At 65.8% G+C, this 115,343-nt stretch carries 91 protein-coding genes (2 of these 91 running past the window's edge); 45 read left to right on the top strand and 46 right to left on the bottom strand.

The features are described 5' to 3' along the window. Nucleotides 1-254 carry the final stretch of a hypothetical protein gene (locus tag ACOOF5_RS03595; RefSeq protein WP_420436703.1) on the top strand. The gene continues 868 nt to the left of window position 1, outside the view, so 254 of the gene's 1,122 nt are visible here — the last part of the coding sequence; its start codon lies beyond the left edge, outside the window; the stop codon is at nucleotides 252-254. 139 nt (nucleotides 255-393) lie between these two features. On the opposite strand, the gene ACOOF5_RS03590 is transcribed toward ACOOF5_RS03595, so the two are convergent. After that, complete coding sequence (locus ACOOF5_RS03590; protein ID WP_420436701.1) at nucleotides 394-2,073, bottom strand: DNA methyltransferase; 1,680 nt, start codon at nucleotides 2,071-2,073, stop codon at nucleotides 394-396. A gap of 157 nt (nucleotides 2,074-2,230) precedes the next feature. On the opposite strand from ACOOF5_RS03590, the gene ACOOF5_RS03585 reads away from it, so the two are divergent. Next, nucleotides 2,231-3,754 carry a HEAT repeat domain-containing protein gene (locus tag ACOOF5_RS03585; RefSeq protein WP_420436699.1) on the top strand — a complete coding sequence of 508 codons (1,524 nt, stop codon included), beginning with the start codon at nucleotides 2,231-2,233 and terminating at the stop codon, nucleotides 3,752-3,754. A 17-nt stretch (nucleotides 3,755-3,771) separates the two neighbouring features. Here the strand turns inward: ACOOF5_RS03585 and ACOOF5_RS03580 are convergent, their stop codons facing one another. Beyond that, nucleotides 3,772-4,569 (bottom strand): VOC family protein, encoded by a 798-nt coding sequence (locus ACOOF5_RS03580; RefSeq protein ID WP_420436697.1) that lies wholly within the window; start codon nucleotides 4,567-4,569, stop codon nucleotides 3,772-3,774. A gap of 23 nt (nucleotides 4,570-4,592) precedes the next feature. Further along, entirely contained in the window at nucleotides 4,593-5,564 is a 972-nt protein-coding gene (locus ACOOF5_RS03575) for an alpha/beta hydrolase (RefSeq protein WP_420436695.1), read from the bottom strand. Between the two features lie 138 nt (nucleotides 5,565-5,702). Between ACOOF5_RS03575 and ACOOF5_RS03570 the strand changes: the two genes are divergently transcribed. Next, nucleotides 5,703-7,421, top strand: a complete 1,719-nt coding sequence (locus tag ACOOF5_RS03570; protein ID WP_420436693.1) for an N-acyl-D-amino-acid deacylase family protein — start codon at nucleotides 5,703-5,705, stop codon at nucleotides 7,419-7,421. Here ACOOF5_RS03570 and ACOOF5_RS03565 read toward each other — a convergent pair. Beyond that, entirely contained in the window at nucleotides 7,418-7,717 is a 300-nt protein-coding gene (locus ACOOF5_RS03565) for a hypothetical protein (RefSeq protein WP_420436691.1), read from the bottom strand. The genes ACOOF5_RS03570 and ACOOF5_RS03565 overlap by 4 nt on opposite strands. Before the next feature lie 142 nt (nucleotides 7,718-7,859). After that, nucleotides 7,860-9,041: a hypothetical protein gene (locus ACOOF5_RS03560; protein WP_420436689.1), complete on the bottom strand. Its 1,182-nt coding sequence runs from the start codon at nucleotides 9,039-9,041 to the stop codon at nucleotides 7,860-7,862. Nucleotides 9,042-9,085: 44 nt separating this feature from the next. On the opposite strand from ACOOF5_RS03560, the gene ACOOF5_RS03555 reads away from it, so the two are divergent. From ACOOF5_RS03555 to ACOOF5_RS03540, 4 genes are all read left to right on the top strand, one after another. Further along, nucleotides 9,086-9,328, top strand: a complete 243-nt coding sequence (locus tag ACOOF5_RS03555) for a hypothetical protein (protein WP_419840355.1) — start codon at nucleotides 9,086-9,088, stop codon at nucleotides 9,326-9,328. A gap of 212 nt (nucleotides 9,329-9,540) precedes the next feature. Further along, nucleotides 9,541-10,131 carry an enoyl-CoA hydratase/isomerase family protein gene (locus tag ACOOF5_RS03550; RefSeq protein WP_420436687.1) on the top strand — a complete coding sequence of 197 codons (591 nt, stop codon included), beginning with the start codon at nucleotides 9,541-9,543 and terminating at the stop codon, nucleotides 10,129-10,131. A 177-nt stretch (nucleotides 10,132-10,308) separates the two neighbouring features. Beyond that, nucleotides 10,309-11,319, top strand: a complete 1,011-nt coding sequence (locus ACOOF5_RS03545; protein WP_420436685.1) for a CoA transferase — start codon at nucleotides 10,309-10,311, stop codon at nucleotides 11,317-11,319. After that, on the top strand, nucleotides 11,312-12,049 hold the full coding sequence (locus tag ACOOF5_RS03540; protein ID WP_420436683.1) for an enoyl-CoA hydratase/isomerase family protein: 738 nt from the start codon (nucleotides 11,312-11,314) through the stop codon (nucleotides 12,047-12,049). The genes ACOOF5_RS03545 and ACOOF5_RS03540 overlap by 8 nt, the downstream gene beginning before the upstream one ends. 176 nt (nucleotides 12,050-12,225) lie before the next feature. Here the strand turns inward: ACOOF5_RS03540 and ACOOF5_RS03535 are convergent, their stop codons facing one another. From ACOOF5_RS03535 to ACOOF5_RS03505, 7 genes are all read right to left on the bottom strand, one after another. Then, entirely contained in the window at nucleotides 12,226-12,660 is a 435-nt protein-coding gene (locus tag ACOOF5_RS03535; protein ID WP_420436681.1) for a VOC family protein, read from the bottom strand. A gap of 11 nt (nucleotides 12,661-12,671) precedes the next feature. Then, nucleotides 12,672-13,445: a hypothetical protein gene (locus ACOOF5_RS03530; protein WP_420436679.1), complete on the bottom strand. Its 774-nt coding sequence runs from the start codon at nucleotides 13,443-13,445 to the stop codon at nucleotides 12,672-12,674. Next, nucleotides 13,442-14,647 (bottom strand): LLM class flavin-dependent oxidoreductase, encoded by a 1,206-nt coding sequence (locus ACOOF5_RS03525; RefSeq protein WP_420436677.1) that lies wholly within the window; start codon nucleotides 14,645-14,647, stop codon nucleotides 13,442-13,444. Before ACOOF5_RS03525 ends, ACOOF5_RS03530 begins: the two co-directional genes overlap by 4 nt. Before the next feature lie 67 nt (nucleotides 14,648-14,714). Continuing rightward, entirely contained in the window at nucleotides 14,715-15,887 is a 1,173-nt protein-coding gene (locus tag ACOOF5_RS03520) for an amidohydrolase family protein (protein WP_420436675.1), read from the bottom strand. Between the two features lie 117 nt (nucleotides 15,888-16,004). Further along, nucleotides 16,005-16,595 (bottom strand): disulfide bond formation protein DsbA, encoded by a 591-nt coding sequence (locus ACOOF5_RS03515; protein WP_420436673.1) that lies wholly within the window; start codon nucleotides 16,593-16,595, stop codon nucleotides 16,005-16,007. 223 nt (nucleotides 16,596-16,818) lie between these two features. After that, nucleotides 16,819-19,674 (bottom strand): CaiB/BaiF CoA transferase family protein, encoded by a 2,856-nt coding sequence (locus ACOOF5_RS03510; RefSeq protein WP_420436671.1) that lies wholly within the window; start codon nucleotides 19,672-19,674, stop codon nucleotides 16,819-16,821. A 163-nt stretch (nucleotides 19,675-19,837) separates the two neighbouring features. Beyond that, nucleotides 19,838-21,256 carry a serine hydrolase domain-containing protein gene (locus ACOOF5_RS03505; protein WP_420436669.1) on the bottom strand — a complete coding sequence of 473 codons (1,419 nt, stop codon included), beginning with the start codon at nucleotides 21,254-21,256 and terminating at the stop codon, nucleotides 19,838-19,840. Nucleotides 21,257-21,460: 204 nt separating this feature from the next. Here ACOOF5_RS03505 and ACOOF5_RS03500 point away from each other — a divergent pair, with 204 nt between their 5' ends. The 3 genes from ACOOF5_RS03500 (at nucleotide 21,461) to ACOOF5_RS03490 (ending at nucleotide 25,643) form a co-directional block, all read left to right on the top strand. Further along, complete coding sequence (locus tag ACOOF5_RS03500; protein WP_420436667.1) at nucleotides 21,461-23,011, top strand: class I adenylate-forming enzyme family protein; 1,551 nt, start codon at nucleotides 21,461-21,463, stop codon at nucleotides 23,009-23,011. A gap of 46 nt (nucleotides 23,012-23,057) precedes the next feature. After that, nucleotides 23,058-24,380, top strand: a complete 1,323-nt coding sequence (locus ACOOF5_RS03495; protein ID WP_420436665.1) for an amidohydrolase family protein — start codon at nucleotides 23,058-23,060, stop codon at nucleotides 24,378-24,380. Nucleotides 24,381-24,446: 66 nt separating this feature from the next. Beyond that, nucleotides 24,447-25,643, top strand: a complete 1,197-nt coding sequence (locus tag ACOOF5_RS03490) for a CaiB/BaiF CoA transferase family protein (RefSeq protein ID WP_420440873.1) — start codon at nucleotides 24,447-24,449, stop codon at nucleotides 25,641-25,643. Between the two features lie 39 nt (nucleotides 25,644-25,682). Here ACOOF5_RS03490 and ACOOF5_RS03485 read toward each other — a convergent pair whose 3' ends face one another. From ACOOF5_RS03485 to ACOOF5_RS03475, 3 genes are all read right to left on the bottom strand, one after another. Then, nucleotides 25,683-26,270 (bottom strand): hypothetical protein, encoded by a 588-nt coding sequence (locus tag ACOOF5_RS03485; RefSeq protein WP_420436663.1) that lies wholly within the window; start codon nucleotides 26,268-26,270, stop codon nucleotides 25,683-25,685. A 709-nt stretch (nucleotides 26,271-26,979) separates the two neighbouring features. Continuing rightward, entirely contained in the window at nucleotides 26,980-27,195 is a 216-nt protein-coding gene (locus ACOOF5_RS03480; RefSeq protein WP_420440871.1) for a trypsin-like serine protease, read from the bottom strand. Between the two features lie 28 nt (nucleotides 27,196-27,223). Then, on the bottom strand, nucleotides 27,224-27,394 hold the full coding sequence (locus tag ACOOF5_RS03475) for a hypothetical protein (RefSeq protein WP_420436661.1): 171 nt from the start codon (nucleotides 27,392-27,394) through the stop codon (nucleotides 27,224-27,226). A gap of 328 nt (nucleotides 27,395-27,722) precedes the next feature. Here ACOOF5_RS03475 and ACOOF5_RS03470 point away from each other — a divergent pair, with 328 nt between their 5' ends. The 11 genes from ACOOF5_RS03470 to ACOOF5_RS03420 all read left to right on the top strand — a co-directional run bounded on the left by ACOOF5_RS03470 (nucleotide 27,723) and on the right by ACOOF5_RS03420 (nucleotide 42,107). Further along, a complete protein-coding gene (locus tag ACOOF5_RS03470; protein ID WP_420436659.1) occupies nucleotides 27,723-28,898 on the top strand; it encodes a DUF1015 family protein in 1,176 nt (391 codons plus the stop codon). Nucleotides 28,899-28,940: 42 nt separating this feature from the next. Then, on the top strand, nucleotides 28,941-29,537 hold the full coding sequence (cobU, locus tag ACOOF5_RS03465) for a bifunctional adenosylcobinamide kinase/adenosylcobinamide-phosphate guanylyltransferase (RefSeq protein WP_420436657.1): 597 nt from the start codon (nucleotides 28,941-28,943) through the stop codon (nucleotides 29,535-29,537). Between the two features lie 186 nt (nucleotides 29,538-29,723). After that, nucleotides 29,724-30,800 (top strand): nicotinate-nucleotide--dimethylbenzimidazole phosphoribosyltransferase, encoded by a 1,077-nt coding sequence (locus ACOOF5_RS03460; protein WP_420436655.1) that lies wholly within the window; start codon nucleotides 29,724-29,726, stop codon nucleotides 30,798-30,800. Beyond that, complete coding sequence (cobS, locus tag ACOOF5_RS03455; protein ID WP_420436653.1) at nucleotides 30,797-31,543, top strand: adenosylcobinamide-GDP ribazoletransferase; 747 nt, start codon at nucleotides 30,797-30,799, stop codon at nucleotides 31,541-31,543. The genes ACOOF5_RS03460 and cobS overlap by 4 nt, the downstream gene beginning before the upstream one ends. Before the next feature lie 48 nt (nucleotides 31,544-31,591). Next, a complete protein-coding gene (locus ACOOF5_RS03450) occupies nucleotides 31,592-31,714 on the top strand; it encodes a hypothetical protein (RefSeq protein ID WP_420436651.1) in 123 nt (40 codons plus the stop codon). 216 nt (nucleotides 31,715-31,930) lie between these two features. Continuing rightward, nucleotides 31,931-33,208: an ABC transporter substrate-binding protein gene (locus ACOOF5_RS03445; RefSeq protein WP_420436649.1), complete on the top strand. Its 1,278-nt coding sequence runs from the start codon at nucleotides 31,931-31,933 to the stop codon at nucleotides 33,206-33,208. A 108-nt stretch (nucleotides 33,209-33,316) separates the two neighbouring features. Next, nucleotides 33,317-36,058 carry an ABC transporter permease subunit gene (locus tag ACOOF5_RS03440; RefSeq protein ID WP_420436647.1) on the top strand — a complete coding sequence of 914 codons (2,742 nt, stop codon included), beginning with the start codon at nucleotides 33,317-33,319 and terminating at the stop codon, nucleotides 36,056-36,058. Further along, nucleotides 36,055-36,945 carry an ABC transporter ATP-binding protein gene (locus ACOOF5_RS03435; protein ID WP_420436645.1) on the top strand — a complete coding sequence of 297 codons (891 nt, stop codon included), beginning with the start codon at nucleotides 36,055-36,057 and terminating at the stop codon, nucleotides 36,943-36,945. Before ACOOF5_RS03440 ends, ACOOF5_RS03435 begins: the two co-directional genes overlap by 4 nt. Before the next feature lie 5 nt (nucleotides 36,946-36,950). Next, nucleotides 36,951-38,804 carry a DUF3556 domain-containing protein gene (locus tag ACOOF5_RS03430; protein WP_420436643.1) on the top strand — a complete coding sequence of 618 codons (1,854 nt, stop codon included), beginning with the start codon at nucleotides 36,951-36,953 and terminating at the stop codon, nucleotides 38,802-38,804. A gap of 4 nt (nucleotides 38,805-38,808) precedes the next feature. After that, nucleotides 38,809-40,317: a phytoene desaturase family protein gene (locus ACOOF5_RS03425; protein ID WP_420436641.1), complete on the top strand. Its 1,509-nt coding sequence runs from the start codon at nucleotides 38,809-38,811 to the stop codon at nucleotides 40,315-40,317. A gap of 335 nt (nucleotides 40,318-40,652) precedes the next feature. Beyond that, a complete protein-coding gene (locus tag ACOOF5_RS03420; protein WP_420436639.1) occupies nucleotides 40,653-42,107 on the top strand; it encodes a hypothetical protein in 1,455 nt (484 codons plus the stop codon). A 33-nt stretch (nucleotides 42,108-42,140) separates the two neighbouring features. On the opposite strand, the gene ACOOF5_RS03415 is transcribed toward ACOOF5_RS03420, so the two are convergent. Beyond that, nucleotides 42,141-43,355, bottom strand: coding sequence for an amidohydrolase family protein (locus ACOOF5_RS03415; protein WP_420436637.1), 1,215 nt, complete (start codon nucleotides 43,353-43,355; stop codon nucleotides 42,141-42,143). A gap of 164 nt (nucleotides 43,356-43,519) precedes the next feature. Here ACOOF5_RS03415 and ACOOF5_RS03410 point away from each other — a divergent pair, with 164 nt between their 5' ends. Next, the gene (locus ACOOF5_RS03410; protein WP_420436635.1) at nucleotides 43,520-44,407 is read left to right on the top strand and encodes an SDR family NAD(P)-dependent oxidoreductase; all 888 of its coding nucleotides are present in this window, start codon (nucleotides 43,520-43,522) and stop codon (nucleotides 44,405-44,407) included. An 8-nt stretch (nucleotides 44,408-44,415) separates the two neighbouring features. Here the strand turns inward: ACOOF5_RS03410 and ACOOF5_RS03405 are convergent, their stop codons facing one another. Then, complete coding sequence (locus ACOOF5_RS03405) at nucleotides 44,416-45,720, bottom strand: acetyl-CoA hydrolase/transferase family protein (protein ID WP_420436633.1); 1,305 nt, start codon at nucleotides 45,718-45,720, stop codon at nucleotides 44,416-44,418. A 118-nt stretch (nucleotides 45,721-45,838) separates the two neighbouring features. Between ACOOF5_RS03405 and ACOOF5_RS03400 the strand changes: the two genes are divergently transcribed. Further along, nucleotides 45,839-47,047, top strand: a complete 1,209-nt coding sequence (locus ACOOF5_RS03400; protein WP_420436631.1) for an acyl-CoA dehydrogenase family protein — start codon at nucleotides 45,839-45,841, stop codon at nucleotides 47,045-47,047. 54 nt (nucleotides 47,048-47,101) lie between these two features. On the opposite strand, the gene ACOOF5_RS03395 is transcribed toward ACOOF5_RS03400, so the two are convergent. The 6 genes from ACOOF5_RS03395 to ACOOF5_RS03370 all read right to left on the bottom strand — a co-directional run bounded on the left by ACOOF5_RS03395 (nucleotide 47,102) and on the right by ACOOF5_RS03370 (nucleotide 57,330). Beyond that, on the bottom strand, nucleotides 47,102-49,762 hold the full coding sequence (locus ACOOF5_RS03395; RefSeq protein WP_420436629.1) for a GcvT family protein: 2,661 nt from the start codon (nucleotides 49,760-49,762) through the stop codon (nucleotides 47,102-47,104). A 38-nt stretch (nucleotides 49,763-49,800) separates the two neighbouring features. Next, nucleotides 49,801-51,120: an aromatic ring-hydroxylating oxygenase subunit alpha gene (locus ACOOF5_RS03390; protein WP_420436627.1), complete on the bottom strand. Its 1,320-nt coding sequence runs from the start codon at nucleotides 51,118-51,120 to the stop codon at nucleotides 49,801-49,803. Between the two features lie 232 nt (nucleotides 51,121-51,352). Continuing rightward, nucleotides 51,353-52,702 carry an IS1380 family transposase gene (locus ACOOF5_RS03385; protein WP_420436225.1) on the bottom strand — a complete coding sequence of 450 codons (1,350 nt, stop codon included), beginning with the start codon at nucleotides 52,700-52,702 and terminating at the stop codon, nucleotides 51,353-51,355. A gap of 294 nt (nucleotides 52,703-52,996) precedes the next feature. Next, a complete protein-coding gene (locus ACOOF5_RS03380; RefSeq protein ID WP_420436625.1) occupies nucleotides 52,997-56,413 on the bottom strand; it encodes a pyruvate carboxylase in 3,417 nt (1,138 codons plus the stop codon). 216 nt (nucleotides 56,414-56,629) lie between these two features. After that, nucleotides 56,630-56,971: an XRE family transcriptional regulator gene (locus tag ACOOF5_RS03375; RefSeq protein WP_420436623.1), complete on the bottom strand. Its 342-nt coding sequence runs from the start codon at nucleotides 56,969-56,971 to the stop codon at nucleotides 56,630-56,632. Then, a complete protein-coding gene (locus ACOOF5_RS03370; RefSeq protein ID WP_420436621.1) occupies nucleotides 56,968-57,330 on the bottom strand; it encodes a type II toxin-antitoxin system RelE/ParE family toxin in 363 nt (120 codons plus the stop codon). Before ACOOF5_RS03370 ends, ACOOF5_RS03375 begins: the two co-directional genes overlap by 4 nt. Before the next feature lie 371 nt (nucleotides 57,331-57,701). Here ACOOF5_RS03370 and ACOOF5_RS03365 point away from each other — a divergent pair, with 371 nt between their 5' ends. From ACOOF5_RS03365 to dpdD, 11 genes are read left to right on the top strand one after another with little or no spacing between them, the layout of a single operon-like run. After that, nucleotides 57,702-58,655: a hypothetical protein gene (locus ACOOF5_RS03365; RefSeq protein WP_420436619.1), complete on the top strand. Its 954-nt coding sequence runs from the start codon at nucleotides 57,702-57,704 to the stop codon at nucleotides 58,653-58,655. After that, complete coding sequence (gene dpdA / locus ACOOF5_RS03360; protein ID WP_420436617.1) at nucleotides 58,652-59,908, top strand: tRNA-guanine transglycosylase DpdA; 1,257 nt, start codon at nucleotides 58,652-58,654, stop codon at nucleotides 59,906-59,908. The genes ACOOF5_RS03365 and dpdA overlap by 4 nt, the downstream gene beginning before the upstream one ends. Beyond that, nucleotides 59,908-61,065, top strand: coding sequence for a DGQHR domain-containing protein DpdB (gene dbpB / locus ACOOF5_RS03355; protein WP_420436615.1), 1,158 nt, complete (start codon nucleotides 59,908-59,910; stop codon nucleotides 61,063-61,065). Before dpdA ends, dbpB begins: the two co-directional genes overlap by 1 nt. A 3-nt stretch (nucleotides 61,066-61,068) precedes the next feature. Continuing rightward, nucleotides 61,069-64,176, top strand: coding sequence for a protein DpdE (gene dpdE / locus ACOOF5_RS03350; RefSeq protein ID WP_420436613.1), 3,108 nt, complete (start codon nucleotides 61,069-61,071; stop codon nucleotides 64,174-64,176). Then, the gene (gene dpdF / locus ACOOF5_RS03345) at nucleotides 64,145-66,751 is read left to right on the top strand and encodes a protein DpdF (protein ID WP_420436611.1); all 2,607 of its coding nucleotides are present in this window, start codon (nucleotides 64,145-64,147) and stop codon (nucleotides 66,749-66,751) included. Before dpdE ends, dpdF begins: the two co-directional genes overlap by 32 nt. Before the next feature lie 11 nt (nucleotides 66,752-66,762). Continuing rightward, nucleotides 66,763-67,686: a protein DpdG gene (dpdG, locus tag ACOOF5_RS03340; RefSeq protein WP_420436609.1), complete on the top strand. Its 924-nt coding sequence runs from the start codon at nucleotides 66,763-66,765 to the stop codon at nucleotides 67,684-67,686. Beyond that, on the top strand, nucleotides 67,683-70,700 hold the full coding sequence (gene dpdH / locus ACOOF5_RS03335) for a protein DpdH (RefSeq protein ID WP_420436607.1): 3,018 nt from the start codon (nucleotides 67,683-67,685) through the stop codon (nucleotides 70,698-70,700). The genes dpdG and dpdH overlap by 4 nt, the downstream gene beginning before the upstream one ends. Beyond that, nucleotides 70,697-71,434, top strand: coding sequence for a hypothetical protein (locus ACOOF5_RS03330; RefSeq protein ID WP_420436605.1), 738 nt, complete (start codon nucleotides 70,697-70,699; stop codon nucleotides 71,432-71,434). The genes dpdH and ACOOF5_RS03330 overlap by 4 nt, the downstream gene beginning before the upstream one ends. A gap of 13 nt (nucleotides 71,435-71,447) precedes the next feature. Further along, entirely contained in the window at nucleotides 71,448-75,836 is a 4,389-nt protein-coding gene (gene dpdJ / locus ACOOF5_RS03325) for a protein DpdJ (protein ID WP_420436603.1), read from the top strand. An 11-nt stretch (nucleotides 75,837-75,847) separates the two neighbouring features. Next, nucleotides 75,848-76,369: a phospholipase D-like domain-containing protein DpdK gene (dpdK, locus tag ACOOF5_RS03320; protein ID WP_420436601.1), complete on the top strand. Its 522-nt coding sequence runs from the start codon at nucleotides 75,848-75,850 to the stop codon at nucleotides 76,367-76,369. Beyond that, nucleotides 76,360-78,510, top strand: a complete 2,151-nt coding sequence (dpdD, locus tag ACOOF5_RS03315; protein ID WP_420436599.1) for a protein DpdD — start codon at nucleotides 76,360-76,362, stop codon at nucleotides 78,508-78,510. Before dpdK ends, dpdD begins: the two co-directional genes overlap by 10 nt. Nucleotides 78,511-78,729: 219 nt before the next feature. On the opposite strand, the gene ACOOF5_RS03310 is transcribed toward dpdD, so the two are convergent. After that, a complete protein-coding gene (locus tag ACOOF5_RS03310; protein ID WP_420436597.1) occupies nucleotides 78,730-80,349 on the bottom strand; it encodes a class I adenylate-forming enzyme family protein in 1,620 nt (539 codons plus the stop codon). Between the two features lie 73 nt (nucleotides 80,350-80,422). Here ACOOF5_RS03310 and ACOOF5_RS03305 point away from each other — a divergent pair, with 73 nt between their 5' ends. Together ACOOF5_RS03305 and ACOOF5_RS03300 are read left to right on the top strand one after the other, a co-directional pair. Further along, a complete protein-coding gene (locus ACOOF5_RS03305; RefSeq protein ID WP_420436595.1) occupies nucleotides 80,423-81,592 on the top strand; it encodes an aminotransferase class V-fold PLP-dependent enzyme in 1,170 nt (389 codons plus the stop codon). Nucleotides 81,593-81,788: 196 nt separating this feature from the next. After that, complete coding sequence (locus ACOOF5_RS03300; protein WP_420436593.1) at nucleotides 81,789-82,523, top strand: EthD domain-containing protein; 735 nt, start codon at nucleotides 81,789-81,791, stop codon at nucleotides 82,521-82,523. 21 nt (nucleotides 82,524-82,544) lie between these two features. Here ACOOF5_RS03300 and ACOOF5_RS03295 read toward each other — a convergent pair whose 3' ends face one another. The 3 genes from ACOOF5_RS03295 to ACOOF5_RS03285 form a co-directional block, all read right to left on the bottom strand. Then, nucleotides 82,545-83,045, bottom strand: a complete 501-nt coding sequence (locus ACOOF5_RS03295; RefSeq protein WP_420436591.1) for an SRPBCC family protein — start codon at nucleotides 83,043-83,045, stop codon at nucleotides 82,545-82,547. 23 nt (nucleotides 83,046-83,068) lie between these two features. After that, nucleotides 83,069-83,932, bottom strand: a complete 864-nt coding sequence (locus ACOOF5_RS03290; protein ID WP_420436589.1) for an SCO6745 family protein — start codon at nucleotides 83,930-83,932, stop codon at nucleotides 83,069-83,071. Nucleotides 83,933-84,055: 123 nt separating this feature from the next. Further along, nucleotides 84,056-84,478: a globin gene (locus ACOOF5_RS03285; RefSeq protein WP_420440869.1), complete on the bottom strand. Its 423-nt coding sequence runs from the start codon at nucleotides 84,476-84,478 to the stop codon at nucleotides 84,056-84,058. Between the two features lie 264 nt (nucleotides 84,479-84,742). Between ACOOF5_RS03285 and ACOOF5_RS03280 the strand changes: the two genes are divergently transcribed. The 5 genes from ACOOF5_RS03280 (at nucleotide 84,743) to ACOOF5_RS03260 (ending at nucleotide 88,572) form a co-directional block, all read left to right on the top strand. Next, nucleotides 84,743-85,294, top strand: a complete 552-nt coding sequence (locus tag ACOOF5_RS03280; protein WP_420436587.1) for a hypothetical protein — start codon at nucleotides 84,743-84,745, stop codon at nucleotides 85,292-85,294. A gap of 18 nt (nucleotides 85,295-85,312) precedes the next feature. Then, the gene (locus ACOOF5_RS03275) at nucleotides 85,313-85,693 is read left to right on the top strand and encodes a hypothetical protein (protein WP_420436585.1); all 381 of its coding nucleotides are present in this window, start codon (nucleotides 85,313-85,315) and stop codon (nucleotides 85,691-85,693) included. Between the two features lie 72 nt (nucleotides 85,694-85,765). Next, a complete protein-coding gene (locus ACOOF5_RS03270) occupies nucleotides 85,766-86,761 on the top strand; it encodes an alpha/beta fold hydrolase (protein WP_420436583.1) in 996 nt (331 codons plus the stop codon). Nucleotides 86,762-86,826: 65 nt separating this feature from the next. Beyond that, entirely contained in the window at nucleotides 86,827-87,024 is a 198-nt protein-coding gene (locus ACOOF5_RS03265) for a cold-shock protein (protein WP_323671260.1), read from the top strand. 258 nt (nucleotides 87,025-87,282) lie between these two features. Beyond that, nucleotides 87,283-88,572, top strand: a complete 1,290-nt coding sequence (locus ACOOF5_RS03260; protein WP_420436581.1) for a DEAD/DEAH box helicase — start codon at nucleotides 87,283-87,285, stop codon at nucleotides 88,570-88,572. Between the two features lie 6 nt (nucleotides 88,573-88,578). Here the strand turns inward: ACOOF5_RS03260 and ACOOF5_RS03255 are convergent, their stop codons facing one another. The 7 genes from ACOOF5_RS03255 to ACOOF5_RS03225 all read right to left on the bottom strand — a co-directional run bounded on the left by ACOOF5_RS03255 (nucleotide 88,579) and on the right by ACOOF5_RS03225 (nucleotide 97,353). Further along, nucleotides 88,579-88,905, bottom strand: coding sequence for a DUF3467 domain-containing protein (locus tag ACOOF5_RS03255; RefSeq protein WP_420436579.1), 327 nt, complete (start codon nucleotides 88,903-88,905; stop codon nucleotides 88,579-88,581). Nucleotides 88,906-88,974: 69 nt separating this feature from the next. Continuing rightward, complete coding sequence (locus ACOOF5_RS03250) at nucleotides 88,975-89,931, bottom strand: ABC transporter permease (protein WP_420436577.1); 957 nt, start codon at nucleotides 89,929-89,931, stop codon at nucleotides 88,975-88,977. Continuing rightward, on the bottom strand, nucleotides 89,924-91,120 hold the full coding sequence (locus ACOOF5_RS03245; RefSeq protein ID WP_420436575.1) for an ABC transporter permease: 1,197 nt from the start codon (nucleotides 91,118-91,120) through the stop codon (nucleotides 89,924-89,926). Before ACOOF5_RS03245 ends, ACOOF5_RS03250 begins: the two co-directional genes overlap by 8 nt. After that, nucleotides 91,117-92,652: an ABC transporter ATP-binding protein gene (locus ACOOF5_RS03240; protein ID WP_420436573.1), complete on the bottom strand. Its 1,536-nt coding sequence runs from the start codon at nucleotides 92,650-92,652 to the stop codon at nucleotides 91,117-91,119. Before ACOOF5_RS03240 ends, ACOOF5_RS03245 begins: the two co-directional genes overlap by 4 nt. Nucleotides 92,653-92,680: 28 nt before the next feature. Further along, nucleotides 92,681-93,859: a BMP family ABC transporter substrate-binding protein gene (locus ACOOF5_RS03235; RefSeq protein ID WP_420436571.1), complete on the bottom strand. Its 1,179-nt coding sequence runs from the start codon at nucleotides 93,857-93,859 to the stop codon at nucleotides 92,681-92,683. Nucleotides 93,860-94,024: 165 nt separating this feature from the next. Then, nucleotides 94,025-95,368 carry a hypothetical protein gene (locus ACOOF5_RS03230; RefSeq protein ID WP_420436569.1) on the bottom strand — a complete coding sequence of 448 codons (1,344 nt, stop codon included), beginning with the start codon at nucleotides 95,366-95,368 and terminating at the stop codon, nucleotides 94,025-94,027. A gap of 41 nt (nucleotides 95,369-95,409) precedes the next feature. After that, the gene (locus tag ACOOF5_RS03225; protein WP_420436567.1) at nucleotides 95,410-97,353 is read right to left on the bottom strand and encodes a primary-amine oxidase; all 1,944 of its coding nucleotides are present in this window, start codon (nucleotides 97,351-97,353) and stop codon (nucleotides 95,410-95,412) included. 252 nt (nucleotides 97,354-97,605) lie between these two features. Between ACOOF5_RS03225 and ACOOF5_RS03220 the strand changes: the two genes are divergently transcribed. Next, on the top strand, nucleotides 97,606-99,441 hold the full coding sequence (locus tag ACOOF5_RS03220; RefSeq protein ID WP_420436565.1) for an alpha-amylase family glycosyl hydrolase: 1,836 nt from the start codon (nucleotides 97,606-97,608) through the stop codon (nucleotides 99,439-99,441). On the opposite strand, the gene ACOOF5_RS03215 is transcribed toward ACOOF5_RS03220, so the two are convergent. Both ACOOF5_RS03215 and ACOOF5_RS03210 read right to left on the bottom strand, forming a co-directional pair. Further along, on the bottom strand, nucleotides 99,357-99,674 hold the full coding sequence (locus ACOOF5_RS03215) for a hypothetical protein (protein ID WP_420436563.1): 318 nt from the start codon (nucleotides 99,672-99,674) through the stop codon (nucleotides 99,357-99,359). The genes ACOOF5_RS03220 and ACOOF5_RS03215 overlap by 85 nt on opposite strands. A 48-nt stretch (nucleotides 99,675-99,722) precedes the next feature. Continuing rightward, nucleotides 99,723-100,943 carry a glycosyl transferase gene (locus tag ACOOF5_RS03210; protein ID WP_420440867.1) on the bottom strand — a complete coding sequence of 407 codons (1,221 nt, stop codon included), beginning with the start codon at nucleotides 100,941-100,943 and terminating at the stop codon, nucleotides 99,723-99,725. 86 nt (nucleotides 100,944-101,029) lie between these two features. Between ACOOF5_RS03210 and guaB the strand changes: the two genes are divergently transcribed. Continuing rightward, complete coding sequence (guaB, locus tag ACOOF5_RS03205) at nucleotides 101,030-102,541, top strand: IMP dehydrogenase (protein ID WP_420436561.1); 1,512 nt, start codon at nucleotides 101,030-101,032, stop codon at nucleotides 102,539-102,541. Here the strand turns inward: guaB and ACOOF5_RS03200 are convergent. After that, nucleotides 102,523-104,679, bottom strand: a complete 2,157-nt coding sequence (locus ACOOF5_RS03200) for a DEAD/DEAH box helicase (RefSeq protein ID WP_420436559.1) — start codon at nucleotides 104,677-104,679, stop codon at nucleotides 102,523-102,525. The two genes, guaB and ACOOF5_RS03200, sit on opposite strands and share 19 nt — an antisense overlap. A gap of 67 nt (nucleotides 104,680-104,746) precedes the next feature. Beyond that, on the bottom strand, nucleotides 104,747-105,730 hold the full coding sequence (locus tag ACOOF5_RS03195) for an NAD(P)-dependent oxidoreductase (protein WP_420436557.1): 984 nt from the start codon (nucleotides 105,728-105,730) through the stop codon (nucleotides 104,747-104,749). A gap of 117 nt (nucleotides 105,731-105,847) precedes the next feature. On the opposite strand from ACOOF5_RS03195, the gene ACOOF5_RS03190 reads away from it, so the two are divergent. After that, the gene (locus ACOOF5_RS03190; RefSeq protein WP_420436555.1) at nucleotides 105,848-107,158 is read left to right on the top strand and encodes a cytochrome P450; all 1,311 of its coding nucleotides are present in this window, start codon (nucleotides 105,848-105,850) and stop codon (nucleotides 107,156-107,158) included. Between the two features lie 91 nt (nucleotides 107,159-107,249). Here ACOOF5_RS03190 and ACOOF5_RS03185 read toward each other — a convergent pair whose 3' ends face one another. After that, entirely contained in the window at nucleotides 107,250-109,040 is a 1,791-nt protein-coding gene (locus tag ACOOF5_RS03185; protein WP_420436553.1) for a hypothetical protein, read from the bottom strand. Between the two features lie 413 nt (nucleotides 109,041-109,453). Between ACOOF5_RS03185 and ACOOF5_RS03180 the strand changes: the two genes are divergently transcribed. Then, nucleotides 109,454-110,296: an SMP-30/gluconolactonase/LRE family protein gene (locus ACOOF5_RS03180; RefSeq protein WP_420436551.1), complete on the top strand. Its 843-nt coding sequence runs from the start codon at nucleotides 109,454-109,456 to the stop codon at nucleotides 110,294-110,296. Here ACOOF5_RS03180 and ACOOF5_RS03175 read toward each other — a convergent pair. The 7 genes from ACOOF5_RS03175 to nthB all read right to left on the bottom strand — a co-directional run. After that, entirely contained in the window at nucleotides 110,293-111,285 is a 993-nt protein-coding gene (locus tag ACOOF5_RS03175) for an acyl-CoA dehydrogenase family protein (protein ID WP_420436549.1), read from the bottom strand. The two genes, ACOOF5_RS03180 and ACOOF5_RS03175, sit on opposite strands and share 4 nt — an antisense overlap. A 93-nt stretch (nucleotides 111,286-111,378) precedes the next feature. Then, the gene (locus ACOOF5_RS03170; protein ID WP_420436547.1) at nucleotides 111,379-111,879 is read right to left on the bottom strand and encodes a MaoC family dehydratase; all 501 of its coding nucleotides are present in this window, start codon (nucleotides 111,877-111,879) and stop codon (nucleotides 111,379-111,381) included. Continuing rightward, nucleotides 111,879-113,003, bottom strand: a complete 1,125-nt coding sequence (locus ACOOF5_RS03165) for a hypothetical protein (protein WP_420436545.1) — start codon at nucleotides 113,001-113,003, stop codon at nucleotides 111,879-111,881. Before ACOOF5_RS03165 ends, ACOOF5_RS03170 begins: the two co-directional genes overlap by 1 nt. Before the next feature lie 7 nt (nucleotides 113,004-113,010). After that, nucleotides 113,011-113,550 carry a UGSC family (seleno)protein gene (locus ACOOF5_RS03160; RefSeq protein WP_420436543.1) on the bottom strand — a complete coding sequence of 180 codons (540 nt, stop codon included), beginning with the start codon at nucleotides 113,548-113,550 and terminating at the stop codon, nucleotides 113,011-113,013. A 44-nt stretch (nucleotides 113,551-113,594) separates the two neighbouring features. Next, on the bottom strand, nucleotides 113,595-113,936 hold the full coding sequence (locus ACOOF5_RS03155; RefSeq protein ID WP_420436541.1) for a nitrile hydratase accessory protein: 342 nt from the start codon (nucleotides 113,934-113,936) through the stop codon (nucleotides 113,595-113,597). After that, nucleotides 113,933-114,607, bottom strand: coding sequence for a nitrile hydratase subunit alpha (gene nthA / locus ACOOF5_RS03150; protein WP_420436539.1), 675 nt, complete (start codon nucleotides 114,605-114,607; stop codon nucleotides 113,933-113,935). The genes ACOOF5_RS03155 and nthA overlap by 4 nt, the downstream gene beginning before the upstream one ends. Before the next feature lie 22 nt (nucleotides 114,608-114,629). Next, a protein-coding gene (nthB, locus tag ACOOF5_RS03145) for a nitrile hydratase subunit beta (protein ID WP_420436537.1) crosses the window boundary here: on the bottom strand, nucleotides 114,630-115,343 show its 3' portion. The gene runs 3 nt beyond the window's last position; only the last 714 of its 717 coding nucleotides appear in the window; the start codon falls outside the window, past its right edge; it ends in the stop codon at nucleotides 114,630-114,632.

The following is a 115,343-nucleotide window of genomic DNA, read 5'->3' as shown; positions in this document are numbered from 1 at the left end:
GATTCGAGTTGTCTGGGGCAGTCGCGGGGACATGGATCGACCATCGTTCCAATCTGCTGGAGATCGAAGTTGACACTCGCTGGATCCCATATGAGGTTGCGTCTGTCCTGCTCACTGGCGACTCGGGTTCCTACGATGACGACCGGTGGCCTCCACAAGACGAGCTCTACGGCAAGATCGCCGAGGAGCTCCAAGAACACATCGACGTCCCATTCTCGGTCGTCTACGGATGGCTCGACCACAGCGACCGCTGACCGCACAACCAACGAGACCGAACTGGGCAGGCTCATCCCACGCGCAAATGATGCTCCAATGAGTGCGAAGCGCCGGAGATGCTCAAGGCGAGCCTTAGCATCGACGAAGCCCGCCGGATCTCCGTGCGAGTCATCGGCGTCACGAAGTCCGAAGGCGGAGGAGGCCCGTCGATCGGTCAACCTCGTAGTTGGCGTCTCGAAGGAGTCGCGTGACAGCGCTCAGATCGATGGCTGACAGGTCCCATCCTTGCCGAAAGCCTTCGCGTACCAGCTCCACGTAGCACTGGCTCGGACTGACGTCGGCGCTCGACGAGGCGATATCGCGAACAGCAGTCGCCACGTCTGCAGGCGCTGGCGGTGCAGTCTGCGCCGAGGGGCAGCCAGCGGTCATGGTCAGCATGAGATCGACCGTCGCGACGTGCTCGAACCCGGACGCGAGCCCTTTGACCGAGCGCTGGCCTTTATCGAGCGTCGCGATGAGTTCGGGCACGACCACGAGTCCGGCATCGGCAATCGCCCGCTGCAGCAGGCGCCAGACGGCACCGCTGCTGTTGCCGAAGAGCAGCGTGATGTGGCCATGAGGCTTGAGCACACGACGGCACTCGCGCAGTGCTTCTGTCAGGATGTGCTCGTATCGATCTGCCGACCGGTAGCTGCCGGTATCGGTCCGATCGACGACTGCTTCGAGCCCCGTTTCGGTGAACTTCCCGCTTGGCAGCCAGGCCTCTTGGAACAGGTTCATGTCGGAGTAGAAGATGTTGGACCCGAAGGGCGGGTCGGTGAAAACGTAGTCAACTGATCCGTCGTCGAGCGGCAGCGACGTGGCACTCGCGATCTCGTAGGTGACCTGTTCAGCTAGACCATCCTCCGACAGCCGTCGTTCGAGGCGGCGTTCGCGTATCCACGCGTCAGAACGGGCCACTGCTTCGACCTTGCGAGAGAACAGATCGAACACGTTCCATTCGTAAAAGACTGGTGCGACGTAGTAGTTGGCGTTGGCAGCGTTCAGTGGCCGCTGGCGCGACCATTGATACCGCTTGCTGGCGCGGGTCAGGATTGCCGTGAACGCAAAGCGGAGCTTGCCGCGAATCGCTTCGTCGCCGGTTGCTTCGATGGCGTCACGCAATGCCGCAAGTGCGCAGAGGTTCCGCCGACTGTAGAACGCCGCCGTTGACGTGAGGCCGTGACGACCGAGCGCCGATGCTTGGTACATCTGGCGAGACGGCTCAATGGGGACATCGGGCCACGTCAGCCCGTCCGCACAAGGTGTTACCGGCGGTTCGGTCCATGGCTGTTCGCGTTGTTTCGGCGAGCACGAGCAGGCGATTGAATTCAGGACCGGTTCCTCGCCGACTCGGGATGAACGGCTGCTGATCGATGCTGCGCAGCGGCTGCATTGCATCTGTGGTTTGTGCCAGTCGGCGTCTCGAAGCGCCTCGTAGTAGTTGACTTCATTCCCGCACGCATCGCATCGCATCACGGCTGACCAGATTGACTTTGCCGTCTCGGCGGGCACACCGCAGTCAGCACACGGCACGCGGTAGAGGTCACCAACGGTCGCGCGCGCCCGCTTGATGGCCGCTGCCCCCTGGCACCGCAACGTGTCGGCGTCGACAAGGTTGACGTAGTTGCGACCGATGTGGTGACCGAGCACGGACACGTCGAATAGACGCGCCTGCCGTCCCGCCGCGAGTGCGGCGACGCCAGTCATACCCGATCCTGCAAACGGGTCGAGAACCACATCGCCCGGTGCTGTCATCGCCTCGATGAACGGAATCACTGCGGTCACCGGCACTTTCGTCAGGTACGCGTGGGCCATGTAGACAGGGTCAGAACGCTTCACGGCGACAGCCGTGGGCAGCGAGTGCGCCGCCCCGCTGTCGAGGCGGAAAAGCTCCGCCTGCCCGTTTGAGGCGGCTCTAGCGTGAGCGTGTGCGGGCATGTGTCACATCATGCCGGAGAGAGCAGGCCCAACGATGGGATTCAAAGAAGACGCCGACTTCGCCCGTTTCGTGGCGATGGGTGCCGTAGGGGCAGCCGCGGCGGCCGATGATCTGCGCGATCGCTATGGCCATGAACCCATCGAGTTTGAGCGGTACGCCATGGCCAACAAGGTGTGGCAGTCCAAGGTGAAGCGTCTCCGGCTCCCTGATCTCCTCTGCGCGCGCTGCGGCCTTCGAGTCGAAGCCCGAGCGAAGTCGAAGTTGGCGATTGTGCTCTCGCACTCGGACGTCCCAGGCCGCGGATGGGATGACGGGGGGATGCGCGACTCAGACCTGTTCGCGTTCATGCGCGTCGATTCGTCGTCGGGCACTTTTCCCCCCACCGTTGCCGAACCGATGTGGTTCTCCACGGCGGCGCTGCGCGCAAGCACGGACCACACCCGCCGGTCCAATCCCAATGCTGCTTCTGAAGGCTCTGAGGTGACGATGACTTGGCCCTGCTGGGTGCCGAGTTCAGGGGGCACGTTTGAAGGAGTGGACGACGATGACCGCATCGTGTGGAGCAACGACGCAGGTCAGCGAAAGCTCTACTGGCACTGGAGATACTGGACGGGTCAGCGCCATCTCTACCTCCGACCCGGTGACACGTTCGAGCCTGGTGCCCACATCGTCGCTGGCATCGTCGAGCCGCCTACGTCGTTGATTTGCCCGGGTCAAACGTGGAACGTGGCAGATGCACTCCAGGGGTCGGATGCTGTCGAGCGCCTCGCGGCAGTGCGGGCAACCAGTGCCATGCACGAAATCGATGCGTCCGCGCGGCTCGTCGCGGTGGCGCTGGATGACGGGGAGGATTGGCGCGTCGCCCTCGAGGCCCGCGTCGCTCTTGCCAGGCGCGAGCCGGAGCGCTGGGTACCGCTGCTGGCAGCCGGTGCTAGCGCCGACACCGAGCGGGAGCAGTCGATGGAGGCCGTTCTCGCCCTCACCGAGGTGAACGCGTCCGAAGCACTCGACGCTCTCTGTGACATCGCTGCACGAGACAGCCTGCACTCCGATGTGCGCGCCGCTGCTGCGTGGGGCATCGGACAGGGCGCTGCCGCCAACCCAGAACGCTTGATGCCGATGGTGTTAGACACAGACCCACTTGTTGCGTTCCACGCTACGGGAGCCGTCGATGCCGTCTCCGATGCAATGAGCGTGGAGTTGCTGGCTTGGCTGGGCAGCGGCGATCAGCGGAGGGCAGCGGCTGCTGCGAACGTGCTCGCGCGAAACAGGAGGGTCGATGTACTGCTCGATGCGTATGAGCAAGACGAGGAACCGACCCGGAAATGGGCCATCTACGCGCTCGGAGGCATGGAGGCGTCCATCGTGAGATCGCGAGCCCAAGCTCGCATGACTGAGGAACTCCGCGCCGCACTGGAGCCGATGTGGCTCAGAGAGCTCGACTGGTTGCAGACTGACGACGATCCCCTCGCAGCCCTCGACCTACAGAAGGTCAGGTTCGATCCGCTGCGCCCGTCACTTGACGACATCGATCGGAACAGACCTGCGAGTGCGTGAAGGAGTCTTGCGTTGCGCTAGGCAGGCCAGTCGGTGAGGGTCACCAGGTCAAAAACGGCACTGGCGGGGTCGGCCACGGTCGCAGCACGGCCCGGTCCGAAGTCGAACGGCGGCACGATCACGTTGCCCCCGTTGGTCGCTGCGGTGGCGCATGCGGCATCTACGTCGGCGGTGCCGAGTGAGACACGCCAGTGCGGCGGCACGCCCGCAGGCAGCGGCGCCATCGAGGTGCTGGCGACCGGTGCTCCGTCCAGTGTGAACAACACAGGTCCGTCGGGTGCCTCGTCCATCGCCCCGGCCTTCCAGCCGAACACCTCGCTGTAGAAGGACGCTGCGGCGTCGTTGTCGTGGGTGGAGACCTCGGCCCAGGTGAAGGCACCGGGGGCGTTGACGATCCCTGCACCGATGGCACCCAAAGGTGTCCACGTGCAGAACACCGCACCGGTCGGGTCAGCGGCAATGACCATGCGGCCCGCGGCGTTCGGACCCGGCTCAGGCACGTCGATGGCGGGTCGCATGACCGCCCCTCCCGCTGCAGCAACTTGGCCGGCGAACCCGTCGGCATCGTCCACAGTGATGTAGACGTTCCAGCAAGGCGGGACGCCTTCGCTGACCATCTCGGGCGGCATGTCGAACACCCCAGCGGCCGGGCGCCCGTCCACGACAGCCATGACGTAGTTGATCTCGCCGGTGGGGTCGCGCTCGTAGTCCCAGCCGAGCACCGCTGCGTAGAAGTCGAGCGCGCTCTCAACATCGGTTGTGGCCAAATCAATCCATGAGGGTGTTCCGGCCCTATGGCTCTCCCGAATAGGCATCGCGGCACTCCTTTCGATAGCGACTACTGGGTGGGCGCGAGCGCACGGCGCAAGGCGATGGCGGTGAATTCTTGCGCTTCGTGGGCCTGGCTCACGAAGCGGGTCATGCCGAAGAAGCCGTGGAACTGTCCCGGGTACTCGAGCAGCGTCGTGGGAACGCCAGCGTCGGCGAGCTTCTGCGCGTACTCGACGCCTTCGTCGCGCAGGGGGTCGTGGCCGGCCACGATGACGAGCGCGGGCGCTGCCCCAGACGGGTCGTCGACTGCGAGCGGAGCGGCATAGGGGTTCTTGCGCTCTGAGGTCGGGCAGTAGTGATCGTCGAACCAGGCCATGGTGGCGCGGGTCAGCAGGTAGCCCTCGGCGTTGGCGATCATCGAATGAGTGTCACGGTCGAAATCGGTGACCGGGTAGATAAGCACCTGCAAGGCCGGCTGGCCGCAGGCCTCGCCGTTCGCAGCGGCGTCGCGGCACATCAGCGCCACGGCTGCGGCCAGGTTGCCGCCTGCGCTGTCGCCGCCGACCGCCACCCGTGCCGGGTCGATGCCCAGCTCCGCCGCGTTGTCGATCGCCCACTGAGTGGCAGCGCAGCAGTCATCGGATGCCGCCGGGAATGGGTGCTCGGGTGCGAGGCGGTAGTCCACCGATACGGTCATCACGCCGGCCAGCATCGTGAGGGCTCGGCAGGTGCGGTCGTGGGTCTCGATGCTGCCGACGACCCAGCCGCCGCCGTGGAAGTACACGAGGCAACCGAGCGTCCCGTCGTCGGAAGCTGTCGCCGCACCGCCACCGGGCCGGTAGATCCGCACACCGATGTCGTTGCCGTCGGGGCCAGCGATCGTCCGGTCTTCGGTGCTGGCAACGTCGACGAGCTCCCCGGAGGGGGGCATCTCTTCGAATCCTTGGCGGGCACGTTCATGGCCGACCTGTTCGAACGTCGGCCGGCCCAAGGCGTTGAGTTGGTCGATAACAGCTGATGCTTCGGCTTCGAGAGTCACGGCGGCGAGCATAAGAGGCCGCGCCGAATGGTGCAGCAGACGTCTGCGTGCCAGGGGTCGGGAACGCCGCGGCCCGCTGTCGTACGCTGAGACAGGCACGACGGCTCAAGCTGGCGGCTGCGACGACGGGGGCACGACATGGGTGATCTGCTGATCTCAGGCGGAACGCTGATCGACGGAACAGGGGCCGCGCCGCGCCGCGCCGACGTGCTCATCAGCGACGGTGTCGTCGCCGAGATCGGCGAGACGCCCGCAGCGCTGTCAGGCCGCCGGGCCGACCGCACGGTCGACGCCGAAGGCCACGTCGTGACGCCCGGCTTCATCGACGTGCACACCCACATGGACGCCCAGATCGCCTGGGATCCCATGGGGGAGAGCTCGTGCTTCCACGGCGTGACCACCGCCGTGATGGGCAACTGCGGCTTCACGCTGGCGCCGGCCCGATCTGACGCTCGGCATCTCGTTGTCCGCAACCTGGAGCGGGCCGAAGACATTTCCGCCGAGGCCATGGCTGCGGGCATCGACTGGACCTGGGAGACCTTCCCCGAGTACCTCGACTTCGTGGATGCCACGCCCAAGGGCATCAACTACGCCGGCTATCTCGGCCACTCGGCACTGCGGACCTGGGCCATGGGCGAGGCAGCTTTCGACCGCGGCGCCAACGACGACGAGCTCGCGCTGATGCTGGGTCAGCTGCGCGACTCGCTGCGCGCCGGTGCCATCGGTTTCACCACGTCCATCTCGTACAACCACGAGACCGCCGACGACCGCCCGGTTGCCTCGCGCCTTGCCGAATGGTCAGAGATCGATGCGCTGGTCAGCGAGATGGGCGTCATGGGCGCCGGCATCTTCGAGTTGGCGAACCACGGTGACTTGCGCTCGCGTGACGCCGAGCGCAACGACGCCTATGTCGCCAAGATCGTCGAGCTGGGCGCTCGCACTCGCGTGCCGATCACCTACGGCATGCTTGCTCCGTCCAGCGAAGACCACCACTGGAAGCCGGTGATCAAGCTGCTCGACGGCATCAATGCAGCCGGCGGCATCTCGTGGGGACAGGCGCACTCACGCTGCCTCGGCACGCTGCTGTCGTTCAAGACCTCGCTGCCGTTCGACGCCCTGCCGCTGTGGCGCGAGCTGCGGGCAGGCTCACGGGGCGAGCAGTGGTCGGCCCTTCGAGACCCCGCGATTCGCGCTCGTCTCGTCGACGAGGCCGAGCATGGCGACTACGGGCGCGCTCTCGGGCCCGAAGCCCGCAAGCCCATCTGGTCCCACATCTATCCGCTGACCCGACCGTTGCCGCCATTCCGGACGATGGACGTGATAGCAGCCGAGCGTGGCGTCTCGCCGATGGAAGCGTTCGTCGATCTTGCGCTCGACAGCGACTTGGAGATGTTCTTCGTCCAAGCCCTCGCCAATCAAGACCAAGACTTGGTGCTGCACCTGCTCAAGCACCCCCGGGCGATCCCCACGTTCTCCGACAGCGGTGCGCATGTCACCCAGATCATGGACTCGTCGCTGCAGACCCACCTGCTCGGCCACTGGGTGCGTGACCGTCAGGAATTCACGCTCGAAGACGCCGTGCACCGCATCACCCAGCTGCCCGCGGCGGCGTGGGGCTTCGATGACCGTGGTGTGCTGGAAGTGGGCAAGGCGGCCGACGTGAACGTGTTCGATCCCGACACGGTGTCGCCGGACATGCCCGAGCTGGTGCACGACCTGCCCGCAGGCGCCTCACGTCTTCGTCAGACGGCCACGGGTTTCGCCGCCACCATCGTCAACGGCGAGATCATCACCGAGCACGGCAAGGTGACAGGTGCCGTTCCCGGTCGCCTGCTGCGGGGCCCGTTGGCCCGTTAGGAAACCGGCTCTGGTCGGTTGGTGATTCGGGACAGCACTTCGTCCTCGGGCAGCAGGCGACCGATCAACATAGCGGTGTCCTTCTCGACTGCCATCACAGCGCGCCGCAGCTCGGTGCACTCGGCCTTGAACTCGGCGCGTAGCTCGGCGATCTCAGCTCTCATCTCGGCCTTGAACTCGGCCATCTCGTTGCGCATCTGGTCAAGCTGTCGCCGTTGACTCACGAACATCGCTATCAGCAACGCGATGATGACGCTGCTGAAGATGCCGGTCACGAGGGTTTCCACTGCACTCATCATAGGACTCCCTGCGATTGGCTCTCGATGCGGATGGATCGTCGCATCGCAACGTTACACAAAAACTATTGAAACACACTGTAATGTATCAAAACACTGCGGCTCGCACAGGTGATCCGGCGCCATGCGGCGCTCTGTGCACTCAGGCGACGCCGGGATTGGGGCGGTTGCCGACGTACGCGCTGCCGTAGTTGGGCTCGCTGAACCAGTCGATGTCGGCAAGAGCGTTCGCAAGATCATCGCGGGCGTCAATCCATGCAGCGACCAGCCGGTCTTCGGCTTCGTAGTCGAACGGGTCGCCCAAGCGCTGCTCGAGGGGTCCGCCGCGTTCCGGTGGGTTCTCGGCGAGCCATCGGGTCGCTGATCGCCAAGCGTCCACCGGCGCCAGCACGTCGCGGTAGCCGAGATCGCGCATGGTCGGCCCGATGTCGAGCACCCGGTGCGTCGTCGACCAGCTGCCCACCAAAGGCCGTGCCGGCGCTGCGAGGTCGTAGGGCAGTGACACCAGCTCCCAGCTGTGGCCGAGTTCGTCGGCGACAACCTCGGCGATCTGCGCAATCGACAACGCAGAGGAATCCGCCACGTTGTAGATGCCGCCCAGTGCGGCGACGGGCGCCTCGCACGCCAGCAGCGTGGCGTGAGCCGCGTTGCCAATCCAACCCTGGCTCTTCACGGTCAGGCCGCCATCGGCCACGATCACGTGCGGTCGGCGGTCAAGCGCCCGCCGCACCAGTGGCCACTCGCGCGGCAGCGGCTGGCGGGGCCCGTAGAGCTGGGGGTAGCGCAGGTGGATGGCCTGCGGGTGGTGCTCGAAGACGGCCTCTTCGGTCACCCGGATCATCCTCAGCTTGCGGAACTCTTCCCCGTCGCCGACCAGGGACGCATCATGCGCGAGCGGCACGGTCATGCCAACGGGGAACAAGTCGTCAGGACTGCCGAAACCCCGGTACACACCCACGCCTCCTATCGAGACGAAGTGCCCGCAGCGGCCCGCGAGCAGCGGCGCCAGCATTCGCAGCCGTCCGTACATGACTACGGCGAGGTCGAACGACTCGTTGCCGAGCGCTTCGGCGGTGGCGGAGCCGTCAAACGGATCGGTGTGGATGTGGCGCACTTCGGGGCCGATCAGATCGGTCTCGTGCCGGCCCGTGTGCACGATGGTCACCCCGAAGCCGCGTTCGATGAGCCCGTTGACGACGAGCGGGCCCGTCGGGCCGGTTCCTCCGATGACCAGTGCCGTGCGCTGTGCGGTCATCGACTCATTCTGTCCGCCAGCCGGCAATTTCATCGTGAGGTAATGCAGCGGCGCGACGTGTAGCTTCATGCGGACCACATTTCGCATTGACACGATGAGACCAGGGGGATGCTGTGGCGACCAAGGCTGGAGAGCGTCTGGACTTCGACGGCGGCGTACAGGTCATCGTCACCAAGGGCGGCGAAGCTGACATTTCAGCGTCTGCCGGTGGCGAGGGACTGAAGGTCGGCAAGCGCTACCAGGACGAAGACTCAGGCATCGAAGTGCTCGTCACTAAGCCGGGCGCGGTGACCTTGCAGTGCGACGGCAAGGACATGGCGCTGCAGGAGCCGAAGAAGACCAAATCGGCCGATTGAGGCCGATTGTTGGACACAGGGGCCGATTGAGGCCGATTGTTGGGCACGGGGCCGACTGAGTCCGACTCGAGCGACCTGCGCCGCCCACCCGAGGGGGTGGTGGCACCCTGAACCGCATCGAGCACATCCTGAGCGGCGGCGAGTTGGATCACGCCGCCGCCCGTGCGCTGGTCGACCTCTGCGCGTCCGCGCGCGAGGCGCGAGAGCCAGCAGTGCTTGTCCTCCGCAACGAACCCGGCACCGATTTCTGTTCGGGCATCAGCTTCGATCCCCTCGAGCTGCAACCTGATCCGGCGTCCGCGCTGGCAGCGGTACGGGGACCGGTCATCTGCGCCGTCAGCGGCGAGTGTTCGGGACCGGGACTGGAAATTGCACTCGCATGCGATGTCCGGCTGTGCGAGGCCGGTGCGCGCTTCGCTCTGTCTGATCCGCTGGAAGGCCGTCTGCCGTCATGGGGAGGCACGCAGCGTTTGCCTCGAGTGGTTGGGGCTTCCCGAGCGAGTGCCATGCTGCTGCTGGGACCGACTCTTGACGCACCGACGGCTCTGGAGTGGGGACTCGTCCATGCGGTGCCGGAAGATCTGGACGCGGACATCGACCAGTGGCTCGACGACTTGTCGGGCGCAGGTCCGTTGGCGCTCGAATTCGCCAAGGAAGCCGTTCACCGAGGGTCAGAGCTGCCCCTCGCGGACGGCCTGCGGCTCGAAGGCGACCTGAATCACCAGCTTGCCGCCACCGAGGACCGCGCTGAAGGCCTCGCCGCCTTCTTCGACAAACGCCCGCCCGACTTCGCAGGGCGTTAGCCATGCGAAGCATCAGATTCGGTGCAGGGCGTTAGCCGTGCGAAGCGTCAGATTCGGTGCAGGGCGTTAGCCGTGCGAAGCGTCAGATTCGGTGCAGGGCGTTAGCCGTGCGAAGCGTCAGATTCGGTGCAGGGCGTTAGCCGTGCGAAGCATCAGATTCGGTGCAGGGCGTTAGCCATGAGCGATTGGCTGCCGCCGGGTCTGTTCGCCTACGGCGCTGAGCTGGCTGCGGAAGTAGATCGTCGTCTGGGCCGCTCGGTCGTGGGCGACGGCACTTGGTGGATCGACATGCCCCGCCGGCTTGGCACCGCTGACGTGCCGAGCGAACCCGTCCCGTGGGTCGATGGTGCTCTGTGCATCAACCTCGGTCCTGACGACACCGCGACATGGCAGCGCTTCGCCGAGGTGCACCGGCACGAGCCTGATCCGGAAGCCATCGCCGTCGCTGCGCAGGAATGGCGGCTTCCGGTCACGCCATATCGCCGGCTGCCCGGCGCGCCCGCGCCACCGGTTGGGATCCCACAGGGCGCGGGGCAGCCCGCCACGTCCGGTATTGACGGGGTCTCGGTCGTCGACCTCACCTCGATGTGGGCGGGCCCGATGTGCACTGAACTGCTGGGCCGCTCCGGCGCCGAGATCCTCAAGATCACCTCGGCTGCGCGACCCGACGGTCTGAAAGGCTCGCCGATGTACGCCGAGCTCAACGAACACAAGATCGTGAGGAGATTGGACCTGCGGCAGCAGGCAGCTCGCGAGAGCCTGGACGCGCGGCTGGGCTCAGCAGATCTGCTCGTCACATCGCTCTCACCGCGGGCCCTCGCAAACCTCGAACTACTGCCACAGCAGCTCTGTGGCCGCCACCCGCACCTGCGCACCTTGGCAATCACCGCGTTCGAGCCGGACGCACCTGAGCGCGACTGGATCGCGTACGGCACCGGTGTTCATGCGGCATCGGGCTTGGGCTGGCTGACCGACGAACCGCAGGCGCCCGCGTACTCCTATCCGGATCCGCTCGCCGGACTGTGGGCAGCGTGCGTCGCGGCGGATCAGCTCGCCGGCGCCGCGGCCCAGCACACACGGGTGTCGCTGGCAGGCGCAGTGGCGCCGCTCGCAGGCCGCGCCGCCTGCAGCCGCGCCGGAGACTCAGCGGCTACCGCGGAGGGATCTGGTGGTGATCGGCATGGCTGAACGGGTCCGCCTCGACTTCGGCCATGACGGCGTAGCCACGATCACGCTCTGCCACCCACCGCTCAACATCTATGACCTAGAAATGCGCGACGGGCTCATCGAGGCGATCACCGCGGTGCGCGATGTGCCCGACGTGCGCTGCGTAGTACTCGTTGCGGAAGGCAAACACTTCAGCGTCGGTGCGGACCTGTCGGAATTCGGCACTGCCGAGGGGATCTTCGACGCCCGGCGGATCCGCTGGGATCGTGACCCGTGGCTCCCGCTGCTCAATCTGCCCGTTCCGACGCTGTGCTCATTGCACGGTTACGCCCTCGGTTCGGGCCTCGAGATGTCGCTGCTGTGCGACCTCCGCATCGCGAGCGCCGATGCGGTCTTGGGACTGCCCGAGACCAAGCTGGGGATGCTCCCCGCGGCCGGCGGCACCCAGAGCCTCACCGCAGCCATCGGACCGGCTGCCGCGCTGCCGATGGTGCTGAGCGGACGCAACATCAACGCAGCCGAAGCTCACCGACTGGGCATTATCGCCGAGGTGGTGCCAACCGATGATCTCGACAGCCGCACAGCCGAACTAGCCGGCCAGCTAGCCCGCATAGGCCAGCCGTTCGCCCGAGCGTTGCGCCGCTGCCTTCGCGCCGCCAACGACCTGCCGCTCACCGAAGGCCTAGCTGTAGAGCAACGCTGCGCCCGCCTTGTTGCCACCGGCTCCGAGGCCCAGGCACAGACGCCATAGCTGGGGAGGCGGCAGAAGACTCGGCGACGTTGTGACCGGTTCCCGAGTGGATGCACCGTGATGCGTCGATGACGTCGGCGAGAAATGCGGTGCGGTGCGCATCTCTCGCCTGCCGGATCACTGGTCGCAGAGGCTTCTTCCGTCTCCCCAGCGGGCGCGTATTCCGGCAAAGACCCTCAGCGGGAGACGACGCAGAACTCGGAACCCTCAGGGTCAGCCATGACGGTTGCCCGGAAGCCCAAATGTCCGGCCGTCTCTTCCGCTGCGGGCACCAGCAAGCTCGCGCCCAGGGCCACCAGGCGGGCGACTTCGCTGTCCATGTCACCGGTGAACAGGTCCAGATGCGCCCGCAGCTTTGCTGTCTTGGCCTCGGGCACTCGCTGGATGGTCAGGTGATTGAGCATGCGACTGCTCCCGCCGCCGTCGGACAGCGTGATGTACGGGCGGCCGTCGCCGACTCGTCGCGCAAATCCGAGCGCTGCCTGCCAGAAGTCGGCGATGCGTTCGGGGTCGGCGCAGTCGATCGTCACGCCCACCGCCCGCAGCTGTGGGTCAGCCTCGGCAGCGCCGCCAGCTGCGCTTGCCGTGTCCTCAGGGGCCAATTCGCTCATGGCAGCGGAACCTACTGCACCCGTTCGGTGCCATCAGCGGCGGGCAACGCAGGATCACAGACGAAGCGGATGGCTGGAATCTCGATGTCCCCCAGCGACACCGAGCAGCTCACGACCCAATAGGGATCAAGCAGCGGCTGCCCCCAAGCGCCGGCGTCGATGGCGTCGATTCGGGCGGCGAGCCGCTCGACTCGCGACGGATCGTGATGGGTCTCGACCTGCACGAGCCGGAGCCCCAAGGGCGTGTGCGCCAGGTTCATCGAGCCGACGTGTTGGAGGTCGCCGACCGACAGCGGATCAGGGTCGAGTGCATTCACCACAAGCATCGGCCCCGCACCGTTGTGAGCCGCCGTGACGCGGTCGGTCTCGCCGGCCGGTGCGACAGCCAGATCGACACCGTTGTAGTGGCGGCGCATCGCGACCTCGGCTCGCCGCGCGGGAAAGCCCAGCTGTGACCGCAGGCCGGCGACAGCATCGTCGGTGGATGCGGCTGCGCCCACGCAGAACGTCCGGGCGCGTGCACCGCTGCGACACACGATCCGGACGAACGCTGCGCTGAACGCTCCCCACGGGCTCTCGGACACGTTCCATGCCTCCAGCGACATGGCTGGCGGCACGATGGGGTGCAGCCCCGGCGGCAGCACGGCTTCACGCGCCGGGCGCCGCAACTCAGCGACCAACGACAGGCTGGTCACCCCGGCAAGCCGGACCGGCTCGGAGCTGAATGCTGAGATCTGTGGCGCATCTGCGGCCAGCTCGTCGACGGAAGCGGTCCCCGAGATCATCGGCTCACCCCCGCTGTTGCTGTCGACGGCTCGGCCGCGCCGGACGGGCCGACATCGGGCACGGTGGTCGGTGCCTCCACGCGGGCTGCTCGCTCGGCCGGAGTCTGGAATTGCGGGATCACCTCGGCGGCAAACAGCCGCAGGCTGTCGAGGACCTGCTCCTGGGGGATCATCTCCATGGCGTTGAGCAGGAAATTGATGCCGCTGACCCCGACGTCCTCCCACTTGCGGATCGTCCGCACGAGATGGTCGGGGTCGCCGATGCCGACGCCCTCGGGCAGACCTTTGGCCACGCTCGGATCATCGGCCGCCGCGTTGCCATTCGGGGCGCCGCGGCTGCGCAGCGCCGCGCCTGCGTTGCCGAGCGTCTGATACGCCCGTGTCGGGTACGCCTCACGGGTGAAGTACAGGTGCGCGTTCGACATGGAGAATGCGCCCACCATCGGCAGGCCCAGCGCCGCTGCTTGGCGGTAGTCCTCGTGGCAGTACAAGAAATTGAGCGTGTGGACCTGGTCGTTCACGAAGCTGCCGACCGGATCGCAGTCGGCAATCCGACGGTGGTACTCAGCGGTGCGCCGTTCCTGCTCGGCGAACGGCGCGGCGCTCACGCCCAGGCAGCCCAGTCCCCGCTCGGCGGCGTCCAGCTCGGTGCCGGGTGTGGTGACGGTCACCCACATCGGCGGGTGCGGCTCTTGGAACGGCTTGGGGATGACGTTGCGTGCCGGCATCTCGAAGCGGGCACCCTCCCAGCCGAAGTCGTCTTGGGTCCACATCTGGGGGATCACCCGCACGAACTCGTCCCACGTCTTCTTGGTGTCGTCGGGGTCGGCGCAGAATCCGCCGAGCTCGGTCCACGTGCTCGACCGAGCGGTGCCCAGCTCCAGGCGACCGTTCGAGATGATGTCGAGGGCCGCGGCCCGTTCGGCCACTCGGATCGGGTTGTTCATCTCGGGCACGCACACCACCGCGCCGTGGCCCACCCGGATGCGCTGAGTCTGCGCGGCGACAGCCGTCAGGAAGACCTCGGGAGCGGGACAGTGCGAGTACTCCTCCAAGAAGTGGTGCTCCACCGCCCAGACGTGATCGAACCCCAGCTCGTCGGCCACCCGGCACTGTTCGAGCGCGTTGTGGTACGTCAGCCACTCATTGGCCCGGCTGAACGGCCGCGGCACCGACAACTCATAGAAGATCCCGAACTTCATTGCGCTGTTCTAGCCCAGCAATGTTGTCCACCGTCGGGCCGGGATCCGATCGCCGGGCTGGGCTGCGTCAGATTTCGATGCGGTAGAGCTCGGCGGCGTTGAGGGACATGATTCGTTCGACGTCGGCGGTGGGGATTCCTTCGAGGGCTTTGGCCAGGTCGTGGTCGTCGCGGGGGTAGAGGCAGGTGGGGTGGGGGAAGTCGGTCTCGAACATCAACGACTGTGCACCGACGTAGTCCACGGTCGGCTTCACGGTGGACCGCTCGAACCAGAAGCAGCCGTAGAACTGCCGGCGGAAGTAGTCGGAGGGGAGCATCGAGAGGTCGGACAGCTCGTTCGGCGCCGTCTCGGCCATCTGGTGATCGAGAACTTCGAGGAAGAACGGCAGCCAGCCGACTCCGCTCTCGACGGACACGAACTTCACGTTCGGGAAGCGCTCAGGCACGCCGGAGTAGATCATGTTGCCCACGACCCGGGCGTTGCCCATGAACAGATTCGCGGAGCCCACCGCGAGGCGACGCTCGGGCCCGAACGACGGCCACGGCGCCTTGCCGTAGTAGTCGAGGTTGCCCTTCGACGAGCCGATGTGGAAGTTGACCGGCATCGCGAGATCCGAGCAGACCTGCCAGACCGGGTCCCAGTGGGGCATCGCCATGTCGGGCAGCCCGGCTTCCTCGGGATTGGAGCAGGTCACGATGCCGCGCAAGCCGTTGGCGTGGCATCGCTCGATCTCTCGCACTGCAGCGTCGAGATCCCACCAGGGCAGCAGCGCCATGCCGAACACCCGCTGGTTCGTCGCGTCTTGGAATTCTGCCAATGCATCGTTGTAGATCTCGACGGAGATGAGCCGCAGCGCATCGTCGGGCGACTTCAGGAAGTTTTGATTTCCGAAGCCGGCGACGTTGGGGTACATGATCTGAGCAGCGAGACCGAGCTCGTCGAGCATCTCGACCCGAGCCTGCGCGTCGTAGCTGGCGCGGTGCACCATCTCGTTGTCGAAATCGAAGAACACCGTGCCGGTGACCTTCTGGCCGTCGGGATCGACGACCGACGACGCAATGGGCAGCCCGATGGGGATCGAATCGTCGAACCACCAGCGGCGCTTGCCGTCGCGCTCGGTCATCCGCGGGACACGGTCGCGGTACTTCGCAGGCGCTCGCGACGTCCACAGGTCGTAGGGCTCGGACCAGTGGCTGTCGGTGTCGATGATCTTCAGATCGTCGAGGATCGTGCCGCTCATCGTCCTTGTGCTCCCCTTGCCCCTCGCCTCATGTCGTGTCGGGGAATCCGGACACGCTTGCCGTCGCCGTTTCGTGAAGCGGGCCGACGGCTGCGGCACCGCCGACGCGTCGATCTGTCAACCAGCCGCAGTCGCTGTTACCGGGCGGTCGCCGAACTCGGGCCGCTCGGTGCGGGTCTTCTTCAGCTCCCAGAAGCCGTCGATGTCCATCATGGCAGTCATCCCGTCCCACAGTTTGAGGGCGTCTTCGCCCTTGGGGGCTCGGGTGATCACCGGACCGAAGATGCCCACTCGCTCGCCGTCGCTGCGGTTCAGCGCGATGATCGGCGTGCCGACGTCAGTGCCGACCAGCGCCAAGCCTTCGTCCATGCGTGTGCGAATCTCGGCATCCCACTTCTCGTCGGTGGCTGCCTTGGCGTGTTCGGGATCGATGCCGAGTTCTTCAAGGGCCTTCGCGATGTCAAAGTCGCGGTCGCCGTCGTGGTGGATGCGGCTCGCAAAATCCCAGTACACGCCGAACACGGCGTCGTCGCCCTCGGCGGCCCGAATCGACTCCATCACCCGCAGCTGGCCGTGGGTGCCCACGACCGCGTCGTAATAGGGGCTGTCTGTCGGCGGCTCATTCTTGAACAGCAGGCTGATCGGCTGCCACTTGACCTTCAGGTTGCGCTCGGAAGCGACATCATCGACGACCCACCTGGCCGTCACCCAGCACCAAGGTCAGATGGGGTCGACCCAGAACTCGATCTCGGTCTCTGTGCCCGTGTCAGTTGCCATGCGGGCAATCTACCTGTGACGGGCACGAGCAGGCTGAGCCGACCGGCCAAGCCGCGCCCAGCGCCGCCGGCGAGTCGCTCGGCGCTGGGATCCGATGACGAGAGCGCGTACTGCGAGGAATCGGCAGGTTCAGTGCACATGTCGCCCGCGACGGCTACATCGAGGTGCCGTCGGGGTTCAGGTAGTCGCGGGTGATGTGACCTTCGTCGCACAGCGCCTGCCATTCGGCGTTGTCGAGGCCCAGGATTTGCCGGAACACGTACTCGTTGGCATCGCCGAGGATGCCGATCGGGCGCCACGGCATCTCGGGGCCGTCCCAGCGCCATTGGCGCCCGGGGAAGCTGTACCAGCCCTGCTCGACCGAGCCGTTCTGGCGAAACCAGCAGCGGTCGCCCATCTGGGGGTCGGTGCGCAGTTGCGATTCACGCATCACCGGCCCCGCGGGAACCCCGGCCTGCTGGCACCGGTGAAACACTTCGTGGGACGAACGGGCCGACGTCCAAGCCTCGATGCGCTCATCGATGTGGTCGTGGTGGGCAAGGCGACCGGCGAGCGTTGCCAGGCGTGTGTTTTGAGACAGCGGCGGGATGGTCGTGGCGGCACGGTCTGTTGTGGCACGGTCTGCGGCGCTCTCTGGCGGGCGGTCGCCGTCGATCAATCGAGCCAGTGCCAGCCAGTCTTCGTCGGTCTCACACGTGATCACCGCCCATTCGTCGACCTGGTCGGGGCGGGCGGTGTCGATTGCACAGCGATAGCAGCCTTGGGGGGCACGGGCCACCGAGCGATTGCCCAGCGGCTGGTGACGCGTGCCGTTGGCGGCGGCGTCGATGAAGTACTCCCCGATGTGCTGCATCACGTTCTCGGACTGCGAGAACTCGATGAGCTCGCCGACGCCGGTACCACCGGTGCGGGCGACGCCGTCGCGGCGGCGCAGGACCGCCAGCAGCGCAAAGGCGGCGGTGGCCGCGCTCGCAGGGTCCATGTGAAATACCGACGTGAGGCTGGTGGGGTTGTCGTCGTCGTAGCCGCGCAAACCGGTCAACCCGCACAATGCCTCGAAGTTGGCACCGAAACCCACCCAGTCCGAATACGGGCCCTCGAGGCCCATGGGCGGCATCCGCAGCACGATGGTGCGCGGGTTGACTGCGTGCACGGTTTCCCAGTCGAGACCCAGCTTCGGCAGAACGCCCAGCGAGTTGTTCTCGACGATCACATCGCTTTCGCGCACGAGCCGGTGCAGTGTCGAGCGGCCGAGCTCGGTCCGGGGATCGAGTGTGCAGCTCAGCTTCCCGCGGGCGTGGGCGCTGAACAGGTTCTGGCGGTTCCACGGGCGCCGCCCCGGATCGTGATCCGGATAGCCCGACAGCGGCCCCAGTTCGGGAGCGATCTCCCGTGGCGGCCGGACCATGAGGCCCCGCGTCGCGGTCGGGAACACATAGGGGTTGTCGACCCGGATCACCTCGGCGCCGAGATCGCCCAGATACATGGTGCAAGCCGGACCGGCCCATACGACGGTCAGATCGAGCACGCGGATGCCCGTGAGCGGCAAACCCCCGGGCGCCCGAGACGTTGGATCGGCGTCGACTCGGCCGACGCCGGCCGTTTGGCTTGTCGCTGCGTGGAAACGCGGATCGGCGAGTGCTCCCGCGGCGGCGCCTGTCGTCTCCTGCTCGTGTTCGCTGCGCTGCGTGGCCGGTGCGGCCACGGCCTCGCCATTCGGCTCAACTTCTGGGTCTGGGCTGCCGTTCGACTGACGGGCGAGGGTGGCGAGAGCGGCGCGTACCTCCGCATCGTGCTCGCCCAACAGCGGCGCGGGACGCGGGGCCGCCGATGCCTGTTCGGCTGGACCTGTCGGAGCGTCGCGATGGATGCGAAACGGCGCGCCGAGTTGATGGACCGTTCCCGCTGCGGGATGCTCGACGGGCACGAAGAAGCCACGAGCGGCGAAGTGCGGGTCGTCGAGCAGGTCGATCGGCGCGTTCAGCGGGGTGACGCCCCATTTGTTGACCTGTGCTGCGGCACCGACGCTGCTTTGGGTATGGCCGGCCAGCCACACGTACAGGGCCGTCTCCACCATGTCGGGAAGATCGGGATCGACCAGCCACGCCGGACTGGCGAACCGTTCAGCCAGCGAATCACCGCCGCCTGGTTCGCCGCCCAGTCCTGCGTCGGTGAGCGTTTGCACCATCCGCGGGGCCCACGAGGGCAAGGTGAACACCAGCGCCCATCCGTCTGCGGTGGGGTAGAAGCCCACCGGCGACGCACGTTGGGGCTGGCGCGGGTCTCGCCCGACATCAGTGCCGGTCCACGCCTCGTACAGCAGGTAGGACGCGCGCCGGTCGATGGTGCCGGCTTGGGCCTCGAATGCCGACACGTCAATGTGGCTCGGGCGACCGTGGCGCTGGCTCATCATGAGCGCAGCCAACGTCGGCACTGCTGCCAGGTTGCCGACCTGGTAGGAGGTGACGTCACCGCTGAGCTTCACTGGCTCGCGCTCATCGATGCCGGTGCCCCACATCGGGCCGCCCATCGCATAGGTGACGATGTCGCTGCCCCGGTAGCCGGCGTCGGCGTAGGGGCCGGCTTGGCCGAACGGGGTGATTGAGGTCAGCACAATGCCGGGCCGCAGCGTGCACATCACCTCGTAGCCGAGCCCGATCGAGTCGAGGTGACCCGGTGGGAAGGCCTCGACCACGATGTCGGACTCCGCCGCGAGCGACCCGACGAACTCGATGTCATCGGCGCTGGGTGACGGGCTGCCGATGTCGGCGACAACGCTGCGTTTGTTGGTGTTCAGGTGTAGGAAGAGCGGTGATCGTTCCAGGCTGTCGGCACCTTGCGGCGCTGTTGCGCTGTCGCCCCATGGACCATGACGTCGGGCCGGGTCCCCGCCGGGCGACTCCACCTTGATGACGTCGGCGCCATGGTCGGCGAAGAGCTTCCCGAGGTAGGGACCTGAGACGCCGGTCGCCAGCTCGAGTACTCGAATCCCGGCCAACAACTGGCTCACGGCTGCCTCCTCGGTGTGCCGTTTGCGATCGTGAGTTACGAGGGTAGGTGAGCCTTCTGCTGTTGTCGCCCGCGGTTGCCAGCGCTTGTTCCCGATCGCGATGCAGTGGGGCTCACGGATCGGCCGGTCGTGGCCTCCGCGTGCGGGCGCGCCCGCACGCCGGTCAGGCCATGGCAGCCAGGATCGGGGCGAGACGCTCGAGCAGGTCGTCCACGTCGTCGCCCGCCTCGAGGCCGAGCAGGTTGGTCGTGAGGGCGATGCCGAGGTCGGCGTCAGGCGCGTAGGCCGCAATGGTGCGAAAGCCCGGCACGCCGCCTCCGTGTGTGTAAATCGTGAGACCCAAGACGGCATCGGTGGAGATGCCCAGGCCGTAATCGTTGCCAGGGTCGGGGTGACCGGATGTCATCACAGCGACCTGTTCCTCATTGAGGATGTCGGTGGCGAAGAGGCCGCGGATCATCAGTGCCACATCACCGATCTGAGCTTCGATGCCGCCGCCGGTCCATCCGGCGGAACGGGCGAAGGCGTCTGGGAAGGTGCTGATGTCTGCGAAAATCGCTCCGTTGTGGGTGATCTGGTTGTCGCTGCTGAGCCCGAGCAGGGGCCCCATCAGGTAGCCGAGCGTCCCGCCCACGTATCCGTTCGCCGTCGGGGAGGGCGGGAATTCCTCCGGCGTCAGGTAGACGTGCTCCAGGCCGAGCGGCTCGAACACGCGAGACCGCAATTCGGCGGCTGCGGCGTTGCCGGTGACCGCCTCGATGAGCAGGCCCGCTGCGACATAGCCGGTGGTGTTGTAGTGGAATTCGGTCCCGAGCTCTGACACAGGTCCGTACTCGGCGGCAAAGGCCAGGATCTCTTCCGGAGCGATCTGCTCATCCAGCCGAGGAGCGGCGAGTTGATAGAAGCGCGGGTCGAACGCGTACTCGACGAAGCCCGAGGTATGCCCGAGCAGGTCACGCACCGTGACTGCCGCAGCGTGCTCGTAGCCCGGTGCCCAGCCGTCGCCCAGGTACTGCGCAACCGGAGCGTCGAGTTCGATTGCACCTTCGGAGACGAGCTGCAGGACCACCGCAGCGGTGACTGACTTGGTGACCGAGCCGATGCGAACGTGATGATCGACGGTCATGGCCGTGCCGGTGGCGATATCGCTCAGTCCCCAGGCGAACGTCGTCGGCTCGGCACCGCCACGTGTGATGGCCAGCACGATGCCGGGGGCACCGGTGCGGTCCATCCAGTCGCCGATCTCGGCATCGAGCAGATCGAGCGGTTCGCCGTCTGGCTCGCCGCTGGGCTCAGCGTCTGCGTCCGATTTCTTGCCATCGTCGGCAGGCTCGTTGCCTGTCCCCGATTCGTTGCCGCCCCGGCCAGGGTCGGGATCCGCAGCGTCTCCTGTGCTCGGCGCGGCGGTCGTTGTCGTCGGTGCAGCGGTGGTGGCCGGCGCCGATGCTTCGGTTGCAGCGGGCGACACGGTGGTCGTGGCCGATGCTGCGGCGTTGGAGGGTGCTGGGGCTGCATCATCGGCACCGCTGCAGGCCGCCGCCAGCAGGCCGAGGCCTAGAAAGGCCGATGCGAGTCGCTTCATGCGGGCAGCGTAAGCGGCCGAGCCCAGAGGCGGCACCCGGGCGGTGGGAGACGGCAGGCGAGCCATTGGCCCTGCCGATGGGCAGACTGTGGCGCTGCTTGCGCCCGAGTTGGCGCGAGGGCCGCGACATTTGCGAGTATCTGCCGCGACATCTGCTTGAGCGGGCCATAGGGGGTCGATGTGAATCTCGGAATGTTGCTCTTCATGCCGGCGACGATCGCTGGCGAACAGGTCATCCTGATCGACACCTCGACGGAGGCCGGCGGAGGCGCCGCACGCGAGGTCACCTATCAGGAGCTGCTCGACAACGTGTCGCGCACCGCCGGAATGCTGACGATGCTCGGCGTCGGCGTCGGCGACCGTGTCGGCATCTTCGCTACCAACAGCGTGGAGTGCGTCGAGGCCATCTTCGGCGGCGCGTTCGTCGGCGCCACGGTCGTGCCGATGAACTTCCGCGCCGGCGCGGAGGAAACTGCCCATCTGTTGAGCGACAGCGGCATCAGCGTGCTGTTCACCGAGTCTCGCTACAGCGACCTGATCTCCGACAGCAAGCCTGACGACCTCGCACACGTGCTGGTGCTCGACGACCCGTCCTCGTATGCCGCTGCCCGCGACGAGGCGTTCGAGCTGCCGGTGCCTGAGGATGTGGACCCTGACGGGCTGTGCTCGCTGTTGTACACGAGCGGCACCACGGCCATGCCCAAGGGCGTCAAGCTGACCAACGGCGCCATCACGGGCTATGTCATGGGCGCAAACGACGCCGCCACCGGCGAGGACATGGGCCGCATGGCGGTCGCAGCGCCGCTGTATCACATCGCCGGGCTGACCTCGATGCTGAATGCGCTCTACAGCGGGCGAGTGGTCGTGCTGCTGCCGCAGTTCGAGGCGTCGTCGTGGATCGACTGCGTGCAGGCGCACGCGGTGACGCACGCCTTCTTGGTGCCGACCATGCTCGCCCGGGTGCTCGAAGCACCCAACTTCAGCCATGAAGCGTTCCGCGGACTCGAAGCAGTCACCTACGGAGCAGCACCGATGCCGCCGTCGGTCATCCGCCGGGCCATCGACATGTTCCCGCCGAATGTGGCGTTCGCGGGCGCCTACGGACAGACCGAGACGACATCGACCGTTGCCGTTCTCGATCCCGACGACCATCGCATCGAAGGAACCGACGAGGAGAAGGAACGCAAGCTGCACCGGCTCTCCTCAGTGGGCCAGGTGCTCGAGGACGTGCAGGTCCGCGTCGTCGATGCCGACAGCGGCGAGGTCGTGGCACCCGGCGTGATCGGCGAGGTGCAGCTACAGACCTTCCGCGCCATGGACGGCTACTGGGGCAACGAGGAAAAGACCCGCGTCACCATCGACGACGAGGGCTGGGTGCACACCGGCGACCTCGGCTACCTCGACGATGACGACTACCTGTTCCTGGCCGGTCGCACCGGCGACATGATCATCCGGGGCGGCGAGAATGTGCTTCCCGATGAAGTGGAGGGTGTGTTGTATGACCACCCGTCGGTGCTCGAAGCAGCGGTGGTGGGTCTGCCCAGCGAGGAATGGGGCGAACGCGTGGCCGCAGCGGCCGTCGTGCGCCCCGGCAGCGGCACAACGGGCGACGATCTGGTTGCCCATGCGCGTGAACGCCTCGCGCCGTTCAAGCGTCCCGAGTTCGTGCACCTGATGGACGAGCTGCCGCGGACATCCACCGGCAAGCTGCTGCGTCGCGACCTCATCCCCATGCTCGAGGAGCTGGGCGTCTGAGGCAGAGTTCGGGGCTCGGCGTGTCGTCGCTGGGCCCACACGGATCGTGAGCGCCGAGACCACGCCGGGGTATCGGGACGATCACCTGCATCTGCTGGCGTGCGCGGCGGCGCGCAGGTCGGTTGATGTCCAGGCCGCGACGTCGGTGCGGGAGCTACTGGACCTCATCGGGCACGCCGCAGGCGGTCCTCTTGGGTCGGCGCCGCCGCAGGACCGTCACGACGTCGCCGCACGCGACCGGGGCGAATCGCGTGGATGGCTTCGAGCCTGGGGCTACGACGATGTGCTGCTCGCTGAGCGTCGCCATCCGACCATTGTCGAGCTGGATGCCGTGACCGTGGGCCGCCCGACCGTGTTGCACCACATCACCGGTCATGTGGCCGTGGCGAACACCGCTGCGGGCCGGGCACTCGGTCTCGGGGCGGGCGAGGTGCTCATCGAGCGCCACGACGTGCTCGCAGGGGTGCCTCGTCCTGAGCGCGCCGAGATCGTGTCGGGAGTCGCTGCCGTGCTCGGCGACTTGGCTGCCGCAGGCATCATCGCCTGCACCGACGCCACCCACACGAACGACCTTGATGCGCTGGAATTGCTGGCTGATGCGGTCGCTGCGGCGCCAGCGGTGTCGGTTACGGCGATGGTGGGAGCGGACCGGCTCGACTCGCTGGGAGGCCTCCGGTTCGGCGAGGTAGTCCTGTCCCCGGAGACCGCGGCCGATGAGGTGTGTGGGGCGTCGTTGGTGCCGCCGTCGGGATCGTCGGTGCTGTTTGCGGGCGCCACAGCCGATGACGTGGGGGTGCGGATCGGGCACGCGAAGGTCATGCCGCCGCACGACGACGACAGCGCTATCGCCGACCTAGTCGCGGAGGCGCGGGCGCACGGATTTCCGGTCGCGATCCACGCAATGGACATCGACACGCTGCAAGCGGCTCTTGACGCGCTCGAAGCTCATCCGCCCCCGCCGGCTGAGGCGGATGCGAGCAAGCCAAGCGCTGTTGAACCCGCCGGCCCTGAGCTTGACCGCACCGGGCCTGGCCGCACGGAGTCCGACCGCATTGAACACTGTGCGTTGGCGTTGCCGGAGCAGCTCGATCGGATCGCCCGCCTCGGCCTCACGGTGGTAACCCAGCCCAGCTTCGTCACCCGCCGCGCACAGAAATACCGGGAACAGCTCTCACCAACCGAGCAGGCATGGCTCTGGCCGCTGGCGAGCCTTCTGCGCCGCGGCATCCGCGTCACGCTGTCGTCGGACGCACCGACGGTTCCCTCCGATCCTGCCGAGTGGATGGAAGCGGCCGCCTTTCGGGACCTCGCTCCCGCTGAGCGCATCGACCCCGAGCGCGCTCGTGAGCTCTGTCTCTATGACCGCTGAGTACCCTGCCGCATCGCCGCTGTGCCGGCATGGCACAGCCAACACTTCGTGAGCAGGGGAGCAGCGATGGCCGGGCCGATGGAGGGCATCCGCGTCGTCGAGTTGGGCGTGTGGATCGCTGGACCAGCCTGTGGCGGGATCTTGGCTGACTGGGGTGCCGATGTCGTCAAGGTGGAAACGCCCGACGGGGACCCCTTCCGGTCGCTGGACTGGTTGTACCAGGGCGACGGCAACCCACCGTTCGACCTCGACAACCGCGGCAAGCGCAGCATCGCCTTGGACTTGCGGCAGCCGGAGGGGCTCGCCGCCCTGCATGGGATGCTGGCCGATGCCGATGTCTTCCTGTCGAACATCCGGCCCGGCGGGCTTGAGCGCATGGGCCTCGACTACCCGTCGCTCGCCGAGCGCTACCCACGCCTGATCTACGCGAGCGTGACGGGCCTCTCGCTGCGAGGCGACGAGCGGGATCGCCACACCTATGACGTCGGCGCGTTCTGGTCTCGATCAGGGATCGTGCGGTCATTGACCCCCGGGGATGCCGACCTGCCGTACCAGCGCGGCGGCATGGGCGACCACATGACCGGCCTGGCGGCAGCCGGAGGGGTTGCGGCCGCCCTGTTCCATCGCACAAGTACCGGCCGAGGCCAGCTTGTGGAGTCGTCGCTGATGCGCCTGGGGACGTACATGCTGGGCTGGGACCACAACGTCACCGCCATGACGGGCGCTGAGACCGAGGCTTGGGGTCGTGGCAGACCACCCAACCCGCTCATCAACTGCTACCGATGCGCCGACGGCGAGTGGCTCTGGATGCTGGGTCTCGAAGGCGACCGGCATTGGCCCAGCGTCGTGAGCGCGCTGGATCGCCCCGAGTGGCATGACGATCCCCGCTATGGCGACATCGAGCTGCGCCTGGCGAACGCGAAGGCCCTCACCGCAGACATGGACGCCGTCATGGCCACTAGGACGCGCGCCGAGTGGGGCGAGATCTTCGACGCGAGCAATGTCTGGTGGTCTCCGGTGCAGTCCACCTTGGAGTTCCGGTCAGACCCGCAGGCGCGCGCTGCGGGCTGCTGGGTGGAGGTGCCGACGCCTGACGGCGGCGCAATCGAGATGGTCGCGACACCGGTCGATTTCTCCGAGAGCGCGTGGGCCCCGAGCGGACCACCGCCAGAACTCGGTCAGCACACCGAGCTGATCCTGCTCGAGCACGGCTACGACTGGGACGACATCGAGAAACTGAAGCAAGCAGGGGTGATCCCCTGACGAGACTCCCGCTGATTGCGTTGACTTGTGGCAGGCGAGTCACGGCGCGGGAATCAATGTGGCGGTTCCGATTCTCCCTGACGCCACAAGCGGGCAGCTGATATCGGGACGGGATGTCTTTCCGTAGAATCCGTCGAACACGACACGGCTACCTTCAGCCATTGGGCCGACTTGGTTCACCCACAGAGCGCGTGCGATCGGGTCGTACCGGGTACGGTTGTAGCCGAGCCTGAGGAGATAAACCGGCTGTGAGTCTTCATCCAGTGTGCGATCCATGTCTTCGCCGTAGTTGAAGATAAGAGCGGCGGAAACCCTTTTCGCGCTGCGCGTGGGTTCGCTCTGGACCACAGCCTCACCATGTTGGAGGGCAAGCGAATGCACATACGCGCACGCTCCGTCAAATGCGAGTATGCCGGTGCCCTTGACGTTTGGCAGCGCGCGCATACCGTCTGACTCGTCACCGTGGAACGTTCCGTCGGGTTCGACATATTGCATTCTGGCGAGATTGCGCGTGAACGCCGGCTCGGCAGCCGATGTCGGGACGGGTTGTTCTAGTGGCTCGTTGGTGGCGGTGCAGGCCGAAATTGCGAACAGCGAAGCGGCGAATGCGGTAGCGATGCGGAACAAGCAGTGACCGTGACCTGTCAAGCGGGCACGTCTCGCCGCCATGGGAGCAATCTGATCAGACACAGGGCTGCTCTTCTCCGGCCCCGGGCACCCAGCCGGAGATTCCGTGACCGTCCCCTCGGCACAGAATCTCTGGCAGGCCTGGAACCAAAGATCCACTGATCCGCCCGCGGTTCGCCAACGGGCACATATCGAACGGGCGGATTGACTCGTCCTCTCGTCCGGCGACCGTCGCTTTATCGCCATTCGCGATTGGTCCGCCCCGCTCAACCCATAACGACCGAGTCTGCGAATCGTAGCGAGTCATGGTGTACGGCAGCGCGAGGAGATAGGTATGGATCGCCCCGGAGCCGTCCCTGTGGAAACCGCCGTCTCCCCAGTTCTCAAGCTGGTGAATATAGAGGCAAGGGCCGTCGATCTCTACAATGCCCTGCACGACGGAGTCTGCTATGTCGTGCCCTTGTGGCCTCGTGCCGGGAGCGAGCAGTTCGAACGCCTTGCTAGGTGGAGTGTAGTACATCTCAACAAAATTCGCGAACGGAATTGTTGTAGTCGTCGTGGCCCTCGGTGGCGACGCGGTCAGCGTATCGTCAGATGCACAGGCCGAAGCGGTGACGAGTGCGGCGACAGCCAGTGTCAAGCCCAGCGCAATCGCCGAACGGTATCGCCACGTCGTTGTTCGCATCGAACGCATCGACGGACCTCGTGGCTAGCCGAGGAACCGCACCGTCATTCGGTGCAGGATATCGACGCCCAAGAACTGCTCTACCTCGCCCACCGATGAGAAACTCGCGTAAACACCAGTCTTATTGCAGTCGTTTCCGCTGTTGCTGCCTCGGTGGATGCCGTAAGCGATTGATCCCCGGTACCAAGGTCCACCGCTATCGCCGCTGCACGCCTTCAGCGAAGCACCGTGTACACGCACGAAGACTGCGTTGCGGGTTAGCGGCACATCACTTGAACTTGTGCAGGGCGGCCGATTGTTCGCCCACCGACGGGACGTCAGTGTCAGCAGCGCTGACGGCGGTCGGCGCGAGCGCCGTTGCCGAGACCGCCAAGACCGCTAGTACGGCGACGAGGCGCAGCGGGCCTGCGCGGCATCGCCGGTTTCGTGATGTGAGCATGAGAGTTCCTTTCGGTTCTTGGGCGCGTTGATGACCGGACTCGACTGGGCGTGTCCGGTCCTGCGCCTTGCCCGTGACGGGCACGAGGGGCGACTCGCTTTGGTGCTGGCCTTCGGAAGAGAGAACCAACGGAGCGCATCGCCGCCTCCGAAAATGACCGTACACCCATTTCTGAGCGCCTCGGAACCCTGCTGTCGAAAACCACGGCGGTGCGGCCATGGGTCGAAACTGCTGCTGGACGTGAGATAGCTTCGATCCGCCGTGTCGCCGTGCGTGCAGAGTTCAACGACGCGGTCGACCGGGATGGAGCGGCGGGGAGGGAGAGCGGATGATTGAGCCCGTCAGCGCCCGAGTGCTGACCCCTGAGTGGGCGCCGGCGGTGATTCCCGCGCCGTATGACTCGCTGACGCCCGCCGAGCACGCTCAGCATCTCGCGGACAATCCCGACTCCTTCGCCCACGTCGCCGGATTGCCGGCGGACAGCTTCGGCCACCCCAGCGAGCACCGCCAGCACGCTACGCGCAGCACCCAGGCCCTCGACCGGCTCATCGGACTGGGGGCATTCGGCGACACTCGGGAACCGCGCCTGTACGTGCAGCGCGTCGAGGCAGACGGGCATGCCCAACATGCTTTGCTGGGCGGGGTCCGACTCGCATCGCACGAGCTGCGTCCCCACGAGGACACCCAGCCCGGCCGTGTCCACGGCCTGGCAGTGCATTTCACCGAGGTCGGCCGCATGTCGAGCCCGGTGGTGGTCACCGCGCCGAGGCTGTCGGTGGTCTCCGAAGTCATCGAGGCGACACTCGACGCGGCGGTGTCCACCACACCACCCGAACCGCTGCTCGACACCAAGACCGCCGACGGCGCGCGGGTGACACTGTGGCCCGCCCTCGTTCCGGGCGGCGAGGGCGCAAGCGTCGGTCTCGATGGCCCGCTGTACATCGTGGACGGGCACCACCGCGTCGCCGCTGCTCGGCAAGCGGGCTTCTCCCATGTGCTTGTGGCATGCGCTCCCACCGACGAACTTCACCTGGGCAGCTTCGACCGGGAGCTGAGCGAACTCGACATGATGCCTAGGCGCGTCGTGGAGCTGATGAGACGCCGCTGCGACATCACCGAGGTGCCCGACGCTGCTGCGGCGCGACCTGCCGAACCCGGTTGGATCGGCATGGGCGTGGCCGACCATTGGTTCAGGATGCGCCGTCTTGACACGGTGCCATCCGAGGATGCCTCACCGATCCTCAACCCGGCGACCCTCCTCGATGCCGCATTCGTGCACGACTTCGTTCTCGGCGAAATCTTCGGCGTGACGAGTGTCTCCGATCCCAGAGTCAGCTTTCGCCCCACGACCGTCGCCGCCGTCGGGGGACCCGTCACGATCATGCTCGCACCAGTGCCTCTCGGCTCGGTGTTCGAGGTTGCTGATTACGGTGGCGTGATGCCGCCCAAGACCACCTATTTCCTGCCGAAGGCTCGCTCCGGATTGCTGCTGGTCCGTTGCTGACCTGCTGTTGATTGGCGCCCCAGCCATGCTGATTGCCCAGCCATGCTGATTGCGCTCACCGGTGGCGCCCGCAGCGGGAAGTCCACCGCAGCGTTGAGTGCAGCGACATCTATGGAAGCACCGGTGACGTTCATCGCCACGGCCGAAGCCGGCGATGCCGAGATGGCCGCACGCATCGAACGACACCGAACCGACCGGCCTTCGGATTGGACGACGATCGAGGCCCCGATCCGCTTGGCCGCGGCCGTCCGCAGCGTCGATGCCGGGGTGACGATTGTCATTGATTGCCTGTCTATGTGGGTCTCGAACCGGATGTTGGCCCAGGGCAGCGGTGCTCCCCTGGGCCAGCGTCAGGGTCAAGCGGCAGCAAGCGGCGGCGAACAGCACAGTGCCGAGTTCGTTCGCTCCATGGTGAAAGAGGTCGGCGATCTGGGCGTGCGTTTGCGTGAGCGCAGCGGCATGGCCATCGTCGTCACCAACGAGGTCGGCTCGGGGATCGTTCCGGCCAATCCGCTCGGGCGGGCGTACAGGGATGTGCTCGGATCGGTGAACCAGGCCATCTTCGCGTCGGCGAACCACGCCTACCTGGTGGTGGCGGGCCGCCTGCTGGAACTGCAGGACCCCAGCGATGGCCTCTGAGACTGCTCCGCGGGCTCAGAGGCTGAGCCGAATGGCGAAGCCGTGGCCCGATCGGCCCGTGAGCGCAGCGAACAGGAGCGGGAAGTAATGGCGGAGCGACGCAGAGGCGACCTAACCAGCGCGCCTTCTGACTGCGTTCGGTCGCCCGCACCCCAGACCAGCGGTTCCGGCGACCTGCTGGAACGGATGCTTGACGATCTGCCGGGTCCCGACGAGGCCGCTCGACGGGCGGTGGCTGAGCGAGCGTCGCAGGTGCTGCGCCCTGCTGGGGCGTTCGAGCGGCTCGATCGCGTTGCTGAGTGGCTTGCCGGTTGGCAGCACACAGCCGAGCCCAGCGTCGGGCGACCGGTGGTGCTCGTCTTCGCGGCCGATCATGGAGTCGTCGTCGAAGGCGTGAGCGCGTATCCCGCCGACGTGACTGCCGCGATGGTGTCAGCGATCGAAGGCGACGTCGCCACGGTGACCGCCGTCGCCCGCCAGGTGGGGGCAGTCGTGCGATGCATCGACGTCGGCGTCGGCGCACCGACCCGAAACATCCGCACGCACGATGCGATGAGTACCGACGAGTTTGACGCAGCGGTCAAAGCCGGCGCGCACGCTGTTGAGCGTGCTGTCGAGTCTGATGGGGCCGACCTGTTGGTGCTGGGCGAACTCGGCATCGGCAACACCACTGCTGCCGCGGCCGTGTGCGGAGCACTCTTCGGCACAGGCGCTCGCGTCGTCGAGACCGACGGAACCGGCCCTCGCGTCACGCCCGCGCCGGCGGAGTCGCCCCACGGCTCGCCATCGGAGCCGGCGATGGCCGCGGCATCGATGTGGACGGGTCCAGGTACCGGCGTTCGCGGCGAATCACTGGAGCACAAGACCGCAGTGGTGGCCGAGGCATTGGAGCGTGTCGGCAACGTCTCGCCGCCCGAAGCGCTGCGACGGCTTGGCGGTCGGGAGTTGGCGGCGATCGCAGGCGCGGTGGCGGCGGCGCGGCACCGGTCGATGCCCGTGGTACTCGACGGGTTCATCGGAACGGCTGCCGCAGCGCCGCTGGTGCTGGCTTCGCCGGGTGGCCTCGACCACTGCATCGCCGGGCATTGTTCAGCCGAGCCCGGCCATCGCGAGCTGCTGAACAGGCTCGGTCTCGAACCGCTCGTGCATCTGGACCTGCGGTTAGGAGAAGGGACCGGCGCACTCATAGCGGTGCCCCTCGTGCGGATCGCAGCGGCGGCCGTAACCGACGTCGCCACCTTCGCCGAGTGGGGCATGGCGTGAGCTTGCGATTTGCGTGGGCCTTTCTGACCCGGCTTCCGGGAGGCGCGCACCCGACCACTGAGCGCGACCTGGGGCGCAGCGTGCCATGGTTCCCGTTCGTCGGAGCAATCGTGGGCGCCGCGAGCGGGGGCCTGTTCTGGGCCGTCTGGCTGCCGCTCGGGGCTCCGCTCGCGGCGATCCTGGCCGTCGCCACCGGGTCAGTCATCACCGGTGCGTTTCACGAGGACGGCTTGGCCGACACCGCAGACGCGCTCGGCGGCACCACACCCACCCAGCGTCGCGAGATCATGAAGGACCCCCGCCTGGGAACCTTCGGGACGCTGGCGCTGGTGCTGGGGACGCTGGTGCAGGTCTTCGCCGTCATGCCGCTGGCATCACGCGACGCCGTGATCGCCTTGGTCCTCGCTCATGGCGTCGGCAGAGCGTTCGCTGTTGCGGCAATGGCCACGGTGCCGGCTGTCGCTGGCTCGGGTCTCGGCCACTCCTACGCCGCACATCTTCGGGGCGTGCCGTGCGCACTGTCTCTGCTTGCCAGCTACGGCGTTGCGTTTGCGCTCGGACCCGTGGGCGTGTTCGCCGTCGGTGCGGCAACCGGCGGTGCCGCGGTGGTCAGTCTGATCGCCTACCGCCGATTCGGCGGGCTGACCGGCGACGCCGTGGGCGCGATTGCCCAAATCAGCCAGATGGCTGCGCTGGTAGCGGTGTCGCGACTCCTCGATGACTTCGGCTGGTTCTGGACCTAAAGTCCTGGCCGAACACCTCGCCCTCCAGTTCAAATGAGCCGAATGCGGATGCGCAAGCCGACCGAGTCATCAGCAGACGACAAGACGAATCGCGACGGTTTCGCGGCGATGGCGATTCTCGCGTTGTCCATTGCGTTCATCGTCTCGATCATTGTGTTCGCAATCGCCTGAGACTGCTCACGGTCCGCTGTCGGCATCGCCGGCATGCCTCGACGGTCGCAGCGAGCCGCCTGCGCAGGCACTAGAAATTGTTGCGCTCCGAGCCCGGAGAGGCAGGCGACGGCCGCATGGGCGTGCCTTCAGGCCTGCCGCGTCCCTAGGGAGGGGAACTACATGAGAACCGGTGAACACGTGATGCCGCGACGAACGAAACGGCGCCGTTGGCGCGTGACTGCGGCACTTCTCGCCGTCTTCGCGCTGACCGCTGCTGCATGCGGCGGCGATGACGACGATGACGACGGCGCGAGTGCGACCGAAGCCGCACCCGAGACCACCGAGGCGGCCGCTCCCGAGACCACGCAAGCGCCGGCGCCCGCGGATACGGCCCCGAGCGGCGAGCCCATCAAGGTCATGACGGTCACCACCCTCAACGCAGCGGGTCCGACTTACCACAACATCGCCAACACCGCCCACGCATACGCCGACTACATAAACGCCCGAGGCGGCATCGGCGGCCGGCCGCTGGAGGTCACGGTCTGCGACGAGATGTTCGACCCCGCCGTGGCGGCGTCGTGCGCCCGTGAGGCTGTCGAGGAGAACATGGTGGCCGTCGTCGGCTCGTTCACGTTCTTCGCAGAGAGCATCGTGCCAGTGATCGCCGAGTCCGACATCACCTGGTTCGGCCCGTGCTGCCCGATCACGCCGTCTGAGTTGACCAGCCCGCATTCGTTCCCCATCGGCAACCAGCCGATGTACGCCGTCGGCATCGTCAAGCGAGCAGTGGAGGACGGCTGCCGCTCGATCAACGCCGTGATCATCGACGGTGCCCAGATCTTCATCTCGCCGATGGAGAATGCGATTGCAGCCCTTGGCCAGAGCTTCGGGGACATCATCATCCTGCCGCCGACGGCGCAGGACTACTCCTCGGAGGTCGCCCAGGCGACGACCGACGCCGATTGCGTGATCGGCATCGTGTCCGAGACGCCGTACATCACGTGGAACACTGCGTGGACCCAGTCGGGCACCGATGCTCGCCAGTACGGCCCGCAGGGCAACCTGAACGAGATCTCCGCTGCCGGCAACGAGGAGTCGACTGACGGCGACATCATCGGCGGCATGTACCCCGACATCTCCACCGCGCCGTGGGACGAGTACCGGCTGGCCCTCGACGAAGGCGGCTGGGACACGACCGAGCACGACTACAACAGCCTGGGCGGCATGGGTACGTGGGCGGCGTACGCAGCATTCGCACAGATCGCTGAGACCATCGACGGCGAGATCAACGCGAGTTCGTTCTTCGAGGCTGCTTCGGGCACCGACCACCTCGATCTGGGCGGCATGGTGCCGGTCTTGGACTTCACCCAGGAATGGACGGATGGCCTCGAGGGCTACCAGCGACTGTTCAACCGCAGCGTCGTGTTCAGCGTGCTGCAGGACGGCAAGGTCGTGCCGCTGACCACCGAGTTCGAAGACGTCGGCGATCTCGCCACCGGCAACGCCGGCTGACCGACTTCTGAGTTCAGACGCCTCGTGCTGGGGTGGTTCGGGTGAGTGATCGCCCGCCACCCCCGCACCGGGGCGAGCCGGCCGAGCGCTGTTGCGACGGGGGGATCATTGGACGAGATCATTCGGTTCGGCCTCTTGGGCCTCGGTGTCGGCGCCTTGTACGCCCTGGCCTCGCAGGGCCTGATCGTCGTCTACCGCGGGACCGGGGTGCTGAACTTCTCCCTCGGCGCCACGGCGATCGCGGGTGTGTTCCTGCAGTGGGAGCTGCAGAACAAGGCCGGCTGGCCCTTCTTGCTTGCCGCGCTCACGGGAGTCGCGCTCTCAGCGCTGCTCGGTGCTTTGACGCACTGGGTGGTCATGCGGCCGCTGCGGCGCGCCAGTTCGCTGATCCGCGTCATCGCGACCCTCGGGGTGCTCATCTTGATCCAGGCCGGCGTCGTCATCCGGTACGGCTCGAATGCCCGTCAGGTGGACAGCTGGCTGCCGACCAACCGAGTGACGCTGTGGGGCGAGGTTGCGATCACCGTCGACCGGCTGATCCTGTTCGGAGTGGCATGGGTGTTTGCCGTGATGCTGTGGTCGATGTATCGACGGAGTCACTTCGGCCTCGCCACCGAAGCAGTGTCGGAGAGCGAGCGAGCCGCATCGGCCATCGGCTTGTCGCCGAACACGATCGCCATCCAGAACTGGGCGCTGGGCTCGGCCATCGCTGCTGTCGCAGGCATCTTGGTGGTGCCCATCATCACGTTGCAGGTCACTGCCATGACATCGCTGGTGCTCGCAGCCCTGGCCGCGGCGCTGGTCGGCGACTTCCGGTCGTTCCCCATCGCCACCGCCGCCGGCCTGGCGTTGGGCATCGGCCAGACACTTGTGGGCCGCTTCGTAGACCAGCAAGGGCTGGGGCAGTCGCTGCCCTTCCTGGTGATTGTTGCTGTGCTGGTGTTCAAGGGCCGGTCGCTGCCGCTTCGGGACTACTTCTTGCGCGAGCTGCCGATGATCGGCAACGGCCGCATGTCGTGGGACTGGACGATCTTCGGCATCGGCACGGTGGCGTTCCTGATGCTCACCAAGCAGGCCAAGTGGATCGACGCCCTCACCGTCACCATGGGCGTTTCGATCGTCCTGCTGTCCATCGTGGTGCTGACTGGCTATGCGGGCCAGCTGTCGTTGGCGCAGTACACCATCGCGGGGTTCGGCGCGTACGTGTCAGGTCGCCTCGTTGCGGTGTTCGACATCCCGTTCCTGTTGGCGCTGGTCGCCGGCGTGCTGGCCTCCGTGCCACTGGGATTCATCTTCGCCTTGCCGGCTGCACGAACCCGCGGCATCAACCTGGCAATTGTCACGTTGGGACTCGGCACCACGATCGAGCTGATGCTGTTTCGCAACCGCGAGTACACCGGCGGCGTGCAAGGCACTCAGGTCGGTAGTCCTGACCTGTTCGGCCTCGACATCGGCTCCATTCGCTACCCGGAGCGATACGGCCTCTTCGTGCTGGCAATGGCCCTGTTGGCGGTGTGGGTGGTATCGAACGTCCGTCGTGGGCGCAGCGGGCGGCGCCTGCTCGCCATTCGAACCAACGAGCGGGCCGCTACGGCGCTCGGCATCGACGTGCCCAAGGCGAAGCTGTTCGCCTTCTCGCTGAGCTCGGCAATTGCGGCGCTGGGCGGGATAGTGCTGGCGTTCCGGCTGACTTCGATCAGCTACACGTCGTTCACCAACCTCACCTCGATTCTGTTTGTGGGCCTGGCAATCGTGGGCGGCGTCGGACATCTGCTCGGTGCGTTCGTGGGCGCGACCATGGCGACCGCAGCGTTCAGCCAGGAAGTGCTCGAATCGACGTGGGATGGGGTGGGCCGCTGGACCCAGCTCATCAGCGGCATCGCCATTTTGCTCATGGTCCTCGGGTACAAGGACGGTGTCGCCGCCGAGTGGGTGAAGATTTTCCGGCTGGCGAAACGAGCCCGCAAGTGGGGCCGCTCATATTTCGTCGAGCTGGAAGACGTCTCCGATCCGAACGCCTCTGAGAGCGAACAGTCACCGGTTCCGGCTCGCGTACTGAGCATCGAAAACATGACGGTGCGCTACGGAGCCGTCGTAGCGGTCAACGATGTCAGCTTCAACCTCACTCCGGGCACCGTCACGGGGCTGATCGGCCCGAACGGCGCCGGCAAGACCTCGCTGATTGACGCCGTGTGCGGCTTCGCACCGGCGGAAGGTCGAGTGGCGCTCGACGGCGAGGACATCTCGCGTGTGTCGCCCTCCAAACGTGCCCGCCTCGGCATTGCTCGTTCGTTCCAGACGCTCGAGCTGTTCGAAGATGCGACGGTGTTCGAGAACATAAGCGTTGCCGCGGACCCTCAAGACATGCGGTCGTACTTGCGCGATCTGGTAGCGCCGTCGAACCCTCCGTTCCCGCCTGAGGTCGTGCGGGCGATCATCGAGTTCCAGCTCGACGGCGACTTGCACCGCGACGTGAAGGATCTCTCATACGGAAAGCACCGGCTGCTCGCTATTGCCCGTGCGGTTGCGATGCACCCGAGCGTGCTGTTGCTCGATGAGCCGGCCGCCGGCCTGAGCACCGCCGAGAGCGAAGAGCTGGCCGTGGTGGTTCGCCGCCTGGCCCAGGACTGGGGCATGGCGGTGCTGGTTGTCGAGCACGACATGAACTTCGTCAACGAGGTGTGCGACGAGGTGGTGGTGCTCGACTTCGGCAACAAGATCGCAGTCGGGAGCCCTGAGGCAATTCGGCTTGACCCAGCCGTCGTGGCCGCATACTTGGGAAGCGAGACCGACGAGCACGACAGCGAACCCGAGCCTCGGACGACGCAAGCTGCTGGAGGTGGCCTATGAGGCCGCTGCTGCAAACGCGAAGCCTCAAGTGCGGGTACCTCAACCGGGCGGTCGTCCAAGGAGTGAACCTGAAGGTGCACCAGGGCGAGGTGGTCTGCCTGCTCGGGCCGAATGGCGCCGGAAAGACCACCACGCTGCTGACCATCGCCGGTGAGCTGACGCCGGTCGACGGAATTGTGATGTTCGGCAACACGCCTACCTTCACGCCCATGTACCAACGCATCCGGCGAGGGGGAATCGGGCTGGTGACTGAGGAGCGCTTGGTGTTCACCAAGCTGTCGGCTCGGGACAATCTGCGAGTGGGCGGCGGTTCGGTGGAAGCTGCGCTGGAACTGTTCCCCGAACTCGAGCCTCGGCTGGGGGTGCGCGGCGGCATGCTCTCGGGCGGCGAGCAGCAGATGCTTGCGCTGGCACGGGCGCTCAGCCGTCAACCGTCGATTCTGCTTGCCGACGAGCTGTCGCTCGGGCTGGCGCCGATCATCGTCGACCGGCTGCTGGGAGCGGTCCGCAAGGTCGCCGACACGACGGGCACCGGCGCCTTGATCGTCGAGCAGCATGCTCGCAAAGCACTGGCTGTGTCTGATCGGATGTACCTGATGGCCCGCGGCCAGATCCTGCTGGAACTGCCGGCTGCCGATGCCCTCGGCCGCCTCGACGAAATCGAAGAGACGTACCTGAGTGGCACGTCTGAGACTGAGGAAGATCACATCGAGCGATTGCGGCGCAAGAATAAGAGAAAGGCTTGGAGGCGCCTGCGGGTGCGCGAGCGCGAGCTGAAACGGCTGTCCGGCAAGCTTGCCTCGACCCGTACCGCCGCCGAAGACGACTTCTATTTCGAACGCGAACGACAACGACGACACGCGGCGATGGTCCGTCGAAAGAGGTAACCACCATGGGGTATCGAACAGCAGAGCTGCCCGACGTGGATCTGGACGAATTCGCAAAGATCCCGTTCTTCGAACGGATGAAGCTGCTCCAGCTCCACTGGGTCGAACACGGCTTCGGGACGCCGAAGCAGACCGGCACGTTCTACGCGTGGAAGATCTTCCTGTACGCACTGTTCGGGCTCATCGTCGCCGGCGCCTTCACTGCGGGGCTCGAGTTCAACGACATCGGCGGCTGGTGGGACGAGCCGATCCTGTATCAGAAGCTGATGATCTGGACGATCCTGCTGGAGGTCACGGGATTGGCGGCCACCTGCGGCCCGCTGGCGTTCCACTTCGATCCGCCCATCGGCGGAATCCTCTACTGGTGGCAAAACGACACGCTGCGCGTCCCGCCGTACCCCAACCGCGTGCCGCTCACCAAGGGCAACCGACGCACGCCATGGGACACCGGCCTGTACAAGCTGATCCTGGCCAGCCTGATTCTGCTGCTCGTGCTGTCGCCTCAGCCTGTTGACGGGTTGCCCGAGGGCAGCGCCGGGGTACTGCCGCAGTGGGCGGTGCTGATCTACTGCGGCCTGATCTTGTTGATGGGCCTGCGCGACAAGATCATCTTCCTGTCGTCGCGAGCTGAGCAGTACGTGCCCACGCTGCTGTGCTTCGCGCTGTTCTCCAATTTCGTCGACATGGTCATCGCGGCGAAGGTGTTCATCGTCATCATCTGGATGGGCGCTGGATTCTCCAAGATGCAGCACGGCTTCTCTTCGACGGTGTCGATCATGGTGCAGAACACGCCTTGGGTCGTGTGGGACAGGTTCCGCAAGGCAACCGTGAAGGACTACCCGAACGACATCCGACCGTCGAGAACGACGCACCTGCTGGCGCACATCGGCGGCACCACCTGCGAGCTGATCATGCCGCTGGTGCTGCTGTTCTCCCCGTGGGGATGGGCGACGTGGATAGCGATCATCTCGATCTGGATGCTGCACACGTTCATCATCTCGACGTTCCCCTTGGCGGTTCCGCTGGAGTGGAACGTGTTCTTCATCTTCTGCGCCGCGTTCCTGTTCTCGAACTTCCATGCCAGCGACGGCTACGCGCCCTGGGACATGGAGCCGGTGTTGCTGGTCACGGTGCTGGTTGCTGCCCTGTTCCCCATCGTCCTCGGTGCGCTGGCGCCCCAGCACGTGTCGTTCCTTGTGGGGATGAAGCAGTACGCGGGCAACTGGTCGGCGGCCACGTTCTCCTTGCGCAACAAGGAGATCGAAGACCGGATCAACGACAAGATCGTGAAGTCCGCGGACAATCAAATCGACCAGCTCGAGCCCCTGTTCGGCCCCGAGATTTCCGAGATCTTCATTCAGAAGGCTGTTGCGTTCCGCATGATGCATCCCATGGGCCGGATGCACATCTCGGGTCTGATGTGCCACGTTGACGATCTCGACAAGCGGATCCAGCGCGAGGGCGAGTTCTTGAGCAACGTGCTGACGGGCTGGAACTTCGGGGACGGGCACTGCCTCGACGAGCGGCTCATCGCCGCCTGGCAGGAGCGCTGCGAGTACGAGCCCGGCGACGTCATCGCGGTGTTCACCGAATCGCGGCCGGCGTTCACCAACATCGTGCAGTACCGCGTCATCGACGCGGCGCTGGGCACCGTGGAGAAGGGTTTCTACCGTCACGACGACGCCTACAACAGCCAGCCGTGGCTGCCCGACGGTCCGATCCCCCACACGGTGACGTGGCGCCAGGAGGGCTATGAGCCCCAGGGCGTGCCCCATCCCGGCAATGCGCGCAAGGTGCCGTCCATCGCCCACGACGGGACCTGGCTCATCCCTCGGCGGAGTGCCGTAGACAGCGGATGATGCAGTGACATCGGCCATAGTCGTCGGCAGCGGACCCAACGGGCTCGCCGCCGCGGTGCACCTGGCCCGAGCCGGCGTCGAGGTCACGGTGCTCGAAGCGGCGCCCGAGATCGGCGGCGGCGTCAGGAGCGCCGAGATGATTGTGCCGGGCCTGGTTCACGACCAGTGCTCGGCCGTTCACCCGATCGCTGCGGCGTCGCCATTCCTGCGCTCGCTCGACCTCGCAAGGCTCGGCTTGCGCTGGCGAGCGCCGATCGTCGATTGTGCCCATCCCCTCGACGACGGCTCGGCCGGCTTGCTGTACCAGTCCATCGACGACACGGCCGCTGGTCTTGATGGCGACGCGGCGCATCGCACAGCAGGACGCAGCGGTGCCAGTTGCGCTCGGAAGGCGGGGCGACTGAGCGGCGACGGGGCGCGCTGGCATCGGCTCTTCACTTCGCTGACCTCCGACTTCGACCGCCTCTTCGCCGACATCAGCCGGCCCTTGCTCGAGGTGCCGCGCGCTCCGGTGCTGACAGCGCGTTTCGGCATGGCGGCGCTGACCCCCGCAGCCGTTGTGGGCCGACTGTGGCGCGGCGAAGCGGCACGAGCACTGTGGGCGGGAGTTGCTGCACATACGTTTTGGCGTCTGGATCATCCGATGACGAGCGCGGTCGGCCTCATGATCTTGGCCGCGGGCCACACGCATGGATGGGTCGTCGCCGAAGGTGGATCCCAAGCCATCGCCGACGCGCTGGCCGCAGACTTGGCGGCGCACGGCGGCCGAACCGAGACCGGTGTGCGGGTCGGGTCGGCGGCCGAGCTGCCACCGGCTGACTTGCTGTTGCTCGACGTGTCTCCGTCGGCAGCCGCCGACATCTTGGGAAAGCGGCTGCCGCCTCGAGTCGCCCGCGCGTACCGGCGTTACCGCCACGGGCCCGGAGCATTCAAGGTCGACTTCGCCATCGAGGGCGATGTGCCTTGGCGGGCGCCGGGCGTGGCCGACGCCGGCACGGTGCACCTCGGTGGGGATGCAGCCGAAGTGATGGCCGGAGAACTGGCCACCCACCGCGGCCACATGCCCGAGCGGCCCTTCGTATTGGTCGGCCAGCAGTACCGAGCCGATCCCGGCCGCTCGGTCGGGAACATTCATCCGCTGTGGACCTACGCCCACGTTCCCCACGGCTACGACGGCGACGCCACCGAGGCGATCATCGCCCAGATCGAGCGGTTTGCGCCCGGCTTTCGGGACCAGGTAGTGGGCATGGCAGTGCGTTCGACCACTGAGATGTCGGTGTACAACCCGAACTACATCGGCGGTGACATCCTGAGCGGTGAGTCGTCACCCCTCCAGCTGCTGTTTCGACCCCGTGTCGCTCGCGATCCCTACTTCACCGGCGTGCCAGGCACCTACCTGTGCTCGGCGTCCACCCCGCCAGGCGCAGGCGCACACGGCCTCTGCGGTGCCAACGCCGCCACCCGGGCTCTGGCCGCATACAACCCGCCCTCGCGCCGACCGGCAGAGCCTTGATCCGAGGACCGCAGCGGGTCACATCGCCGTAAGGGCCATCAACCACCTCGGTGACGAAGTCATGAAGGTGTGCCGCGTCCCCAGCACCGCCTGACGTCGCCGGCGCCTATCGGCGACGGGCCGGCAGCTGCGTCAGGGCGCGATTCGGAGGGCTTTGCGTCGTCCGGAGCCGTACCGGTAGATCCGAAAGTCTCGGTCGAGCGAGACCGCCGCGGTGATGCCCAGCCGCTCCATGACAGCCCAGCTTGTCCGGCCCGAGAGCGAGAAATCCTGATTGCTGACCCGAGTTTGAACCGCGCTCTCGCTGATCGCTGGCTGCCGTACTGTGAGTAGGCATGGTGCATCGGACCGATGGTGGGGTTCCGAATGCGCGTCGAACACTGGCGGCTGCGCTGTTGGCGGCTGTCTTGGCCGGATGCGGCGGAGGGTCGCCTGACGGTGGAATCGGCCAAGACCTATCAGTGCGGGCCGAGGCGACGACGAGCGGCACAGCCAGCACCGATGGTGAAGCCGTCGCCACATCTGCTGACGGCCCGGACGTCGGCGGCGCCAAGTCCGTTCCGGAGGGCATCGACGGATCCGGGCTTGAGAACTGCGACAACGTCGACCAGATCACGTCAACGATGCCAGGCCCTCTGCGTACCACTCAGAACTATCCGTCTGGGTTTCCGGCAGCGGTCACCGACTATGGCAGCCAGTTCGACACGTTCGGCGGCTATTGGCTCGACCGCGACAACGGCGGAACGATGATGGTCGGCTTCACCGACGACACCGAGCAGCACACAGCGGCGTTGTCGGCATTACCGCCGTCTACCGAGTACGGCGACGTCGAAGACATGACCCCTCTGGGACAGCGTGACGATCTTGTCCTCGAAGTAGTGCAGGTCACATTCAGCGAGGGCGAATTGATCGTCGCGGAGGAGCAGATCAGCAGCGCGACGTGGGATCAAGAACTCGGCATCTACGGCTACGGCATCGACGTCAAGCGGAACCGGGTGAATCTGGATGTTGTGAACCCGCCTCCGGGTGCGTTGGCCGAGATTGCAGCAACAGTGCCGCCAGAGTTCGGACTCGGTGTCGTCTGCGTCGAGTTGACGATCACGGCCCCGCCGCCCACCGGATCGCTGCAGGTGCTGCCCGACTTGAACGACCCCGATCCCGTGGTCAGGTGCTGGGGAGCGCCCCCGATGCCGTACTCGGAATTGACTGCATGGCAGTCGATCGATGAGGTCGACCACCCTGCCGTCGACGTGCTGCGGGCCGAGCTCGAAGCACGCCTCGTCGATCCGTCGCCCCGACCGCTGGCCCAGGGCGACTGGGCCGTCGTCCACATCGGCGAGGACTTGGTGCGCTTCGTACTCGACGGCGGCGAGTGGGAAGAGAGCGCAGCGGTCGAGCGCCGCGGCGACCGGTGGCTGTGGGCGGGGGAGGGCTCCGGGCCGCGCTGCGAGCCTGCTGTAGTCCTGCCCGAGGGCCTCGGCCGTGTCGAAGTGCAACTGGACCCCGACAATCTGCCCGGCCCGGACGGCACTGAGATCATGCTGCTCGTCACCGAACAGGGCTGTGCCAACGGTCGTGAGATGGGCGAGGCGCTGCGAGGCCCCGAGGTTGTCGAGACCGACGATGCCGTGGTGGTGTCGTTCGCCGTGGTGCCCGTCGCCGGCGGCGCAAATTGTCCCGGCAACCCGCCGACCTCGGTGACGATCACCTTGAGCGAGCCCCTCGGCGACCGTGCCATTCAGGACGGCCTGTACTTCCCGCCCAAGACGGTCACCATCGAATCGCCGTAGGCCGGTGCTCCTTGCATGAGCAGGCGGCCAGCCCTACAGGTCGAACACGCGGCGGGCGTTGTCTCCGATAAAGGCCCGCTGTCGCTCCGCAGGGAACATGTCGACGAGCTCGTCGAGGTCGAGCACGTATTCCGGCGTGTGGTCGGCGTGGGGGAAATCGCTGGCCCAGATGAACCGGTCGTACCCGTAGCGCTGTGCGAGCGAGGGGATCGAGCGTTCATCGGGATCACACGAGATCCACACCTGCCGCATGAAGTACTCGCTGGGCTTCATCTCGAGCGGCACCCGAGTGCCCGTGTAGGTGTGGCCGTACACGGCGTCGATGCGATCCAGGCAGTAGCCGAGCCAGCCGCCGCCTGACTCGAGCACGAGCACCTTCAGCTCAGGGAATCGATCGAATACGCCGTAGTCGAACAGCGACACGAATTGGTGCCGCACACCGTCCGACGCCGTCATCGACGCCGTGAGACGCAGCTCGCGCACATGCTCCCAGGTGCCCATTCGAGTGCCCTTGGTCCACTGGGGCTCGAACGTGGGATGGATGGCGAACGGCACGCCGAGATCCTGCGCAGCTTGGAATACCGGGTCGTGGTCGGGGTGGCCGAGCGGACGCGTCGAATGGGTGAACGGCGCCACGAAGCAGCCGCGTGCTCCGTCGGCTACTGAGCGCCGCAGCTCGGCCGCTGCGGCGACAGGATCGGTAAGCGAAATATGGGCGACGGGAACGAGCCGGTCGGAGTGATCCCGGCAGAACTCGCAGATCCACCGGTTGTAGGCACGTGTGTACGCCTGGCTCAGCTCGGCGTCTTCGAGTTCGGCTTCCCACAGCAGCCCCATCGTCGGCAGCAGGACCGCGATGTCGAGGCCTTCGGCATCGAGCAGCTCGATTCGCTGGTGAGGGTCCATGGCGCCGAAGGGGATCTCTCCCGCGTATGTGCGATCCGGGTTGAACATGATGTCGGGCAGATCGGCTGCGCCCATGGCGCCCAGCGTCGAGACCATGCCGGGACGGGCCAGCTTGCTTCGCTGGTTGTCGATCATGAGCACTTCGAGGCCGCGCTCCGGCTCGATCTCGATGCGCAGCGCCCGGTCCTTGTAGCGATCCTCGAGGTACTCCTCCCACAGGTCGGGCGGCTCGAGGATGTGGCCGTCGGCGTCGACTGCGCCGGCGTGCGCGATCTTGTGCACCTCGTGCATGTGGCGCTGCCCGCCTTCGGCGGTGATCTGTTGCTGGACGGTCGTGGTCATGATTTCCCCCGTAAACCCTGATACCCGTTCGGATTCTCTCACGTCCCGGCTCGGCCGTCAGCGGAACGGCGGCGAACCGGCACCGCTCGGCGATTCCTAGGCGCAGCGACGTCACATCGGCCACAATCGCGGCGTCACATTCGGCATCAGGGGAGGACAGCACGATGAGCGAGAGCAGCGGCAATCCCGCAGGACGGTTGGCTGGAAAAGCCGCAGTGATCACCGGCGGCGCGAGCGGCATGGGACGCTCGACAGTCGAGCGATTCCTAGCCGAGGGGGCCTCGGTCGTCATCGGCGACCTCAACGCCGACGCGGGGCATGCGTTCATCGAGGAGCTGACCAGCGCCGGACTCGGCGATCGCGCCCGCTTCACACGGACGGATGTTTCGGTGGAAGACGACGTGGCCGCCATGACCGAATTGGCGGTCGAGGCATTCGGCCGGCTCGATGTCGTGTTCAACAACGCCGGCATCGGTGGGGCGTTTGGACCCATTACCGAGCTGGAGGTGGACGCTTGGGACGAGACGTTCGCGATCTTGGTGCGGTCGGTGATGTTGGGCACCAAACACGCTGCGCGGGTCATGGTTCCCCAAGGCACTGGCGGCTCGATCATCAACACGGCATCGATCGCCGGGGTAGGCGGCGGCGCTGGCCCGCAGGCCTATTCGGCGGCCAAGGCGGCCGTCATCAGCCTGGCTCAGACGACCGCGCTCGAGCTGGCGCCACATCGCATACGGGTGAATGCCATCTGCCCGGGACTGATCTTCACTCCGCTGATGCACAGCGGCAACGAGGCCCAGGCCGAAGAGGTCATGGCCGAGTTGCAGCCATGGCCCGACCGTGGCGAGGGCACCGACATCGCAGCGATGGCCTTGTTCCTCGCCAGCGACGACAGCGAATTCGTGAGCGGCCAGCAGTTGGTGGTCGACGGCGCGATGCTCGCCGCCGGACCGCGCGTCCACGGCAAGATGCACAACTCCCGCAACCTGCACCGCATGTCAGGCATGGCCTACGGCACCACCGGCAAGACAGCATCCGTCCGCCGCCTCTGACAGAGGGCTCAGCGGGGACGGTTCTCGTTCAGCTCGTCACGAAAATCAGGGTGGGCAATCGAGATGAGCAACTCGGCTCGCTCGCCGAGCGAACGCCCCCGAAGCTCTACCGCGCCGAACTCGGTCACGACAATGTCCGCCACATAGGAGGGCAGCGTCACCGGAGCGCCATGTTCGAGGTGCGGCACGATGCGCGAGATGCGCCCGCCTGCCGCCGTGGACGGCATCGCCACGATGGCTCGGCCGCCGGTCGCCACGCAGGCGCCGAATGCGAAGTCCGGAGCCCCGCCTGGTCCGGAGATGTAGCGGCCGCCGATCATCTCGGAGTTGGCTGAACCGTCGAGCGCCATCTGCACGGTCGATTGCAGCGCCACGAAGTTGCGTACTTGGGCGATGCCTTCGATGCCGTGGCTCAGTGTTCCGTTCACCAGATTCACCGCCGGATTGCGGTCGACCCAGTCGTACAGCCGACGGGTGCCCATCACCTCTGCGGCGACACTCACGCCATCGCCCAGCGGCCCCTTGTGGCGATTGTCGACCGCGCCGCTGTCGATGAGGTCGATGCAGGCGTCGTTGATCATGCCGCCGTGCAGTCCGAGGTGCCGACGGTCGGTCAGGCTCGAGAGCACCGCATCGGGGATCGAGCCGATGCCGAACTGCAGTGTGGTCCCGTCGCCGATGAACTGACCGACGTGGGCAGCAATGGCCTCAGCGGTCTCATCGACGACAGCGGGCGCCAACTCGGCGAGGGGCTCGTCAACCTCGACGAGCACATCGAAGTCGGTTCGGTGACATTCGCCCTCGCCGCAGACATAAGGCATCTGCGGATTCACCTGTGCGATCACCAGCGAGGCGGATTGCAGCAGTTCGACATGACCGCCGACCCCGGTGCCGAGGCTCATGGCGCCATCTGCATCGGGTGGGCTGGCTTGGCACACCAAGACGTCGGACTCCAACCCGCCGCCGGGTCCGACGAGCCCGGTGATGTCGGAGTATCTGGCCGGGACCACGCTGAAGTTCGGGTTGTCTCCCACGTCGCGAAACGCACCGCTGGGCTGCAGCGACGTCCAGCGGAATGGATTGCCGAGATGATCCAGTGGGCTAGGGCGGTCGAGCAGGAAGGCGCTGACGAACTCGATGTGCTCGAAGCGGTCGTGTGCAGCGTCGATTGCGGCGAGCAGGCCGAAGGGCGTGGCCGAGCCCTGCGCGACGTAGACGCGTGACCTGCGCCCGATGCGCCCGATCGCATCGTCGACCCCAATCTGGGTGCCAGCACGACTGCCGGCGTTGTCGAGACGACTCTTCGAACTCATGGCCGTGCTGCTCCTCTTGCGTTGGGGATATCCGGACGAACTGTAGGAGGCGAAGCGCTCCGGGAACGCTGCGAACGAGAGCGGAGACGTGCGACCAACGGTGGCAAGATTCCTGCTCATGACGACCCAACCAGCCGATCTCAGCACGATGCCCGCACTGGAACTGGTCGAGGAGCTCACACCCGATGTGGCCGACGCCTCAGTGGAGGCGGACGATCGAGCAGTAATCGATCGTGCCGCGTCGTGGGCTCGCGACTATGTCGCGCCGCGCGCCGAGTCGTGGGAGCGAGACCGGCGCTTCGCGGTCGAAGCCTTTGCGAGCGCGGCCGACCACGAGCTGTGCGGATTGCTGGTGCCCACCGGCGACGGCGGATCGGGCATGACCCAGATCGGGCTGGCGCGTGTTCTCGAGGAGGTTGCCGCCGCGGATTTCGCCGTCGCCTTCGCGCTGGTGTGTCACAACAACTTGGCGGGTGCCGTCAGCCGGCGCGCTGGGGCGGATTTGCGAGATCGGGCGCTGTCGTCGCTCACCAGCGGGGAGCAGCTGGGCGCCTTCCTGCTCACCGAGCCAGGCGTCGGCAGCGACGCTGCCAAGATCACCACCTCGGCGCGCCGAGACGGCGACGAATGGGTGCTCGACGGCGAGAAGGCCTGGGTCAGCAACGGCACCGCAGCAGAGTTGCTGTCGGTGTACGCACAATCTGATCCTGATGCGGGTCATCGAGGCATCCTCACCTTCCTCGTCGACGGCAGCACCGACGGCATCGAGCGCTCGCAGGGTTACGAACTGAGCGGCGCACACGGCATCGGCACCAACGGCATTTCATTTGACGGCTGCCGCGTGTCCGACGCAGACGTGATGGTGCCCGTCGGCGAGGGCTTCGTCGCTGCGATGGAAGGCATCGACATTGCCCGGGTGCTGGTTGCGGCTATGTGCTGCGGCATGCTGCGCACCGGGCTGGCTACCGCAGTGTCCTACGTGCGCGAGCGCCAGGCATTCGGCGGGAGAATCGCTGACCTCCAGGGGGTCCGGTTCCGGCTGGCCGACGTGGCCACTGATCTCGAAGCGGCTCGCCTGCTTGCGTATCGAGCGGCGCTTGGGATTGCCGAGGGTCGTTCCGCCGGGGTTCACGCAGCTCATGCCAAGAAGTTCGCGACCCGAGTGGCCGAGCGCAGGCTGGCCGACTGCATGCAGGTCATGGGCGCCGTCGGCGCGCGCCGGGATCATCCCCTGCCGCGCCACCTCGCCGCCTCGAGGCTGACGCACTACGTCGACGGCGCGACCGAGATCCAGGATGTCGTGATCAGCAGGTCCCTGCTCGACTGAGCAATGGGTTGTGCCGTTGAGCGAAGCTGCGGCGCGGGAATCTCGGTGTCTTGATCAGCGGCGCATCGCGGTGCCTTCAGGATCCCAGAGGCAGCCGTCGACAAGACGGGCGGCGCGTCGCTCGCCAACGATCTCTATGTCAAATTGGACGCCTTCATGAGCAAGTTCGGCTGGCACGTAGCCCATGGCGACCGACACGTTGCTGTGATGAGCGAAACCGCCCGAGGTAACCCAGCCGACCGGCTCTCCGTCGCAGTAGATGGGCTCGTCACCGGCAGCGTCGAACCCTGACTCATCATCGGGCCCGTCGAGCGCCCATGTGCGCAGCGCCATCGCGTCAGCGGGAGCGTGCACGTACCCGCTCGGCACCTCGCCGAGGCCGTACTTGTTGATGAGGGCCGCCCGCCCGACGAAATCTGTTCCGTCGTCGGAGGCCCGTGCGAACCTGACGAAGCGGCCCAGACCTGCCTCGAATGGGTCGTAGGTGGGCCGGTATTCGCGGGCCCAGCTGCCGAAGCTCTTGTCCAGTCGGAGCGAGTTCAAGGCATGAAGGCCGAACAATCGAAGGCCGTGCGCAGCGCCGTGCGCGACCAGCAGGTTGAACACGTGCTGCAGGTGGCCTGCATCCATCCACAGCTCGTATCCGAGTTCTCCCGTGTAGCTCAACCGTCCGCACAATGCGCGCGCCCAGCCGATGTCGAGCTCGGTGAAACTGCCGAACGGCATCGTCTCGCCGCTGACATCGGCGTCGGTGACCTCTGCCAAGAGCGCCCTGGACTTGGGCCCGGAGATCGCCACCCCACACAGCGAAGTGCCGAGTGTGCGAAGCCGCACCGGGTCACCTCGTGCTGTGGCTGCCGAAGCCGGTCCATCTGGCGCCGTGGCTGCCCAATCGAGGAGGATTGCGTCGAACCAGCGTTCGTAGTACCGCTCGGCGACGCCCGAACCGAAGATGATGAAGCGTTCACCGGTCGACGCGTTCCCCGTAGCGCCGCCGGTCACGGTCCCCCACGGCCCGTCGGAGGATCCGTGCGCGGCGGGCAGGCAGGCGATGGTCAGGTCGCCGGTGAGATTCCCGGTCTCGTTGCACATGGGGGCGAGCGCGATGCGGCCCGGCCGCGGCAGTCTTCCCGCGGTGAGGTGCGTGAGCCACGCCCGCGCTCGGGGCCCTTCGACCAGGAACTTGGCGAATCCCGACGTCTCCATGAGACCGACGTCGTTGCGGACGGCGTACACCTCGGATCGCACATGGGGCCAAGCGTTGGAGCGCCCGAAGGTGACGTCCTCGACAGCTCCCGCTTCGGGTGCGAACCACAGGGGCACTTCGAGGCCATAGGCATCGCCGAAGACTGCTCCGGCCGCCCGCTGGTCCTCGTATATGGAGGTGGTTGCGAGCGGGCGGCCCTCTCCGAGGAATTCGTTCGGGAACCGGATGCTGAAGCGCCGCCGGTAGTTCTCGCTCACCTTGGTCGCGGTGTAAGAGCGGGTGGCCCAGTCGCCGAACCTGGCGATGTCCATGGCCCACACGTCGAATCCTGGATCGCCGCCGGTCATCCAGTTGGCGAGCGCGAGGCCCACGCCGCCGCCTTGGGACAGGCCTGCCATCACAGCGCACGCGGACCAGAACCCCGGCAAGCCCCGGATCGGGCCGACGAGAGGGTTCCCGTCGGGAGCGAAGGTGAAGGGCCCATTGACGACGCGGGCGATGCCGACATCTGCAAGCACCGGAAAGTGCCTGAACGCGGTGTCGAGCGAGGGAGCGATGCGCTCCAGATCGGGCGTCAGCAGGCGCTTGTCGAAGTCCCACGGCGTCTGCCGGCGCTGCCAGGCGACTGCAGCCTGCTCGTAGGTGCCCACGAGCAGGCCCTGTCCTTCCTGTCGGGTATAGATCTCGCCGCCGAAATCGATCGAGCCCATCAGCTCTTCGCCCGTTCGCTCGTTGTGAGCGACGATCTCCGCGACGGGCTCGGTGATCACGTAAGTGTGCTCCATGGCGAGCACAGGCAGTTCGAGGCCCACCATGCGTCCGACCTCGCGCGCCCACAAGCCTCCGGCGTTGACGACGTGCGTCGCCTCGATCCAGTCGTCACAGCCGTCGGGATCGGTCGTCACCGATGTGCCGGCGAGATCGCCGCGGGAGGTGTCGTACAGCCCGACCCGCCAGGCGCCATCAGTGGTGCGTTCGATGCGCCGAGCCCACGTGTGTCGGCGAACTTCTGCTCCCGCTGACATCGCGGCTCTGGCGTAGGCGTACGTCACTCCGGTTGGGTCGACGTGGCCATGGTCGATGTCGTGCATCGCGCCGACGAATTGACCGGGATCGATGATGGGCATCAGGCGGGCGGCTTCGTCGCTCGAGATCATCTCCGAGGAGATGCCGAGGTAGCGACCTCGCGCATCAGTCATCCGGAGCCAGTCGAGACGCTCGTGGGTGTCAGCCAGAAAGACGGAACCGGTCACGTGGATGCCGCAGTCCTGGCCCGAGAGCTCTTCGATCTCGCGGTACAGGTCGATCGTGTACTTCTGCAACTGTGCAACGGTCGGGTCGGAGTTGATCGGGTGCATGCCGCCAGCGGCGTGCCACGTGGAGCCCGCTGTCAGCTCAGAGCGTTCCAGCAGCACCACATCGGTCCAGCCGGCACGGGTCAGGTGAAAGAGCACCGACGCGCCCACGACGCCGCCGCCGATCACGACGGCCTGCACTCGGTCGGTCATCGCTGTGGAGTCTCGCGGACTGGGAAAGATCGCATCGATTACGTCGAAGCGTCGCGTTCCGCGGCGGGCGGAAGGGGGTTCGGCTCGCCGCCGTAGAGGTCGACGCTCCCCGGGCGGTCGCCTGCGGGCACCGGCAGGTCGGCGACGCAAGGGAGCGTCATCAGGTCAGCAGTCATCTTGTGAAAGCGGTTCAGTGGTTCCTCGAATCGGGGGGCCAGCGGTCCGGGCGGCGCTCCGCCCGCTGAAATGCCGCGCTGGGCCCGTTCGCAGATATCGATGTCCTCATCGTTCACCTCGATCCAAAAGCGTCGAGTGATCTCGAACAACTCGCGCAGCTCGGCAGACGGCTCGCCCGCTGTCATCGGACCTGGAGGAAACAGGAACGTGCAGTGCTCGAGGGTGCGACCTGCGCTCAGAGGTTCCAGCATCATCACGAACATGTGGCTCGGCAGCACTGCGAGCGTCACGTTGGGGAACAGGGCTAGGAATCTGCCGCTGGCGGCGTCGGAGTCGTCAAGCCCCGCCGCGGGGGGAAGCTTCAGCCAGTCGTCACGCTCGTCTCCCGACACCGGCGTGGTGGTCTGCCCGCAGTACATGCCCGGTCCTTGGTAGCGGTAGTGGTCTGCCACCCGCGACACCTTGGCCAACTCCGGGTGCACCCAGGCCAGGTGGTAGTACTCGGCGAAATTCTCGGCGAGGAGCTTCCAGTTCGCAGCGACGTCGAACGTGCATGACGCCCCCTCGATCCCCGCCGGTTGCCATGTGTCGAATCGGTACGCGGCCATTCGCTGGGGAAGGTCGCCGAGCCACTCGCCGAGCGGCGGAGTGTCCTCGCAGAGGCAGGCGAACACCACCGGACCCCACGTCTGGGTGCGCACCCGAATCAACCCGTAGTCGGCCATGTCGAAGTCGTCCCTGGGCACCGTGTCGAATAGCGGTGCAGCCACGAGCTGGCCGTCCGCGCTGTAGTGCCAGCGGTGATACGGGCAGCGGATCGTGTTGGCAATGTCGCAATCGGCCTCGGCGAGCTCGGTGCCGCGGTGACGGCAGGAGTTCAGGAAGCCACGCACTCCGGCCTCGGACCGGGTCAGCAGGATGGAGCGTCCGCCGATCGAGCGCACCAGCAGCCGGCCGGGCTGTGCGACCTCTGACGTCAACGCCACTCCCACCCATCCGCGACCGAACAGACGCTCTTGCTCGGCTGCGAAGAAGTTCTCGTCGGCGTACACGGTCGGCTGCATGGCGAACGACGTTTCCACCGGGTTGCGCTGGGGTGCCCAGAATTCGGATCCAGACTGGGTCCAATCAGCCCTCGGCTGTGCCAGATCAGCCTCCGGCTGTGTCCCATCTGCTGCCATGCCGTTGTCTTGCCCCGTTAGCCCTGATTATTCATGAGAATGCCGCGAGTCGTCTTTTGGGCATGCCGGTTGGCCTGATTTGTCGTGTCGAGGTTGTCGGGGTGCGGGCCGGGGCTCGGCCGGGCTGTTTTTGGCTCCGATTTGGGTGTGGGCATGCTGTGGGGCGTGTTCGGGGGCGCGGCGGAGCCGGCCCGCTGGTGCGGGCATCGTCGAGTTCGGGTGCCGCGGCGGGTCAGCGGGGGTGGGCGATGGCGAGCAGGGCTCGGGCGCCGGGGTGTTGTTGGGGGAGCCGCAGCAGGACGCGTCGTGCGCTGTGGCACACGACCGCCGGGAGGTGCCACAGCTGCCAGCGGAGCCGTTTGGGGGCTGCTCGGCGCAGCGTTCCGGTGAGGCAGCGGGTCTGGAACCATCCCACGAGCGCGAGGCCGGTCATGGCCAGGGCCGCCCAGGCGCTGTTGGCGTGCCAGTCGGTGAACGGCATGCGGGCCAGGCCGCTGTCTTTGAGCCGGCAGATGGCGTTCTCGACGTCGGCGTGTGAGCGCATGAGACGGTCGAGCTGGGCTGTGTCGCCGGTCCGGTCGGTGAGGAATCCCCAGTATCGGTAGTTGTCGCTTCCGAACAGGCTGCGCTGCGCGCCGGGATGCAATGGTTCGCGGCGCACTATCAGCCGGGTTCGAGCGGGCCAGCCCGGCAGGTCGACGAGGTCGGTGAGGTCCGCGACCTGAGCGCGGCCGGGCTTGCGCTGGCGGGGCCTCTTGGCGGCGTTGTGCCAGCGGCCCGGGTCGCCCAAAGCGCCGCGGATCGCTGCTTGGATGCCGGGCGTCGAGCGTGCTGACACCATGAACCCGATGTTGCGGTCCCGCAGTCCTTTCGCGAGCTTCGCCGAGCAGCCCGCCGCGTCGATGCGCACCACCAGCGAACGCTGCGCCAGCTCGCTGTCGTCGCCTGGGCGGTGCCCTGCCGCGTCGGGCTCGGGCAGCATCGACACCGCGGCGTCGATGACTTCGAGATGATCGGCGATGTCGTTCGCGGCGGCGTTGCCCGCCCGCTGCTTGACCCACAGCGGCTCCCCGTCCGCGGTCGAGCACACCATCGGATGAAACCCGTAGCCGCCCTTGAAATGCGGCGCTGCGCCCTCTTTGTTCTCCGAGTGGATCTCCACCAATGTCGAGTCGACGTCGAGGACCAGCGGGCGACCACGATCGTGACCGGCCCACAACCCGGAGCGCACCGCTGCCGCTGCGCTCATCAGCGCCGCACCGCCGCCGGGGCCCAGACCGGTGAGAGTGCGATACAGCGTGGAGTCCGACGCCACCTCGCCGAACAGCTCACGCTGAGCGCGCAGATACTCGATATCGGTGCACGCCTCACCGCCGCCCGCCAGCACCAACAACGCATGAACCAAAACCGCGCCGCGGTCATGAACCGGAGCACGCTCCCCGCGTGCGGGCACCGCCGCCGACAGCGCTTCAGTCAGCCCCACACGGTCCGCGAACCGCCCCAGCGCGAACAGGCCCGCACCCCAAACAACCCGGTCCCCGCCGCCTGTCAACTGCGCGTTCGTGACACTGGTAGGTTTCACCTCGGAGATGCCCCCCTGAACTCGCTGATGCTTGACTCAACGCCATGCATCGTCGCAGGTCAGAGGGGCTTTTCCGCGGACCCACACCGCACCGACCCACAGCCCCATGAAGAATCAGGGTTAGTGTGCCCATTCCGAACATTACTGCGCGGACATGGGCGGGATTCTCGGGTCGCAGCGGCGGGAACGCCACGGCCATGATCTTGCGGCGGTCCTTCCCCGGCCGTCTTCCCCGTGCTCATGTGACCGCGCTGACGGACCGCTCGTGCTGAGGTCTCGTCTCTCGGCTCAGCCTCAAGTGTCGTGCTCGGTCTCCGGGCTTCCCGAGCGGCCCGCAGGGCGGATCTCGGCAATGAGATCGCCGGGTTCGAGCAGAGCCCCTGGCGCTGCTGTGATCGCGACGACGGTGCCTGTCACCGGCGCCGAGATCGACGACTCCATCTTCATGGCCTCGATCACCGCGATCACCTCGCCGGTGCTCACCAGGTCGCCCTCGGCCACAGACACATTGATCGAGCCCCGGAACGGTGCCGCCACCTGGCCGGGCACGCTCGGGTCGGCTCGAGCATGGGATGGGCGGTCGGCGGCCACTGTGCGATCCAGCGTGTCGATATCCCGGGGTTGACCGTTCACACGGAAGCTGACCATGCGAATGCCCTCGTCGTTGGGTTCGCTGATGGATCGCAGCCCGAGCAACAGCCGCACACCTGGGCCGAGCGCGACCGCGGTGTCGTCGGCGTGCGGATCCAGCCCGTACCAGAACAGCAGCGACGGCAGCACCGAGAGGTCGCCGTAACGCTCGGTGTTCTCAGTCTGCGCTGCCGACGGCGTCGAGAAGAGCAACCGGTTCAGCGTGCCGGCACGATTACCGGCCAATCCGGCGATGTCGTCGTCGCTGAGATCGGATGTCTTGGGGGCCCAGTCACGGCCTTCGGTGGCTCGGGAGCGGAACGGCTCAGGGAAGCCGCCAGGCGGTGTGCCGAGTTCGCCGTGCAGGAATCCGATGACACTGTCGGGCAGGTCGGCAGCGGCTGGATCGGCCGCCAACTCGTCGGGGGTGACGCCCGCGGCCACCATGTGCAGTGCCAGATCGCCGACAACCTTCGATGACGGCGTGACCTTGATCGGACGGCCCAGCAGTTCGTTGCACGCCGCGTAGAGCCGTTCCACTTCCTCGAACCGGTGACCGATGCCGAGCGCTTTGGCCTGCGATCGCAGGTTGGACAGCTGCCCGCCGGGAATCTCGTGGCGGTACACGGTGCCCGTCGGCGATGGCAGGCCGGCTTCGAACGGCTCATACACGCGGCGAACTGCCTCCCAGTAGGGCTCCATGTCGCCGATGGCGTCGAGGCTGAGGCCGGTCGCTCGCTCGGTGTCGTCGGTCATCGCCACGATCGAGGCAATCGACGGCTGCGATGTCATGCCAGACAGCGGCGGAGCGGCGCCGTCGATGGCATCCACCCCGGCATCGATCGCAGCGAGGTAGGTCGCGAGCTGACCGCCGCCCGTGTCGTGCGTGTGCAGGTGCACCGGCTGGCTGAACCGTTCTCGCAAGGCGCTCACTAGCGTCGTTGCTGCCGGCGGGCGCAGCAGTCCCGCCATGTCCTTGATGCACAGGATGTGGGTGCCGGCACTGTCGAGCTGTTCGGCGACTCCCAAGTAGTAGTCGAGCGTGTACAGGTCCTCGTCCGGGCTTGTCAGATTGCCCGAGTAGCAGATCGTGCCTTCGGCGACCGCTCCCGCGTCGATCACAGCCTCGATAGCGGGTCGCATCTGGTCGATGGAGTTGAACGCATCGAATACCCGGAAAATGTCCATGCCGCACGCAGCCGCTTCAGCCACGAACTCATGGGCCACCGTGTCGGGGTACGGCGAGTAGCCCACCGTGTTGCGACCTCGCAGCAGCATCTGGGTGCAGATGTTGGGCGCCGCGGCGCGGATCCGCCTCAGCCGCTCCCACGGGTCCTCGTGCAGGAACCGCAGTGCCACGTCGAACGTGGCGCCGCCCCAGCACTCGATGCTGAGCAGCTGAGCCGTGTCATGGGCCATCTGGCGGGCGCCGGCCACGAGGTCGATGGTCCGCAGGCGAGTGGCCAGGATGGACTGGTGGGCATCGCGCAGCGTGGTGTCGGTGACTGCCACGGCGCTGGTTGCCCGCAGGTCGGCTGCGAAGCCCGCCGGTCCGAGTTCATCGAGGCGCTGGCGGGATCCCGCTGGCGGTGTACGCGGTGTGACCCCCAGCTTGGTGGCGGGATCGACGTCGGTAGGTGCGGGACCGTGAGGCTGGTGGATGGTCACGTCGGCCAGGTAGCGCAGCAGCCGAGTGGCGCGGTCGGCGCCGACCGAGGCAGCGGTCAACTCCGGTCGATCGTCGATGAATGTGGTCGTGACCGGGCCGGCCCGGAATTGCGAGTCGGCCAGGATCGCTTGGAGGTACGGCTGGTTCGTCGAGACGCCTCGCACCCGGTACTCGGCCAGGGTGCGCTGCATGCGACGGACCACCGTGTCGAAGTCGGGGCCCCGGCAGGTGATCTTCTCGATCATCGAGTCGAAGTGCGGCGTGATCTCGACGCCCTGGTACACGCAGCCGTCGAGGCGCACCCCGGCGCCGCTGGCGGGACGGTAGGCGACGATGCGGCCTGTGTCTGGCCGGAAATCGTTGGCCGGGTTCTCGGCGGTGACCCGGCATTGCATGGCGACGCCGCGCAGGCTGATGCGTTCTTGGCTGAGACGGAGATCGGCAAGGGTGGCACCCGAGGCGATGCGCAATTGCGACTCCACGAGATCGATGTCGGTGACCTCCTCGGTCACCGTGTGCTCGACCTGGATGCGCGGGTTCATCTCGATGAAGACATGGCGCCCACCCGCATCGACCAAGAACTCCACCGTGCCCGCATTGACGTAGCCGATTGCCTCGGCGAAACGGACGGCGTCCGCGAGCAGCTGCTGGCGCACCCCGTCACCGAGGTCGCGGGCTGGAGCCATCTCGACCACCTTCTGGAAGCGCCGCTGGACTGAGCAGTCCCGCTCGAAGAGGTGCACGACGTTGCCGCCGCTGTCGGCCAGGACCTGCGCCTCGATGTGGCGCACGTCGGTCATGGCTTCTTCCAGAAAGACCGTGCCGTCACCGAAGGCGCTGTGGGCCTCGCGGCGTGCGGCCTCGACCGCCTCGGCCAGGTCGTCGGGGCGCTCCACGCGGCGCATGCCCCGGCCTCCGCCTCCCGAGGCCGCCTTGACGAACAGCGGGTAGCCGATCGCGGCTGCCGTGTTCGTGATGTCGGCTGCCACGCCGTCGACTGGAACCGACTGGCGCAGCACCGGAAGGCCGGCCTCCTCGGCTGCCTCGCGCGCCCGCATTTTGTTGCCGGTCAGGCGCAGTACCTCGGCGCTCGGTCCCACGAAGGTCACGCCTGCCGCAGCACATGCGTCGGCAAGCGCTGGGCTCTCAGACAGGAAGCCGTAGCCGGGGTAGATGGCGTCGGCGCCGACCTCGACAGCCGTGGACACGATGGCTTCGTGATCCAGGTAGGCCCGCACCGGCCGACCCTCTTCGCCGATGACGTATGCCTCGTCGGCCTTGATCCGGTGCAGGGCCCCGCTGCGTTCTTCCTCGACGGGAAGGATGGCGACGGTCCGGATGCCGAGCTGAGTGGCCGCCCGGAAGGCGCGGATGGCGATCTCGCCCCGGTTCGCCACCAGGAGCTTCTTCATGACAACCTCCGGCGTTCAGACTTCATGTTCGCGCCTGATTCCAGTCCCAATTCACGTAGATGCAGCAGCAGCGCATGAGTCCGACTCGCCTGATTCATAACGATCTGCGGCGCTCATAAGGGATTCCGTCATGAACGCCGCAGATCGCCAAGAGCTCGTCGGCACCGCAGCCAATAGCAGCTAGCTCGGCATCGCGCTTGTGCCTGTGCGGTGATGTCACGCCTGGAGGGGTCGGTCGCCCTCGCCTAGTTCGGAGAAGCTCGTGATGGACACGTCGCCGTCGGGGAACTCGGCGACGATGCGCAGCCGGCCGCCGACGGCCTCGATGTAGGAACGGAGACTCGAGACGTAGATGTCGGCGCGGCGCTCCAGCTTCGCCACAGCAGGCTGCTGGACATCCAGTACCTCGGCCACGTCCTGCTGCGTCAGCGAACGGGCCCGGCGAAGCTCGTGCAAGGGCATCTCGGCGGCCAGCTCTCGGCTGAGCTTCTCGATGTGGTCGCGCCGTTCGCGCGAGAAGTGCTCGGTGAGCCCCCGGAATGGTCTGTGCCCCGTCATTCGATCAGCCCTTCTTGGCGTAGCTCGTGCAGGTATGCGTCGTAGAGACGATCCGCCAACGGCACCAAGGTCTCGTAGAACCGGCCGTCGCCGGACTTGTCGCCTCCGAGCAGGAGGATCGACATGCGTCGCGGATCAAAGGCGTAGAAGATCCGTATCGGCCGACTAGCGCTCTGCACCCTGAGTTCGCGCATCGCCCCATGACGTGAGCTGCGCACATCCGACGAGTAGGGGAAGGGCAGCTGGGGGCCGTGGGCCTCGAGCAGTTTGACCCTGGCGGCAACCGCATCCTGAACCGTCTCTGCGAGCGTGTTCCACCAAGTTTCGAACTCATCGGTGAACTCGACCTCCCAAGGCACCGGCGCAACGTATGACTATCTTGGCATATAACGCAAATGGAATACAGCAGCGCCGCGGTACGATTACCAACCTCGGAGTGCTAGAAGCAATCCGAGGCGCGCCGTTAACGTTCGATGCCTGACCGCGTGGCTGTTCGACCCCCACGTTCGGCATCTCAAGAGTGGTTCGTTCGGCGCGACGCCGGGCGTGGTGCTGGAAGCTCGGCAGGCCATCCGCACCTACACCGAGGCCAGCCCGATCTGGGCTGGCGCAGCCTGCGAGCCGCTGGGCTGGATCGGTACGGTTGTGCTGTGCTGGCCTCAGGGTGCGCCATTGCGCAAGCGTGTTCGACAGGGCGCCTGACGGCACATCACTGCCAGAGAGGCAATCGATGAGCGCCGCCAACGTCCACGCTCTTGTCGCCTGCACCAGCAGGAAGCGTTACCGGCCAGCGCCTGGTCTCCGGTTGCGAGACCTCGATGGGCAGGCGGCGCAGCGCGCCGCCGAATGGACGAATCGGCTGGAGTCGGCCGAATGTGCTGTCGCAGCGCTGGACCTGTATACGGGCAATTCTTGGTATGTGGCGCGCGACTTGCGAAGCACTCTGGGAGACGATTGCGTGTTGTGGGCCGTCTCCGCAGGTTTCGGCCTTCTCGGATCTGACGATGACATTGCGCCGTATGGGGCGACGCTGACGGGCGGCCACGCCGATTCCGTAGTCCGGCGGGCCGATTCCGGCCAGGCCTCACGTATCGCCCGCGCGTGGTGGCGTGCACTGTGTGACTGGCGGGAACTCAGTTCGGAAAGGAACAGCCATCGGGATGTCGCTTCAGTTGCAGCAAAGCGCTCAGACGATCTGTTTGTTGTATGCGCGGGTCGATCCTACGTGGATGCGATGGCTGACGATCTGGTTCTCACGGCATCCCGACTGGCCGAACCTGAACGCTTGATTATCTTCGGCTCGGGCGAATGCCCCGACGATCGTCTTCAACGCTCGTGGGTGCGTGTGCCGGCACGAGTTCGCCTCGCAGTTGGCGGAGCGCTGAATTCTCTGTTCGTACGAGTGGCTCGTTGCACGCTGGTCGACGATGGCCCGTCGCATGCAGACGTACCCACTGCGCGCGCGGTTGTTGACCGATTAGCAGCTTCAGTAGAGCGACCAGTTGAGGTTCGGCGAGATAGCGCTTCCGACGAGCAGATCGCGACCTGGATCACCGACGAACTACACAAGGAGGAAGAAACCTCGAAGTCCGCGGCACTGCGTAGATTCCGGGACAGCGGACGGGCATGCGAACAGAACCGGTTCGGGCGTTTGTTCGACGAAGTGCAGGTCTCGCTTCGATGAGTCGATTGAAGTTCTATTTTCCTGATAGTCAGGATCAAATAGATCCGAGCTTTGATTTCTATTCCGAGGAACGCTCACCTTTTCGCGTCCGGCAGCGAGATGATCGATACGCTCACGAGGTGCTGTGCCCTGCTCCCTATGACGGTTTACTCGTTTCTAAACCCATTGTGGACGGCATGCCAGGCGTGCCAGGTAAGTACACCGAAGCACAACGGCATCGCTTGTATCGGGAGGGAGTCCGGCGTTTCTTCCGACTTGAGCAGCAGGGCAAGAACCTCGAAATGATGGGTGACTGCGGCGCATTCACCTATGCCCGTGATGATCAGCCTCCGTATTCGGTAGATGAAGTCGTCGATTTTTATCAACGCTGTCGCTTCGATGCAGGCGTTTCGGTTGACCACGTAGTTTTTGGCTATGACCCCCTCATGGATACATCGCCATCAGCCGTGCCCGAGGAATGGACGCGCAGACAGCAGTTGACGCTCTCCCTAGCAGCGGAGTTTCTGCGCCAGCATCGGAGAGAACGATGTGACTTCGAACCAATTGGGGTGGCACATGGATGGAGCCCACAATCATATGCCGCATCAGTAAGGCAGTTGCAGAGCATCGGGTATCGTCGGATAGCAATGGGCGGAATGGTGCCATTGAAAACGCATGCAATAATGGCGATCTTGTCCGATGTCAAGGAAGAGATTCGCTGCGACACGCAACTTCACTTACTGGGCGTCACGAGGCCCGCCTACATGCACCAATTCGCGCAGTGTGGCGTGACCAGCTTTGACAGCACTTCACCCTTCGTGCAAGCGTTTATGGATGAACGAGACAATTATTACACAATCAGTGGTTCGCACGTTGCTATTCGCGTGCCACAGGTTGACGGCAATACGCGCTTGCGTCAGTTGGTAAACGCTGGCGAAGTGGACCAGCGAGTCGCAAGACGACTTGAAGGCGATTGTCTCGCAGAGATCCGCCACTATGCGGCAGGTACAAGTCCCCTGTCAGCAGCAATTGAGGCCATTGGAAGATACTGTGCTTTGATCGGCGACAAGAAGGATCGGATGCCACAATATACAGAAACACTGGAATCTAGAGCTTGGGAAACGTGCAAATGCAACGTGTGCCGCGCAATCGGAGTTGAAGTAGTGCTCTTTCGAGGCGCTGAGCGCAACCGCCGACGCGGTTTTCACAACCTACATGTGTTCGAACAACGCTTAGCGCGGGAGTTGTCACCAGCCACAGGGCAGTCGGTCTGATGGTTCCCACTGAAGTACCTGCTGGCCAGGAGATACTGCGTTTGCCTGCGCTCGAGGTGCAGCAGGCCCCGCAGAGCTGCTTGTATATGTTTGCTGTCGATGGCAAGATGCTGCCCCGCTTCACTACCGTGTCGCGTGTTCGACGTGAAGATGGTGTGCTCGACGGTTACCAGCGACCGGAAATCCTGTCCCATGTAAATGCGATTCGCAGCTACATCGAGTCGGAACAACCCATGATTCCAAACGCGATGGTAGTTGCATTTGATCGGCGCGTACGGTTTGAACCGGACCACAGTTCTTCTGCGTCGAACTCGACAACACGAACAGGCCATCTGGTTATTCCCATCGACGAATCGCAAGCCGACGAAGAGAAACCGGGCTGGGTCGTGGATGGGCAGCAACGTTGGGCTGCGGTGCGCGAGGCCAATGTAGAGACCTTTCCTGTGTGTGTGACGGCATTCGTGACGGAGGATGAAGGGAAGCAGCGAGCACAGTTCATTCTGGTCAATTCAACCAAGCCACTTCCAAAGGGCCTCATCTACGAGTTACTGCCATCAACATCGGGTTCGCTACCGCCGTTGCTGTTGCGCAAGAAGTTCCCGTGTCTCCTGCTCGAACGACTGAATCTCGACGAGGACTCACCTTTCTTCGGGATGATTCGCACTCCCACTACGCCCAAAGGCGTGGTCAAAGACAACTCAGTGCTGCGGATGCTGGAGAATAGTCTGACCGACGGCTGTCTATACCACTATCGCCATTCTGAAGGCATGGGTGGCGATGTAGAGCGCATGCTGAAATTGTTGCGGGATTATTGGTCAGCGGTAAGCGAGGTCTTCTCAGATGCTTGGGGATTGTCGCCGCGGCAGTCGCGTTTGATGCATGGCGCTGGGATTGTCAGTATGGGCTACGTCATGGACGCCATCGCAGAACCAGACATCGATTTGGGTGAGGCGCCCGATCAAGATTTGTTTCGACATGAACTCGAGACTCTACGAAACTGCTGTCAATGGACACAGGGGACTTGGTATTTTACGCCCGATACAGAGCGCAGTTGGAACGATATCCAGAACACGACGCGTGATATACAGTTGCTTAGTCGCTACCTACTCGATCGGTATCGGAGCGCTGTAAGTGATCAAGGGCAACTGTCGGTTTAGCGAATGGAGAAGAAGACTGTCGGCGCGCTAGTTGACACCGGCATGCCCTATGGAATCGGACGAGTCACTGCGATCGACCCCGAATGCGCGAATGTGCAGTTCTTCAAAGGTCCATCTCAGCATCCGTATGTAAGTAGATCGATTGAATGGGCAGCAATAGAATCGGCATCACTGATGCCGCACACTCGGGTGTATCTGCGTGACGACGTCAGATGGAAGATCGGACGTATTGACAGCGAACACCCCGACAGAGATGGACGATACGCGATTAGCTTTCCGAGGCAGGAGGGTGCGATCCTCTCGGTTGAAGACTTCGAGGTGCGTTGGCTGCAGCCTGTCGATGATCCATTCGAATGGCTCGCAGTGCTGGGCGGCGACAATCCCGTCATCTACAGGTCGCGGGTAGACCTCATTGCGCGGTGGCAGCGCCAGTCCGCAGCGGCACGCGGGGTCGAGGACCTGTTCCTGTCGTCTGCGGAACTGCACGACCATCAGATGACGGTGGTGCGAACGGTGTCCGCTGATATGACTCGGCGCTATCTCTTGGCCGACGAAGTGGGCTTGGGCAAGACCATCGAAGCGGGTGCGCTGATCGCACGCTGCGTGCGTGCTGAGCCACGTCAGTCGGTGTTGGTTCTCGCTCCGGAGCACCTGCGCGAACAGTGGGCGAGCGAACTGAGCAGCAAGTTCCACCTCGAAGCTGGCCTCCGCAGCACCGTGATGATCGGGGCCCACGATGACTGGAGTGCATGGCCGCACAGCGGCGTTCACATGCTCGTCGTCGATGAGGCGCATCGCCTGACTCGCCAAGCTGGTGGCTCTGGGGAGAGATTCAGTCGTCTGCGCGAACTGGCTCACGGTGCCGCATCGGTGCTGCTGCTGTCAGCAACGCCGGTGAGGTCGAATGAGATTGCATTCCTTGATCTACTGAACCTGCTGGACCCCGCGAACTACGCGCTTGATGACAGCGAGTCATTTGTCCAGAGGGTGCGGATGCGAGACCAGGTTGCGCTGATGTACCAAGCGCTGGCATACGAACTGGACAGCTTCGATGTCTCGTTGTATGCCGAGCAATTGACAAAGATGCTCCCGCACGATGCCGCGCTGGGTGCGCTCGCACAACGCGCCGTCAAGTGTGCCGACGGCGAGCGCTCACCAGCAGTGCGACGCCTCCGCGACCATCTGTCGCAGACCTACCGATTGCACCACCGTCTGCTGCGCACACGGCGCTCGCGCAAGATCGAAGAGCACTTTGAGGTTCGCGGACGCTGGTGCGCCGAGTCCTTCGTTCTTGAGGTTCCCGACGAGACCGATCGGTTGCGTGGCAGTCTGGCGGACGGGTTCCGCATCTTCTTGGCGGAACAGGCAGAGTCCGGCCTCATTGACAAGGCGCAGGCTGCAGCTGCGTTCGCGAGCATGGCTGAGGCTTGCGGTGCGCCGCCGACGGCACTGCTGAAGCTCGCTGGTGCGGCCCGATCCCCGACGCAGGTATCACCGGATTCGCTGTTGGGCGCGTGGCTCTCTACTCAAGGAGATCACTGGAGACGAGAACTTCAGGCCTATGAGCCCGCAGTGGTCGATCGCCTCGCCGTGGCCCTGGATCGTCTGGCCGTCTCTAAGGACCGCGGCAAAGTCGTGGCGGTGTCCTCGTTCTCGTCGGTTGCCAATGCTGTCGCGGATGCCCTCGTGCGTCGTCGCGGGGGACACCGCGTTGCGGTGCATCTTGATCACCAGTCGCGTGCCGAGCAATTTGAGGCGGTGGAGCGGTGGAGATCACAACCTCATTGTCGGGTGCTCGTATGCGACTCGAGCGCCGAGGAGGGCATCAACCTCCAGGCAGCGAGTGTCGTCGTTCATTTGGACTTGCCGTGGCAAGCCTTTCGAGCAGAACAACGCATCGGGCGATGTGATCGCTTCGTCACGGTCAACGACCTGCCGGTGGAGTCGGTGGTGGTGATGTACGGCGAGCAGGCGCTGGCCCGCAACTGGTTGGTTCATCTGCGTGACGTGTGCGGCGTCTTTGATCAATCGGTGTCGTCGCTCCAGTACGCGCTGGCAGATGAGGAAGCGTCGATGCTGCAGCGAGTGCTGCGCGATGGTGCCGATGCGCTGACCGCAGACGCATCAGAGCGCAAGCAGGCGCTGGCGGAGGAGTCACGGCGCATCGCCGCGCATGATTCGCTCGATGCTGCCGTGGGCGAGCACGGTCACGTGAACAGGCTGGTTCGTTCAGCGGATGCGGACCGCACGATGACGTCTGCGCTGACGACGTGGCTCGAGGGAGTCGGCGCACGGCTGACGAGACCCCACGAAGGCACGCTCCGCATCGCCCGCAAACCACGGCTGCAGGTGCCATTCGAGGTGGAGCGGGCAATGGCGCAGTGGTACGGAGAAGAACTGGCGCTGACGCGCGCGGCTGCTGTATGTCATCACCGCCCAATCGTGCGAGCGGGCCATCGCCTGCTGGACGCCATAGTCGAGCATCTGCGACGCACCGACCGGGGCGTATCGTTCGCGTTCTGGCGGCCGGCAAGTGGGGTCTGGCCTCCGGTACCGCTGTTGCGGACCGATTTTCTCGTCCGAGCGGGGGATAACGCCCGATTGCGGGACGTGGCGGCCGAGGATGGCCTAGCGAATTGGCTGACGGCGACCGTCGAAGCGGCGATGCCACCGGTCGTGGAAGGCGTGGTGGTGCGAGTCGACGGCGCCGAGATGACAGACGCAGAAGGCACGCGCCCCTTCAGCCACACGCGAGGTGATCGCAACCTGATGTCGGATCCCGAGCGGTTTGCGGCGCTGACTGCCCACCTCGACTGGGGAACGATCTGTTCGAGGGGCCTTGAACACGCGAGAGCTGTGCTGCAGCGACGTTCGACTTTCAGCGACGTGCCCATCGTCGCGGCTGCTGCCGTGTCGGAGGCAGTCGAGGATCGGTTGACGGTGGTGCGCGCACGAACGGCTGCAGGCCACAGCGGCGTGGCCAGTCAATGTGCCGGCTTCGAGCGACTGGCCTCCGCGGTACCGGAACGACTTGAGGTCGTCGGGGACGTATTGGGATGTGGCGTGATCCTCTGCGGTGATGCAATCAGAATGCGATCTGTCGGTGCATAGCGTCGCTGCAGCTCAGGAGGCGCTGGAGCGGTGGTCTGACCAGGCTCGCGCTGCACCCTCGGAACGGCTTTCGAGCGCCCTTGCGGGCATTACGACGGGCCGGACAGGTTTGGCGGATATAGCTGTGTTGTTGCGCCAGGTGTTGCGTTGCGACGATGTGAACCGAACTACGGCACTCGATAGCTCACTTGGGGCGGTCGGAGGCCTTCCGACAGCACGCGCATGGCTCGACGTGCCACGCAGTCTGACCTTTGGGCAGGAGTTCGACTGGTCGCTCTTCGGGCTGAGCGCGTCGTACTCGCAGCCCAACGAAAGGACGCGCATCTGGGCCGAGCCGTGGTCACCCGTTTGGCTGGACGGAGCATCCGAGCACCCAGTCGACCACGAAGTCTCAGGCGCAGCGCAGGTCCGACTCGACGAGTCGGTACGCGCCGACCCTTTCCTGCAACTGCTCGACAGTGACTTCAAGACTTACCGCTCACCCGGGCAGCGGAACGCGGTACGCAGCGCTTTGGTAGCGCCACCTGGGAGCACCTTGGTCGTGAACCTGCCCACGGGAGGTGGCAAGACGCTGGCATTGCTGGCGACCGCGGTACATGCGGCGCAACGCGGTCAGACATCGGCGGTTGTGGTGCCAACGGTGGCGCTCGCGCTCGACCAACAGCATCGCTACGAGCAGCAGCACCCTTCGGCACCGCCCACGGCGTACTACGGTGATCTGCCTCCTCAGGACAAGCGGGCGTTCCGGGACCGGTTGCGCAACGGTGACCAACCAATTCTGTTCACGAATCCTGAAGCGCTGGTGACATCGTTGGCAGACGCGCTCATCGGCCTGGCCCAAGGCGGTCGGCTCGCTGTGCTAGCGGTGGACGAAGCGCACATCGTGGCGTCCTGGGGAGACGACTTCCGCCCGCATTTCCAGTTGCTCGCAGGCTTGCGGAACCGCCTCGTTAAAGAAGCCCAGGCAGGCGGCCATCCACCGGCGCGAACGGTGCTTGCCAGTGCCACCATCACCGAGTCGACTATGCGCCTGTTGGAGTCGCTGTTTGGACAGCCAGGCCCGTTCCTGCAGGTCGCAGCACCCGTCGTGCGGGCCGAACCCGTCTATTGGGCAGCACGGACTGCGTCGGCAAGTGCCCGTACCGACCGTGTGCTGGAAGCTCTGCGGCACTTGCCTCGCCCAGCGATCGTCTACACCACCTTGCGGGACGAGGGCGCCGCACGGCCGGGGGCACTGACGCCTCGCCGTCTAGAGAGACTCAGTCTGCAGCACGGCTTCAAGCGCACGGCTGTGGTGGACGGGGGGTCGCCATCGTCTCACCGTGAGCACGTGTTGCGAGCCCTACGCGACGATTCGCCGGAACCGGCATCCGTCGATGTGGTGTTCGCCACATCGGCGTTCGGCTTAGGAATCGATATTCCTGACATCCGTACGGTGGTGCATGCGTGCATGCCGGAGACATTGGACCGGTACTACCAAGAGGTAGGGCGCGGCGGGCGTGACGGCCGTCCGGTGGTGTCCTTGGTGCTACCCACCGAGGCTGACCGCGAAGTGGGTGCACGAATGGCGTCACCGAACATCTTGACTGTCGAGAAGGCTCGCGACAGATGGAACAAGATGGCGGCCGCCGCGGTTTCGCGCGACAACAACGTGCTGCGAGTACCCACGACGGCCGTGCCTGGCAATGTGTCGAAGCACAGCGACTACAACGAGTCATGGAATCTTGCGGCGCTGAGCCTGATGGTGCGAGCGGGTGCGCTGGAATGGGAATTCAGTGCCGTCGACGCTGTCGGCGGCGAGGACGGGAAGACTGGCCAAGCGCAGGGTTGGTTGCCGGTCCGGTTGTTGCGCGGCGACCATCAAACCGACGGATTCTGGCAGGTCACCGTGGAGACGATTCGGCAGGAGCGGCTGTCAGTAGGACGTGATGGATGGGCCGGCCTCGTGGCGGCGTTGTCGGGCGATCACTGCACGGGCGAGTTGATTGCGAGGAACTACACCATCGAGTCACCGGATGAACTGGCAACGGCGTGCGGTTGGAGTTGCGGCAGGTGTCTTTCTTGCCGGCGCACCGGGCGTCGCCATACGCCGCCGACATCGACAATTGCTCGGGCGATCCGCATCCGCCATCCGGGTTCGAGACTGAGCGATCTGGCGTCGCCCGGACGATATGGTCCTCGGCTGATCGTCTGGGCTGATTCTGCTGAGCTTGAGTCGCCGCGCAAGCTCAGGCGGATTGTCGGGAGACTGGCTACCGCAGCGGGCATCGGCCTGGCCGTAGTGCCAACTGGCCGCGCCGACGAGTTGGCTGACGCCGTCTCGCAGGTGTCGTCAACTCAGTGGCCCGTGGCGGTCAGCACCGACGACGACTTTGAGCCGCTGTGGGAAGTCGGCGTACCGACGCTGCTGATTTGCAACAGCGAGACCGTGCCCCAAGCTTGGTTGGATGGGAGCGATCGGTCCGATCTATACGTGGTGCTCGGTCGCCGGAACGCGCGGGCTGGCCGAACCGGTCTGCAGTTGCACGAGTGTGACGGCGCGCGATCGGTGTCAGAGATAGAACGACTGCTGTAGGAGGCGAGAACGTGGCCCTGCTGAATCCCCCCGCACTGCGCGTGAGCGTCTTGGTGATCATCACTGGCCATTTGGCGGCGTGTCGCGGGCAGCGTGAGCGGCGGGAGCGATTGCTGGATGTCGTGGCACCTGCTGGCCTGTCGAAGGATGGCAAGCACCAGGACGATGTCGCATTCAACCTGACCTGTGCGCGTGAGTTGGGCCTTGTCACCAATGAGGGTGGCGACATTCGGTTGGTACCCGAGGCGCGGAAGCCAGCGGGCGACAGCGCGGAGGCGATGGTCTCGCACATTCGTCGTCGCGTGTTGGCGCCGGAACTCAACACGGCCGACTGGGGCAGCCAGAAAGGCGCCCGCGACCTGACGAACGCGTTGGCTTGGTTTCTGCAGTTTCCCGCCTCAGCCGCACCAACGGGTTATGAGGGCGGCAAACGCAACGCCGCCGAGTTGCAGACGGCCGATTTTGGCAGGCGTCACTCTGCTGGCAGCGACGCTGATGATGAAGAGAGTGATGGCACGGCCGGTTGGCCCATCGCCAACAACGAACGTTGGGGGACGTTTCGCCGCTGGGCCTGCTCGCTCGGCTTTTGCTGGCTGTCGCCTTCGGGTGACCTGATACCGGACCCGACGCGTGCGGTACGCGATGTGCTTGCGGACGTCTTCGAGGGGGCGAAGGTGCTCGACGGCCCGGCGTTTGTTCACGCGCTGGGTCGGTGTTTCCCCGTAATGGAGACCGGCGAGTACAGAGATTTCGTCAATGCCCACCGAGTTGACCCGCCTGAGGGCGACGGGAGGCTCAGCTTCGCCACCTCCGAAGTCTTGAAGCGGCTCGGATCAGAGGGTCGTATCCGGTTGGAGGACCACGCTGATGCAGAGAAGCTGACCCTGTCTGACGGCACGACCGTTTCGCACATCAGCTTGGAAGCAATGTCGTGAGTGATTTCGTCAATTTCGTGTGCTGGTCGGACGCCGCTGTTTTGGCATCTGCGCCTCGAGATGCCGCAGCGCTTCAACCGGGCCACTTTCGGGCTGTCCATCACCCACTGCGGGCTAGGCGCGGGCGGATCGAAATGGGAAGGGTGCCAGAAGGCCTGCTGGTCGAGGAGCACGAGGTGGTCGATGCGTTGCGCGGCGCTATCGGCCCGGATGGCTATCGGCTCATACCGGTCGTCGGTGGATCTGGCACCGGCAAGTCGCACCTGGTCCGCTGGGTGTACGAGCAGACTCGTGACACTTCGGAGTGGGTTACCCGTTATCTCCCCAAGAATCAGACCAGTATTCGGCGCGTAGTGGAACTCGTAATTGCGGGGATGCAAGGGCCGATAATTGATGCAGCGCGTGAGGCATTAGAGCTCGCGCCCGCGCATTCCGAGAGTGACACGACGCTCGGGCAAAGACTGCTGGATGAACTCGCGCTGATCGTTGCAGAGGAACGGACCGATCAAACCAATCTAGACCCGCACGATGCCCAGTTGCGAGACAAACTTCGTGCAACTCTGCCAGATGTATTTCACGACCCGATAGTCCGGCAGCGGTTCACTTCCCCGGGTGCTGTCATCCCGCGCTTGATCGGACTCGCGCAAAGCGGGCGACAAGATGACGACGGTCTCGATGACGATGCCGTGCATATTGCAGGAAGCGACCTGCCATTGGCGTTTGACGATATCGGCAACGTAACTCCTACCGCGAGAACCACGCTCTTGAGCATGGGCAACCTACCTGATATGCGTCGCGTGGCATTGGAGATTATCAATGATGCGTTGCCGCAGGCCGTCAAGCGAGTGTTCCTGTCGAACAATATTGATCTTGTTGCAGTATTCCGAGATGTTCGGCGAGCGATACGCCAACAAGGCAAACAGCTGGTACTGTTCATTGAAGATCTTACGGTGCTGCACGGTGTCGAACGAGAGTTTCTCGACGCGATAGTGGAGCCGGCGTCGTCTACTGGCGAGGAACTCTGCAACTTGAGAGTTTTCTTTGCTATTACCCAGGGTCACTTTGACAACCTTGACACCGTGCGCACGCGCTGTGATGACGCGTACTGGCTGGATTTCACCTACGGGTCTGACGGAATCGAACCAGTTGAAGTTCTCTCGTTCTTGGGCCGCTACCTTAATGCATGCCGAATGGACCCTGAGAAGTTGGAGGCTGATTGGGCGCGGCACACTGATACTGTCCCGCTGGCGAACGCATGCCATACATGCGGCCACCATGAGATATGCCATGCAGGTTTTGGGGCGAGCAGCGAGGGTTACGGATTGTACCCGTTCAATCAGATCGCCATTGACCGACTGGTCGGTTGTCTCTCGACACAGCGATTTGATCCTCGCCAAGTGGTCAAGGTGATAGTCGAGAAATTCCTGCCGCTCAGTAGGGTGGAATTGAGGTCCGGATCGTTTCCCTCCGAAGAACTGTTGGCCGATTTCAATAGCAGCAGCACGCCAGTGCGTTCAGAAATAGTGCAGCGCCTGCGGTCTGAGTACGGTGGCGAAGCAGAAAAATATGCCACGTTACTGCGCTACTGGGCGGAAGATCGAGTTGAAACTGAGTCTATGGTACTCAATGCCTTCGGCTTAGCAGCGCCCCTAAGTCACCCAGAAGTGCGCAGCAAGCGGCGAAAAACAGCCCCGAAACCCAGTACTGAAGCGGGTACAGACCGTAGTAGATCGGACAGGCCGAGCCTCGAGATACTCGAGGAACGACTGAAGCCGAACAGGTTGCGTGCATATCAAGAATTAGAGGCCTGGAGCGGTCAGCAGAAAGACCTCAGTCTTGGAGTTACGAATGATCTGAAGAAGTTCATCCACAGTGCTGTCTTGAATGCGGTAGGATTTCACGGGGTACCATTTCACCTCGGTGGTGAACTAGTCGACCAGCACTTCAAGCATGAACGCGCCATCTACATCGAGGGAGCGCTGACTGCGCAAGGAGACCCAGCGGAGGCGATCATCAGGGTGAGGCGCAACGCAGCGACGGCGGTCGCTCTCACTGGACTGATCGTTCATGGCGCAGATCTTCAAGCGGACGACCCGTACGATGACGAGCGCCGTCGCGCCTTAGCACAGCATCTCGAAGAATGGACCGAGTCCACAACAACCGCGCTACACAGAATCGCTGCGTCGGAATCGCCCGCGGCTGTGGAGGGTCTCTTGGTGGCGTCGCTCATGCTCGGATACTGTGCTGGCGCCCGACGATCAAGTGATTACTTGAGTCTCATGTTTTGCGAACCGCTGGAGTCCACTGATCGTGACCGTCGTTCGCCTGAGTGGGTGAAGGCAATCGCCAAAGCTGAAGAAGAATACTTGAGGCTGCGGCCAGTGGTAGAAGCCTGTTTTGGCGAATCTCGTGGGACAACAGGTGCGGTCCGAGCATTGCGAGCAGATCGAATGTTGCCGCATGTCCAGAAGGTGGTGGAACGACTGGAGGGCGGAGACATGACCTCATCGGATGCAGCAGTCTCCCGATTACTACGAGCAGTCAGTCGCGCGATCGACGTGGAATGGGAACACCTGTGTGACAATGTGAAGGGTGCCGCGCCGATGCTCGAGGGTGACCAGTCACTTGAGCAGCAGGCGGAACTGGTGAACGAACTCCATGTCGCAGCGCTGCGAGCGGGCCACTTCGAAGATCTTGACGCTCTCGCCGATATCGGGATACTCAACGCCGAGTCTGACCAAGTGTTGCGTTCACTTCGTGATGCCACCAAAACGATCGAAGCCGAGTGCACTTTCACAAAACGCATTCAGATCCTCTCCGGAGAGAAGCCGAGCGACGTGAGTGTCGCGCGTCAATTCGTCAAGCGAGCGATACGTATGATGAACACGATCGAGAGAAGTCTGTCCACACGATCAACTGATTCAGATGTTTCCGATGATCTGACAACGATCGTTGCGGCCATAGAACAAGAACTGGCGAGCCTGCTCAACGCTGCCAGCGATATCACGCAATGAACATCTATGAGCGTGCTGGCTCGCTGAAGCTACGTGTTGAGGCTTCGCAGATTGACGATCAACACTTGGAATTACAGCAGCAGGCATCGGAGCTTCTGTCGCAACTGCGTGATCGTGTTGTCTTCCTCGAAATGTTTGCCATGCTGAGCGATGTGCTCGGACTGGACGAACGGCCGAAGTTGGACAAGGCACGCCTCCACCAAGCGGTCGACGGCTTCAGATCAGCACTGACGCAGCACAACGCTGCCGCCGTGCAGCAACAACCTGCTGTGACTCTGCTCAGTTCGGCACAGAAGATTGAAGAAAGCCTTGCGAGGTGGGCACTATCGGCGTGGAAGGCCGAATTTGAAGATTTGTCGGCGCTGATCGGCGAGGACGGCCTGCAGGGCTTGGCCGGGCCTCCGGTCAAAGTAGCCCGAGCGAGGCGCATTGCGTCTCAGATCCAGACTGCAATCGGCAGGAACCCGATGCGTGATCTCGGATCGATACAGACAGGACTCGAAGCTGACGGCCTTGAGGCTTGCGTGGTGCGGATACGGGAACTCGGCGGTGAACTGCGATCAGTGCTCGAAGAACTGAAGCGAGCGCAAGCGGAGTTACCGCCCCAAGTGCAGATGGTGCTCGAACGAACGGCTTCCAAGGACGGCTTTCCCTTGGAAGACTTGACTGAGGAAATGCTGACCTCATTGCGAGAGGCGGGCGTGCTGGGCGAATTCGTGGTCCGTCGGTACTGATGAGGCAGTGCAGATGACCAGTGAGCGCTTGTTGGCCGTTCTCAGTGATCTGGAAGCCAGTGAGTTGCCGCTGCTGTCGTGGGGCGTGACGACCGGATCGTTGGCCGAGGATGAACTGCTCAACCTGCTCGAGAAGTTCGATCCCTCCGTTGATCCCGAGGACCTTCTCGACGAGTTGGAACGCTCAGGCTTGGTATTCGGACACGGGATGATCCACGCGCAATATCGCACGCGCATGGCTGAGACTGTGCGCTTGGCCGCCAGTTTGCGACAGTGGTTCCACGGACGCGACTGGCGCAACGCGCCGAGCCTTGTGTCGGATCTGAGGTTCTTGTCTCGTGCCCGGTCGGTGCCGAGACGCGAACTCAGTGTGGACAGCGCTGTGAGCCGACTGGCTGGTCGGCTCGTAGATGCTTGGCGGCCTGAGCATGAACGAGTCGTCCGGGCGATCTTCGGCAATCGCCACGCGTCGGAATTCCAACTGGAGGCGGCCGCGGGGCTCTTGGCACGCGCCGGTCGGCGCGGGGGCACCTGTATTGCTGCTGGTACGGGTGCTGGCAAGACGTTGGCGTTCTATGTGCCCGCACTCGCACACATAGTTGCCAACCCTCGACCCGTCGGTGTGCCGCGCGTCGTGGCCATCTATCCGCGTGTGGAGTTGCTGCGTGACCAGTTGCGCGCATGCTTGGAGACCATCGCTGCACTCGATGAGTCAGACGCGGGGCAGATAAACGTCGGGGTGCTCTACGGCGCAACACCCGACGGCCGTAACGATGCGCGGCGGAACCCTAGACGACAGTGGAAAATCCGCGAGGGCGGCTTGGTGGCACCGTTCTTGAAGTGCCTCCGTGATGGCTGCGACGGCGAACTTGTGTGGCCCGAGACGGACAAGCGGGGCCGTTTGCTCCGCTGTGTCAAGTGCTCTGCTGACGTGACACGTCTGGTGTTCACTCGCAACGAACTTCAATCACGGCCTCCGGAAATCCTGTTCACCACCACGGAGATGGTCAACAGGAACCTTGGCGACACCCGCCGCCGCAAACTGTTCGTGGGAGATGCGCGCCGCTCACCGGAGTTCGTGTTGCTGGACGAAATGCACACCTACTCCAGCACCCATGGCGCACAAGTGGCAAACCTGATCCGGCGCTGGCTTGCAGCGATGGAGGATCCCGGACATGTCGTGGGCCTGTCGGCCACGCTGGCCGATCCCGCCGGCTTCTTCGCTGAGCTCATCGGGGCTGAGGCAGGCAATGTCCACGTCGTGCGCCCGGCCGAGGATCAGATGCAGGAGGCGGGGCGCGAGTACCTGTTGGCGCTGCGAGGTGACCCCGCATCGCAGACAGCGCTGCTGTCCACGACGATTCAAGTCACGATGCTGCTGCGCCGAATGCTTGACCGCTCGCCCGGGCAGCCGAGTTCGGGTGCGTTCGGCTCGCGCGTCTTCGTCTTCACCGATCATCTCGATGTGGTCAACCGCCTGTATTCGCAGTTGACCGATGCTGAGGGCTGGACCGCGAATGGCGTTGACCGCAAGGCTCGCGGTAGCTTGGCGCTGCTGCGATCAAGCGAAGGCGCAGACGGCGGCCGCTACGACGAAGGCCAGATGTGGTCGGCGGCGGAGGCACTCAAGACGCTCGACAAGTTGGTGCAGGTGGGGCGAACCACCTCGCAGGATTCCGGGGTGGACCAGGACAGCGATGTCGTAGTGGCGACGGCGTCGCTGGAGGTCGGTTTCGACGACCCTGAAGTGGGTGCCGTGATACAGCACAAGGCACCTCGCGATGGCGCACAGTTCCTGCAACGTCGCGGACGGGCCGGACGCGACCCGTCAATGCGTCCGTGGACTGCCGTGGTGCTGTCGGACTACGGACGGGACCGTTTGGCCTTCGAGTCCTACGAGGCGCTGTTCGACCCTCGACTCGAGTCGGTGCGCCTGCCGCTGCGAAACCGTGTCATCCTCAAGATGCAGGCCACCTGGTGGCTGCTGGACCATCTGTCGATGGCCTGCGGCGGCGTGGCGATCCGCAACCTGCTCAAGCATGGGCCTAGCGATTCGAAAGCCAGCCAGGCAGAGCGAGTGCTTCGCGAGGCACGCGATCTCCTGAAGCCGGATCGAATCGAGCAGATGGGCAGGGAACTGGGCCGCGCGCTGCGCTTGGACGATGCCGAGGTGCAAGCGGTGCTATGGGATCACCCCCGCGCGATCGTCACGACCGTGCTGCCCACGATCATTCGACGCCTTCAGGCTGCACTCCATCCCGCTGGCGACACGCACGGCCGGCAAGCGACCGATCCGATGAACGACTTCTTGCCGCAAGCCCTGTTCTCGAAGCTCCAGACACCGGAGGTGCAGCTGCGGCGACGAGAAGAGAATGGGGAATCAGGCGAGGTCGGCACTGTGCCGATCGCACAGGCGATGCGAGAGCACGCACCTGGACGCGTGAGTTATCGCTACGCACTGCGGGGCCGCTTCCAGCGCCTGTGGGTCAAGCCGCCTCCCTCCGCGGAACGCTCATTGCCCGTCGAGGACTTCTGCGGCGACTGGTTTGAGGTGGATGACGCGCCGGGCGTGAAGCACGCGATCGTGCAGCCGCGGGAGATCGCTTTGACGACGCCTGCGGGCAACACACCTGACACTGCCTACGGACGTTGGCACTGGAAGGTGGCATTTCAGGCCCATGGAACTCCCGCGGTCCTCGACATGCCCGAAGGGAACCAATGGGCACAGCATGTCGCTCGAGTGGAAGCGCACACTCACCGTGGCCGCTCGCCGTTGACCGTCTGGCGATACGGGTGCACATTCGAAGTCGAGCGACGAGACCCAGCCCAGGTTGCTCCCACGAAGCACTCAGTCACCGTCGACGGCAGTGATGCCGCGGTCGGGTTCGCCATGGATGTGGACGCTGTGCGAGTGAGGCTTCGGCTGCCGTCTGAGATGCCGCATGGCGGCGACCTTGGGCTTGATCGGGCGCTCCGCACCGCATTCTTCGAGCACTTGGTATGCACAGACCCAGCCATCATTGCCGGTGCACCGTCTGTGTTTCTCCGGAAATGGCTGGTGCAGTTGGCTGTCTCGGCGGTGGTTACTGCGAGCGCGGGCAGTGGCCCAGCCAAGCTTCGCCTGCCACAGGCGCGGCGACTTCGATCATCGATGACAGAAGCGGCGCGTTCGGTATTCGGCGCTGTCTATGCCCCGGAGTACTCGGATTCCGATGACGAAGCAGCCGCAGGAGGGACTGAGAACGGCACTGAATCGGTGGACAATGCGCCGCGCTTGGTCGCCGATGTCGAATCGGCGCTCGATGATGCGGCGTTGCTGGCGAGACTGTGCCAACACCTCGCGGCGCTCGCTCGACCGGTGCCCGCCACCGCTCTGACATGGGTGCAGGGCCGGTTCGCATCCACAGTGGCTGCCGGACTCATAGAAGCGATGCAGGCGACATGCCCAGACCTCGATGTGGAAGACCTGCGGCCTGATCTGGACCTTGAGGCGGGGCGGGCAGATGAACCGATTGCCGAGATCACCATCTCCGAGGATCAGCCCGGCGGCACTGGGGTCATCGAAGCGGTGGTGGATCGCATCAACGAGGATCCGCGCAGCTTCTGGGCGGTGGTCTCGAGCATCCTCGGGCCGAGTGAAGGTGAGCGTGTCGACTCGAACCTGCGTCTCTTTCTCGAAGAACGGCGCCGAGGCGGGTTCCGAGAGGAGATTGGCAGCATCCGCAGCGCCGACGGTCTCCGGTCGGTGACTGAGGCATGGGCGAGTCTGCGGTTGGCGCTCTTCGCGCACGGTATCGATGTCGACCAGTCGACTCTGGGGGCGCTGGCAACGCGGCTACTGCGCCCCGGCAGTGACGAAGCGGTGGAACGCCTGTGCACGGACCTTCTGGAAAGGTGGGATCGTCTTGAGTCGGACCTCGGGATCGAGATCGAGCTGCGAGTATTCGCCTTCTTGGCGGCTCAGGAGCGCAACGTTCGGGTCGCGCTCGCCTCGATTGTCACCGGAGGCTCCGATGGCGACGACTGGGCCGTTGGCCAGTTGGTGGGGCTGTTGTGGCCACGCGGTGGACGGCTTCGTGCAGCCAGCCTCGCGGCGTACAGCCCGTACATGGAACTGCCCTCGACCGAGCGTCTGCTGGTGGAGCATTTGGTGGTGGTATCGCCACCAGCAGTCGATTTCGACGAGGAATCATGGCGGGATCGGCTGGATGGCCACCTGCGGAAACTCGGCGCAGCCGTAGTGCACTGTGCCGACGATCAAGGTGCGGCGCAAGCCATCGGTCAGTTGATGGCTGCGCCGACGGTGGTCGGCGTGCTCGAGTTCTATCCGCGGGTGGTGGGAGTCGAGCGCTCGGCCGCCGGTGTGCGGCTGATGGTCGACCTGCGGGAGGCGCAGCAATGACCGTAAGGAGCATGAGAACCGCTGCGTTCGCGTCGCGCGAGGAACTGGCGGATGCACTCGCGAGCTTCTTCGTGGCGGAACTGCTGCTGCCCAGTCGGCCGCTGTGGATCGTGACGCCATGGATTTCCGACGTCCAGTTGATTGACAACCGCTCCGGGCGGTTCCGCGGTCTGCTGCCGACGATGGCCAAGCGATGGCTGCGGCTTGGTGAAGTGCTTGAGCTTCACTTGGTCCGGGGCGGCGGGGTAGTGGTGGCGTGCCGACCAGATGCACACAACTTGGCGTTCGTGGACCAGATCCGCGGCAAGGCGCAGAGCATCGGGGCCGAGCGACAGCTGCGAGTCTGCGAGTCAGCCGAGTTGCACGAGAAGGGAATACTTGCCGACGAGGTGCTGCTGAGCGGATCGATGAACCTCACCTACAACGGCCTGCGACGTCTCGAGGAATCGGTCCATCTGAACCGCGACCCCGACACGGTCGCTCGCACGCGCGCCGCCTATAAGCAGCGCTGGGGCGAGCCGCAATGGACATAAGCAGCGACGTAGCAGCGTTCTATCGGCCGCCCAATGAGGTGGATCTCGCTGCGCTCTCCGAGGAAGCGGCTGGCTTGGTGCGGACGCTCGCAGCGAGGTTGGCTGCTGGCAAGCGAACACTGCTACCGGCGATGGCCGCAGGAACGACCCGCTGGTACGGACTCGCGCCAGACTCACGGGAGGGGCGGCTACTGGCCGAAGAGGTACAGGCATGGCTTGCGCCACCGGTCGGGAGTCGCGCAATTCGGGTGGGACCCGGCGGCGACGCTCTGGACGAGGCCGCTTGCCGTACCACGCCGGACGGCGTGTGCCTCAGGATCGATGTCGAATCGACCTGGCGCAGCGAAGCTCGCACCAACGTCCGTTCGATGCTTGACGTGTGGCAATCCGCGCCGGAACGCGAGATGGATGTGCCACGTCCCGTGGGGCGCGTATTGCGAGATTTTTTCGCAGCCCTGGGGGCGCGTGACAGGACGGCTGCGCAGGCTGCGATAGACGAGATCAGGACGCGGAGTCTGCTTTCGGCAACCAACGTCAAGTTCCTGAGAGTGCACCTCATCGGGACGCTCGGTTCGCCGCTTGAGATGCGTGAAGATCCGGATCTGAAGGACATTGCGAAGTTCCGGCGCCCGCCTGCGGTTACAGGGCACTTGGCTCGGGCCGCCGATGCGCTGTTCATTTCCCCACGGCTGAGTGGCGACGCGGCTTCCGTAGTGGATTGGGCGCAGGTCGCCGGGGTTGTCGAGGACGAATGGCCAGGACTCGTGTCGCACCCCAGCCAGGTCGACTCGGTGGCCGCAGCGCGTTGCTTGGCGTTGTCTGAGTCGCTGGCGGCAGAACCCCGACATGCCGTGTGCCAGGCGTTGGAGGCCGAGTGGAATGCCGATCCCGTCGTCGCAGCAGTCTTGGCTCGCCTCCCCAGTGTCGCGTCCACGCCGGCCCAAGCGACGATTACGGGGCTCTACCTGCGTGGTGACTTCGAGGCTGCATTGGATCTTGCTGGCGGTGCATCTCTGAACGACAAGGATGCGGTCTCGGTCCTGCATGCCGCGTTCAATCTGGGAGACGCGCAGTCGGCGGCACGAGCTGTCGCTCTGGTGGACGGGCTGGACGGCGCGGCGCGACACTTGCTGCTTGAACGTGCCGTAGAGCGGAACCTGTACCAGCAACTGGTGGACATCAACGCAGGCCAGCATGTGCCTCGCGACTGGCACGACTGGCTGACAGGCGACTGGCCCGACCGGCCCGACGTGCTGAGCGAGTGGGCAGCTGGCTGGGACCGAACTTCCATGCTGGACGAAGGCTGGGCCGACGGCATGGTGCTGGCTTTGGTGGACGCTCTCGCGGGTGATCAGCGTGGCCGGACCCGTAACGGGCTTCCGATTCTGGTCGAGTGGCTCTGTGACCCGGATGGTCTGCTGCCCGGAGCTGTGGAGCCGGCCGTCACCGTCCTGGACGTGATGCTGGAAGGCGACGGCGGTCGCAGCGAACGGCGCGCTGGATTGCGGCTGGCTGAAGAGATTCTGCGTGCCGGTTGCTCAGCAGGCGAATTCGCCGAGATTGCGACAGCGCTAGACAGGGTGCTCTCGGGTCTCGGAAGCCGCGAAGCCGACTGGCTGATCGAGGCGTTGGATGTCTTGCTCTTCTCGACCGTGCCGGACGAAGTGCTTCGACGCGATCTGGTGGCGGCTGCGCACAGCGTTGCCGTGCAGTGGTTCGACCGCCTGACGGGAACCGAGGTGATCCTGCTTGCAAAGCTGTTTACCGCGGCGGGATTGGACTTCCCGGTGCCGGCGCCTGACCCCGTCAGCGGCGAAGGCCGCCGCCGCCAGCGTCCATTCCGTCGTGTTGGGATCTACTCACTGGCGGAGTCGGCGGCGATGCGAGCGAGCCAGTGGATTGAGGAACAATGGCCTGGTACCAACGTCACGCTTGCGCATGACCACGTCAACAGCGACCGACTCGAAGCCATGGCCCGCAACTGCGATGTGGTCGTTGTGCAAACCAGTCATGCGAAGCATGCGGCCGTCGCAGCGCTGGAGACAGCGGCAGGACCGGGCGACAAGCTGCTGAGGGTGAACGGCCGAGGGGCGACATCGCTCGTGCGTGGCCTCCTCGAGCGTGCTGCCGACGCTGATTGAAGTCCATGGAGCACGGGCAGCGCTGCGTCGCATGCCCAACGATCCCGACTTCATGTTCGGCAAGAACGTGCCGAGTGGCGGTGTCTGCGCCAGCGAAGTCAGCATCTGGCACACCCAGCACGAGGTCGCGGTTGACTTCCTCGCGCACGGCTTCACCCGAGTCGGCGTAGCCGTCCCTTTGGAGGCCAGCCCGAAGTGCGTCTCCTTTGGCGGCGAGAATCAAGTGCTGCTGGACGATGTGTGGGCGTTCGGGCCGAATTGCTGGGCGAGAAGCGGCTTGAGCACCTTGCCCATGGCATTGCGGGGCAGATCGCCGACGACCATCAACTCCCGTGGGCACTTGTAGTGGGCGAGCCGGTCGCGCACGAAGGCAATCACCTCAACCGGTTCGGGCCGGCTGCCCTCGTGAGGCACCACGGCCGCGAGGACGCGCTCGCCCCAGCGTTCGTCGGGCAGTCCGACCACGGCCGCTTCGGCAATGTCCCGATGCTCGACGAGCACTCGCTCAACCTCGGCGCAGTACACGTTCTCGCCGCCGCTGATGATCATGTCCTTGACCCTGTCCACAATCGCCAGCCGGCCGTCGGAGGCCATGATGCCCATGTCGCCCGAGCGGGCGAATCCATCGGGGGTGTGCGCCGCCTCCGTGGCCTCGGGCCGTCCCAGGTAGCCCTCGAAGGGCACCACCGACAAGGCGACCACTTCCCCGGCAACGCCGTCGGCAACCTCCTCGCAGGTCTCGGGGTCAACCACCTTGATCACTGAGCCCGGCGTCGGCCCTCCCACACAATGGGGCACGAGCGCCGAGCGGTCCTTGATGTCGTAGGTCACCCAGCCGGCTTCGGTCCATCCATAGCCGTCAGTGATCTCCGCATTCGGGAATATGTCGAACGCCTCGTCGAGCAGGGACATCGGTCCGGGTGCACCTGCGGAGAGCAGGTACCGCAACGCTTTCAGCGGCGGTCGCCCAGCTCCCCGCCATACCTCGGCAATTGCGGCGGTCATCGAGGGCACGAGGAATGCCCACGAGCTACGGCGGGAGTATTCGGCAAGTGCGGCCTGCGGCTCGAATGCAGTCATCACCCGGGCACGCCCACCGGCCACGAGCTGCGCCAATGTCAGTCCGCCGTAGGACAGATGGAACATCGGACCCGGCGTCGACACGACCTCGCGGGCAGTCAACCCAAATGTCCAGCTCCAGTGCATCAGGCGTGCCAGGAACCCCGCGTTGGTGTTGATGCTTCCCTTGGGAAAACCGGTCGTGCCCGAGGTGTAGGCAATCATCGCTGCGCGTTGGTCGGTGGTGACCTCGGTGGGCGCAGTGCTCGGCACCAGCCGGCCACTGCGGCGATCACTGTCGGCGTACGGACCGATCGGCCGTGACCACCTCATCGGTGCTGAGGCGGGAATCTCGGCAGTGTCGATCAGCTTGATGCCGAGGTCGCCAGTGACCCGGCGAGCGATGTCGATGAATGGCTCGGCCGAGAGCAGCACCGAGGCACCCGAGTCCTCCAGCACGTAGCGGATCTCCGGCTCGGCGAGCCGGCTGTTGACCGGCACTGCAGCAGCGCCGACGAGCTGGCAGGCGAGGTAGGCGGCAGCGTGGTCGGCGCCGTTCGGCAGCAGGAGTCCGGCCATCGGCCCGTGAGCGCCTGCGGACACGGAACCCAGCGCATCTGCCAAGGCCTCGGTGCGGCCCCAGAGCGCGCCGTACGTCCACGACTCGACCGGCTCTACGTCTCCCGTCGTGCGGGGGTCGAGCACCTCGATCGCACACCGGTCCGGAAAGGACCGGGCGTTGGTGGCGACGCCGTCGGCAACGGTGATCGGCTGCAGCATGTCGCTGCGGAAGTTACCGGCGATGTCCAGACCGTGTGGAAATCGGCCCGGAGCGCGCCGTAGCGTGCGCTGCGTGACTGCATGGCTGTTGGACCCAGAAGTGCTGCATCTCAACCACGGCTCGTTCGGGGCTACTCCTGCTGTCGTACTTGAGGCCCAGCAACGCATCCGCACTCGCATCGAGGCCAACCCGACCCGGTTCTTTCTCGAAGGCGAGTACCAGGAGCGTCTCGACTGCACGCGCCATGCGGTGGCGCAGTTCGTCGGTGCTGACCCCGCTGGACTCGTCTTTGTCTCGAATGCCACCGCAGGCGTGAACTCGGTGCTCCGCTCCCTGGAGCCGAGCTTGATGCCGGGCGATGAGATTCTCGTGACCGATCACGAGTACAACGCATGTGCCAACGCTGCGGTCGTGACCGCTTCCCGGGCCGGTGCCGTCGTCACCACGGTGGCAGTGCCGTTCCCGCTCGAGAATCGCAGCGAGGTGGTCGATGCCGTGCTCGGGGCTGTCACCGACCGCACTCGCGTCTTGCTGATCGACGCGGTCACCTCGGCGACGGGCCTCGTCATGCCAGTGGACGAGCTGGTGGCCCAGCTGGAACCCGACGTGCGGGTGCTCGTCGACGCAGCGCATGCCCCCGGCATGGTCGATTTCGACGTGACGGAACTCGGTGCTTCCTACGTCACGGCGAACTGCCACAAGTGGATGTGCTCGGCCAAGGGCGCCGCGTTCTTGTGGGTGCGACCCGACCGGCGTGACGGCGTGCACCACGCAGTCGTCAGCCATGGTTGCAACGGCGGCTGGCCGTCGCAAGGCGGGCACCTGCACGCGCAATTCGACTGGACGGGCACCCATGACCCGAGTGCCTGGTTGACGGTTTCCGATGCGCTGGCGGCAGTCGAGGCCATGCACCCTGACGGCTGGCCGGGAGTGAAGGCTGCGATCCGCGAGCTGTGTCTCGGGGGCCGCGACGTGCTCATCGAGGCACTCGGCATCGACCCGGCGGCGCCTGCGGACATGATCGGCGCGATTGCGAGCGTGCCGCTGCCACCTGCCGACCATTCGGGCTCGGCGATCTTCGACCCGCTAATGGCGGCGCTGCGGGAGCGGCACGGCATCGAGGTACCGGTGTTCACCTGGCCTGCGCCGCCCGATCGCGTCCTGCGAATCTCGGCCCACCTCTACAACCGGCAGTCCGACTACGACCGTCTGGCAGAGGCCCTCAAAGCCGAACTCCGTTGACAGCCTCCGCGGTGTCCTTATAGGTTGCTGCTGAGCGCTCACGAGTGCGACGGCCCGCACGCCGAGTCTGAAGTGTTGAAGGATGCGGACCGTCGCACCGAGCGCCAACCTAGATTTGGGCAGCACTTCCGCCAAGCGGATTTTCGGTGGGAGAGTTTGCCCACCCAGACTCGCCGTGATCGCCAAGGAGGCATCCATGTCAGACGCAATCGCAGCAACACTCGGCGCCAAGATGATCTTCCTCATCAAGCGCCGACCCGAAGCCACCCGCGACGAACTGGTGGCGAATTGGTACAAGAACCACATGCCCGCGGTGATCGCCGGGCAGGCGCGCGCCGCCGCCGAGGGCAAGGTCCACGCCACGAAGTACATAGCGACGCTGTTCGACCAGCGGCCCGGCCGCGACGTACCGTGGGACGGCATGGCACAACTGTGGTTCGATCGGGCAATCCCGAACCCGCCGCAGCCGCACGGCACAGTCCCGGCCGACACGTTCCAGCAGAAGGCCGAGCCATACGTGGGGTGGGCGACCACCGAATATGTGGTGATCGACGGCGAGCTGCCAGTGGTGCCGAACACGCTGAACGAACCGTTTCCGGTGACACGATCGGGATTCTTCAAGGTGTCGTTCTTGGTTCCCGGCCGCGACGGCGTCGACTACGACGCGGCGTTCCGGCACTGGCTAGACGCACATGCGCCCAACGTGCGCAATGTCATGAACGAGATCGGCGGTTTGCGCTACGTGGTGAACCACAGCCAAGATCCCGCCAACGAGGCCTACATCGGCATGGCCGAGCTGTACTTCCGCAGCCCACAGGGCTGGGATGACTACAGGGCCACGATCACCGAAGACGGCTTCAGCGAGTACGTCGATTTCAGCCGTCTGGTGAATATGCACGCCACCGCGCAGATGATCGGAATCCCGGGCTAGACGGTTGCCTGGGGCTCGGCGCTAGGCCTCTACGGCCGCCTTCATCGCTGCGAGCGTGGCGCGGATGCCCGCACGGGCATTGCCAGCGCGGTAGTCGAGTTCCTTTTGACCGAACTCGACCATGCGCGGCGACAGCTTGCGCAGCGTCCAAGTCTCCGTCAGCGTGGTGCCGGCGCCGTTGGGCGTGAGCTGGTAGCGCCACAGGACGATGTTGTGCTCCAGGCCGCCCGTCACGAAGGCGAAGTCTTCGTTTTCGACACGTCGGATGATCTCGACCGGGGCCTTCCACTCCTCGTCGTCGAGCCGGTTGATGCCGACGAACATGTCGCCGACCTGCCCGGTGCCGGGCACGCCGTCAGGACCCTTGCGCCAGTACCCGCCGGTGTTCTCGTTGCTCCACTCGCCATAGCGATCCAGCGCAGTCACCATCTCCCACACCTTCTGCGGTGGGGCGTCGATATCGACCGACTCGCTGTGGGACATCACCGGGTCGTCAACGTGTCCAGGCAGTTGCTCGCTCATAGGCCGCAGCCTTGCAGATGCCGTCACTGGTTGGCGGGGTACAGCTCCCGCCAATCGATCTGGTCGTCTTTCGGCAGCACTGCATTGAGCGGAGCCATGTCGGCCAGCAGCCGATCCGCTGCCTCGTCGCCGATCGCAGTCCAGTGCGCGCCGTCGAGCCGATCCGTCATCGCCTCGGCTTCGGCTCGCCCGGCGAAGCCTGCATTGGTGGCCCGCCCCTCGGCATCGATCCAGCCCCGTTGCCGGAGCCGCTCGGATGCGGCCGCGGTTTCAGTTTCTGACCAGCCGGCTTCTTCGTGAATCCACTCGCGGGGCGCTTCGTCGACGGCGACCTGGGAGACCACCGATTCGCAGCCGTCTAGGCCAACCGCTGCCAGAGCGATCAAGTGGCATCCGCTGCGGTATTCCCGCAGCAGCGTGCAGCCATGCCACAGGGCGAGGTGCGGCTCGTCGGGCCAGTCCAGCGATGCCCAGCCGGCGAATAGCGTGCGGCCGGCGGGGTCGGCGGCATCGCATGCAGCCCGCACGACCTCGGCGCACCGGCGAATAGCGTCGCTGCCGCCAAACTCGCCGAGTTCTCGCAGCAGTGCCCGATCCATGCCCAGGTAGCGCGCTGCCAGCACCTTCTCGGGAGTCGAGTACGTCCAGGCATCCGGGATCGCCCGCCGCACCCGCGCAGGTGCGTAATAGAAGAACAGCGACTCCACGACGAGCGCTGGCACGGGTCCCAAGGGCGCTGACCGGGTCGCGAAGTAGTTCATCCAGAAGCCGCGCAATCCCGCCGCAGTGCCCGTTTCGCGCACTTCAGGCGCCCAGTAACAAAGCTGGTGGTAGCGCTCCACGCACTCCCACATCCGCCGCGCCCGGCGTGTGGTCGTCTCAGCCATCGCCCGACGTTCTACCCCACCTGACGGATCAGAGCCTGGGTCCGAGCGGCCAGCGCGCAAAGCGAGCTAAAGAGGGAAACAACTGGTGCGGCAGCGGGAAGGCTCACCTCTCCGCGCGACTTGTCAGGAGGGCTGGTTGATGAGGTGGGTGGCGGCGTTGTCGAAGTGGGCGAACATGGCCTGAGCGATGTCGGGGTCGAGCGGCGAGCCGTCGGGCAGCTTCGCGGTTGCGAGTGAACTCATCATGTGGCGCATCCAGGCGTCCCGCTCAGCCTGACCGATGGTGAAGGGCATGTGTCGCATGCGCAGGCGCGGATGGCCGCGCTCGGCGCTGTAGTCGGCGGGACCGCCCCAGTACTGAGCCAGAAAGCCGGCCAGACGCTGCCGGGAAGGCGTCAGATCGCCGGGGTACATCGGTCGCAGCAGCGGGTCGGTTTCGACGGCGTCATAGAAGCGGTCCACCAAGTCGTCAAAGAACCGCTGACCGCCGACCGCGGCATACACCGTCGGCGGCTGTGGCACCGCATCGGCGAGGCTGCCTCCCAGCGTCAGTCCTCCCGCACCCCACGCCGAGCCTTCACTGCCTGGCGGGTTCTCGCTTGGCTCGCTCGTGTCGGCGTCTGTCACGACGCTCAGGCTAAGAGGCGAAGCCGTGGCCCGAGGGGCCCGTGAGCGCAGCGAACAAGAGCGTGAAACAAGAGGTTCATCCCCGAGAGGCTCACCGACCGGAGCGGCTCGTCAGTGCGGCACCGGGCATCCGGCAGGGTCGGGCGCGTACAGTCTTGAGGCGCAACCGGCAGGAGAGACACGATGGCGTTGACGGAACGGACCCAGGACAAGACCAATGGCCGGAAGTCGGGCGGGCGGCGGGCACATCGGTCGTACCTGAGCTACATCGACAAATCGCGCGAGTACTACGCGGCGAACGGCTACCCGCAGCCGTACCAGTGGGCGTACAACCACGAGGTGGCGTTCACCCCCCTGTCCAAGCCGTTGTCGGAATGCACAGTCGGTCTGGTCACGACGTCGTTCTTCCGCGCCGGCAGCGAGCCGGCTGGAGTGCCTGCTGCGCGTCCCAAGCGGCCCTATGCGGCCCGCTGTGACGACGCGCTCGAGGGGCTGTACAACAACGATCTCTTCTGGGACAAGGACAACACCCACACCGAAGACCTCGACACCTACCTGCCCATCAACCGGCTGCGTGAGTTCGCCGCTGAGGGCCGCATCGGTGCGGTGTCGGAACGCTTCTACGGCATTCCCACCGACTACAGCCACCGTCGCACTCAGCGCAACGACTCGCCGAGCATCGAAGAGTGGATGCGCGAAGACGGCGTCGACGTGGCGTTCCTGGTTCCGCTCTGACCTGTCTGCCACCAGACCGTGGGTCTGGTTGCACGACACCTCGAAGAGGCCGGTATCCCGACCGTGGTCGCCGGCAGCGCGCGCGACATCGTGGAGGAGTGCGGCGTGGCGCGCTTCGTGTTCACCGACTTCCCGCTCGGCAACCCCACCGGCAAGCCGGGCGATGTGGCGATGCAACGCGACATCGTGGGCACCGGGCTTGACCTGCTGGAGCGTGCTTGGCTGCCGCGCACGACCGTGCAGACGCCCTACGTGTGGGAAGCCGACAACAATGACGGCTGGCGCGATCACTTCATGCGCGTCGACGATTCAAACCGTGCCGCTCTGGCAGCCGCAGGCGAGGCGCGTCGGCGCGACCAGGCCGCGGCCAAGGCTGACGGCCGCGCTCGGACCACCTAGCCAGCTTGGGCACCGGCGGCTGAGCCAGCCGGCGATGCTGCGCGTGGTGACCCTGCGAACGAAAGGCAGGCGATGAAACAGCAAGCATCCGGTGGGCCGGGTCGACCCTTGTTCGACGCGGCCGACGCCGATGCCCCCGACTTCGTGCCCTCTGAGCCGGCCGGAGCCGATGTGTACTCCCATCCGTCCGAGCACGGCGAACGCATCACTGACACGCTCATTCCTGACCTGATGATCGAAGCGTCGGGGGACGTCAAGGTCGCCGCCGATCTCTACGGCGACGACGGCCCGCTGGTCCTGCTGCAGCACGGCGGCGGCCAAACCCGCCACGCCTGGAAGGGAGCGGGCCAGGCGCTCGCCGACGGCGGCTACCGGGCCGTGTGCCTTGATGCTCGAGGCCATGGCGACTCGGACTGGGCGCCCGACGGCGACTACACGACCGAAGCGTCGGTGGCCGACCTGGTGGCGATTGTGGAGCACTTCGGTGAACGGCCAGTGCTGGTCGGTGCGTCGATGGGCGGGGGAACCTCGCTGACTGCGGTCGGCGAAGGTGCCGTGGATGCACTTGCGCTCGTGCTTGTGGACACCGCGCCGCAGATCGAGGCGGCTGGCGTGCGCAAGATCCGTGATTTCATGGCCCAAGGCGCCGACGGGTTCGCATCGCTCGAGGAGGTTGCCGAGGCCATTGCGAATTACCAGCCACACCGCAAGCGGCCGAGAAATCTGGATGGGCTCGCCAAGAACGTCCGTCTGTGGCCAGACGGCCGCTACCGCTGGCACTGGGATCCTGCGTTCATGCACCGTCCGCGCAGCTTCGCCGAACGTATCCCGCGCCAGCAGGCCGCCGCGGAGAACCTCACGCTGCCCACGCTGCTGGTTCGAGGCGGCCTGAGCGACGTGCTCTCGGAGGAGGGCGCGCAGTCGTTTCTTGAGGCGGTGCCCCACGCTCACTACGCGAATGTGGGCGGTGCCGCGCACATGGTGGCCGGTGATCGCAACGACATTTTCGTTGAGTCGACGCTGAAGTTCTTGGCCGAATTCGTGCCGGGCGCGCAGGCGCGGGTCTGAACGCGGCCTTCCCGCCGTACCCTTGCGGTCTTCGGCCGGACAAGCCGGTCTTTGAGAGGCATAACATGCGCGGAACAGTGAAGTTCTTCAACAACGAGAAGGGCTTCGGCTTTATCTCCCGTGAAGGCGCCGATGACGTCTTCGTCCACTTCTCCAACATCGTCGGTGAGAATTACCGGACGCTGGAAGCAGGGCAGGAGGTCGAGTTCGACATCGGACCCGGCCGCAAGGGCGACGAAGCGCAGAACGTCAAGCCCGTCTGAGCCCCGGCGGCGTCTCACGCCGTCTGCGTCTTCAACACATCTGGGGCTGTTCGGCTGCAGAGTGCTCGGTGAGCATTGAGCAGCGCGCGCCGGTACCCTCCCCGGCGTCCGGCCGACATGATCGGCCGACGGGTTCGCAGGCTGGTCTTGGTTCTTCCTGTCGACGTGGACCAAACCCCTGTTATCTCCGACCTCTTCCTCCCCTGTTGAGGCGCAACCGAACCCTCAGGAGCCCGCGCGTCACGCGCGAGGAGACATATGCCCCCCACCTTTGCCCAGCTGGGCGCGCCCGACTTCATCGTCAGCGCGCTCGCTCAACGAGGCATCAGCCAGCCGTTTGCCATACAGGCGGCCACCGTGGCCGACGCCTTGGACGGACGCGACGTCTGCGGCCGCGCACCCACCGGATCCGGGAAGACGCTGGCATTCGGGATTCCGCTCGTGGCCGGCGTCGGCAATGCCGAGCCGCACAAGCCGCGAGCACTCGTGCTCGCGCCGACCCGCGAACTCGCCGATCAGATCAAGACAGAGCTGCGAACGTTTGCAGGCAAGCGCCGCGTCGGCGTCGCCTACGGCGGCGTGGGCTACGGCGCCCAGATCGGGTCGTTGCGCCGCGGGGTCGACATTCTCGTGGCGTGCCCGGGTCGCCTTGAGGACCTGATCTCCCAGGGTGAGGCCAACCTGTCCGCTGTCGACAAGGTCGTGATCGACGAAGCCGACCGCATGGCCGACATGGGCTTCATCCCGGCCGTCAGGCGCCTGCTCGACCAGACGGCCACATGGCGCCAGACCATGTTGTTCTCCGCCACGCTCGACGGAGATGTGGCAACGCTGACGCGCGATTATCAGCGCGATCCCGTGCGGCACGAGGTCGGCGACGAGACTCCCGATATCAGGGCTGCCGACCACATGTTCTGGAATGTGGCCAAAACTGATCGAACCGAGATCTGTGCCGAAGCGGTCGATGCTGCAGGTTCGACGGTTGTGTTCTGCCGGACCCGGCACGGCTGCGACCGCGTGGCCAAGCAGCTGAATGGCCGGGGTATCCGAGCGGCAGCGCTCCATGGTGGGCGCAGCCAACCCCAGCGCACGAGGGCGTTGGCCGAGTTCGCCGCCGGCGAGGTGCAGGCGCTGGTCGCAACTGACGTTGCTGCGCGGGGCATTCATGTCGAAGGTGTCGGCGCCGTCGTCCACTACGACATCGCTGCCGACCATAAGACCTACCTTCACCGGTCAGGCCGCACTGCCCGTGCCGGCCAAGGTGGGGTGGTGGTCTCGCTTGTTCAGCCCGAGCAGGTCAAAGAGCTCAGGTCCATGCAACGCAAGATGGGATTGGAACAGCCCATCACCGACGCCGACATCGCTGCGATCCGGCAGCCCTCACGTCGCCAGACGCGGCATCGCACGCTGGAGCGTCCGGCAGCCAAGCGCGCGGCCGCCGATCACCCTGAGGCGAAGCGCCCGGCGGCCAAGCACCGATCTCGGCACCGTCGAAGCAACAACAATCGATCGAGGTCCAAGGGCCGCCAACGCTCGTCACAGCGCTGAGCTCGATCAATCGTCTGGGTCGTCTTGGGGCTGGTTCAGCGTTTCCAGGCTGGACGGAGCGAGGTTCGAGGCGAACTTGGACATATTGTCGCTGAGCGCGCTAATGAGCTGCTCCACGAACTGCGGCGACATGTTGACCCGCTGCACGACGACGCCCCGTCGCGGCGATTGATTGCCGCTGAAGTCCAGCCTGATGAAGTCGAGCGTGAACTCATAGGGCGAGTGGCGCACCACGGCAAAGTTGGACCACACGCCGGCTTCGAGTTCGGGCGGCAGACGGATCTGCAGCTTGGTGCCGTCAGGCAGGGCTTCGTGGGAATTGCCGTCTGTCACTCGTCGAAACCTACTGGGCGTATGCGTCAGGACGCTCTGGGATGCTTCGACGAACTCAGCCCCGTGCCGTCAGCGTTCCTCGCGGCGGTAGGGAAGCGTGAGTGCCGCAGGGGCAGGACTGGGTCGGTGCCGCGCTCGGAAGCTGATCGCGATGAGCACCAACACCGTCAGCAAGAACGGTAGGACGCCGAGCAGCGCAGGTGAAATCGTATTCACCTCCAGCCCGAAGATCGACAGGTCGAAGGTCTGGACGCGTGGCTGCAGCGCCAGGGTGAAGCCGAACAGCAGCGAGCCTGCCGCGAGGCGCCCTGGACGCCATGCACCGAAGATGACCAACGCGACGGCGATCCAGCCCCTCCCCGCGATGAGGCCTTCGGTCCAGCCTGCTGCCATGTACAGCGACAGGAATGAGCCGGCGGCGCCGGCGAAGGCCCCGCCGACCAGCACCGCCCCGGAGCGAAGCAGGGTGACTGAGTGACCGACGGAGTCCGTGGTGGAAGCCGACTCGCCGACGGCCCGCAGCGCGAGGCCCAGCCGGGTTCGGTTGAGCACAAACCACGCGGCGACGCCGAGCACACCCGCGAGGTACACCACTGGGGGCTGGTCGAACAGGATCGGTCCGGCCCACGGGATGTCGGCCAAGCCGACAATTCCTAAGTCGGTGAATACGGCATCGGCCCGTTCGCGCACGGCGTCCTGGCCGATGAACGCGGCGAACCCGAGGCCCCCGATGGTGATCGCCAGGCCCGACACGACCTGGCCCGCCCCCATGATCACGCTGACAAGCGCATGGACGCCTGCGGTCGCCATGCCGACGATCGCCGCAACAGCGAATCCGATCCAGGGACGGCCGGTGGCGATCGCCGCCATGAATCCGGTTACGGCACCCATGGCCATCATTCCCTCGACGCCGAGGTTGAGCACGCCGGATCGCTCTGCGATGAGTTCGCCCAGACCGGCCAAGTAGACCAGCGTGGCGAACTGCACTGTCGCCACGAGCAAGCCGATAACCGCGTCTTCAGACATCGGACGGCTTCGCGTCTGTTGCGTCTGCGGTGCTCTCGGGGCTGGGGGAGTCGTCGGTGCCGCTGCCCACTGGACGCACCCAGCGCAGCCGGTAGTTCAGCAGCACGGCCACCACGAGTGTGCCGATGAGAATCATCGCCTGCAGGATCGTGGCGATCGAGCTGGTCACCCCGAGCGTCTGAATGGACTGACCGCCTCGCAGCACCGCCCCGAAAACGAATGCCACCACGGCAACGCCGGACGGCCGCATCAGCGCGAGTGCCGCCACGATGATGCCGGCGAATCCGTAGCCGCTCGACAATCCCGGTTCGAGACGGGTGGCGTTGCCGGTCAATTCGATCGCGCCGGCCAGACCGGCAAGCCCGCCTGACAGCAGCAGCGCAGTCAGGATCTTGCGCTGCAGCGAGATGCCGGCATATCGCGCCGTTGCAGGCGACGAACCCGCCATGCGCAGCTCGTAGCCCCATGCGGTGCGCCCGACGGCCAGCCAGAACGCCAGCAGCAGCGCGGCTGCGAACAGGACGCCAATGTGAACGTGCCCGAACAGGCCCGGCAGCGATGCCTGCTCGGGCAGGGGTGCGATTTGGGCGAAACCGAACGACTCAGGGTCCTTCCACGGTCCCACCTTCAGCCATTCCACGATCCGTATCGCCACCTCGACCAGCATCAGCGTGGTGATGATCTCGCTCACACCGAGGTAGGCACGAGCCAGCGCCGGTCCCACCATGAGCAGCATGCCGCCCACGACGCCCGCGATCAGCATGACAACGATCAGCAGCGGCCCGGGCAGGTCGCCCGCAACCATCGCGCAGCCGGCCGCAACGGTGGCACCGGCCATCATCTGACCCTCGGCGCCGATGTTCCACAGTCCCATCGAGCCCGCCACCGCGACGGCGAGTCCCGCGATCGCCAGTGGAGTGGCGCGCAGCAACGTGCGCGAGATCGCGTCGAAGCCGCCGAGCGACGAGTCGGCCATGCGTTCATAAACGGCGGCGGGGTCGTTGCCCGATGCCCACAGCAGCAGCGCCCCGGCGGTCAGTGCCAGCACGATGCCGACGGCGAATGCGATGGCCTGCGATCCCGGCGCCACCCGGGAGCGCCGCTGCAGCACCGGCCGCACCAGCCCGCGATGCCACCGTGCCCGGCCGCGGGCCACGGTATGCAGCGGAGCGTGGGTCGGGTCGGTCATGCGGGCACTGTCCCGGCCATGGCGGCGCCGACTTCGGTCCTGGTCACCTGCGTCGGATCCATGCGCGCCGCGACACGCCCCCCGTACATCACGAGCAGCCGGTCTGAAAGCGCTAGCAGCTCGTCGAGGTCCTCGGAGATCAGCAGCACGCCCACGCCGGCCTCCCGCTGCGCCACGATCTGCGCCTGGATGGCGGCGATGCCTGCAACGTCCAGCCCGCGGGTCGGCTGCGCCGCTACGAGCACCTTGGGCTCGCCGGTCAGTTCGCGCCCGAGCAGCAATCGCTGGAGGTTGCCGCCCGAAAGCACACTCACCGCGTCGTGAACGCGTCCGACCTGCACGCCGAAGCGGTCGATGAGGCGTCGGCAGAAGTCTTCGCAGAGGCGCAGGTCCAGCATCATCCGACGCCGCATCGACGGGTACGACCGCACAACCGAGTTGTCGACGACCGACATGGCGGGCGCGAGGCCCATGCCGAGTCGATCCTCGGGTACGTAGGCCAAACCCGCTCGGGAACGAACTCGCGGTGACGCTGCGGTGATGTCCTCGCCGGCCAGCTGTACCGTGCCTGCAGTGGTGGGACGCAGGCCGGCTATGGCTTCGGCCAGTTCTCGCTGCCCATTGCCCGAAACGCCGGCGACGCCGACGATCTCGCCGGCGTGCACATCCACGTCGATTGCGTGTAGCGCTGGCAATCCGCGGTCGCTCAAGGCCGAGATCCCCTCCAGTTCGAGCACGACATCGCCGCCCGGCTGGTTGGCGGGCCGCGGGATCTCAGCTGCCGTCTCGCCCACCATCATCTGGGCGAGGTCCGAGCGATCGACACCCGCCAGGCTGCGGGGCTGCGCGACGGTGACGCCGCCGCGCAGCACGGTTGCCTCGTCGCAGACTGACAGCACCTCGTCCAGCTTGTGGCTGATGTAGATCACCGATCGGCCCCGATCGGCCATGGCACGCAGGGCGAGTCCCAGATCTGCTGCCTCGGCGGGGGTGAGCACCGCTGTCGGCTCGTCCAGGACCAGCACGTCGGCGTCGCGCCAGAGCGCTTTGAGGATCTCGACTCGCTGGCGCTCTCCCACTGACAGCTGCCAAACCGGACGGGTCGGATCGGTGTCGAGGGAGAACGAGGTCGCCAGGTGGGCGACTCGCTCGACGATCTGGCGCATGTCGAGATACCTGGGCGCCGAGCCCAGCACGACGTTCTCGGCAACTGTCAGCGTCGGCACCAGACGGAATTCCTGATGCACCATGCCGATGCCCGCAGCTATGGCATCGGCAGGCGAATGGAATTGGCGCTGGGCGCCATGCACCCAGATCTCGCCGGCATCGGGCAGATACACGCCGCTGAGCACGTTGACCAGCGACGTCTTGCCGGCGCCGTTCTCGCCGAGCAGCGCGTGGATGGTGCCCGCCCGGACGCTGAGATTCGCGCCGTCGCAGGCGACGACACCGGGGAACTCTTTGCGGATGCCGCGAAGATCGACGACGAGACTGCCGCCGGGGGGCACATCGGCGTCCCCCGGCGGCGGCATTTGGTTCAGTGCGGTTCGATCAGCCGGATCAGGCGCCGGCGTCACCCACGACGCCTTCGACGAACCAATCCATGCCCAGCATCGGCCCGTCTTCCATGGTCTCGCCTGCTGCGACGCGCTCGGTGCCGTCCTGATCGCTGATCGGGCCGGTGAAGACATCCCAGGCGCCGGTGCGGATCAGCTCGGCGGTTTCGTCGATGCGGTCGGCTATGTCGCCGGGCACATCCGCGGACAGCTCAGCGAGCTGAACGATGCCGTCATCCATGCCGCCCCAGTACGCGTCCGGTGTATAGGTGCCCGCTGCCACGGCCTCGATGGTCGCGGCGTAGCGCGGGCCCCAGTGCCAGACCGGGGCCGTGATGAATGCCTCCGGCGCGAAGTCGCGCATGTCGGAGTTGTAGGCCACCCAGCGGGCCCCTGCGCCCTGTGCGGCGACGCCTGCGGCTGTCGAGTCCTGGTGCATGGCAATCACATCGGCGCCGGCCTCGAGCAGCGCTGACGCGGTGTCGCCTTCGACTGCGGGGTCGAACCAGGTGAAGGTCCAATTGACGTGGACCTCAGCGTTGGGATTGATCTCGCGCACGCCCAAGGTGAAGGCATTGATTCCCCGTATCACTTCAGGAATGGGAAATGCGGCGACGTAGCCGATCTGGCCGCTCTCGGTCATGGCACCCGCAGCCATGCCCGACAGGTAACGCGGCTGGTACATGCGGCCGAAGAAGTTGCCGAAGTTGGTGTCGTTCATCTTGTAGCCCGAGGCGTGCTCGAACACGACATCGGGATACTCGGCGGCCAGTTCCAGCATCGGATCCATATAGCCGAACGACGTGCCGAAGATGATGTCCGCCCCGTTCTCGATGAAGTCGATGGCGACTTCCTTGAAGGCTTCTGGGGTCTCGGGTACGTTCTCCACGAACAGCGTGTTCGCTCCGGTCTGCGACTCGGCAAAGAGTCGGCCCTGGTCGTGGGCCCAGTTCCAGCCGGCATCGCCGACCGGACCGACGAGCACGAATGCGGCCGTGATGTCCGCGGCGGATACCTCGTCCATCGCGTCCATCGCGTCGTCTTCGACCGCTGGTTCGGGTTCCGCTGCCTCTGTCGTGGGCGCAGGAGCGGCGGATGTGGCCGCTGCGTCTGCCTCGTCGTCGCTGCTGCAGGCGCCGGCCAGCAGAGCCACGCCGAATAGCGCCGCAGCGAGTCTTGTCACGGTTCTTGAGCGCATGTTCTCCCTCTCCGCTCACGCCGCGAGACCTACTCGGGGCGGACGGACCGAGCCTAATCTCGCAGGCCTGAGCGTGATGCCAGCGCGCCCCTCGGTGCTCGCCAGCCTCCAAGCAATCTGCTCAGGCGCTCATGCGAGCCTCAGGACAGCTCAGAACGGGTTGAGTTCCAGGCCGAGAAGGTGGCGACCGAGTTGGTGGGTCACGCGGTCTTGATGCACGTTGATGTGCACCGGCATCGCCCGGAAGTCGCGGTAGCGACGGTCGAAGGCGCCGCCTTCTCGCAGCGCAGTGCCGCCTTGGGTGCGATGCAGCAGCGACATGGCCTTGTCGAGCTGCTCGACTGCCATCGTTGTCACCGCCATCTGCCGGAGGTAGTCGGCTTCGTCGGGCACGATCCCGGCGGCGATGCGACGGTCCACCTCGTTGCACGCGGCCTCGGTAGCGGCGGCCGCGGCGGCCACCAGCGATGCTGCCCGGCCGAAGTTGACCTGCACCGTGGGCCGGTCGACCATCTTGCCGCCGATGATCACGCGCCGGCCGCCGGCGGCGTCAGCCGCTTCGGCGAGCGCCCGGCGCACGAGACCCACTGCCATGAACGAGAGCCATAGATCCGAGATGCCTACCCAGTCCTCGCGGTAGCGATGATCCACCACCGGCACGGTGCGCAGCGACTCAGCACGGTTGGCGCCGAACCAGTCCACGCAGTCGCTGAGGTTGACGGGAACGTCGGTGTAGTGGACGTCGTCGGTGGCTGACGCTCGCAGCCCGGCGCCATCCCACGACGGGTCGATCTTCAATCCCTCGGTCGAGGTCGGCACGATGGTGAAGCGGATGTCCATCGGCCGCACCGGCCTGCCGTCGTCGCCGCTGATGGCGAAGGCAACGCCGCAGTAGTCGGCGTAGCGGGCGCCGGTGCCCCACCTGCCAGTGCCGTTCAGGATCGCTCGGTCGCCTTCCACCCGGCCATAGACCGAGCTTCGAGCACCGCCGGGAAATGACACCCAGTGGCCGTTGGCAACGATGTCGGAAAGGAATTCCTGCTGCTCGGGGCCCATCGACCCGACAAAGAGGTGGAAGACGCACAGGTGGTTCCACAGGCACCACGCCAGGCTGGGGCAGCGAGCAGCGACGGCTTCGAGCTCGCGGCCCATGTGGAGCATCGTCTCCTCGACGCCGCCGATGTTGCGAGTGGCGGACATGCGCATGAAGTCGGTGCCACGGATGGCCTCGATGACCTCGGATGAGACCGACCGGGTCCGATCCGCCGACTCGGCCTGTGCCTCGATCGCGTCGAGGAATGGTGCGATCCGCAGGCCGTCGGTGGGTGCGGGGGCGAAGTGCTCGACCAACTCAGCGCCGGATGGGCCGGCGTCATGAGATACAGAGCTGGATGGGCCGGCGTCATCAGATAAAGCACCGGACAGCCCGGCATCGTCGAGGTCGGCCCCGCCCGCCTTGGGGCTCAGCTCGTCGGTCTCAGGTGCTCCCGCCATCGGGCCACAGTAGGCCGCGGCGTGCTCAGTCGCCCAGGGACTTAGCCGCAGTGGCCGTTCGACGAGGGAGGCACGTCCAGCATGGGGTTGCGGTCGAAGAAGCCGTCGGGCACGAGTCCGAAGCTGACGTACTCAGTGGGCATCACCGGGAAGTCCTCGGGGCGAGCATCGTGGGTGATTCCGAACGTGTGCCACACCGTGATGTCGGTGCCGACCACTGGCCGGTCACCCGCCGTATAACGCTCCAGCCCGTCGCCGGCGTTGCGTTGCGTCGGGAACCGTCCGGCGCCGTAGCGCTCGTCGGGTCGTGTGGGCGACACCCACAGGTTGTGACGGGCAAACGTGGCGCGCTCGGAATGCGGGCTGTCGTGGGCGGCGAACATCGTCGCGGTAGGCGGCGGCAGCAACCGGAACGCTGTCGGCCGCCCCAGCCGGTTGATGTGGTCCGCACTCTCGATCCGCCAGTACCGGCTCGACGCGGAGTTGGCGTCGCGGCGCGCAGCCAATTCGCTCTCGAGCACCGTCTCGCGTGCAGCGAACGCTGTGCCATGCGGGTTGTTGGAGCCCGGCGGCAGCGCTTCGGTGTTCACCTCGACCACGGAGTTGGCGTTGCCGTCGATGGCCATGTCCAGACGAACGCAGAAGATGTGCTGGTGGATCGGCGCCGACACATGCGGTGCGACTTGGCGGGCGAACGTCAAGTCGTCACCGTCACGGTGAGACCGTGTGGTGAGGATGCCGGTGAGCTTCACTTCGTAGCGGATCGTGCCGTCGAGGTAGAAGTACCAGAAGAATCCGTATTCGTAGTTCCCGACGGTGTGGATGGCGCTCACCACCAGCCGGCGCGAGCGGCGCACCTCGGTGGTGTCGGCGTTCCAGTCGAAGTGCTTCCAGCCGATGCCGAAATCCTCCTCGTGGATGCAGATGGCGTTCGGCGTGGTGACCACCGAGCCGTCGTCGAACACTTGGGTCGAGTCGAGGTAGACGATCTCGCCCAGGCAGTCGCAGCCGAGTTGCAGCGAGTTGTTCATCAGGCCCAGGCCGAACTCGCCCGAGTCGAGTGCGTGCTTGAACGTCTGGGACGGCCGGGTGTCGCCGTAGGGCACCACCATCTCGGCCAGGGACGCCCGGTCAATGATCGGCCGCACGCGCCCGGCGTCGTCATAGGCGATCCGGTGCAGCACCAGGCCTTCGGTGTCGTCCATGACGAGCCGCATCGACCACTTCTGCCAGCGCAGCTCGTTGTCGTCGAGCGTGAAGCTGGTGCCTTCGGGCTGGGTGATCTCGATGGGCGCCAGGTCGGTCCGCATCGGGCCGAAGTCTTCGGTGACGGAATTGACGTCGTAGTTGCCTCGCTCCGACGCCAGTGGCCACTGTTCGAAGTCTTCGATGTGCAGCACTTCGAGCGTGTCGACATCGATGTGCACCATGAGCCCGTCGAGCGGGTAGGCGTAGCCGTTATCGGTGGGGTTCGGGCGCCAGAACGCGATGCAGCGCTGCACCCGCCGGCCGGCCTCGAATTCGAAGCCGTAATCGCCGGTCGGCCAGGGGTCGATCTGCACCTGCGACGGATCGGCGATGCCCCGCTTGGCAATGGCCTCAGCGAACCCCGGGTCCTTGCGGCAGGCGTCCATCACCGCGAACAGCTCGACTTGGCCGACACGTGGCACGACATCGGGGTGATGGGTCCACGAATCGACCTCGCCCCGGGTCGCCGACACCACCGCTGTGTGCACCTCGCCGCTCTCGCGTACGACGATCTCGAAGCGGCGGTCCGTGCCGACGGCAGGCGTCCATGCGGCAACCTCGGCCTTGGGCGGCTCCCAGAGGCAGAATCCGTGGAAGCGGGCATCGTCGCCGATGCGCCCGCTGCGGCGCAGCACTTCGATTACAGCGTGGGCCTCTGCCTCGGTCATCATCGACAGCGGATGACGCGACGGCATGTCAGCCCCGCCGCTGGGCCGTTCGAGCAGGGTCTCGGTCATGGGTTCACGCTAGGGGGTGACTGCGAACGTCCGGGTCGTTCAGGGTGCTCGTCGCTCAGCCGCTGGGAGTGGCATTTCTGAGCGTGGCATGAGGCCGGTGCACTAGCTGTGCACGCTCGCCGCCGGAAGCGGCATTTCTGCCCACAGCATGAGGCCACAACTAATCCTGTGCAGACTTGCCGCTGGGAACAGCATTTCTGCGCACACAATGGGGCCGGAAGCTGACGCACCGACGACGGGAGTCCGAACGCCGTGTCTGATGGGGAGCTGTATCGGCGTGTCGAGCGACACCTTGAGGTGATCTACCCGGCGCGGGCCGGCGCGCCGCTCGTTGAGGAGGTGCTCGCGGCTATCGGACTCGGGCCCGACGATGAGATGCCCCCCGCAGCGTCGCATTGGGATCAACACGACGTTGCGGTGATCACCTACGCCGACTCAATCACCGAGGCAGGGAAAGTGCCGCTGCGAACCCTGCATGAGCTGCTCGACGATCTGACCGGCGACGTCATGACCGTTGTGCACGTCCTGCCCTTCTATCCGGCGAGCTCAGACGGCGGGTTTGCCGTCACCGACCATCGAGCAGTCGATCCGCGGCTCGGCGGCTGGGACGACGTCGCCGACCTCGCCGAGACCTACACAGTGATGGCCGACCTCGTGGTGAACCATGTCAGCGCCGACCATCCGTGGATGGAACAGTTCTGCCGCGGGGAGATGCCCGGCAGCCGCTTCCTGCTCAGCGCAGAGCCCTCCGACGACTTGTCGAGCGTGGCGAGGCCGCGCACGACCCCGCTGCTGCGGGAGGTCGAGACATCCGATGGCCCGCGGCTGCTGTGGTGCACCTTCAGCCACGACCAGATCGACCTGAACTTCGGCGAGCCCGATGTCTTGGTGGACCTGCTGCGCACGGTCAGGTGCCTTGTCGATGCCGGTGTGCGCTGGTTCCGCCTCGACGCGATCGCCTATCTCTGGAAGGAACTCGGTACCTCGTGCCTGAACCTGCCCCAGACCCACGAGGTCGTCAAGCTGCTGCGGACGTTGCTCGACGCACGTTGCCCTGACTCGGTCATCATCACCGAGACCAACGTGCCTCACGACCAGAACGTGGCCTACTGGGGCGATGGTGACGAAGCCCACCTCGTCTACAACTTCAGCCTGCCGCCGCTGGTCGCGCACACGATGATCTCGGGCTCTGCGGTCGCGATGCAGCGGTGGCTTGCGCAATTGGAGGCCCCGCCGCCGGGCACGTCGTACTTCAACTTCATCGCCAGTCATGACGGCATCGGACTCCGTCCCGTGGAAGGGCTGCTGAACAGTGCCGAGCTCTTCCGGCTCATCGCGGCAGCACACAGCGCGGGCGGCACGCATTCGGAATTCGACACGCCTGAAGGGCCCAAGGCGTATGAGCTGAATGTCTCGCTGTGGGATCTGTTCGCTGGCGACTCCGACGCACTCGGCATTGCCCAGTTCCTCGCCGCGCACACGATCATGCTGAGCCTCGCCGGCATCCCTGCCTTGTATGTCCATGCGCTCTTGGGCACGCCCAGCTACTGGGCGCCGATCAGCGAGCCCCCGCGCATCGTCACCGAGCACGGGCTGCCGCCCGTCGAGCAGAACAGGCGCACGATCAACCGACGCAAGCTGACGCTCGACGAGGCAGTCGATCTGCTCGGTGCCCAGGACGGCGTCCGCCGCAGGGTGCTCGTGGAACTGGTGCGCCGGATGCTGGTACGGCGCGGCCAGCCGGCGTTTCATCCCGACAGCGCCCAGACGTCGCTGGACTTGGGGTCGCGGGCCTTCGGCGTCATTCGCGGCGGACTCGACTGGGACCAGACGATCGTGTCGATCACCAACGTCACGCACGGCCGGCTCACCATAGACATCGAGGTGTTGTCGCAGCTGTGCTCGCCGGACAGCGCCGGGATTCGTTTCGCCGCCGAAGGCTGCATGGACCTGCTGGACGATCGGGTCCACGGCCCCGGTGCGCACCCATCGCTGACGGCGGGTCAGACGATGTGGCTGTGCCTGGAGTCTGAGCGCCGCGAACCAGCGCTGGCCTCGAGGCGCCCGAGGCGCAGTCCGCAGAGATAAGCGAACAGCCAGATCATCAGCGTCTCTGGTTGCTCTGGCGAACGGCGGCCGCAGCGCTTGCCGCTCTCGTAGGCAATGCCGGCGGCGGCGATGCCGCCAACGGCAACTGCTGCCTGCTGCCATCCCCACAGTGGCCAAGTGAGCCAATCGACAATCCGAACCCACACGAACGCGAACGCACCCAGTGCCAAGATCTCGCCAATGCGCTGCTTCCACGAGGTGCGCGCCGCCACCGTTCCTAACGGTAGGACGGTTCCGTCACGGTGAATCACTGCGTCGCGCTAGGCGTTGTCGAGTTCGACCGCGTCGTGGAGCTGGTCGAGCACGTCGGGCACCGCGCTCTGCACCCTGGACCAGTTCGGGATGAACGGCGTGCCCATGGGATCGTTCAGGAACTCGTCGCCGGCTTCCATGATCGCCGAGGCGAACAGCTCGACGGCGGTCTCCTCGGCGTGGAGGTCGAAGTCGAAGCCGTTGAACGTGGCGTCGTTGCGGTAGTGACTGACGAGGTCGAGGGCGTTGCGGTAGTAGACGGCTTTCACGGTGCGGAAGGTCTCCGTGCCCAGGACCGTGCCGTCGATCGCAAGCTTGCGGTAGATGGCCTTGGCGATGTCGCGGGCCATCTTGTGCAGGCCGCCGTCGGGATCGTCGACCGAGAGGTCCTGGTGCTTATGGTCGTACCGCCCGCACAGGTCCACCTGGCAAATCCGCCGCCCCTGGTAAATCCGGTATACCTCCGACAACACGCCAATCTCGAGCCCCCAGTCGCTGGGGATGCGGATGCTGCGTGTCATGTCGAGTTTCATCGCGAACTCGCCGGCCAGCGGGTAGCGGAATGCGCCGAGGTAGCGCAGGTACTCGTCCTCGCCGATCGTGGCCCGCAGCGCCCGCAGCAGCGGCGTCACCAGCAGGCGCACGACCCGTCCGTTCAGCCGCCCCGACGGTCCCTCGCCGGCGCGGTAGTAGTAGCCCTTCGAGAACGAGTAGCCGAAGGTGGGTTGCAGGATCGGGTAGAGCAGCCTGGCCAGCAGGCCCCGGTCGTAGGTGACGATGTCGGCGTCGTGCAAGGCCACGTTCTCGCAGCGCCCCGAGGCCAGGAAGTAGCCGAGGCAATACCAGACGTTGCGGCCCTTGCCCGGCTCGGTGGGGGCCAGCACCCGGTCGGCGAGCGCCTCATCGATCTTGCGCAGCCGCGGGCCGTCGTTCCACAACAGGCGGGTGCGCTGGGGCAGGCGGGAAAAGAACTGCCTGGCGTTTGCGAATTGGGATTGGTCGGCCCGGTCGATGCCCACGATGATCTCGTCGATGTAGGCGATCTTCGCGATCTCGTCGACGATGTTGCCGAGCGCGGGGCCCTGCAGCTCGCTGTACAGCGCCGGGATGATCAGCGCGATCGGCCGGCGGCGTGAGTAGTCGTACAGCTCGCCTTCGAGGCTGTCGACGGATCGGTCGGCAAGGCGATGAAGCGTCGCGATCGATTCGTGCTGCTGGAAATCGCCCACGTCAACCCGCTCCACTCGCCTTCCACTTGTGAAGCTACTGCGATCGGGTTGACCGGCTCTTTTGGGGGCGCGCGGTAGGGTGCGCCATGGCCCAGTCACCGCCCCCCGCAAAGGGCCGATTTCCCTCGTTGGACAGCAAGTTCACAGCCGACGGGCTGACCTTCGACGATGTGCTGTTGGTGCCTGACGCGTCCGACGTGCTGCCCGACGCGGTCGACACCTCAACGCGGTTCACCAAGGGCATCACGCTCGCCGTTCCCTTGGTGAGCGCAGCCATGGACACCGTCACCGAGGCGCGGCTCGCCATCGCGATGGCCCGCCACGGCGGCATCGGCGTGATCCATCGCAACCTGTCGGTCGCCGATCAGGCCGCCGAGGTCGACAAGGTGAAGCGCTCCGAGTCGGGGATGATCAATGAGCCCTTCACGTTGCGCCCCGACAACCTGGTCTCCGAAGCTGAGGACCTGATGGCTCGCTTCAAGATCAGCGGCGTGCCGATCACCGATCCGGCAGGTCGGCTCGTCGGGATCCTCACCAACCGCGACCTGCGCTTTGAGACCGACTGGACCCGACCGATCCACGAGGTGATGACCGCGGAGGGACTGGTGACAGCTCAGGCGCCGATCACCCTCGACGAGGCGCAAGTCATCCTCGCTCGGCACCGCATCGAGAAGCTGCCGATCGTGGACGACGACTTTCGGCTGGTGGGCCTCATCACCGTGAAGGACATCCAGAAGCGCATTCAATTCCCGAATGCATCCAAGGACGCCCAAGGTCGGCTGCTGGTCGCTGCTGCGGTCGGCACTGGGCCCGACACCATTGAGCGTGCGGCAGCGCTGGTCGAGCGTGACGTCGACGCCATCGTCGTCGACACCGCACACGGTCACAGCCGCGACGTCATCGAGACCGTCGCGAAGATCAAGGCCAATCATTCCGCGGACGTGGTTGCAGGCAACGTGGCCACCGCGGATGCGGCTCGTGCCCTCATCGAGTCCGGTGCCGATGCGATCAAGGTCGGGATCGGCCCCGGCTCGATCTGCACGACCCGCGTGGTGGCCGGCGTTGGGGTGCCGCAGATCTCGGCGGTTTTCGACTGCGCGGCCGAGGCTGCCGCGGCTGGCGTGCCGGTGATCGCAGACGGCGGCATGCAGTTCTCCGGCGATCTGGCCAAGGCCATCGCCGCGGGGGCGCACAGTGCCATGGTGGGAAGCCTGCTGGCGGGCACCGACGAGTCGCCCGGCGAGGTGGTGCTGTATCAAGGCGAGCGCTTCAAGGAGTACCGCGGCATGGGCTCGGTGGGCGCCATGAAGGGTCGCAGCTACTCCAAGGACCGCTACTTCCAAGACGGGCGCGACGTCGAAGAGCTGGTACCTGAAGGGATCGAAGGCCGGGTCGCCTACAAGGGCCCGCTCGCCGGGGTGCTGCACCAGTTGGTGGGCGGTCTGCGTCAGGCGATGGGCTACTGCGGCGCATCGAGCATCGACGGCATGCGGTTGCGCACCAGATTCGTGCGAGTCACCGCGGCCGCCCTGCGCGAGAGCCACCCTCACGACATCATGATCACCAAGGAGGCGCCCAACTATCGGGCGCCGACCTGATCGATTGCCTGGCTCAACTGCTCCAGGCGTTCCCATTCGTCGATGAGGCTGCTGTCTGTGTCGCGCACGAGCTCACCCAGCCAGCGGGTCAGCTCCACGATGTCGTCGGTACGGCGGTGCTCGGGCACGTTGCGAGCGAGCGCTTTGTAGGCGTCGCTGAGGTAGCGCAGCAGCACGCCTTCGGAGCCCTTGATGCCGTAGTGGTTGACGTACTCGCGAAACGTCATCGCCCGCTCATGCATGTCGCGAGCCACCGATTTCGGGCGGATGTTCTCGTTGCGCAGCCAAGGGTGATGGGTCGACCAAGCATTGAAGCTGTCATACAGCCAGTCGCGCAACGGCTTGGGCCATTCGACTTCCTCGAGGCGCTCCATGCGCTCGTCGTATTCCACGCCCTCGGCCTTCAGCTCGGCCAGCAGGTCGGTGCGTGCTATGTCCCGCTGGCGCTCGAGCACCACCGTGGGATTCTCCAGCGTGGCCTCGAGCACGCTGAGCACGTCGAGTGGGTGGGAGGGCTCGTCGGGGTCGAGGAATTCGATGGCGTCGAGCGCGAACGGAGACAGCGGCCGGGTCAGGTCGAACTCGAGTTGCAGGTCGACGTTCACGCGAACCAGGCGATCGAGCTCATCGGGCTCGTCGAGACGTTCCACCACCTGCGTCTCGGCCAGCGAGCGGTAGATGGCGATGGCTCGTCTGATGTGGGTGCGGTTGGCCGCACGGGTCTCGTGATTGTCTGTCAGCAATCGGCGCAGCGCTGCGCAGCCGTCGCCCGGCCGGTCGAGCACGTTCATCAGCATCGAGTGCGAGACGTCGAACTGGGAGCGAAGCGGTTCCGGCTGGCCGGTTGCGAGCCGCTCGAACGTGTCGCCGGTCCAGGGTGCGTAGCCGCGCTTGGGCGGCGACGGGCGACGCACTTTGCGCAGCTTGGCTGGGTCATCGCCGAACTTCTCGCGAGCTTTCTCCAACGCCATCGCATATTCGACTTCGTGCTCGGGGGCCTGGCACCACACAAAGCCGTCGCTGTCGAAGCCTCGGCGTCCAGCCCGGCCGGCGATCTGCTGGAAGTCGCGTACCGACAGCACCCGGGTGTCGCGGCCGTCGTACTTGCAGAGCTGAGTGAACACCACGGTGCGGATGGGAACGTTCACACCGACGCCGAGCGTGTCGGTGCCGCAGATCAGCTTGAGCAGGCCCGCCCCTGCCAGCCGTTCGACGAGCAGCCGGTACTTGGGCAGCATCCCGGCGTGGTGCACGCCGATGCCGGCCTTGACGAACCGTTGGATGTCACGGCCAAACGGCGAGTCGAACCGGAATTCGACGATCTCGGCCGCTACTTGCGCCTTCTCCTCTTTGGAGAGGACGTTCAGGCTGGTGAACGCCTGCGCACGCTCGGTTGCGGCCTTCTGGGTGAAGTGGACGATGTAGGCGGGAACCCGCCGCAGCTCCAAGAGTTCTTCGAGCGACTGGTGCAGCGTGGTCTCTCGGTAGGTGAAGGTGAGCGGCACGGGTCGTTCGGCGCCCGTCACCGTGGCGACCTCGCGGCCGGTGCGGCGGCGCAGATCCTCGGCAAATCGCTGGGTGGGCCCGAGGGTGGCGCTCATCAGGATCATCTGGGCGCGGGTCAGCTCCAGCAGCGGCACCTGCCAGGCCCAGCCCCGATCCCGGTCGGCATAGAAGTGAAACTCGTCCATGACGACGCTGTCGACCGGGGCGTCGGCACCGTTGCGCAGCGCCAGGTTCGCCAGGATCTCTTGTGTGCAGCAGACGACCGGAGCGTCGGGGTTGACGGCACCGTCGCCGGTTACCATCCCGACGTTGGACGCACCCAACTCGGCGCAAAGAGCAAAGAACTTCTCCGACACGAGTGCTTTGACCGGCGCCGTGTAGTAGCTGCGCCGGCCCCGCGCCACCGCTTCGAAGTGCGCAGCGAGGCCGACCAGCGACTTGCCCGAGCCCGTCGGCGTAGTGATGATGACGTGGTTGCCGCCAAAGATCTCGAGGATCGCATCTTCCTGGGCGGGATACAGCTCCAAGCCGATCTCGGCGGTGTAGGCCAGGAACCCGTCGAGCAGCGAGTCGGCGTCCGGCTCGCGGGGCCGAAACGGCGCTAACCGTCCTGCCGCCGCCTCGCTCGCCATCGCTACCGGAGGCTAGGTCCGGAGTTGACGAGTCGGCGGAATGCAGCGGCGGAGGTGATGCGCCGTCTCAGGCGTTGCGGCCTGGCCAGGCTTGGGGGTTGAGCATGTTGGGCGGCTGGCTTCCCCCCAGCGCTGCCATCACCTCGTCCACAGCGTGGGTGAAGATGCGGGTGCGACCGGCGACTGTGGCGGAAGCGACGTGTGGGGTGACCACCACGTCGGGGCGGCCCATCAGCGGGTGATCGGGCGGCAGCGGCTCGGGCTCGCTGACATCGAGCGCGGCGCCGCGCACATGTCCTGAATTCAGAGCGGCCACCAACGCGTCCTGATCGACGAGGCCGCCGCGGGAGGTGTTCACGAAATACACGCCCTCGCGCATCGCCGCCAGCAGCTCCGCGTCGACCAGATGACGGGTCGCTTCGCTCAGCGGTGCGTGCACCGACACCACATGGGCCTCGGCGATGGCCTCGGCGGGCGTGGCTGCCCGCCGGGCGCCCAGCTCGACAAAGCGCTCGTCAGCGGCGTAGGGGTCGTAGGCCACGAGATTCATGCCGACGGCGGACATCACTCGTGCCACGTAGCCCCCGATGCGCCCGAGACCGAGCAATGCGAGCGTCGAGCCGTCCAGTTCGAGGTGTCCGTGGCGGGCCCAGTAGTTGCCTTCGCCGGCTTCGTGACGGTCGACGGATTCGCGCACGCCCTTGGTCGCCGCGAAGATCAGCGCCACGGCGTGCTCGGCGGTGGAGATCGTCGGGCCGTCGGGGGTGTTGCACGCTGCGATGCCGAACGCGGTGGCGTCGTCGAGGTCCAGGTTGTCGTAGCCGATGCCAGCGCGAGCGATCACGCGCAGGTTCGGTGCGCGTTCATAGACGGTGCGGTCATAGCGGATCGCAGCGCCGACGATCGCGCCATCTGCTTGGTCGATGCCTTCCAGCGGGTCGTCGCCGCGCACGTCGAGAATCTCTGCTCGGCCGTCGAGCAATTCTCGTTGCAGCCTGCCGGCGGGCCGGTCAAACCACACGAACGGCAGTTCTGCCGGTTGATCTTCCATGGCGTCAGTATTGCGCCGCTGGCGGAAGGTCATCGGGTCTGAACGCCCCGGCATCGACTCCGGCCGGCTCGCTACCGTGGACCTGATTGATTCAGGTGCCCCCGATGGTGCCGGTCGGTGAGCGAGGCGACTTCCATGCACGTTGACGAGGCGGTCATTCACGACACCGAGCGCTATGCCGCTGTGGGCTACCCGTGGGCCGAGTGGGATCTGCTGCGCGACGAGGCGCCGGTGTACTGGTACGTGCGCGACAACATCGTGCCGTTCTGGGCGATCACCCGTTATGAGGACGTGAAGTGGGTGTCGGGCCAGAACAAGACCTTCATCAACGGCGGAGGCCGCCTGCGGCTGGCCGACGCCGACCGAGATGCTCGCTTCTGGACGAAGTACCGCCAGCGCGCCATCGAGATCGGCTGGGACCCCGACGAGCCGCCGGATTTCATCTTCAAGGACCGTCCCGACCATTGGGACCTGCGCCGGCTGGTAGTGCCGGAGTTCACCCCGAAGGCGATGCGCGCACGGTCCGAGTCACTGGAGCTGCATGCCCAGCGTTTCGCGGACGAGTTCATTGCGAAGGTCACCGAGACCGGGACCGCCGACGTGGTGGAGGACCTGGCGGTGAAGCTGCCGCTGGCAGCTATCTGCGAGATGGTCGGCGTGTCGGCCGACGACTGGGAGCAGGTGCACGCTTGGACTTCGGTGCTGTTCGACGATCCCGATCTGGAGCGGTTCTGCCGGCCCGGAGAGCCTCGCGACGAGATGCGTGCGCGCATGATCCGCGAGTTCGACACGTGGATCGGCGAGCTGATCGCCCAGCGTCGACGCGACGGGACCGAGGGCCGGGATCTGGTGAGCATCCTGCTTCGGTCCGAGATCGAATCGGGGCCGCTGACGCCCCAGCAGCTCGTCGGCTACCTGCGGCTGATGATCGCCGCCGGCAACGAAACCACCCGTAATGCGGCCAGCGGCGGGGTCATAGCGCTGCTCGAGCACCGGGACCAGCTCGACCTGCTGAACGCACGCATCGACGACCCCGATGCCGTTGAGACCGCGGTCGAAGAGATCCTGCGCTGGACATCTCCGGTCATCCAGTTCGCTCGCACCTGCACCAAAGACACCGAGCTTCGGGGCCACACGATCAAGGCGGGGGAGCACGTCGGCGTGTGGTACCCGTCGGCCAATCGGGACGAGCGCCAGTTCCCCGAGCCCTACCGCTTCGACATCCAGCGCACTCCCAACGACCATGTCGCCTTCGGCCACGGCGCTCACTTCTGCCTCGGCGTGCATTTGGCCCGCTGGGAGCTGCGGGCGTTCTTCCGGGTCGTGGCGCCACTGTTGGACGGCCTGCAACTTGATGGCATCCAGTCTCGTATCGGCCACCTGCACGTCGGCCCCATCAAGCACCAAATGGTGGCCCCGCTGAGCTGACCGGGCCCGACGTCGTTCAACCGTCGTTGCCCCAGCAGACGAGGCTTTTGTTGTCGAGCGTGCCGAGCAGTCTCGGCGGCCTGCAGCAGGCTCACACAGGCGGATCGACACTGACCGGAGCGATGCTGCCGCCCTCCCAGCAGGCGAGGCTGCCGTCGTTGCGCAGCCCGCATCCGTCCCAGCCGTCGCCGATGACGGCAGTGAACGCGCCTTTCGCGGGCAAATCGACTTCGCCGCTCGGAGTCCAGCAGGCGAGGCCGCCGTCGTCGCGCAGCCCGCACCCGCGCCAGTGGTCGCCGGACACGGCGGCGAATTTGCCCGTCACGGGCGGATCGACGCTTATCGGACGATCGCTGTAGAGGTTGTAGTCCCAGCATTCGAGGGTGCCGTCGTTGCGCGCCGCGCACCCGTAGTCGCCGTTGCCGGACACGGCGGTGAAGGTGCCTGTCACGGGCAGATCGACTTCGCCGCTCGGAGTCCAGCAGGCGAGGGTGCCGCTGACGCGCAGCCCGCAACCGCTGACGTTGCCGTCGCCGGACACGGCGGCGAACTTGCCCTTCACAGGCGCATCGATGCTCGCCAGAGCGCTGCTGCCGCCCTCCCAGCAGGTGAGGCTGCCGTTGTCGCGCAGAGCGCATCCGTCCCACCAGTCGCCGGTGACGGCGGTGTACCTGCCTTTCGCGGGCAGTTCGACTCCGGCGCTAAATCCCCAGCAGGCGAGGGTGCCGCTGACGCGCAGCCCGCACCCGCCGACACTGCCGTCGCCAGACACGGCAGTGAAGGTGCCTGTCACGGGCGGATCGACGCCCACCGGACGATCGCTGTATCGGTCGTTGTCCCAGCAGGTGAGGGTGCCGTCGTCGCGCAGCCCGCACCCGCCCTGGCCGCTGCCAGACACGGCAGTGAACGTGCCCGGCGCGGGCAGTTCGACCCCGCCGTTCCAGTCCCAGCAGGCGAGGTTGCCGTCGTCGCGCACTGCGCACCCGTAGTCGCGGTTGCCGGACACGGCGGTGAAGGTGCCTGTCACGGGCGGATCGACTTCGCTGTTTTCGTCCCAGCAGGCGAGGCTGCCGTCGATGCGCAGCCCGCACTCGACGCTGGCGACGGCGGCGAACTTGCCCGTTACGGGCGGATTGAAGCTCCGCTCAATCCCGCGCGTTCCGATGCTGAACCCCTCCCAGCAGGTGAGGGTGCCGTCGTCGCGCAGCCCGCACCCGTCCCGGCTGTTGCCGGTCACGGCGGTGAAGGTGCCTGTGACAGGCAGATCGAAGCTCACCGCAGCCCCGCGCGCTCCGATGTCGGGGTCCCACTCCCAGCAGGCGAGGCTCCCGCTGTCGCGCACCGCGCACCCCCACCCGGCCCTGCGGATGTCGGTGACGGCGGTGAAAGTGCCAGACACGGTCAGAGCTACGTTCACCGCCGTTCCGCTGCCGATATCCCAGCGCCAGCAGGCGAGGCCGCCGCTGATGCGTAGCCCGCACCCTTCGTCGCCGTCGCCGGTGACGGCGGTGAACTTGCCCGACACGGGCAGATCGGCTCTCACCAAAGCACCGCTGTAGCGGTCCCAGCGCCAGCAGGCGAGGCTGCCGCTGTCGCGTGTTGCGCACCCATCGTTGCCGTTACCGGTGACGGCGGAGAATTTGCCTGACAGGTCGGCAGGCTCAGCAGCCGTCGTGCCGGATGCCGAGCCGTCGGTCTCGCCGTCTTCGGCCAGGTCGCCGTGGTCGGTCGCTTCCGCAGCGTTGTCCGGCGGTGCCGAGCCGTCTCCGGCTGGGGGTGTCGTGTCGGTACCGCAGGCTGCTGCGATAAGCGCGGCTGCTGCGAGCACGGCTGCGGCGACGCGGGCGACGGTCGCGGAGGTGTCCTTCTCCGGATGAATCATCTGCCGTGCTCTCGGGGACAGCGTTTCGGATTGCGCCATTTCCTTGCGCGGCTAGGTCACGGCGCGCCGTCGAACTGTTGGCTTTGCATCCAGGCTGGAATGCAGGAAAGGCGTCAGTTCAGGGTAGTGCGGGAGGCTCATTCGCAGAGCCGTCTCAGCAGTTTGACCGCGGCCTCGGTGTTGGTGCGACACCCACAGGCTGCTTGATGATCCTGAGACGCTGGGCCTGCTCTTCGGATCGCTGGTGGTCACGGCAACCGGTTACAGCTGTCGGCGCCCTGACGGAGTCTGTGTGGTCCCTGTCGCGGCGCTCGCCCGGTGAATCGACTGCGCCTGTCACAGAGCAGACCAGATCCCCAGGTCACCCGACCTCCACCTGATCCTGCCGAGGCCGCGCAGTAGCGTCGGCGGCTATGACGACGACTGATGTGGTGGTGACCGGGCTGCGATTCGGGGAAGGCCCACGCTGGCGTGCCGGCAAGCTCTGGTACTCCGACTTCTACCGCCAAGGCATCTTCACGGTCACGCCGGACGGCCACGAGGAGCTGATCCACACCGTGCCGACCCAGCCGTCTGGGCTGGGCTGGCTGCCGGACGGTGACTTGCTGTTCGTCTCGATGCTGGACCGACAGCTGCGACGCCTCGATACTGACGGCAACGAGTCGCTGCATGCCGACTTGTCTCCCATTGCAGGCGGCCCGTGCAATGACATGGTGGTTGCAGCCGATGGCACCGCGTACGTCGGCAACTTCGGGTTCGACGACGGAGCGGGGGAGACATTCGCGCAGGCAACCCTCGCCATCGTGTCCGCCGACGGGACGGCACGGCCAGGACCAGATGGCTTCGACTTCCCGAACGGCACAGTCATCGATCCCAGCGGGCGCCACATGGTTGTCGCCGAGAGCTACGGCCGGCGCATGACCGCTTTCGACATCGAGCCCGACGGCTCGCTGACCGGTCGGCGCACCTTTGCAGAGCTGGGCGAACGCGTGCCCGACGGCATCTGCTTGGACGAAGCCGGCGGCATCTGGGTCGCCGATCCGCTCAATGCGTCCTGTTTCCGCGTGGTCGACGGCGGCGAGGTCACCGATGTCATCGAGCTGGAACTGAACTGCTTCGCCTGCATGCTCGGAGACGATGATCGCCGCACCCTGTACATGGTCACCGCACCGACGTCGCGGCCGGCAGCCGATCAGCCTCCACAGGGTCGGATCGAGACCGTCCGGGTCGACATTCCCGGCGCCGGCCTGCCCTAGCGCCCTGGTTCTGTCGCGCCGAGGCGGCGGAGGTGGCCCGCTCGGATGTCGGCCGTCTGTCCTTGCACCAGCAGGAACAGGGCCTCACGGGCGAGACGCTGTGCGTGATGGCCGATGGTGATGGCCCGCCCGCCGACCGACGACACCAGCGCGCTCGTGGCACGGATGCCGACATAGCCGACCTGTGCGCGGCACTCAGCCATGTCGTCCACGTCGGCGGCGTGCAAGGCGACGCGCGCCGCGTCGACCTCGGCGTCGAGCGGGGACGGGCCGAGCAGCGTGAGTGCTCGCGACGCCACACCCAGCATCAGCGCGCCGTTGGTGCGCAGCCCCTGGCGGTAGACAGCCAGCCAATCGTCGTAGCGGACCACCTCGATGACCTGTTCGTCGCCGACGGCGTGACCGTCGAAGCGCAGCTCGACCGTGACCGACGAATCCACAGCGGCAAGCCGCAAGCGGTGTGAAGTCAGCGTGCGTGCCTCGATCGCAGGAATCAGCATCCACACCAGCCGGTCGGCGTCGTGGGCGGCAACCAGCACCGCGTCAATGTGGCCCCACCCAGTGACAAACGGTGCTAGTCCCCGCAGCAGCCAGCCATCGCCGGAGCGCTCGGCAAACAGGCACGGTTCGGGACGCAGCACATGCGCGAAGGCCACGCCGCTGCGTCGCTCGCCGGTTGCCAGTGCTGCGGCCCACTGCTCATGCAGAGCCGAGCCAGGCGGCGTCCGTGCAGCATTCGCCGAGCCCCCGCCGTGCTGCGCCCACACGAACGCCGTCGTGAGGCAGCCGCTCGCCAGAGCTTCGAGCACCGGCAGCCGCTCGAGTTCGTCGAAGCCGCAGCCGCCCACATCGGCAGGCGCCCACAACCCGTAGAGGCCCGCGTCGCGCATGAGATCCAGGTTCGGTTCGGGCACTTCGCCGGACGCGTCCACATCCAGGGCGCGCTCAAACAGCACCTCATCCGCGAGTCGTTGTGCGCTCGCCTGCATCGTGCCCGGATCCGGCGATAGGCGTGAGCCCATGGCGTTCACGAGTGAACCAGCCGCGCCCCGGCCGCGTCCCACGCTGCCGCCGCTGGGTGCTCAGCCGTCAACTGCAGGCACGGATTCCGCGGGCTGGCACCACATGAGCGCGTTGCGGCGCATGATGGCCACGAGCGTGTCGTCCTGGTTGTAGGCGCGGTGCTCGAACAGCACGATGCCCTGGTCGGGCTTGCTCTTCGAGGCGCGAGCCGACACGACCTCGCTCTCGACCCGCAGCGTGTCGCCATGAAAGACCGGCGCGGGGAAGTCCATACGCTCGAATCCCAGGTTGGCGACCGTGGTGCCGTGAGTTGTCTCGTGGACCGAGATGCCAACGACGACCGCCGCAGTGAACATCGAGTTCACGAGCGGCTTGCCGAATTGCGTTTCGGTGCGGGCGTACTCGAAGTCGAGATGCAGCGCCGCGGGGTTCATCGTCATGGTGGTGAACATGACGTTGTCGGCCTCTGTGATGGTGCGGCGCAGTCGATGGTGGATCACCAGCCCCGGCGTCAGCTCCTCGAACCACAGTCCGCCATGGGGGCGGGGCGCATCACTCATCAGGCTGGTCCTCCGGCGACGTCGGCTGTTTCCAATTGGCCGACGCCGAGCGTCTCGGCCCAAGGCACCTCGCAGGCCTGGTCGAGATCGATCTCGGCGTGCACCACCGGGTTCTGGTGGGGGCCGGCACACCATGACGGCATCACCATCGTGTAGAGGCCCTTGCCGCCCGCTTGGAACACCACAATGCGGCTGGGATCGGTCAAGATCGGGATCAGCTCGTCAGACGGCCTTTCGTGGTCGACGTGGAAGACCGAACCCACGTGGGCAAGCGTGGCCACGGTGTTGGTTGCACGGGCACACAATTCGGCCTGAATGTCCTCGCGGGTCAGCCCCGCACGGGCCAGCACCTTGGTGTGGTCGGGGTTCATGATCACCGTGATTGCGCCATGTCGCAGGTGTGCGTTGTTGCTGCCCGGATTGGCCATGACGGCAGCGATCACGTTCAGCAGATGGCTCGCCGATTCAGGATTGTCCGCATCGCCGGTGAACAACGTCGAATGCGGTGCTTCGGCACCCACGACGATCGCAGCACTGTCATCCTCGGCGTAGCCATATGTGGTGTGCAGCGGTGGGAACGGGCTGTTCTCAGTGTCCTCCGCGAGGCAGTAGGTGAACTTGCCCGGATGACCGTGCAGCGCCATGTCCGACACGCCCGGCCGGGCACCACCGATGTTCATCATCGCCAACCGCAGTGCCCGGCCGATGGTGGCGTTGGCCCGGTGTCCAGGACCGAGCGCCCCAAATCCCGACGCCACCCCTCCGCACTGGTGCCGAGCGGGTCCGCACACCACGATGAGCGGCGCGGTGCAGTGCGTGGTGCTCTGCATCTCGGTGAGGTCGAACTCGGGCTGGCACACAGCCCGGACGGCCGCAATCACGACGGGAATGTGATCGGTAAGACAACCGGCCATCACCGCGGCGGTGGCCACCTTCTCGACAGACGCCACGCCGTGCGCCGGCCCCATGACGCCCAGTTCGAGATCGGGGTCGAGACCGGTGGCGAGCGCCATCATGGCCACCCGCTCAGGGGTGGGGATGACGACCGGCAGGCCGTCGGTGAGCCCGAGCGCGTGCAACTGCTCGAGCGCATCGGCCTCGCTGCGGGCCTCCAAGAGGGTCACGGGCGGATCAGTTGGAGGCTGCGCCGGTCAGGATCGCAATGATCTGCGGCGCGATGTCGTTGGCCACCCGGGTCATGGCCTCTTCGCCGCTGCCGGCCACCGGGTGCGGCAAACGGACGCGGGGAACTGCCAGCATGCCGGTGGCGGCGGCCACAAAGTCGCCCTGGGGCCAGAACGCATCGGTGACGAGTGCAATGGAGGGAATGCCCGCTCGGGCGGTGGTGATGCTGTCACGCACGGTGCCAGATGTGCAGCTGCCTCAATGGCCGTACGCGGCGATGACCGCACCGCACTCGGATCGAATGTCGTCGAGCATCGCTTCGCCGACGACCGAGGAGGCATCGCCCTTGTCGAAGCGATTGAACGACGCGGCCGGAAGCCGCTCAGCCAGCGCCTTCTCGACGTGGTCGAGGAAGCGGACGCTGTCGGGGAAGCCATTGGCGACCAAGCCGATTGTGATCGGCTGATCGAGTTGCGTGCTCAAGCCGTACGGCTCAGGAGCGGTCTTGGCCTCGCCCCGCGGATCGTGGAACGTGAGGGTGCTCATGCACACAGTCTGACACCCGCGCGGATCGCACGCGTGCGGCGCGCTCAGTGGTCGTGGCCCGATGGCCGTTCGGCGTACTGGGCGGCCCGATCAGCGAGTGTTCTTCGCTCCACAAGCCCGCTGTCGGTGACCGCCTGCTCGAGTGCGATAAGCCAGCACTGGTAGTAATTCCACGCCTCGGAGGTAGCACCGTTCGCCGCGGCAGTCTCAGCGGCGGCGATGGCTGCGACGAGCTGTTCGCGGAACTCATCCCAGGTGAAGTGACCTTCGTTGGCAAGGTCTGTTGCGAGACCGAATGCCCGGGCTTGCCAAGGCTCAGCGAAGACCAGTTCGCCGTTGTCCCGCGGCGGCGCGGCCATGGTTCCTTCGAGCAGGTCGACGCTCATGACCGGGTCACCGAATTGCGGGCTCTCGCTACTCGCTGCGGGTCGGCGGCACGGGCCACACCGATCATCGAGTCCCGCGTGACGAGTCCGGCCAACTGTTCGATCGGCCAGTCATCGGTGCCCGCCGGCCGCTCAGGCAGCACCAAGAACCGTGTTTCCGAGCTCGAGTCCCAGATGCGCACTTCGGTGTCCGGCTCGAGTTCGAGTCCCATCTCGGCGAGCACCGAGCGGGGTTCGCGCACCACTCGGGCCCGGTACTCGGGGCTCTTGTACCAGTTCGGCGGCAGCCCCAGCAGCGCCCACGGGTAGCACGAGCACAGCGTGCAGACGACCACGTTGTGGATGCGCGGCGCGTTGGCCTTCACTTCGATGTGCTCGATCTCGGGACCGCGCAGGCCCATCTCGGCGACGACTGCGTCGGCATCGGCCAGCAGCCGCTGCCGCAGTCCGGAGTCAGTCCATGCTTGGGCTACCAGCTGCGCTCCGACCATCGGACCGATGTCGTGCTCGAAGCGCCGGATGGTCGCATCGATCCGCTCGGGATCGGCAAGTCCCTTGGCGACCAGCAGGTCTTCGAGCGCCTCGACACGGATTTCTGGCGAGGACGCGTCGTGATGATCGTGGTGGTGGCCGTGGGTGTGCTCGTCTCCCATGTGTTCTGGTTCCTCCATTGCCTGTCGCTCAGACGTCGGTCTACGCGGCCGTCAGGTAGCACTCGTAGAGGTCGACGTGAACCGTCGCGTTCGGATCGGCTCCGTCGCCCCACAGCGTCGCGGCGTCATATCCCACGCAGTACACGTGCTGTGGCCGCTCGCCGAGGTCGTGCGCGGTGCTGTCGGGCAGCACTTCGGCGGGATGCAGCTTCACCACGGTGCCCGTCTTGCCCACGACGTAGCCGGGCAGCCGCGTGTGGCCTGGTTGCGTCGGCGCTGGGGCCATCACCTGATCTCCAATGCTGAAGCGGGCGGCTTCTGCCAGCTCGCGCCGCACTGTGCGATGCTCCGGAACCACAGTGGGGCGGTCTGGGGGCATCAGTGCCGGGTCGCGTCGAGCCAACGGAGCCGCTCGCAGGGCCGGGGACGCCCTAGACGCCTCGTCGGGAGTCAGTCGTGCTCGGGGAGCCACCGCGCTGTTCATCTCATCGGGACTGATCACGCCGTGCTCGACAAGCAGCACTTCGAAACCCGCGAGCCAGCGGCCGTAGTAGCCGTGGTCGAAGTAGTCGTCTGGGTCGAGGCGCTCGAGCGCGTGGCGGAACACCCCAGGCCGGCGCGCCGTTGAGGCGGTTACGGTGCCGAACAGCCCGAAGACGCGCCGCTCCCAGTCGGCGTGGAACGGCAGCTCGTCCGGTTCGTGTGGCACCGGTCCGTGACCGGGGGCGCCGCCGAGGTCGTGAATGCCGAGTTG

Source organism: Candidatus Poriferisodalis sp. (assembly GCF_965214215.1).
Taxonomy (GTDB): Bacteria; Actinomycetota; Acidimicrobiia; order Acidimicrobiales; family Poriferisodalaceae; genus Poriferisodalis.
This window is presented reverse-complemented; position numbering and strand designations above follow the sequence as displayed.

Bases quoted from the DNA above. Each gene is read 5' to 3' on its own strand.
- ACOOF5_RS03475 (WP_420436661.1), bottom strand. From the start codon at position 27,394: ATGCTCACATCACGAAACCGGCGATGCCGCGCAGGCCCGCTGCGCCTC.
- ACOOF5_RS03380 (WP_420436625.1), bottom strand. From the start codon at position 56,413: ATGAAGAAGCTCCTGGTGGCGAACCGGGGCGAGATCGCCATCCGCGCC.
- ACOOF5_RS03545 (WP_420436685.1), top strand. From the start codon at position 10,309: ATGAGCGATTGGCTGCCGCCGGGTCTGTTCGCCTACGGCGCTGAGCTG.
- ACOOF5_RS03460 (WP_420436655.1), top strand. From the start codon at position 29,724: ATGCTTGACGATCTGCCGGGTCCCGACGAGGCCGCTCGACGGGCGGTG.
- ACOOF5_RS03405 (WP_420436633.1), bottom strand. From the start codon at position 45,720: ATGAGTTCGAAGAGTCGTCTCGACAACGCCGGCAGTCGTGCTGGCACC.
- ACOOF5_RS03500 (WP_420436667.1), top strand. From the start codon at position 21,461: ATGCCGGCGACGATCGCTGGCGAACAGGTCATCCTGATCGACACCTCG.
- ACOOF5_RS03430 (WP_420436643.1), top strand. From the start codon at position 36,951: ATGGGGTATCGAACAGCAGAGCTGCCCGACGTGGATCTGGACGAATTC.
- ACOOF5_RS03175 (WP_420436549.1), bottom strand. From the start codon at position 111,285: ATGCAGGCGAGCGCACAACGACTCGCGGATGAGGTGCTGTTTGAGCGC.
- ACOOF5_RS03270 (WP_420436583.1), top strand. From the start codon at position 85,766: ATGAAACAGCAAGCATCCGGTGGGCCGGGTCGACCCTTGTTCGACGCG.
- ACOOF5_RS03490 (WP_420440873.1), top strand. From the start codon at position 24,447: ATGGCCGGGCCGATGGAGGGCATCCGCGTCGTCGAGTTGGGCGTGTGG.
- ACOOF5_RS03265 (WP_323671260.1), top strand. From the start codon at position 86,827: ATGCGCGGAACAGTGAAGTTCTTCAACAACGAGAAGGGCTTCGGCTTT.
- ACOOF5_RS03580 (WP_420436697.1), bottom strand. From the start codon at position 4,569: ATGCCTATTCGGGAGAGCCATAGGGCCGGAACACCCTCATGGATTGAT.
- ACOOF5_RS03520 (WP_420436675.1), bottom strand. From the start codon at position 15,887: ATGAGCGGCACGATCCTCGACGATCTGAAGATCATCGACACCGACAGC.
- dpdJ (WP_420436603.1), top strand. From the start codon at position 71,448: ATGACCAGTGAGCGCTTGTTGGCCGTTCTCAGTGATCTGGAAGCCAGT.
- ACOOF5_RS03310 (WP_420436597.1), bottom strand. From the start codon at position 80,349: ATGCTGCAGCCGATCACCGTTGCCGACGGCGTCGCCACCAACGCCCGG.
- guaB (WP_420436561.1), top strand. From the start codon at position 101,030: ATGGCCCAGTCACCGCCCCCCGCAAAGGGCCGATTTCCCTCGTTGGAC.
- ACOOF5_RS03400 (WP_420436631.1), top strand. From the start codon at position 45,839: ATGACGACCCAACCAGCCGATCTCAGCACGATGCCCGCACTGGAACTG.
- dpdF (WP_420436611.1), top strand. From the start codon at position 64,145: ATGCAATCAGAATGCGATCTGTCGGTGCATAGCGTCGCTGCAGCTCAG.
- dbpB (WP_420436615.1), top strand. From the start codon at position 59,908: ATGGTTCCCACTGAAGTACCTGCTGGCCAGGAGATACTGCGTTTGCCT.
- ACOOF5_RS03240 (WP_420436573.1), bottom strand. From the start codon at position 92,652: ATGCCGCCGCCGGGGGACGCCGATGTGCCCCCCGGCGGCAGTCTCGTC.
- ACOOF5_RS03540 (WP_420436683.1), top strand. From the start codon at position 11,312: ATGGCTGAACGGGTCCGCCTCGACTTCGGCCATGACGGCGTAGCCACG.
- ACOOF5_RS03415 (WP_420436637.1), bottom strand. From the start codon at position 43,355: ATGACCACGACCGTCCAGCAACAGATCACCGCCGAAGGCGGGCAGCGC.
- cobU (WP_420436657.1), top strand. From the start codon at position 28,941: ATGCTGATTGCGCTCACCGGTGGCGCCCGCAGCGGGAAGTCCACCGCA.
- ACOOF5_RS03290 (WP_420436589.1), bottom strand. From the start codon at position 83,932: ATGGCTGAGACGACCACACGCCGGGCGCGGCGGATGTGGGAGTGCGTG.
- ACOOF5_RS03410 (WP_420436635.1), top strand. From the start codon at position 43,520: ATGAGCGAGAGCAGCGGCAATCCCGCAGGACGGTTGGCTGGAAAAGCC.
- ACOOF5_RS03420 (WP_420436639.1), top strand. From the start codon at position 40,653: ATGGTGCATCGGACCGATGGTGGGGTTCCGAATGCGCGTCGAACACTG.
- nthA (WP_420436539.1), bottom strand. From the start codon at position 114,607: ATGGAGGAACCAGAACACATGGGAGACGAGCACACCCACGGCCACCAC.
- ACOOF5_RS03155 (WP_420436541.1), bottom strand. From the start codon at position 113,936: ATGAGCGTCGACCTGCTCGAAGGAACCATGGCCGCGCCGCCGCGGGAC.
- ACOOF5_RS03330 (WP_420436605.1), top strand. From the start codon at position 70,697: ATGAACATCTATGAGCGTGCTGGCTCGCTGAAGCTACGTGTTGAGGCT.
- dpdA (WP_420436617.1), top strand. From the start codon at position 58,652: ATGAGTCGATTGAAGTTCTATTTTCCTGATAGTCAGGATCAAATAGAT.
- ACOOF5_RS03245 (WP_420436575.1), bottom strand. From the start codon at position 91,120: ATGACCGACCCGACCCACGCTCCGCTGCATACCGTGGCCCGCGGCCGG.
- ACOOF5_RS03375 (WP_420436623.1), bottom strand. From the start codon at position 56,971: ATGACGGGGCACAGACCATTCCGGGGGCTCACCGAGCACTTCTCGCGC.
- ACOOF5_RS03300 (WP_420436593.1), top strand. From the start codon at position 81,789: ATGTCAGACGCAATCGCAGCAACACTCGGCGCCAAGATGATCTTCCTC.
- dpdD (WP_420436599.1), top strand. From the start codon at position 76,360: ATGGACATAAGCAGCGACGTAGCAGCGTTCTATCGGCCGCCCAATGAG.
- ACOOF5_RS03590 (WP_420436701.1), bottom strand. From the start codon at position 2,073: ATGGCCCACGCGTACCTGACGAAAGTGCCGGTGACCGCAGTGATTCCG.
- ACOOF5_RS03280 (WP_420436587.1), top strand. From the start codon at position 84,743: ATGGCGTTGACGGAACGGACCCAGGACAAGACCAATGGCCGGAAGTCG.
- ACOOF5_RS03260 (WP_420436581.1), top strand. From the start codon at position 87,283: ATGCCCCCCACCTTTGCCCAGCTGGGCGCGCCCGACTTCATCGTCAGC.
- ACOOF5_RS03530 (WP_420436679.1), bottom strand. From the start codon at position 13,445: ATGATCTCGGGGACCGCTTCCGTCGACGAGCTGGCCGCAGATGCGCCA.
- ACOOF5_RS03585 (WP_420436699.1), top strand. From the start codon at position 2,231: ATGGGATTCAAAGAAGACGCCGACTTCGCCCGTTTCGTGGCGATGGGT.
- ACOOF5_RS03250 (WP_420436577.1), bottom strand. From the start codon at position 89,931: ATGTCTGAAGACGCGGTTATCGGCTTGCTCGTGGCGACAGTGCAGTTC.
- ACOOF5_RS03295 (WP_420436591.1), bottom strand. From the start codon at position 83,045: ATGAGCGAGCAACTGCCTGGACACGTTGACGACCCGGTGATGTCCCAC.
- ACOOF5_RS03225 (WP_420436567.1), bottom strand. From the start codon at position 97,353: ATGACCGAGACCCTGCTCGAACGGCCCAGCGGCGGGGCTGACATGCCG.
- ACOOF5_RS03195 (WP_420436557.1), bottom strand. From the start codon at position 105,730: ATGGAAGATCAACCGGCAGAACTGCCGTTCGTGTGGTTTGACCGGCCC.
- ACOOF5_RS03525 (WP_420436677.1), bottom strand. From the start codon at position 14,647: ATGAAGTTCGGGATCTTCTATGAGTTGTCGGTGCCGCGGCCGTTCAGC.
- dpdK (WP_420436601.1), top strand. From the start codon at position 75,848: ATGAGAACCGCTGCGTTCGCGTCGCGCGAGGAACTGGCGGATGCACTC.
- ACOOF5_RS03180 (WP_420436551.1), top strand. From the start codon at position 109,454: ATGACGACGACTGATGTGGTGGTGACCGGGCTGCGATTCGGGGAAGGC.
- ACOOF5_RS03390 (WP_420436627.1), bottom strand. From the start codon at position 51,120: ATGGCAGCAGATGGGACACAGCCGGAGGCTGATCTGGCACAGCCGAGG.
- ACOOF5_RS03185 (WP_420436553.1), bottom strand. From the start codon at position 109,040: ATGATTCATCCGGAGAAGGACACCTCCGCGACCGTCGCCCGCGTCGCC.
- ACOOF5_RS03505 (WP_420436669.1), bottom strand. From the start codon at position 21,256: ATGAAGCGACTCGCATCGGCCTTTCTAGGCCTCGGCCTGCTGGCGGCG.
- ACOOF5_RS03170 (WP_420436547.1), bottom strand. From the start codon at position 111,879: ATGAGTGATGCGCCCCGCCCCCATGGCGGACTGTGGTTCGAGGAGCTG.
- dpdE (WP_420436613.1), top strand. From the start codon at position 61,069: ATGGAGAAGAAGACTGTCGGCGCGCTAGTTGACACCGGCATGCCCTAT.
- ACOOF5_RS03535 (WP_420436681.1), bottom strand. From the start codon at position 12,660: ATGAGCGAATTGGCCCCTGAGGACACGGCAAGCGCAGCTGGCGGCGCT.
- ACOOF5_RS03565 (WP_420436691.1), bottom strand. From the start codon at position 7,717: ATGAGTGCAGTGGAAACCCTCGTGACCGGCATCTTCAGCAGCGTCATC.
- ACOOF5_RS03560 (WP_420436689.1), bottom strand. From the start codon at position 9,041: ATGAAGCTACACGTCGCGCCGCTGCATTACCTCACGATGAAATTGCCG.
- ACOOF5_RS03395 (WP_420436629.1), bottom strand. From the start codon at position 49,762: ATGACCGACCGAGTGCAGGCCGTCGTGATCGGCGGCGGCGTCGTGGGC.
- ACOOF5_RS03230 (WP_420436569.1), bottom strand. From the start codon at position 95,368: ATGGCGGGAGCACCTGAGACCGACGAGCTGAGCCCCAAGGCGGGCGGG.
- ACOOF5_RS03470 (WP_420436659.1), top strand. From the start codon at position 27,723: ATGATTGAGCCCGTCAGCGCCCGAGTGCTGACCCCTGAGTGGGCGCCG.
- ACOOF5_RS03200 (WP_420436559.1), bottom strand. From the start codon at position 104,679: ATGGCGAGCGAGGCGGCGGCAGGACGGTTAGCGCCGTTTCGGCCCCGC.
- ACOOF5_RS03570 (WP_420436693.1), top strand. From the start codon at position 5,703: ATGGGTGATCTGCTGATCTCAGGCGGAACGCTGATCGACGGAACAGGG.
- ACOOF5_RS03365 (WP_420436619.1), top strand. From the start codon at position 57,702: ATGAGCGCCGCCAACGTCCACGCTCTTGTCGCCTGCACCAGCAGGAAG.
- ACOOF5_RS03435 (WP_420436645.1), top strand. From the start codon at position 36,055: ATGAGGCCGCTGCTGCAAACGCGAAGCCTCAAGTGCGGGTACCTCAAC.
- ACOOF5_RS03450 (WP_420436651.1), top strand. From the start codon at position 31,592: ATGCGCAAGCCGACCGAGTCATCAGCAGACGACAAGACGAATCGCGAC.